This is a genomic window from Enterobacter sp. Acro-832 (assembly GCF_011752745.1).
Taxonomy (GTDB): Bacteria; Pseudomonadota; Gammaproteobacteria; order Enterobacterales; family Enterobacteriaceae; genus Enterobacter; species Enterobacter quasiroggenkampii.
Genome location: NZ_VWWX01000002.1, coordinates 629,768 through 741,520, shown reverse-complemented (window position 1 = coordinate 741,520; position 111,753 = coordinate 629,768). Strand labels below are relative to the sequence as shown.

Below are 111,753 nucleotides of genomic sequence, written 5' to 3'. Positions count from 1 at the left end.
CGATCCGGCGCTGATTAAACGTATCGAAGTGGTTCGCGGCCCGTCGGCCCTGCTGTACGGCAGCGGCGCGCTGGGCGGCGTGATTTCTTATGATACCGCCGATGCGAAAGATCTGCTGGAGCCGGGTAAAAACAGCGGCTACCGCGTGTTTGGGACGGGCGCGACGGGCGATCACAGTTTTGGCCTGGGGGCCAGCGCCTACGGCCGCACCGACATCCTGGACGGTCTGGTGGCCTGGTCCAGCCGGGATCGCGGTGATATTCGCCAGAGCGACGGAGCAACCGCCCCTAACGACGAATCCATCAATAACATGCTGGCGAAAGGCAGCTGGAAAATCGACCCGGCCCAAACCCTGAGCGGCTCCCTGCGCTACTACAATAACGACGCTCAGGAACCGAAAAACCCGCAAACCCCCGGGGCGGACAGCAGCAACCCGATGACCGATCGCTCCACCATTCAGCGTGACGCGCAGGTGGGCTATCACATCGCCCCGGAAGGTAACGACTGGCTGAACGCCGACGCGAAGGTCTACTGGTCCGAAGCGCGCATTAATGCCCAGAATATCGACAACAGCGGTGAGTTCCGCAAGCAGACCACCAAAGGCGGCAAGGTGGAAAACCGCACCCGCCTGTTCAGCGACACCTTAGCATCACACCTCCTGACCTACGGCGGGGAATATTATCGTCAGGAGCAACATCCGGGCGGGGCAACCACCGGCTTCCCGGAGGCGAAAATCGACTTCAGCTCCGGCTGGCTGCAGGACGAAATTACCCTGCGCGATCTGCCGGTCACCCTGCTGGGCGGCACGCGGTATGACAACTACCGCGGCAGCAGCAATGGCTACGACGATGTCGATGCCGACAAGTGGTCCTCCCGCGCCGGGTTGACCGTCAGCCCGACCGACTGGCTGATGCTGTTTGGCTCTTACGCACAGGCGTTCCGCGCGCCCACCATGGGTGAGATGTACAACGACGCCAAACACTTCTCTATTGGCCGCTTCTATACCAACTACTGGGTGCCGAACCCGAACCTGCGCCCGGAAACCAACGAAACTCAGGAGTTTGGTTTCGGTCTGCGCTTTGACGATCTGCTGCTTGCCAACGATGCGCTGGAGTTTAAAGCCAGCTATTTCGATACCAAAGCCAAAGACTACATCTCCACCACCGTCAATTTCGCGGCGGCAACCACCATGTCGTATAACGTTCCGAACGCCAAAATCTGGGGCTGGGACATGATGGCAAAATACTCTGCCGACCTCTTCAACCTCGACCTGGCCTACAACCGCACGCGCGGGAAAGATACCGATACGGGCGAGTACATCTCCAGCATCAACCCGGATACCGTCACCAGCAAGCTGGACATTCCGGTGGCGCAGAGCGGTTTTTCCGTCGGCTGGATTGGCACCTTTATCGATCGCTCAACGCATATCAGCAGCAGCTACAGCGAGCAGCCGGGCTATGCGGTCAATGACTTCTATGTCAGCTATAAGGGCCAGGAGCGGCTCAAAGGCGTGACCACGACGCTGGTACTTGGCAACGCCTTCGACAAAGCGTACTGGTCACCTCAGGGCATTCCGCAGGACGGCCGTAACGGGAAGATTTTCGTCAGTTATCAATGGTAATCCCTTCGCCCCGGCTGACCGGGGCACTGCTTTGAAAGGAAGAGACAATGAATCACTACACACGCTGGCTTGAGCTAAAAGAAGAAAATCCGGGTAAGTACGCGCGCGACCTTGCAGGGCTAATGAACATCAGCGAAGCGGAGCTGACCTTTGCCCGCGTGGGCCACGACGCCTGGCGACTGCACGGTGAAATGCGCGAGATCCTGGGCGCGCTGGAGGCGGTGGGCGAAACCAAATGTATCTGCCGCAACGACTACGCCGTTCACGAGCAGGTCGGGAACTTCACCAACCAGCACCTGAACGGCCATGCCGGGCTGGTGCTGAACCCGCGTGCGCTGGATCTGCGCCTGTTCCTCAACCAGTGGGCAAGCGCGTTTCACATCAGTGAAGCCACCGCCCGCGGCGAGCGGCAAAGCATTCAGTTCTTCGACCATCAGGGCGATGCCCTGCTGAAGGTCTACGCCACGGACAACACCGACCGTTCCGCCTGGGGCGACGTGCTGACCCGTTTTATCTTTGCCGATAATCCACCGCTGGCGTTAAAGGCGCCCGACGCGCCTGCTCACGCGGAAAGTCCGCAAGCCGCCCTCGTGGACAAAGAGTGGCGCGCCATGACCGACGTGCACCAGTTCTTCAGCCTGCTGAAACGTCATAACCTCAGCCGCCAGCAGGCGTTTCGCCTGGTGGGGGACGATCTGGCCTGTCGGGTAGAGAACAGCGCGCTGGCGCAGCTGCTGGAGACGGCGCGTCGGGACGGCAATGAAATCATGGTCTTCGTCGGCAACCGCGGCTGCGTGCAGATTTTCACCGGCGTGGTGGAAAAGCTGGCGCCGATGAAAGGCTGGCTGAACATCTTCAACCCAACCTTTACCCTGCACCTGCTTGAAGACGCGATTGCCGAGACGTGGGTCACGCGCAAACCGACCGCGGACGGGCATGTCACCAGCCTGGAGCTGTTTGCCGCCGATGGGACGCAAATCGCCCAACTGTACGGCCAGCGCACCGAAGGGGAGCCGGAGCAGAGCCAGTGGCGCAGCCAGATTGACGCCTTAACAGCGAAAGGGCTGGCCGCATGAAACGGTGGCTTGCCCTGTTCAGCGCCCTGCCCCTGCTGGCGTTTGCTGCGCCGCAGGAGAAAATCATCACGCTCGGCGGCGACGTCACCGAGATTGTCTACGCCCTCGGCGCGGCCTCTTCCCTGGTGGCCCGCGACAGCACCAGCCAGTGGCCGCAGGCGGCAACCGCGCTGCCGGACGTGGGCTATCTGCGCCAGCTCAACGCGGAAGGGATCTTATCCATGCGCCCTACGCTGGTGCTTGCCAGCGCCCAGGCGCAGCCGTCTCTGGCGCTCAAGCAGGTTGAGCAAAGCCACGTCAGGGTCATCGCAATTCCTGCCGGTAACGATCTGAGCGTCATTGACGAAAAGGTACGGATCGTCGCTGAAGCGACGCACCGCGAGGCCGAGGGGGAAGCCTTGCGCAACACGCTGCGTCAGGCGCTGTCGGCACTTCCCGCGTCACCGCTCAATAAGCGGGTGTTGTTTATTCTCAACCACGGCGGGATGACCGCTATGGCTGCCGGACAACAGACCGGCGCGGACGCGGCCATTCGTGCGGCGGGGCTGCAGAACGCGATGCAGGGGTTCACCCGCTATCAGCCGCTGTCTCAGGAAGGCACGATTGCCAGCCGACCCGATCTGGTGGTGATTTCGCAGGACGGCATCAACGCCCTGGGTGGGGAAGCGAATCTGTGGACGCTGCCCGGCCTGGCGCAAACCCCGGCAGGACGGAACAGGCAGGTGCTGGCGATTGATGACATGGCGCTGCTGGGCTTCAGCGTGCGAACGCCGGAAGCCATCCGGGAGCTGCGTGCCAAAGCGGAGCAACTGCCCTGATGTCCCGGCGAGCCGCCCTGTCATTATGGATGCTGGCCGCGCTGCTGGTCGTCACGACGCTGACGGCCAGCGGAATTGGCGCGCTGCGCCTGCCGGTCAGCCTGCTGTGGAACGGCACCGACGAGGCCCTGCGTCAAATCTGGCTGACGATCCGCTTGCCTCGCGTGCTGCTGGCGCTGGCGATCGGCGGTTCGCTGGCACTGGCGGGCTGCGTGATGCAGGGGCTGTTTCGCAACCCGCTGGCGGATCCGGGGCTACTCGGCATCAGCAGCGGCGCGGCGCTTGCCGTCGCCCTGTGGGTGGTGCTTCCGCTCTCGCTGCCAGCGCTGGTGATGCTGTATGCCCCGATGCTGGCGGCGTTTCTCGGCGCGCTGGCCGCCACCGTCGTGATTTTCCTGCTCAGCCGACAGCGTGACGCTTCCCTGTCGCGCCTGCTGCTGGTAGGGATTGCCATCAACGCCCTGTGCGGTGCCGCCGTCGGCGTGCTGTCATGGCTCAGCAATGATGCCCAGCTTCGCCAGCTTTCCCTCTGGGGAATGGGCAGCCTCGGCCAGGCGCAGTGGTCGACGCTGCTGGCCGTCGCGTCGCTGATGATCCCCACCCTGCTGGCGATCTGGCGTCTGGCAGGGCCCCTCAACCTGCTGCAGCTGGGCGATGAAGAGGCGCACTATCTCGGCGTGGAGGTTCCCGCCGTGCAGCGGATCCTGCTGTTGTGCAGTGCCCTGCTGGTGGCTGCCGCCGTTGCGGTCAGCGGCGTGATCGGTTTTGTCGGCCTGGTGGTGCCGCACCTGGTGCGCATGTGGCTGGGAGCCGACCACCGGGCCACGCTCCCCGGCTCGGTGCTGGCCGGTGCGCTTCTCCTGCTGGTGGCCGATACGCTGGCGCGTAGCCTGGTCGCCCCAGCGGAAATGCCGGTCGGCTTATTGACCAGCCTTCTCGGCGCGCCGTGGTTCCTGTGGCTTATCTTTCGTCGCGGAGGTGCGCATGGCTGAACGCTATTGTGCAGAAAACCTTGTTTTTCGCGCCGGGCAACGCACGCTGATTCACGACGTGTCGCTGACCTTATCTCAGGGCGAGCTGGTGGCGTTGATTGGCCCCAACGGTGCCGGGAAATCGACGCTGTTGCGGCTGCTTACCGGCTACCTTAAACCTGCGGGCGGACGGTGCAGCCTGGCGGGCACACCGCTTGCGGCCTGGTCGCCGGACAAGCTCTCCCGCTACCGGGCGGTGATGCGCCAGAGCACACAGATCGGATTTGACTGGCCGGTTGAGGCGGTCGTCGGTATGGGGCGTGCGCCCTGGACCCGCACGCCAGAAGCGACGGTGATCGAGGAGGTCATGGCCATCACCGGCTGTTTACCGCTGGCGGGCAGGCAGTTTGCCGCGCTCTCCGGCGGCGAGCAGCAGCGCGTTCAGCTCGCCCGCGCGCTGGCTCAGCTCTGGTGCGACGGTGCGCCGCGCGGCTGGCTGTTTCTTGATGAACCCACGTCTGCGCTCGATCTCTATCACCAGCAGCATCTCCTGCGCCTGCTGAAATCCCTGACCAGCCGGGGACATCTGCACGTTTGCGCGGTGCTGCATGACCTCAACCTGGCAGCGCTGTGGGCGGATCGCCTCCTGCTCCTGCACAGCGGCAGGATCGTGTCTCAGGGAGAGCCGGAAACCGTTTTGCAGGCCGATGCGCTGGCGCACTGGTACGGCGCACAGGTTCATGTCGGCAGGCACCCGGCTCACGCCGCGCCGCAGGTGTTTCTTGTCCCTTAATCGGGCTGATAAAAATCCTTCAGCGTTTCCAGCAGGGCATGCGCCGCTTTTGAAAGCTGCGTATGCCCTGGATGGATCACTCCGATACACTTTTCAATAGGCGGACTGTCCAGCGGAATACAGACCGCGCCCAGCGACGCCATCTGCGTCTTGCAGAGCGCCGGTACGGCGCTGCCGCCCAGCCCGCTTGCGACCATCCGCCCGACCGTCACCAGCTGATGACTTTCAAGCGCGACGTCCAGCTTTCTGCCGCTTCGCGCCAGCTCCTCTTCCATCATCAGACGCACCGCCGACGGGCGCTGCAGAGTGATGAAATCCAGCGTCAGCAGCGCTTCCCATGTCAGGCGTTTTTTGCCCGCCAGCGGGGAATCTTTCGGCACAATAGCAACAAAGCGGTCGAGACCCAGCGGGGTAAACAGCAGGTTGTGCGTGGGCGCGGGCTCAAAGGCGATGCCCATCTCGACCCGCCCTTCCCGCACCATCTCAATCACCTGCTCGTTAATCACGTCATGCACGGTGACGTTGATCCCGGCATGGCGATCGCGAAACGCTTTCAGCACCTCGGGCAGGACATTCGCGGCAAACGACGGCATCGCCGCGACCGAGATTTTACCGCGCTGCAGGGTAAAGCACTGGTGCATCGCCTCTTCGACATTATCCCAGTCGGCAAGCAGCTGCCGCGCCATCGGCAAAAACGTCTCGCCCTCCTGCGTCAGCGCGACCTTGCGCGTGCTCCGCTGCAGCAGCGGTCCGCCGAGCGCGTCCTCCAGGGCTTTAATCGTCAGGCTCAGAGCTGGCTGGGAGAGATTCAGCCGTTCGCTGGCGTGGGCGAAATTCAGAGTGTGAGCTACCGCTAAAAACGCGCGTAACTGTTTGACAGTCATTCTCATTTTTCATCCCGTTAACTAATTGAAAAAATTTAGTTAACAGGAAATTAATAAAAAAACCAAATGAGTGGGTCACAAATTCAAAATTAACAAATGAGTTGCCGCCCCTAATGATACCGCCACGGTTAAGAGGAGGAATGACGATGGCGGGACTGGATAAGCGCGTCGACAGCTATGCGCAGGCGCTGGATGGGCTGACGGACGGGATGACTTTGCTGGCGGGCGGCTTCGGCCTGTGCGGTATTCCGGAGAACCTGATTGCAGAGGTCAGACGCCGTCAGGTGAAAGATCTGACGGTGGTATCAAACAACTGCGGCGTGGACGGCTTCGGTCTCGGGCTCCTGCTTGAGACGCGGCAGGTTCGTAAGGTAGTGGCTTCTTACGTCGGCGAAAACGCGCTGTTCGAGCAGCAGGTACTGAGCGGTGAACTGGAGATTGAACTCACGCCTCAGGGCACGCTGGCGGAAAAGGTGCGCGCGGGCGGCGCGGGTATTCCGGCATTTTACACGGCCACCGGCTACGGCACGCCCGTGGCTGCGGGCAAAGACGTGCGCCAGTTTGCCGGTAAGCATTACATCCTCGAAGAGGCCATTACGGGGGATTTCGCGCTGATCAAGGGCTGGAAAGCGGACTGGTACGGCAACGTCGTCTACCGGCATACCGCGCAAAACTTTAATCCGCTGATGGCAACGGCAGGCCGGATAACGGTCGTCGAGGTGGAGGAGATTGTTGCGCCGGGTGAGCTTCCCCCGTCGGCCATTCATACCCCGGGAATTTACGTCGACAGGCTGATTGTTGGCCAGTTTGAAAAACGCATTGAACAGCGCACGCTGCGCGCGGAAGGAGTGTGACGATGTTAACCCGTGAACAGATGGCCATGCGCGTCGCCCGCGAGCTGCGCGACGGATATTACGTCAACCTGGGGATCGGCATTCCTACCCTGGTGGCGAACTACATTCCGGAAGGAATGGACGTGATGCTTCAGTCGGAAAACGGGCTGCTGGGGATGGGCGCGTTCCCTGACGAGCAGAGCCTCGACGCCGACATGATCAACGCCGGTAAACAGACCGTGACCGCACGGACGGGCGCGGCCATTTTCGACTCGGCCCAGTCGTTTGCCATGATCCGCGGCGGCCATGTTGACCTGACGGTGCTGGGCGCGTTTGAGGTGGACGTCGAAGGCAATATCGCCTCATGGATGATCCCCGGAAAGATGGTCAAGGGGATGGGCGGCGCGATGGATCTCGTCGCCGGGGCGCAGAACATTATCGTGGTGATGACCCACGCGTCAAAAAGCGGTGAGTCAAAGCTGCTGTCGCGCTGCACGCTGCCGCTCACGGGCGCGGGCTGCATCCGCCGGGTCTTAACCGACCTCGCGCTGCTCGAGATCGCGGACGGCGCGTTCATCCTGCGGGAATACGCCCCCGGCGTCAGTATCGACGAAATAGCGGCGAAAACGGCCGGAAAAATGATTGTGGCGGACGACGTTCGCGAGATGCGCTTTAGCTGAGGACTCAGGATGAAAGAGGTCATGATTGTCGGGGCAACGCGGACCCCCATTGGCAGTTTTCGCGGATCGCTCGCGCCCCTCTCTGCGGCTGAGCTGGGGGCCGTCGCGGTTCATCGTCTGCTTGAAAACAGCGGTCTTCCTGCTGAGACGATAGATGAGGTGATTTTCGGCCAGGTGCTGACGGCGGGATGCGGACAAAACCCTGCGCGTCAGACGGCCATCGCCGCCGGGTTACCCGTCAGCACGCCAGCGACAACGGTCAACCTGGTGTGCGGCGCGGGATTAAAAGCGGTGCAGCTCGCCGCGCAGGCGATCCGCTGCGGCGACGCTGGGGTAGTGATTGCCGGCGGACAAGAGAGCATGAGCAACGCCCCCTATCTGCTGGACGGCGCGCGTTCAGGGCTGCGTTTTGGCCATACGGGCCTGCAGGACAGCATGATCACGGACGGTCTGTGGGACGCGTTCAACGATTACCACATGGGGATCACCGCTGAAAACGTCGCCCGGCAGTACGGCATTTCCCGCGAGCAGCAGGACGCCTTCGCTGCCCGGTCGCAGCAAAAAGCGGCCTCCGCCGCCGAAGCGGGCCGGTTTGATGCCGAGATAGCCCCGGTGACGGTGAGGCAGGGTAAAAAGCCGCCACTTATTGTCAGCCGTGACGAGCAGCCCCGGCCAGGCACCACCGCCGAGCAGCTTGCGCAGCTGCGCCCCGCCTTTTTGCAGGAGGAAGGCACGGTCACGGCGGGAAATGCCTCCACGCTCAACGACGGCGCCGCGGCGGTGCTGCTGATGAGCGGCGAAAAGGCGCGGGAGAGCGGTTTGCCGATTCTGGGGCGCATCGTGAGCTATGCCGTGACGGGCGTTGACCCGTCTGTGATGGGCATCGGGCCGGTCAGTGCCTGTCAGACGGCGCTTGCGCGGGCGGGCTGGACGCTCGATGACGTGGACCTCATTGAAGCCAATGAAGCCTTTGCCGCCCAGGCGCTGGCTGTGGGCCAGCAGCTCGGCTGGGATGAACGCAGGGTGAACGTTAATGGCGGCGCGATCGCCCTCGGTCATCCGATTGGCGCTTCCGGCAGCCGCATCCTCGTGACGCTGCTGTACGAAATGCAGCGCCGTGACGTCAAAAAGGGGCTCGTCACCCTGTGCGTAGGCGGCGGGCAAGGCATTGCCCTCACCGTCGAGCGTTAAACATCTCGTTGGTACCCGAATAATAATGACAGTGAGGAGTCGTGATGAGTGTATTAATTGCCCTGGCGGCGCTGGCGCTGCTGATGCTGGCGGCCTATCGCGGATATAGCGTGATTTTGTTTGCGCCGATTGCGGCGCTCGGTGCCGTACTGCTGACCGATCCGGGCGCCGTTGGCCCGACGTTTACCGGTCTGTTCATGGAAAAAATGGTGGGCTTCGTCAAGCTCTACTTCCCGGTGTTCCTGCTGGGGGCGGTGTTTGGCAAACTGATTGAGCTTTCCGGCTTCTCGCGCTCCATCGTTGCCGCCGCGATTCAGATCCTCGGTCGTCGCCACGCCATCCCGGTGATTGTCCTGGTGTGTGCGCTGTTAACCTACGGCGGCGTGTCGCTGTTCGTGGTGGCGTTTGCGGTTTACCCGTTCGCCGCGGAACTGTTCCGCCAGAGCGGTATTCCTAAACGACTGATCCCGGCCACGGTGGCGCTGGGGGCATTCTCGTTTACCATGGATGCCCTGCCCGGCACACCGCAGATCCAGAACATCATTCCCACCAGCTTCTTTGGTACCAACGCCTGGGCCGCACCGTGGCTGGGGCTTATCGGCTCTCTGTTCATTATCGTCTTTGGCCTGCTCTGGCTGGAACGCCAGCGGCGTAAGGCGCTCAGCAACAACGAAGGTTACGGCACGGATCTGAAAAATGAACCGGAGACGTCGGACAACATTAACCTTCCGCATCCGCTGATTGCCATCGCCCCGCTGCTGATGGTGGGCATACTGAACCTGCTGTTTACCCGATGGATCCCCGGCTGGTACGGCACGAGCCACGAGCTGACCCTGCCCGGTCTGGCGAAACCGATCGTGACCGAGGTGAGCAAGATCACCGCCATCTGGGCCGTGGAGGCGGCGTTGATCGCCGGTATCGTGCTGGTGCTGATTTTTGGCTTCCGCAACATCCGGGGACGCCTGGCAGAAGGCAGCCGGACGGCGGTGAGCGGTGCCATTCTGGCGGCGATGAATACCGCCTCGGAGTACGGTTTCGGCGCGGTTATCGCCGCCCTGCCCGGTTTTCTGGTGTTATCCCACGCGCTGGCGGCCATTCCGAATCCGCTGCTGAATGAAGCCATCAGCGTGACCGTTCTCGCGGGGATCACCGGCTCGGCGTCCGGCGGGATGAGTATTGCGCTCGCCGCCATGTCCGACACGTTTGTCGCCGCCGCGCACGCCGCCAATATCCCGCTTGAGGTGCTGCACCGCGTGGCGTCAATGGCGAGCGGGGGAATGGATACCCTACCCCATAACGGGGCGGTGATTACCCTGCTGGCTATCACTGGCCTGAGCCATCGCCAGGCCTACGGCGGCATTTTTGCTATCACGATTATTAAAAGTCTGGCAGTGCTTTTTGTCATTGCCGTGTTCTATCTGACCGGCATTGTGTAAGGAGAGAAAGATGAATCTGAACGGTAAAACCGCCCTGGTCACCGGCTCGACCAGCGGCATTGGCCTGGGGATCGCCCGCGTGCTGGCGAAGGCCGGGGCGCAGCTGATCCTCAACGGTTTCGGCGACAGCGAATCAGCAATTGTTGAGATTGCGCAACTGGGCAAAAAGCCGGGCTATCACGATGCGGACCTGCGTGACGTGCTGCAAATTGAAGCCCTGATGCGCTACGCCGAATCGCAGTTTGGCGGCGTGGACATTCTCGTCAACAACGCTGGCATACAGCACGTGGCGGCGGTTGACGCGTTTCCGGTGGAGAAATGGAACGACATTATCGCCATTAACCTCTCGTCGGTGTTTCACACCAGCCGGCTGGCGCTCCCTGCCATGCGCGAGAAAAACTGGGGGCGCATCATTAATATCGCCTCCGTTCACGGGCTGGTCGCGTCAAAAGAGAAGTCGGCCTATGTGGCAGCCAAGCACGGCGTGGTGGGCTTTACGAAATCGCTAGCGCTGGAAACCGCGCGCACCGGCATTACCGCCAATACGATCTGTCCCGGCTGGGTGCTGACCCCGCTGGTGCAGCAGCAAATTGACAAACGTATCGCTGACGGCGTACCGCCGGAGCACGCTCGCGAACAGCTTCTGGCGGAAAAACAGCCTTCGGGCGAGTTTGTTACTCCGGAGCAGCTGGGCGAACTGGCGCTGTTTTTGTGCAGCGACAGCGCCGTTAACGTTCGCGGCGCCGCGTGGAATATGGACGGCGGCTGGGTCGCGCAGTGATGTTCAGGCCGGGTAAAGCGAATCCGCCCCCCGGCCAAAAGACTAGCTTGAGCAGCTGACCTCCAGCCGCTTGCCCCAGTCAGGCGGGCGGCTGACGTAATCATCATCCCGGTCGGCAAACGGCGTGCGCAACGCCACGTGCAGACGGTGTAACTCGTCGTACTCGCCCTGCTCTGCCTGCTCAATCGCCCGCTGCGCCAGCCAGTTGCGCAACACCATCGCCGGGTTCGTGGCGTTCATCTGCGTCTGGCGGGTCGCGTCATCCACCTGCTCCTGCTGCAGCCGCGCGCGGTAGGATGCAAACCAGTCGTCAAACGCCTGTCTGTCAATAAACTCATCGCGCAGCGGCGAGGCGGCGCTGTACTGCTCCGTCTGCCCCAGCATCCGGAAGGTGCGCGTGTAATCGCTGCCCTCGCGCGCCATCAGGGCAAACAGGCCATTGAGGATGTCGTTATCGCCCTTCTCCTGCGTCACCATCCCCAGCTTATTGCGCATCAGCGTGCCATATTCCCGCAGTAAGATCTCCTGATAGCTGTCGAGGGCATCATTCAGGGCATCAACGTCGATAAACGGCGACAGGGTTTGCGCAAGCCGCTGCAGGTTCCACAGACCCACCGCGGGCTGATTGTCAAAACTGTAGCGCCCCTGATAGTCGGAGTGGTTGCAGATATACCCTGGCTGATAATCATCCAGGAAACCAAACGGGCCGTAGTCAAAGGTCAACCCGAGAAGCGACATGTTGTCGGTATTCATGACGCCATGGGCAAAGCCTACCGTTTGCCAGCGGGCAATCAGGGTGGCGGTACGGGCCACCACGTCCCGGAACCAGAGAACGTATTTATCCGCCTCGTCCTGCCAGTGCGCCCAGTGGTGACGAATGGCAAAGTCTGCCAGCTGGCGCACCTTTTCCGGCTCGCGACGATAGTAAAAGTGCTCAAAATGGCCGAAGCGCAGATGGCTTTGCGCGATACGCATCAGCATGGCGCCCTTTTCCACGGTTTCGCGCACAACCGGCGTGTCGCTGGTCACGATCGACAGCGCTCGGGTGGTGGGGATACCCAGGGCATGCATCGCCTCGGATCCCAGGCACTCGCGAATCGTTGAACGCAGAACCGCACGCCCGTCCCCCATCCGCGAATATGGCGTCAGGCCCGCGCCTTTCAGGTGCCAGTCAACCGTCTCCCCGTTGGGAAGCTGTTGTTCACCGAGCAGGATCCCCCTGCCGTCGCCCAGCTGTCCTGCCCAGACGCCAAACTGATGTCCGCTATAGACCTGAGCCAGGGGTTGCATACCGGCGAGAAGCGTTTCGCCTCCCCAGACGCCAGCGATCTCCGAACGCTGAAACAGCTCAGGCGGAATGGCCAACTCTTCTGCCAGCCGATCGTTATGCCAGATAAGACGTGAATTTTGTAATGGTGTGGGTTTGAGTGCGGTATAAAATCCCGGCAACTCGTCATGCCAGCGAGCAGTAAAAGACAGGGTCATAAGTCCTCCTGCTTTTAGTGTAGAGGGTTTACCCGAACTTAAACACGGGCGAAAGCAAGGGTTATCGCTGCTGAACCAGCGTAGTGACGTGTTCCGCCGAGACGGCAGGCCAGAGTGTTCCCTGCATGGCGCCAAAATTAAAGGACAGCACGCGCTGCAAGAGGCCATGGTCATCAATGCCTGAGACAATCACAGACTGGCAGTGCGGCGTGATTTGCCAGAGGATGGCGCGCATAAAGGGCTCAAAAGAGAGTTCCGCCGCACGCTGCTGAATGAAGCCTTTATCGAGAATGACCCGTTTAAATAATCCATCGTAGACCGCCTTGAGCGATGCCGCGCCTGCGCCAAAGTTTGCCAGCACCAACGGAAAATGGATCGCCATTCTCGCCAGCTGAAGATCGTCCTTTCCGTTATTTAAACCTGGATAATTCTCATTAACAGTAAACTCAAGAAACGGATAACGCTCAAGAATTGAAACAGCGTTTCCATTACTTAATAAAAATTCAACTATTGCAGGTGTAATATTGATCCATGCAATTAACTGATGCTGAATAAAAAACAGTTTACAGGTATCAAGCAATTGCAATTTTTCGTTAAACAGCGTTAACTCTTCAGCCGCTGAAAGTCGTGGGATAACAAGCTCAGTGGGGATCCGCACATCGCTGCCGACGCCAGTAAAGTTAACCAGAATTTCTAAACCTTTAAGCTCCCCTGCGCTATTACGGGCAGGCAGAAGCAGCAGTTCAGACTGGTAAGCATTATCTAGCGTAATTATCATTGCACTCGCCCCGCATTAAAGATGAGAGAGGACATCCTGGAGCAATTGCCGACACAATTCCACTGTCTTGATTTTAATAAGATTAATTTCATTAGTTCCGTATTAATTTTCAGATTTATCCCTGAATCTAAAATAATCTTATCCTGGTTGCAGAATAATAGCCAGTTTTAGATAAAACAGACACATGCGGGATTCGCTAATTTTAGATAAATTTAACTTTAATCATCTTATTTGAGAAAAAACGGCATGTTTTATTCGTTTCCATGCCGTCATAAGAGAGGTATACGACGAAGACTATATACGTCGTGCCTGCCAGAAATTTTTACGCCAGTAGACATTATCCAGGGAAGAGCGCATCACGCCACGGCTGGTTGACGCGTGAATGAACTGGTTGTCAGTGTCATAAATGCCCACATGAAGACCGCTTTCCCCCGATCCGGTTTTGAAGAAAACCAGGTCCCCGGGCAGAAGATCGTCTTTATCAATTTCCGTGCCGATTTCTGCCTGTTTGCGCGTTTCGCGCGGCAGCTGTAAATCAAACTTGTCGCGGAAGGTCATCAGAACGAAGCCGGAGCAATCCACACCGCCACGGCTCATACCGCCGTAGCGATAAGGCGTGCCGCGCCAGTTGCTCAGCTGATCGTTGAGGCTGGCGATGACGGTGATCGAATCTGAAAGCCGTGGGTTAGGCGGCGGTGCACGATGGCTACTGCATCCCGCAAGAAAAAGTGCGGCCATCAGGAGAAACCAGAATCGCATTTTCAGACGAATCCTCTGCTTTTTTTGTTCTTTTCGTAATTTAGCGTGCAACTGTACTCACAGGCAAGAAACGCTTACTCCTGCCCGGTCGAAATCAGCATCTTATGGCCCTCGATATCCAGCCTGCGGAACGACATGTTGTACGCGCGGGCAAGATTGGGCGGCGTCAGAACCTGATCCCGCGTACCGCTGGCGATCATCTTCCCCTTCGCCAGCAGCCACACCCGGTGGGCATGTCGCAAGGTGTGGTTGAGGTCATGGCTGCTCATCACCACGGCGATGCCTTTTCGGCTCAGCGCGCTTAGCAGCGTATCCAGGGCCGCCTGCTGCGCCACATCCAGACCGCTCATCGGTTCATCGAGAAGCAGCATCCGACCATGCGGGTTACCGGCCGGGTGGATCTGGACGATGACAGCCGCCAGACGTACCCGCTGCCATTCGCCGCCGGATAGCTGGCTGACATGCCGGGAGAGTTTATCTTCCAGCCCCAGCGCCGCGGCCACGTCCGCCAGCAGCGCCGTACGGTGTTTGTCGTGCAAATGCAGCATCAGATACTGCCAGACCGGCATCGCAAAGGGCGGCACCTGCTGCTGCACGAGATAGCTGCGCCGATGCGCCAGTGAGACCGGCGACCAGTCGGCCAGCGTATGCTCGAGCAACGTTATCTGCCCTTCTCCGGCAGTCATACCCGCCATCCGTGCCAGCAGCGTGCTCTTTCCGGCGCCGTTTGGCCCGACAAGATGCAGGATTTCTCCCGCATTGACGGTGCCGGTTATCGCCTCCAGACGTCCCTTCTCGGCAACGTCCGTGAGCTGCATCAGCAGCGACATTATTTCGCCAGCGCCAGCTTGATAGATTCCATGACGATCGGATCTTCAGGGGTCATATCCGGTGAAAAACGCTGAACGACCTGGCCGTCGCGACCAATCAGGAATTTTTCGAAGTTCCAGAGTATATCGTCCGGGTAAAGCGGCGCGCGGCCTTTGCTGGCCATGCGTTCATAAAAACCGCTGCCTTCCGGCGCAACGGCTTTCGGTGCGGCAGCGATCAGCTTCGCATACAGCGGATGGCGGCCTTCCCCGTTGACATCGATTTTGCTGAACAGCGGGAACGTCACGCCGTAAGTGGTGCTGCAGAAGGTTTTAATCTCCTCTTCGCTGCCCGGCTCCTGGCCCAGGAACTGGTTGCAGGGGAAGCCCAGTACGGTGAAACCGTCTTTTTCCCAGGCCTTCTGAATGTTTTCCAGCTGCTCGTACTGCGGCGTCAGGCCGCATTTGGATGCCACGTTGACGATCAGCAACACGTTGCCTTTGTAGCCTTCCAGCGTGGTTTTATTGCCATCAATGGTGGTCACTTCAGTATTCAGGATATCTGACTGCATAGCATTTCCTCAGGTTGTCGATTTAACGTCCAGCTTTTAATAGTAGCCAGATAAAGACCGGCGCGCCCAGCGTGGCGGTCACCACGCCGATGGGCAACTCTGCAGCCGTCAGGGCAAGCCGGGCGATGATGTCAGCTACCAGCAGCGTGACGGCCCCGGCAACCGCCGAGGCCGGAAGCAAGGTTCGATGGTCCGTGAGGCCGCACAGACGAAGCATGTGCGGGATCACCAGGCCAATAAAGCCAATCGCGCCCGCCAGGGCCACGCTGACGCCGACCAGCCAGCCAATGGCGATCACCAGCACATTACGCCAGAACCCAATCGGCATGCCCAGCTGGCGGGCTGAGGTTTCACCCAGCGCGAGCATATTCAGCGGCTGCGCCTGCAGGGCAGCCCACACGATGACCGGCACCAGCAGCGCCATCAGCCAGCCCTGCTGCCAGTCGACGCCGCCAAAGCCGCCCATCATCCAGTACATGAGCTGCCGCAGGTCAAAGGAGGTCGAGAAGTAGACCGCCCAGGTCATCAGCGCGCTACAGATGATCCCCAGCGCCACGCCGGCAAGCAGCAGACGGCTGGTCGATAAATGCCGTCTGGCAAAACGAAGCAGGATGAGCGTTATCAGTAATGCACCGAGAATCGCGCTCAGGCTAATACGCCATCCTGAGAGTTCGCCTCCGCCCAGCATTACCGCCGCAATCAGCCCCACGCCCGCACCGTTGGACACGCCGAGCAGCCCGGGCTCCGCCAGGGGATTCTCAAACAATGCCTGCATTATGGTGCCGCACAGCGCCAGCGCGGCGCCCACCAGCATCACCGCGACGGTACGCGGCAGACGAATTTGCCAGACGAAGAGCTGTCCGTCAGGCCCCCACCAGCTTTCGGGCCCTATCCATCGGTCACCGGCGCAGAGGCTAACGCCTGCGGCAACAATGAGCAGCAGCGCCAGCAAAAGCAGGCGACGCCGATCGGAACGGTGCTGGTGATGGGCATAATCAAGCATGTGTACGGTTTTAGTAGCGTGAGATGTAATTGATTTTACGGCGGGTTTACCAAAGAGCGCAAAGAAAAAAGGCCGCGTGGGCGGCCTTTTTAGTTAGTTCATATTACTCTGCTTTGGGCGTTGCGTTTTCGACACGGCTTTTTAACTTCTGGCCGGGTCTGAAGGTCACCACGCGGCGGGCTGTAATGGGAATATCTTCCCCCGTCTTCGGGTTGCGGCCCGGACGTTGGTTTTTGTCGCGCAAATCAAAATTGCCAAAACCGGAGAGTTTTACCTGCTCACCATTTTCCAGAGCACGACGGATCTCTTCGAAAAACAGCTCTACCAGCTCTTTGGCATCCCGTTTGCTAAGCCCAAGCTTATCAAACAGATATTCTGACATTTCAGCTTTTGTAAGCGCCATAGGTTCAATCCCTCAATGATGCCTGGAATCGCTCTTTTAATGCCTCTACACATTTGGCGACGGTAGCGGCAATCTCCTCTTCTTCGAGTGTACGGCTGGTATCCTGAAGGATCAGGCTGATAGCCAGGCTCTTAAAGCCCTCTGCTACGCCCTTGCCGCGGTACACGTCAAATAAGTTTACGCCAACTACCTGATTTACGCCAACTTTCTTACATTCGGCCAAAATATCTGCTGCGGGCACATTTTCCGCGACCACAACCGCGATATCACGGCGGTTTGCCGGGAAGCGGGAGACGTCCTGAGCCTGAGGAATCACGCGGTCTGCCACCAGGTTCCATTCCAGCTCGAACACGATGGTACGGCCGTTCAGGTCCAGTTTACGCTCCAGCTCAGGGTGAACAACCCCAATAAAACCAATGCGTTTGCCGTCTAAATAGAGGGCAGCACTCTGGCCCGGATGCAGGGCCGGGATGGCTTCTGCGCGGAATTCAATTTCAGATAATTTACCGGTCAGATCCAGAATCGCTTCCAGATCGCCCTTCATATCGTAGAAATCAACCGTGCCTTTTGCCAGGTCCCAGTGTTCTTCATAGCGGTTACCGCTGATGGCGCCAGCCAGCATGAGATCCTGACGGATGCCTAAATTTGCCTGATTATCCGGTACAAAGCGCAAACCGCTTTCGAAAATTCGCACGCGGTTTTGCTGGCGATTCTGGTTATAAACGATAGTGCCCAGCAGGCCCGTCCACAGGGACAGACGCATCGCGGACATTTCGCTGGAGATTGGGCTTGGCAGGATCAGCGCTTCCTGACCCGGGTGGATCAGCTGCTGCAGTTTTGGATCAACAAAGCTGTAGGTGATCACTTCCTGGTAGCCTTTGTCGTTCAGCATGGTTTTCACACGCTTCAGGGACAGGTCGGCTTCACGGTGGGTGCCCATCACCAGACCGGCCTGTACAGGCTCGTCAGGGATGTTGTTGTAGCCATAAACACGGGCCACTTCTTCCACCAGATCTTCTTCAATTTCCATGTCGAAACGCCATGATGGCGCAACGGCTTTCCACTCGTCCTGGCCTTCGGTCACTTCACAGCCCAGACGCTTCAGGATATCGGTCACCTGCGCATCGGCAACATGGTGCCCAATGAGACGATCCAGCTTGCTGCGGCGCAGAGTGATGGTCGCACGCTTCGGCAGCGTGGCTTCGTTGGTGACGTCGATCACCGGGCCCGCTTCGCCCCCGCAGATGTCGATCAGCAGGCGGGTGGCACGCTCCATTGCTTTGTACTGCAGCGCCGGGTCAACGCCACGCTCGTAGCGATGAGACGCATCGGTGTGCAGACCATGACGGCGTGCGCGACCGGTGATAGAGAGCGGGCTGAAGAACGCGCACTCCAGCAGCACGTTTTGGGTTTCGTCGTTGACGCCCGAATGCTCGCCACCGAAGATACCGCCCATTGCCAGCGCTTTGCTGTGGTCAGCAATCACCAGGGTGTCGGCGTTCAGTTTCGCTTCGCTGCCGTCCAGCAGAACCAGGGTTTCACCCTCTTTCGCCATGCGCACCACAATACCGCCTTCGATACGATCTTTATCGAACGCGTGCATTGGCTGGCCCAGCTCCAGCAGAACGTAGTTGGTCACGTCGACCACGGCGTCGATAGAGCGGATACCGCAGCGGCGCAGCTTCTCTTTCATCCACAGCGGGGTTGGCGCCTTAACGTTGATGCCTTTCACCACGCGACCGAGGTAGCGCGGGCAAGCATCCGCAGCGTCAACCTGAATAGGCAGCACGTCACTGATGGTCGCTTCAACCGGCGCAATGTCCGGCGCGTTCAGTTCGGTCTGGTTCAGCACAGCAACGTCGCGCGCCACGCCGATGATCCCTAAGCAGTCGGCACGGTTTGGCGTGACGCTGATTTCGATGGTGTTGTCATCAAGCTTCAGGTACTCACGGATATCGGTGCCGATTGGCGCATCCAGCGGCAGCTCAATGATGCCGTTGTGATCGTCGGAAATACCCAGCTCGGAGAAGGAACACAGCATGCCTTCAGACGGCTCGCCGCGCAGCTTAGCCGCTTTGATTTTGAAATCGCCCGGCAGTACCGCACCGACGGTCGCCACGGCCACTTTCAGCCCCTGACGGCAGTTTGGCGCACCGCAGACGATATCCAGCAGACGGTCACCGCCTACGTTTACTTTTGTTACGCGCAGTTTGTCCGCGTTAGGATGCTGGCCGCACTCCACCACTTCGCCGACGACCACGCCGTTGAATGCGCCGGAAACCGGCTCAACGCCGTCCACTTCCAGACCTGCCATGGTGATCTGGTTAGAAAGCGCGTCGCTGTCAAGCGTGGTGTTCACCCACTCGCGTAACCACAGTTCACTGAATTTCATTGTTCTGTCCTGCCCTTATTTAAACTGTTTGAGGAAACGCAGATCGTTTTCGAAGAATGCACGTAAGTCGGTCACGCCGTAGCGCAGCATGGTCAGACGCTCCATGCCCATACCAAAGGCAAAGCCGGAGTAAACTTCCGGATCGATACCCACGTTGCGCAGTACGTTTGGATGCACCATGCCGCAGCCCAGCACTTCCAGCCATTTGCCGTTTTTGCCCATCACGTCAACTTCCGCAGACGGTTCGGTGAACGGGAAGTAGGACGGACGGAAACGAACCTGCAGATCTTCCTCAAAGAAGTTGTTCAGGAAATCGTGCAGCGTGCCCTTCAGGTTGGTGAAGCTGATGTTTTTATCAACAATCAGGCCTTCCATCTGGTGGAACATTGGGGTGTGGGTCTGATCGTAGTCGTTACGATAGACGCGGCCCGGCGCGATAATACGGATTGGCGGTGCCTGATCCTTCATGGTGCGGATCTGAACGCCGGAGGTCTGGGTACGCAGCAGACGCGTCGCGTCGAACCAGAAAGTGTCGTGGTCAGCGCGTGCCGGATGATGGCCAGGAATGTTCAGAGCATCGAAGTTGTGGTAATCATCTTCGATTTCCGGGCCAGTCGCCACGGTAAAGCCGAGCTCACCGAAGAAACTTTCAATGCGATCGATGGTACGGGTAACCGGGTGCAGACCGCCGTTCTCGATGCGGCGACCCGGCAGAGAGACGTCGATCGTCTCTGCGGCCAGACGCGCATTCAGCACCGCGCTTTCCAGCTCGGCTTTGCGTGCGTTCAGCGCCTGCTGTACCTGCTCTTTGGCTTCGTTAATCACCGCCCCCGCTGCCGGGCGTTCTTCTGGCGGCAGCTCACGCAGGGTTGTCATTTGAAGGGTCAAGTGCCCTTTCTTCCCAAGATATTCGACGCGGACATTGTCTAACGCGGCAACATCTGAGGCCTGATTAATGGCGGCTGTTGCACTGGCAACCAGCTCTGCGAGATGTGACATGATTTTCCTCATTATGTCGGTGCAGACACCGATTTGGTGGAGTTATTCTCTCAAATTCAGGCACAAAAAAAGCCTCCATCGGGAGGCTTATCTGGCGCTGTTTTTCGTTTCATCTTTCACGCGCTAGCCTCCTGAAGTCAGGTGCTAAAGTAAAAGAAGAAGCGGAAAATAGCAGCATTCATGCTTGCGTTACCTTGTTGGGTAAAAACCGTTGAGACCTTATTGAAAAGCCTGCACGGGTAAATGTCAATCTTCTTACAGGGTTATATGAAAAGAGGGAGCCAGGCCCCCTCTCTCAACTGGCTTATGCCAGTGCTGCTTTCGCTTTTTCGACCAGAGCGGTGAACGCTACTTTGTCGAATACTGCGATGTCAGCCAGGATCTTACGGTCGATTTCAACAGAGGCTTTTTTCAGGCCGTTGATGAATTTGCTGTAAGAAATACCGTTCTGACGTGCTGCTGCGTTGATACGCGCAATCCACAGTTGACGGAACTGACGCTTACGCTGACGACGGTCACGGTAAGCGTACTGACCAGCTTTGATAACAGCCTGGAAGGCAACGCGGTATACGCGTGAACGCGCACCGTAGTAGCCTTTAGCTTGTTTCAAAATTTTCTTGTGACGTGCACGTGCAATTACACCACGTTTTACGCGAGCCATGTGTGCTCTCCTGTATCTATTCTAAGTTAAAAAAGTTAAACGAAACGACTTATGCGTACGGCAGGCACGCGATGACCAGGCCCAGATCGCCTTTAGAAACCATGGCTTTTGGACGCAGGTGACGTTTACGCTTGGTAGCTTTCTTAGTCAGAATGTGACGCAGGTTAGCGTGCTTGTGCTTAAAACCACCTTTACCGGTTTTTTTGAAGCGCTTAGCAGCACCGCGTACGGTCTTAATTTTTGGCATTTTAATAACTTCCACTTCGCATTGTTAAATAAACGAAACATAGGCGAACAAAACCTATGAAACCCGAAGGCTCCACAGATTTTGCTGCTTGAAGGCCTTACTGTTTCTTCTTAGGAGCGAGCACCATGATCATCTGGCGGCCTTCGATCTTCGTAGGGAAGGATTCGACTACTGCCAGTTCACTCAGATCGTCACGGACGCGGTTAAGCACTTCCATACCGATCTGTTGGTGGGCCATCTCACGACCGCGGAAACGCAGTGTGATCTTGGCCTTATCGCCATCTTCCAGAAAGCGAATCAGGCTGCGGAGTTTTACCTGATAATCGCCATCGTCGGTACCAGGACGGAATTTGATTTCCTTAACCTGGATAACTTTTTGCTTCTTCTTCTGTTCCTTAGAAGACTTACTCTTTTCATAAAGGAACTTGCCGTAGTCCATGATACGACAAACTGGCGGTTCGGCGTTAGGGCTGATTTCAACTAAATCTACTCCAGCTTCTTCAGCCTTTTCGATTGCTTCTCTCAGACTCACAATCCCCAGCTGCTCGCCTTCCAGACCTGTTAAGCGAACTTCCTGGGCGCGAATCTCGCCATTGATACGATTCGGACGTGCCGTTTGAACTCGTTTTCCGCCTTTAATACCTTATTCCTCCAGTTGTTGAAGACTGCGGCTGCGAATCTCTTGTTGCAGCTTCTCAATCACTTCACTTACGTCCAGGCTGCCCAGGTCTTTACCACGGCGGGTGCGAACGGCAACTTTGCCTGCTTCCACCTCTTTATCACCACAGACCAACATATACGGGACACGACGTAAAGTGTGCTCGCGGATTTTAAAGCCAATCTTCTCATTTCTCAAGTCTGCTTTTACGCGAATGCCCGCATTTTGTAGTTTCTGCGTCAATTCTTTAACGTAATCTGCCTGAGAATCGGTAATGTTCATCACCACCACCTGCACCGGCGCAAGCCAGGTTGGGAAGAAGCCGGCGAACTCTTCGGTCAGGATGCCGATGAAGCGCTCCAGAGAACCGAGAATGGCACGGTGAATCATTACCGGCACCTGACGCTCGTTGTCTTCGCCTACATAAGAGGCGCTTAAACGCTGCGGCAGGGAGAAGTCCAGCTGTACAGTACCGCACTGCCATGCGCGATCGAGGCAGTCATACAGGGTAAATTCAATTTTCGGACCGTAGAATGCGCCCTCGCCCAGCTGGTATTCGAACGGAATGCCGTTCTCTTCCAGCGCCACGGCGAGATCCGCTTCTGCGCGATCCCAGGTCTCATCGCTACCGATACGTTTTTCCGGACGCGTTGAGAGTTTGACCACGATCTTCTCGAAGCCAAAGGTGCTGTACATATCGTAGACCATACGAATACAGGCGTTAACTTCGTCACGAACCTGATCTTCGGTACAGAAGATATGCGCATCATCCTGCGTAAAGCCACGCACACGCATCAGACCGTGCAGCGCACCTGATGGCTCGTTACGGTGGCAGCTACCGAACTCCGCCATACGCAGCGGCAGGTCGCGGTAGGATTTCAGACCCTGGTTGAAGATCTGAACGTGTCCCGGGCAGTTCATTGGCTTGATGCAGTATTCACGGTTCTCAGACGAGGTGGTGAACATCGCATCCTTGTAGTTGTCCCAGTGGCCGGTTTTTTCCCACAGCACACGGTCCATCATGAACGGGCCTTTCACTTCCTGATACTGGTACTCTTTCAGCTTGGAGCGTACGAAAGTTTCCAGTTCACGGAAGATGGTCCAGCCGTCGTTATGCCAGAACACCATACCCGGCGCTTCTTCCTGCATGTGGTACAGGTCAAGCTGCTTACCGATTTTACGGTGGTCACGCTTCGCCGCCTCTTCCAGGCGCAGCAGGTAGGCGTTCAGGGCTTTTTTATCGGCCCACGCGGTACCATAGATACGCTGCAACATCTTGTTGTTGCTGTCGCCACGCCAGTAGGCGCCAGCGATCTTCATCAGCTTAAAGTGATGACAGAAGCGCATGTTCGGCACGTGCGGTCCACGGCACATGTCGACGTATTCTTCGTGATGGTACAAGCCAGGCTTGTCATCATGCGAAATGTTTTCGTCAAGAATCGAGACCTTATAGCTCTCGCCACGCTTCACGAAGGTTTCACGCGCTTCGTGCCAGCTGACTTTCTTCTTGATGACGTCATAGTTTGTTTCGGCGAGCTCGTGCATACGTTTTTCGAGCGCGTCGATATCTTCCTGAGTCAGGGTGTGGTCAAGGTCAACGTCGTAGTAGAAACCATTATCGATAACCGGACCGATCGCCATTTTGGTATTTGGCCACAGCTGTTTGATGGCATGGCCTAACAGGTGCGCGCAGGAGTGACGAATGATCTCCAGACCTTCTTCATCTTTTGCGGTGATGATCGCAAGCGTCGCATCGTTTTCGATCAGATCGGAGGCATCTACCAGCTCACCGTTAACGCGGCCGGCGATAGTCGCTTTCGCGAGACCAGGACCGATGTCCAGGGCAACATCCATTGGGCTAACAGCACGGTCGAAATGGCGTTGGCTGCCATCAGGAAGAGTAATTACAGGCATTTTATATCCTTATTTGCAGTGATGCCCCACACATAAGAGCATATACAAAGAAAATAATCGTGATTTGACAATAGATTACGACACCATCTGACCAACAATCGTCAAATTGGTTCGTCATCATTCACCTGCCGGAAAATCAGACAACGCCGGATATACGGCAAGCCTTGCAATGTTAACACTAACAAAAGGGAGATTGCACCCTCTGCTGGCAGATTGATGTGCTGGCACTTTCGCATGAATTTGCAGGTCGCATAATCCCGGTGCTCGCATTTCAAAGATGCTGGGCTAATCTTGAACAGGTCTTTAAACCCAAAGGTGCATACTATGAACGTATCCAGTAGAACGGTTGTGATTTTAAACATCCTTTCCGCCACAGGTTTATTGTTGATTCTCGCCGAACGATTCCACTGGTTCTGAGCCGAACCCTGCGCTGGCATAACCCAATCGTTCCTGAGTAGGGGCATATTTCGGCCCTGTTTGGTAGACTGTGGGTATCAACGAACAAGGATTAGGTTATGCCAACAAAACGATTTGCCGTAAAACACTGGAAAATGGTGCTGGTGCTGATCGCCATCTGCGGCGCAATGCTGTTACTCCGTTGGGCGGCAATGATTTGGGGTTAGGGGCGAATACAGCTCATCAGAAGGGACATCACAAGACCAGACAGAATAAACGGGCCGACATGATCATCGGCCCGTCTTCATTACATTCTATAACCCAGTGAAACCGTGGTTCTGCGGTCGGTATGATCCGGTGCAGATTCGGGTGGTGAAGAGTTCCAGGTCACGTTGTAGGCGACTTTCAGACCAAAGTGTTCGTTAATGGCCACGTTCAGCGCCGTCTCAGAGTTCAGCGTCGTATCGTCGGCACCAAATACAGAAACACCCTGGGTAAATTTGGTGTTGTCAGTCATCTGCCAGGCATAGGTGCCGGAAGCGTAACCGAGCGGTTGGGTTTTGGTATCGCCATTGGTGTACTCGTCATAACGCACACCCGGACCGAATTCAAAACGGAGGCTGTGTACCGGACCGTTCAGGAACTGACGACCATAACCCGCGGTGAACACGTCACGCTGGCGATAACCATTGTAACGGTCGGTTAACCAGCTTGCCTGACCAAACAGGTAATCATAGTCGGTCATGTTGTAACGGCTACGTCCGCCAACCGCATATTTCTCGGAAGAACGTTCGTCATTAGCGGACGTATTGCTGGCATTACCCCACAGAGACCAGGCGGTGGTATTACCGTACCAGGTAAGCGTACTGTCCGCCGTCAGAGAAGAGCTTTTCGTGTTACCGGATTGTGCCAGGTACCCTGCGTTCAGGTTACCTTCAAACGGTTTTTTCGCGGTGGAGGGATCGTCCATGACAGTAAAAACGGAATCATCGGCGGTCGCGTTCATAGCCGCAAACACGCCACCCGCCAGCATCAGTGCAGCGGGAACTGTCTTTAAAAGCTTCATTTTATTAAGGAGTCCGTACAACAAAAAAAGAGACCACACGGTCCCGGAATCTTTCTTGAGGATCAATGACAAGGCGTCCAGAGAAAGGTAACAAATTATAAAAAGCCGCAAATAACATAGCAATGTTTTCTTATTTCATTTTTTGAATAAGAACGATCCCAAAAAGCGTTTTATTTTATATATCTCCGGTCTTACTTTTATTCAGTATTCATATTTAAAATCATACTGTTATTTACGTTGCCTTCCTGACAAATGGTGCCAGACTAAAAGGAACCCATGCTAAAAGGAGGTAATGATGGTTTCTATCTACACCCTGACGCTCTCCCCTTCCCTTGATTCCGCCACCCTGACGCCGCAGATTTACCCGGAAGGTAAATTGCGCTGTAGCGCCCCGGTCTTTGAGCCCGGCGGTGGCGGTATCAACGTGGCGCGCGCCATTACTCACCTCGGCGGTAAGGCCACGGCCATTTTTCCCGCAGGCGGTGCCACCGGCGAACACCTGGTCTCTCTGCTGGCAGATGAACAGGTTGCCGTAGAGACCGTCGAGGCGAAAGACTGGACGCGGCAAAACCTGCATGTCCACGTTGAATCCAGCGGCGAGCAGTACCGGTTTGTCATGCCGGGCGCGAAACTCACCGATGACGAGTTTCGTCAGCTTGAAGAGAAAGTACTGACCATTGAAAGCGGCGCGCTGCTGGTGGTAAGCGGCAGCCTGCCACCCGGCGTCAGCACGGAAAAATTAACCGCACTTATTCAGGCGGCGCAGCAACGCGGTATCCGCTGCATCGTTGACAGCAGCGGCGAGGCCCTGCAGGCGGCCTTAGTGCCGGGCAATCTTGAACTGGTCAAACCCAACCAGAAAGAGCTAAGTGCGCTGGTCAACCGCGACTTGACGCAGCCTGACGATGTGCGCACCGCCGCGCAGGAGTTGGTGCGCAGCGGCAAAGCGCGGCGCGTGGTGGTTTCCCTTGGTCCGCAGGGGGCACTGGCCGTCGATGAAACGTCGTCCGTTCAGGTTGTCCCACCGCCAATGAAGAGCCAGAGCACGGTTGGCGCGGGTGACAGCATGGTGGGCGCGATGACGCTTAAGCTGGCGCAGGGCGCGTCACTGCTGGAGATGACGCGCTACGGCGTGGCGGCGGGTAGCGCCGCTACCATCAACCAGGGCACGCGTCTCTGTTCGCTGGCCGATACGCAAAAAATCGTCGATTACCTGTCCCGAAATTAACCCCTGTTCCCCTTCATCCTTATGGAGGGGAATGTCATCACCGAGTCGCCAAACGCAAACTATCGACTATGCTAAGAAAACTTCCATGATAACAATGAGGTGAATTATGAGCAGTGGTGACATCACCCGCTACGTCGTAACCGTGAACCTTCATGAAGCATCGCTGACCGAGCTGAATGAGCTCAACAACGCCTTCACCCGGGCTAATTTTCTCCTCACGCTCACGGATGACGAGGGCAATATTCATGATTTAGGCACCCTGGCATTTGGTCTGATCGGTGCCCTGAATAAAGAAGAGGTTCATGCGCTGGCCGCCAGTCTGGTGGAAAGTGTGACCGACAAGCCAGCCGAAATTGACGTCGACACCTGGGAAAGCTGGCAGAAAAAAGAACAATAAGTGCCCTGTATGAAATTAAACCGCTCAGGTGTGCGTTAGTTCGTATTTTTTTACCGCAATAATGCGCTAACTTTATGATCTGGCAGACAACATGGGAGAGTCAACATGTGGCAGGCTATCAGTCATCTTTTAAGTGAGCAGCTGGGTGAAGGTGAAATTGAACTGCGTAACGAACTGCCAGGCGGAGAGATCCACGCCGCGTGGCATTTACGCTACGCAGGGCGCGATCTCTTCGTAAAATGCGATGAACGTGAACTGCTTCCGATATTTACCGCCGAAGCCGATCAGCTTGAACTGTTGTCGCGCAGTAAAACGGTGACGGTCCCGCAGGTGCTGGCCGTCGGTAGCGACCGCGATTACAGTTTTCTGGTCATGGAATATCTCCCCGCCCGTCCGCTGGATGCCCATAACGCTTTCATTCTTGGCCAGCAGCTAGCACGCCTCCATCAGTGGAGCGACCAGCCGCAGTTTGGTCTCGATTTTGACAATGACCTCTCCACCACGCCACAGCCCAATGCCTGGCAGCGCCGCTGGTCGACCTTTTTTGCCGAGCAGCGTATTGGCTGGCAGCTCGAGCTTGCCGCCGAGAAAGGGCTGGAATTTGGCAATATAGACGCCATCGTCGAGCACGTGCAGCAGCGTCTGGCCTCCCACCAGCCTCAGGCGTCTCTGCTCCACGGTGATTTGTGGTCCGATAACTGCGCGCTGGGGCCCAACGGCCCCTATATCTTCGACCCGGCCTGCTACTGGGGTGACCGAGAGTGCGACCTTGCCATGCTGCCGCTGCACCCTGAACAACCGCCGCAGATATACGACGGGTATCAGTCGGTTTCGCCCCTGCCGCCCGGCTTCCTCGACCGTCAACCGGTGTACCAGCTTTATACGCTGATGAACCGCGCCATACTTTTTGGTGGGGAACACCTGGTTAACGCACAGCGGGCGCTGGAGCGCATGCTTGCCGCCTGAGACGCGAACGGGTGGCCTTGCCGCCACCCGTATCGGTTACAGAAAACCGAGCAGTGAGAAGAAGAAGTATCCTGCCACAATGATAATTACGGGAAGGATATAGAGCGGGAAGATTTGCAGGAAAATAGTGTGGCGCGGCACAACAATGCGGGATTCAATCTGCTCCCGGCTCATGCCTTCCGGGCCTTTGGCCTGCTCCAGAATGAGCTGGTCCTCAACGCCCTCGCGTAAAAAGCGCGTCTGACGGCTCATTCGTGCGCCAGAGGCCTGCAGCGCCAGCGCAACAAAGATCAGGGCGTATATCACCCAAAAGCCGATATTCAGCTGATGCTGAAAATCCGGGGTCGGTGAGTTAAACCAGAAGACATTCAAGAATGGCGTATTAAAACGCATCATCTCAATCATCACATGCGCAAAATCAAGCATAACCGCATTGATACCCGGCTGTTTTTCGCTGTGATCGTACATAAATTTGAGTACAGAAATCAGCGTAGAAATGACGGCAGGAATAAAAATCACCCAGCCAGCAATACGTTTTAAGACCGCAATGCGTCCAGCTTGTTGATACGTCATCAGTTCCTCTTCATAAAGACGCGTTATTTGTGCCTAAGTCTACCTGCTGGTCATCAATTTCGCCCGCTCTTTAAAAGCAATATGCTAAATTGCAGAGTGTGCTTAGCACTTATCGTCTGTCGAACACCCTGGATAAGGAGACGTTGTGATGTCGACACCGCGCCAAATTCTTGCCGCAATTTTTGACATGGATGGATTACTGATCGATTCCGAACCGTTGTGGGATCGCGCTGAACTGGACGTCATGGCCAGCCTGGGCGTGGATATCAGCCGCCGTAATGAACTTCCCGATACGCTGGGCCTGCGCATCGATATGGTGGTTGACCTGTGGTATGCCCAACAGCCGTGGGCTGGACCAGGTCGTGATGAAGTGACCGCGCGCATTATCAGCCGCGCCATTTCGCTGGTAGAAGAGAGCAAGCCGCTGCTGCCCGGCGTACGTGAGGCGGTCGCGCTGTGTAAAGCCCAGGGACTGAAGGTCGGCCTGGCCTCGGCTTCACCGCTGCATATGCTGGAAAAAGTGCTCATCATGTTTGAACTGCGCGACAGTTTCGACGCGCTTGCCTCCGCTGAGAAATTGCCTTACAGCAAGCCGCACCCGCAGGTCTATCTGGACTGTGCCGCTAAGCTCGGTCTGGATCCCCTCAACTGCGTTGCGCTGGAAGATTCCGTTAACGGCATGGTGGCCTCTAAAGCCGCGCGGATGCGCTCCATTGTGGTGCCTGCGGAAGAAGGCCGACACGATCCCCGGTTCGCGCTTGCCGATGTGAAGCTACATTCACTGGCAGAACTGACGGCGCGCCATCTGCAGGGCGGTTAACGCCCTCCTCCGGTTTGTGACAAACAGTTACACCGTCACCTCTTCCGCCTACTGTATAAAAACCCTATACTGTATGAATTGACAGTTTTGTGGGTTTTATCATGACGGCGGAAGGCCACCTGCTTTTTTCTATCGCGTGCGCAGTATTTGCCAAAAACGCTGAACTCACCCCCGTGCTGGCACAGGGGGACTGGTGGCATATCGTCCCTTCCGCCGTATTGACCTGTCTGCTGCCCGACATCGACCACCCCAAGTCGTTCCTCGGACAGCGCCTGAAGTGGGTATCGAAACCCATCGCCCGCGCGTTCGGCCACCGGGGGTTTACGCACAGCCTGCTGGCCGTGTTTGGCCTGCTGACGCTTTTCTATTTAAAAGTGCCCGAAAGCTGGATCGTCCCCGGTGATGCCATTCAGGGGATGGTGCTGGGATATTTAAGCCATATTCTGGCCGATATGCTGACGCCCGCGGGCGTACCGCTGCTGTGGCCCTGCCGCTGGCGCTTCCGTTTTCCCATCCTCGCACCGCAGAAAGGGAACCAGCTGGAGCGCGTCTTGTGCATGGCGCTGTTTGCTTACGCCGTCTGGATGCCGCAAACGTTGCCCGAAAACAGTGCAGTCCGCTGGTCTTCCCAGATGATTAATTCGCTGCAATTTCAGTTCAATCGCTTTATTCATCACCAGATTGAACAGTAAACCAACAAAATTATCCCATTTGTCATAACCCATTCCATTTGGATATAAGCGCTACATCACACTTCTGCTAACCTTCCGCCAACAGGATCGGTAAAAACCGACCCGATAATAAATCAGGAGAACGGGGATGAATTTTCCACTCATCGCGAACGTCGTTGTGTTCGCTGTATTGCTATTGCTTCTCGCGCAGGCGCGCCACAAACAGTGGAGCCTGGCGAAAAAGGTGCTGGTTGGTCTGGCCATGGGTGTCGTATTTGGTCTGGCATTACAGGCAATTTATGGCTCCGATAATCCAGTTCTGAAAGATTCCATTCAGTGGTTCAACATTGTCGGTAACGGCTATGTCCAGCTGCTGCAGATGATCGTTATGCCACTGGTGTTCGCCTCTATTCTGAGCGCCGTTGCCCGCCTGCATAACGCGACCCAGTTGGGAAAAATCAGTTTCCTGACCATCGGCACGCTGCTGTTCACCACGCTGATTGCCGCGCTGGTGGGTGTGCTGGTCACTAACCTGTTTGGCCTGACTGCAGAAGGTCTGGTTCAGGGTACCGCTGAAACGGCGCGTCTGACCGCGATTCAGACCAACTACGTTGGGAAAGTGGCTGACCTGACCGTGCCGCAGATGGTGCTCTCCTTCATTCCGAAGAACCCGTTTGCTGACCTGACCGGTGCGAGCCCAACCTCGATCATCAGCGTGGTTATTTTCGCCGCGTTCCTGGGCGTAGCGGCGCTGAAGTTGCTGAAAGACGATGCGCCAAAAGGCGAACGCGTGCTGACCGCAATTGACACCCTGCAAAGCTGGGTGATGAAGCTGGTCCGTCTGGTCATGCAGCTCACCCCTTACGGCGTGCTGGCGCTGATGACCAAAGTGGTTGCCGGTTCTAACCTGCAGGACATCATTAAGCTGGGCAGCTTCGTTGTCGCCTCGTATCTCGGCCTGGGCATTATGTTCGTGGTGCACGGCATCCTGCTGGGCGTGAACGGCGTCAGCCCGCTGAAATACTTCCGTAAGGTCTGGCCGGTGCTGACCTTTGCCTTCACCAGCCGTTCCAGCGCCGCGTCTATCCCGCTGAACGTTGAAGCGCAAACCCGTCGTCTGGGCGTGCCTGAATCTATCGCCAGCTTCTCTGCCTCCTTTGGTGCCACCATCGGTCAGAACGGCTGTGCGGGTCTGTACCCGGCGATGCTGGCGGTAATGGTTGCTCCTACAGTCGGCATCAACCCGCTGGATCCGGTCTGGATCGCCACGCTGGTCGGGATTGTCACCGTAAGCTCCGCAGGCGTTGCGGGTGTTGGCGGCGGCGCAACCTTCGCCGCGCTGATTGTGCTGCCTGCGCTGGGTCTGCCCGTGACGCTGGTCGCCCTGCTGATCTCCGTTGAGCCGCTGATCGACATGGGTCGTACCGCGCTGAACGTGAGCGGCTCCATGACCGCCGGTACGCTGACCAGCCAGTGGCTGAAGCAGACCGACAAAGCGATTCTGGAAAGTGAAGACGACGCCGAGCTGGCGCACCGCTAAACACGTTAGAAATAAAAAAACCGCCTGATGGCGGTTTTTTTATGGCTGTTATTCTTCAACCTCTTCATCCTGGCGGATCTGCATCGCCCACCGCTGTGCGGACTCCGGCACCGTAAAGGTGGGAGAGCGACGGAAATGCTCGCCGACCAGCACAAAGGCCACGTATTTCCCCCGTAACTGCCACACATCGCGAAAGCCCTCCACTTTCAGGGCATGGTCTGGCGGCGCGGGCTCAACGCGGGGCACATAGCTAATAACCTGGCGGTTTTGTTGACGAAGAGGTTTCATAAGCAACGGATTCACTAAAGCAAATTCTTGAAGCAGGAAAATTCTATGATAGCCGATCCTGCTGCCTTCCGTCGCGCTCCGAGTGGGTGAGAAGGCTCCTTTCGCTAATCACGGCATATGAAAACTCTTAGTTCGCGAACCATGTCGCGACATTGTTCTATCCTTAATAGGGTTTTTAGCAATGGATAAAGGAGAAGCGTGCAATGTCGAACAAAGATAAAACACATCAATCACCCATTCATGGCACTGAAGAATCTCAACCGGGTATGGACTCTCTCGCCCCTGCTGACGGCTCTCACCGCCCCTCCCCTGGTCCCTCCGCACCGGGCGAACAGCCTACCGCACCGGGAAGCATGAAATCGCCGGACACGGGAAACGAGAAGCTGAAATCTCTTGAACCACACCGAAAAGGCGGTGAAGGTTTCGCGCTCACGACCAATCAGGGCGTACGCATTGCTGACGATCAAAACTCCCTTCGCGCAGGCGCGCGCGGGCCAACCCTGCTGGAAGACTTTATCCTGCGGGAAAAAATCACCCATTTTGACCACGAGCGGATACCAGAACGCATCGTCCACGCGCGCGGTTCCGCTGCGCACGGCTACTTTCAGCCCTACAAGAGCCTGAAAGCGATCACCAAAGCGGATTTCCTCTCCGACCCGGATAAAATCACCCCGGTCTTTGTGCGTTTCTCCACCGTGCAGGGCGGCGCGGGGTCGGCAGATACCGTCCGGGATATCCGCGGCTTTGCCACCAAGTTTTATACCGAAGAGGGTATTTTCGATCTGGTCGGCAATAACACGCCGGTGTTTTTCATTCAGGACGCGCATAAATTTCCTGACTTTGTCCATGCGGTAAAACCGGAGCCCCACTGGGCCATACCGCAGGGACAAAGTGCGCACGACACCTTCTGGGACTATGTTTCCCTGCAGCCTGAAACCTTACACAACGTGATGTGGGCGATGTCAGACCGCGGGATTCCGCGCAGCTACCGCACCATGGAAGGGTTTGGCATCCATACCTTCCGTTTGATCAATGCCGAGGGGAAAGCCACGTTTGTCCGCTTCCACTGGAAGCCTGTCGCGGGTAAAGCCTCGCTGGTGTGGGACGAGGCGCAGAAGCTGACCGGGCGCGATCCGGACTTCCATCGCCGCGAGCTGTGGGAATCCATTGAAGCGGGCGACTTCCCGGAATACGAGCTTGGCCTGCAGCTCATACCGGAAGAAGACGAATTTAAGTTCGATTTCGACCTTCTGGACCCGACGAAGCTGATTCCGGAAGAGCTGGTGCCGGTGCAGCTGGTGGGTAAAATGGTGCTTAACCGTAACCCGGATAACTTCTTTGCCGAAAACGAGCAGGCCGCGTTCCACCCGGGGCATATCGTGCCGGGGCTGGACTTCACCAACGATCCGCTCCTGCAGGGACGCCTGTTCTCCTATACCGATACGCAGATTAGCCGACTCGGCGGGCCGAACTTCCACGAAATTCCGATTAACCGCCCAACCTGCCCGTATCACAACTTCCAGCGCGACGGGATGCACCGTCAGGATATTGATACCAACCCGGCAAACTATGAGCCGAACTCCATCAACGATAACTGGCCGCGTGAAACACCTCCCGGACCGAAACGCGGTGGATTCGAATCGTATCAGGAGCGTATCGATGGCAATAAAATTCGCGAGCGCAGCCCCTCGTTCGGTGAGTATTACGCCCATCCTCGCCTGTTCTGGAACAGCCAGACGCCGATCGAGCAACAGCACATCATCGGCGGTTTCAGCTTCGAGCTGAGTAAAGTGGTGCGCACCTACATCCGCGAGCGCGTGGTCGATCATCTGGCGCATATTGATGTTCAGCTTGCCCAGAGTGTCGCGGACAACCTGGGCATTACGCTGACCGACGAGCAGCGTAACCTTGCTCCGCCGAAAGAGGTTAACGGCGTGAAGAAAGATCCGTCGCTGAGCCTGTATGCGGTGCCGGGCGGCTCGATTAAAGGCCGCGTGGTGGCCATTCTGCTGAACGACAAAACCCGCGCCAGCGACGTGCTGGGGATTATGCAGGCGCTGAAAACCCAGGGCGTACATGCCAAACTGCTCTATTCCCGCATGGGTGAAGTGACGGCCGACGATGGTTCTGTGCTGCCGGTCGCGGCGACCTTTGCCGGTGCGCCATCACTGACCGTCGATGCGGTGATCGTGCCGTGCGGGGATATTGCCAGCCTGCTGACCAACGGCGACGCCGTCTATTATCTGCTGGAAGCCTATAAGCACCTGAAGCCGATCGCGCTGTCCGGCGACGCGCGACAGTTCAAAGCGCAGCTGAAGGTGGCCGATCAGGGTGAGGACGGGATTGTCGAGGGAGATAACGTTGACGATGCCTTTATGACGAAGCTGTTTGATTTGCTCGCCGCGCACCGTGTCTGGTCGCGAAGCAGCAAGATCGATCAGATTCCGGCGTAAAAAAAGCCGGGTGGCGCTTGCGCTTACCCGGCTTACATTCGATTGGTTTTGTAGGCCCGGTAAGGCGAAGCCGCCACCGGGCTTTATCTCAAAGATCCCCAAACGTCCCCAACCGATACCCGCGCTCGGCAATCGCGTATTTCAGCGACGGCGACGTCAGCACATCCAGCTCCGCCAGACGCGGCCAGCAGTAGGCGCTTTTACGCACGGTGTTATCGACAAAGGCAGGATGTGCCATGACCTCCAGCGACCGTTCACCCCGCGCGGCGGAATCATCCAGCACCTTCAGGAACAGCGCGTCGTCAATCTCGTCGCCGTAAAACGCGCTGCTGAACCCCTCAGTGGATGTAACGGTGCAGTCCGGCAATCCGTGCACCTCGCGATCCACGCGCATCGCCACGCCTTTGCGCTGTGCAAACCCGGCGACAAGCGGGAAAATCGCCGGGATCATATGCACGTGGTGATGGCTGTCGATATGCGTCGGCGTCTGACCAAACACATCAACGAAGCGGTTGAACTGACACTCCAGCTCGCGGGCAATCTCTTCGAGCGGCAGAGCCCCCTGCTCCGCCAGTTCCCAAATCCATTTACCCAGCTGGCCATCGCGCGTCAGGCCCGGCATTGGCGAAAGCGGCATCCCGAGCGTCAGCACAAAATGCATGCCGACGCCCAGCTCCGGCACTTCGCGGCTCAGCTGCGCCGCGTGTTCAACCGCCTCACCATTGACCAGCGCCGTTGTAGAGGTCACAACCCCCCGGCGACAGGCTTCAATAATGCCGTAGTTCTGGCCTTTAGAGAGGCCAAAATCATCAGCATTAACGATCAGCAGGTTTTCCATTGTGCGTCCTCTTATTGCTGTTTGAACTTCAGCTTCTCGATCGTGGCGGCAAAGTTCGGCAACCATTTTTCATGCGCCAGGATCATCTCGCTGGCCAGCTGCTCCGCGTCGCGGTCAGAATGCACCAGCGGGCTGAGATTCAGGGCCAGCAGCACGTCATTGAGCTCACCGCTCAGCGCCGCGTTGCTTGCCGCCACTTCAAAGCCTTTGATGGTGTGGATCAGCCCCATGACCTTGTCATCGAAGTGGGTGATGCGTGGATGCGGTTTAGCCCCCTCGCGTCCCAGGATGCAGGTCATTTCGACGGCCCAGTCAGCTGGAATATTGTCGACATGGCCGTGGTGCGGCACGTTGACATAGTGCTCCGCCTGCTTGTCGTTGTAGATGGCGTTGATCACTTCACACGCCGCATCGGAGTAGTAGGCCCCGCCGCGCTGCTCCAGCTCTTTCGGTTTGACGTTCAGGTTCGGGTCTTTATACAAATCGAACAGCTGCTTCTCAACCTTCTGAACGATCTGCGCACGTGCGCCGCCCTTATAATACTCGCCCATTTCGATGGCCAGCATCTCTTTCTGCTTGAAGTAGTAAAGCAGGTACGAGCAAGGCAGCAGATTCAACGAGCGGATCAGCCCTTCGCTGAACGGCAGGTCAAAGATGTTTTTCACCGATGCCGCAGTCAGACGACCGGAGGCCACGCCGTCGAGGAGCTCGGCAAAGCGCGATTTTCCGTTCACGATGACATCTTTAATAAACACCATGTGGTTCAGGCCGAACAGATCGATGGAGAGATCGTCGCTGTCGGTCAGCGCCAGCACGTCGCGGATAAACATCTTCATGCCAATCGGAATGTTGCAGACGCCGATAAAACGTTTGAAGCCGGTATGACGATAGACCGCTTCAGTGACCATGCCGGCCGGGTTGGTGAAGTTAATGACCCACGCGTTCGGGCAGATCTCCTGTACGTCTTTGACGATGTCGAAAATGACCGGGATAGTACGCAGGCCTTTAAACAGGCCGCCCGCGCCGTTAGTCTCCTGCCCCAGATACCCGTGGCTCAGCGGAATACGCTCGTCCAGCTCACGCGCCTTCAGCTGGCCGACGCGCAGCTGGGTGGTGACGAAATCCGCATCTTTCAGCGCCAGACGACGATCGAGGGTTTTATGCACGGTCAGAGGCACGCCCGCTTTTTCCACCATGCGCTTGCACAGATCGAAAATAATATTCAGCTTCTCCTGACCTTCCTCAACGTCCACCAGCCATAATTCGCTGACCGGTAATTCATGATAACGTTTCAGGAAACCTTCAAGTAATTCCGGGGTATAGCTGCTGCCGCCACCAATGGTTACGACTTTTAATTTCTTCTGCATAATATCTCCCTTAGCGTATCAGGTTAATCGCCTGCAAGGTATAGCGTGCTCTTCCCGCTATTTGGGCAAGCCATTAAAGCAATATTCGTGGCGGGTAATCCGCCGAAAGTTAATTAATTACCGTCAAATTTTTCCGGTAACTGTTCGGTGTGAATGACGTCAATTTCTTAAAGGTTTTAATAAACAGGCTGGGACTGCTGTATCCTGACTCGTAAGCAATATCGGTGACAGAATAGTTGGTAATTTCCAGCTGTTTTTTAGCAAAATTAATGCGGATTTCATTAATAATTTGCACGGGCGTTTTACGATAATAACGCTGCGTCGCACGGGTCAGATATTCCTGGGATTTGCCCGACAGGGAGACCATATTTTCCAGCGCATTTTCGCTGAACTGGCCTTTGTCGTGCATCAGCTCAACGGTGCTGCGTAGCCATTGCGGAATATCATCCGTCACCTGCTGCTCTTCACGATGATGACGCAACCGGTTCATCACGTAGAAGGTCACCGTTTCAATAAACTCATCAAATTCATTGTCGCGGAAGTTAAGCGAGGCGATCACCGTTTCAATCCAGGTCATGAACTCGTTTTTGACCCGATAGACCTGAGAGGCCACAAAGCAGAACGGCACCAGCGGCAGATAGTGCTTCTCGAAGAAACGTCTGCTGACGCCCACATTCAGAATGCGGGTGGCACCAAATTCGTAAAAGCTCTGGTGATAAGACCCCATCGGCAGGAAGACGAAATCCCCTCGTTCAAGCAGGACGCGCTTACCGTTGATCTCCTGATAGTAGCGACCGGTCAGAACAATCGTGAACTCGTAGTAGTCATGCTGATGCAGACCACTGGCGCTCTCCGTCTTGTTGTAGATAACCACGTGAAAATTTTTGCCATTAAACAGCTGCTGTTCAAGTGCGGTTTTAATTTCCATCGTGCTGACCTCCTGCTACTCAGTCTGACTTACTGCATCTTCTCGTGAAGCTCAATGAGCTCCGCCACCAGCTCACGTGCCAGCATCGAGGTCATCAGGTGATCCTGCGCGTGAACCAGCACCAGGCTGACCTTCATCTTCCCTTCGCCCTGATCGCTTTCAATCAGCTTTGTCTGCACCAGGTGCGCTTCGTTCAGCGCCGTGCGGGACTGTTCCATCATGGTTTTCGCCGCGGCGAAATCCCCCTGCTTGGCCTGCTTCAGTGCGGCATAGGCCAGGCTGCGGGCCTGCCCGGAGTTGATGATAAGCCCCATCACCACTTCTTCCAGATCGTTCTCGGCGGCGTCGTCTGCGACAATACTATCCAAATCTAACATCTTTAAGCTCCTTGTGGCTGGCGCGGGTTTCCCCGCGCCGTCAATCTTAGAATTTCAGTGAGAGGGCAATATCCTCTTCGCTCTCATCTTCATCAATGATGGTGGCGGCTTTGTTCGCAATCGCCACGAATGGCATGTACAGCAGGGTGGCAATCCCGAGGTTGAATATCGCCAGCAGGAAGGCCGCGACGCTGCCGTTGGTGTTGAAGAAGGCACCCAGGCCCGCCGGCATGGTCCACGGTGCAATGTTGGTAACCGGTGGAATGATGCCCATGTAGTACGCCGTCAGGGTGATAGCGGCCAGCAGCGGCTGAATCAGGATGAACGGAATGAACATGACCGGGTTCATGATGATTGGCAGACCGAACAGGATCGGTTCGTTAATCTGGAAGATGCCTGATGGCAGCGCCAGCTTCGCGACCTGACGATAGTCAGCACGACGAGAGACAATAAAGACCGCGATGATCAGACCCAAGGTCGCCCCGGTACCGCCCAGGAAGATATAGGAGTCAAGCATCGGCTTCGCCCACACATGGAAGGTTTTACCCGCTGCCAGCGCCGCGTCAACGGAGCCGTACTGCTGATAAAGTGCAACGTTTTCCAGTGCCCATGGGGTCATAATTCCGCTGTCCAGCGCAGCCAGTGCCAGTGAACCATGCACGCCAAAGAACCACAGCAGAGAGGTGAAAATCACATACGCCCAACCGACCACGCCACCCATCGACGCCAGCGGCGTAGAGATAGAGTCCATGATGATCTGGTGGAAGTTTGTGCCCCAGTGAGAGAGCGCCCAGGCAATAATCCCCATGATAGAGAGAATAATGAAGCCTGGAATCAACGCGGAAAATGAACGGGATACAGAAGCCGGTACGCTATCCGGCAGGCGAATCACCCAGTTTCGACGGATGATAAAGGTGAACATCTCTGCCACCACCAGGCCGATAACAATACCGGAGATGATGTTAGCCCCACCCAGCCAGTTGGCGCCAACGGCATAGGCTTCACCCACGCTGTAAGGCGTGACGGTCATAAAGGCGGCGACGGATAATAACCCGGCGGCCAGCGGATCGACCTTACGCTCTTCTGCCAGCGCCATCCCAATAAAGAAAGGCGCCATCAGCGACATAATTCCCAACGTACCGTTATAGACGTTGCCGCCGATGGCTTTAAAACCATTAAGGGTTTCAATAGTGGAAGCGTCTAACCGAATTCCTAATGAATAAAAGAAGGAACCTTCACCAAAGCTCAGAAAAACGTTGTTAATTAAAACGAACATGGCCCCGGCCAACGTCAACGGCATTAATTTAATAAAGCCGTTTTTGATGGCATTAACGTGAGGCTGCTTTCCTATTTTAACAGCAAAAGGAAGGAGTACCTTTTCAAGTGAAGCGATGACTTTACTCATAGGAAAATACCCTTAAATGCCGTAACGCATGTTACGGCGTATTGTGTGTGAAATAACTCTTTGACGGGAAAAATAAAAATTAATTAGCAGCTTTTTTAATGGCTGCCACAGCAGCTTTAAGAACACCTAAACCATCAATCTTGCCGTACAGCCCCGAGTCGATCACTTCAACCGGTTTATTCGGTAACAGTCGTTGAATTTCGGGCAACATATAGGCAATTTGCGGTCCCAGTAAAACAACATCGGCTGTCTGACCTTTTTCGCCCGCCAGCGTCTCTGGGAACGCTTCGATCACCACAGGGACTTCATACTTTTCAGCCTGCGCACGCATCTTTGAGACCAGAAGCGAGGTTGACATGCCCGCTGAGCAGAACAGGTAGATATGTTTCTTTTCCATCGTGATTTCCCTCTTGTATGACTACCTGCCATCGCGCTATCACTCGACTCGCTGTCCCGGCAGACAGGTAGTTTGCGTACTGTTGTTTATCGTTGGAGTGAGTATACGCAATGGTACAGACAGGGGATAATTCTGAATAGACTAGAATTGTCTCTCATTGACCTGGCTTGTTGACTACCCTCACATTTCGGGCAAATAATTCGCGAAAAGAAATAAGATTTTCTGATGCATAAAAAAACCGGCCCCGGGGCCGGTTTGTTAACATCCTCAGGCAAGCAGGGTGACTACGCCTTAGGTGCCTGCGGATCGGTGTCGTATTCAGCACAGGTCTGATAGCCGGAGTTGATCACATGACCGGTATCATCCAGGGCGACAAAGTAGGTTTCTGCCTTACCATCACGTTGACCCAGGATATAGGTCTGGCAGGTCCCTTTCGCATGAATCATGGTGACTTCAGAAGAAGGTTTACCGGCAATCGCAGCCACCTGCGAACGGGTCATCCCCTTTTTAACGTCTTTTACTACGGGCTGCGTAAACTGATCCTTGGTGCGATCGTAAGCCGTACACCCTGCCAGCATAGTCAGTACCGCCGCTGCGCTAAGAATTCCTGCTACGTTCTTGTTCATATTCCGTCCTCTTGTTTATCAGCGTGTTATCTAAGCATGGGATAAAAAGTACTATTGTTCAACTTTGTGCGTTACGCCAGACGAATTTCGGAAAATTCTAATAAAACAACGATAAGCTGCTAAATCGGCGCAAATTAGCGCACTCGAAACTGTGATCCTTGTCGTTTCTCGCCCAAAGGGTTAGTTTTAACAGTTAACACATTCTGTTTATGGAGAGCGTGATGACTCTGCAACAAGAGATTATCCAGGCGCTGGGCGCGAAGCCTGCGGTAGATGCAAATGAAGAGATCCGCCGCAGCGTGGATTTTTTAAAAGCGTATTTAAAGAAGAACTCTTTCCTGAAATCTCTGGTGCTGGGCATCAGCGGCGGCCAGGATTCAACGCTGACCGGCAAGCTCTGCCAGATGGCCATTTCAGAGCTTCGCGAAGAGACGGGCGATGAGACGCTGCAGTTTATCGCTGTGCGCCTTCCTTACGGCGTACAGGCAGACGAGCAGGATTGCCAGGACGCCATTGCCTTCATTCAGCCTGACCGCGTGCTGACCGTGAATATTAAAGGCTCGGTGCTGGCAAGCGAGCAGGCGTTACGCGAAGCGGGCATTGAGTTAAGCGATTTCGTTCGCGGCAATGAAAAGGCACGTGAGCGCATGAAAGCGCAGTACAGCATCGCCGGGATGACCAAAGGCGTCGTGGTCGGCACCGACCATGCGGCCGAAGCGATCACCGGGTTCTTCACCAAATATGGCGACGGCGGCACCGACATTAACCCGATCTTCCGCCTGAACAAGCGTCAGGGCAAGCAGCTGCTTGCCGCGCTGGGCTGTCCTGAGCATCTGTATAAGAAAGCGCCGACAGCTGACCTTGAAGACGATCGCCCTTCCCTGCCGGATGAAGCGGCCCTTGGCGTCACCTACGACAACATTGATGATTATCTGGAAGGCAAAAAGCTGGATGAAGGCACTGCGAAGATCATCGAAGGCTGGTATCTGAAAACCGAGCACAAGCGTCGCCCACCGATTACGGTGTTTGACGACTTCTGGAAATAAACGCAAAACGGTAACCCCGTTTTGTAGGCCGGGTAAGGCGTCGCCGCCACCCGGCTCTTTTTTAACCACCACACTCCTGCTACACTGTATACCTGAACAGTATATGGAGCGGTATGTGAGCAGGCGTCAATCCGCCCCGCGTCTTGAGTTTGAAGCGGCGGCTATCTACGAATATCCCGAGCACCTTCGCCCCTGGCTTGAAGCATTGCCTAAACAGCCGGGCGTGTACATCTTTCACGGCGAAAGCGACACCCTGCCGCTCTACATCGGCAAGAGCGTTAACATTCGCAGTCGGGTATTATCCCATCTGCGTACGCCGGACGAGGCCGCCATGCTGCGCCAGTCGCGACGCATTACCTGGTTCCAGACGGCGGGAGAAATGGGCGCGCTGTTGCTGGAGGCGCGGTTGATAAAAGAACAACAGCCGCTGTTCAACAAGCGCCTGCGCCGCAACCGTCAGCTCTGCTCCCTGCAGATCAATGAAGGCAAGCCACAGGTCGTCTACGCGCGCGACGTCGATTTTTCTCATGCCCCGAATCTCTACGGACTGTTCGCCAATAAACGTGCCGCACTTCAGGCGCTGCAGACGCTGGCGGACGAGCTCCAGCTTTGCTACAGCCTTTTGGGCCTGGAGGCGACCACGCGCGGACGCGCCTGTTTTCGATCCGCGCTGAAGCGCTGTGCCGGTGCCTGCTGTGGCAAAGAGAGCGTTGAGGCGCACCACGCACGGCTCCTCTCTGGTCTGGGGGCCATCAGCGTGAAGTGCTGGCCCTGGGAAAGCGCCGTTGCGCTCAAAGAAGTGGGTGACGCGATGACCCAGTACCACATCGTCAATAACTGGCTCTGGCTGGGCGCTGTCGACGATATCAACGACGCGGCAACCCTGCTGCGCACGCCCGCCGGATTTGACCACGATGGCTACAAAATTCTCTGTAAACCTGTCCTGGCCGGTAAGTTTGAGATCATTGAACTCAATGGCCTGGCAGCCACGTGATTTCGCTGAACAATAAGGTACCCTGAGCCTCCAGCAGACGCAGCGTATGGGTACCCTCCTCCCAACTGGCGCCCTGATCGGCCGTCAGCAATTTATCACCCAGCTGCCACGCCCCGCTTAACACAAACACCACGCCCCCGCGTGTGCCAAAGGTGGTAAAGGTACGGTCAGCCACGCGCACCTTCGCCCGGCAGCAGTCGCGACGGGTCATGATGTTGAAGTCCATCGCCATCCGCCCATCGGACAGCAGCGCTTTCACCGGCAGGTCGCCGGCAAAGCTGTAGGGCTGATGGTGCTTCAGGGTATGGAAGAACGCCTGGCCGGCATCCAGCGTCACCTCCCCGCCTTCCAGCAAGGTAATCACCCGATCGACGCCGGGAAAAGAGGAGAATTCGCCGTTACTGGCGATAGTCGCGATACTGGCACGCCAGTGAAAATCACGCGTCGCGGGAGGGAAACAACAAATCTCACGCGTTTCACCAGCACCATTGCGCCACAGGCTGACCGGCATTTTACGGATATCAAAGAACTCCATCACCACTCCTGAATGGCACAACCCGTGCCAGGGCAAGGATATTGCTATCGTTGCTGTCTTGTTTGTTATCGTTAGGTATTCACAGACACAGTATCGGCAGCAGAGCGGGCAGGCCTTAGCGGAACGTTAATAAAAATGCTAACGCCATGACTCTACAAACATTCTCTGATGCGACTACAGGAGCATACCGCGCTGGCGGCGGCAGACAAGAGGGCAGGAAAGAAAAACCGCCGGTCCTGTCCACAGCGTTTTCGCTTTTGTGGACAGGATCCCGGCGGTCTTAAGAGAGTGAACCGATTATTCGGTTGGTGCTGGCATTTTACCTTCCATCGCCGGACGTTCTGTCAGACGCTTCTCAAAATTCGCATTAAATTGTTTTTTCTGTTCCGGGGTCAGAATGTTGTAGATCTTATTCTGGGTTTCCAGGTGAGCCAGCATGCGGGCTTTGTGCTGCTCGGCCATTTTGTCGATCTGCGCTTCGGCTTTTGCCTTGTCGAAGCTGTCGCTGGCGATGATGTCATGCATGGCACGACGCTCTTCCAGCGGCGGACGTTTCATCTGCTCGCGTTCGCTTTTCCGGATATCGCGGATCTGCTGTTTCTGCGCATCCGTCAGGTTGAGATCCTTAAACATCATCATCTCGTTGTGCATACCCGGGCCTTTATGATGCATCATCATTTTGCCTTCAGCAGGCGCGGCAGCGGTTGTGGTCGCAGTATCTGCGGCGAACGCCATGCTGGTAGCGCCCAGAGCCAGGGTAGAAGCAACAAACAGTGCAGTAAACTTACGCATAATTTATTTCCTTTCTTTCAGTTATTCTTCGGCGCTATGCCGTGTTGACGAGATTAACTTTACGGGGTTTATCGTCAATTAGTCAGAGCAACGGTAAAACAATGAAAGTGTAAAAAACAAATTTTCGCCAAATGTGGAGGAAATAAGGATAAAGCGTGGAGAGTTGCAACAAAAAATATTCAATGCAATGATTTTAAAGCGATTTAGCAAAAGTATAACGGAGTGAAGGTGAATAATAAAGCAATTCACCAGGAATATTCTGCAAAACACGTACAGGCGCTTTAATTGCTAAGAAAGGGTATTTTACTTCCCCTCCCGGATGAAGAGAGGGGAAAGGTTCAGGATATTTTTTCCAGCATCAGTCCGGCACGCAGGCCAAACGCCACGGTGGGATTAGGGAATAAAACATACTCGGTGGTTTTCTGCACCTCATAACGCTCCTCGCCATCCTCGGCCAGCAGCGCCCCTTTGCGGAACGGCGTGAAGTTCAGGGTATGCGCGGCCATATGGAGCAGGAAGGCATCGCTGCGGCGCGTGATCTGCTGTACGACCCGGTACCGCTCGACGGGCTGATGCGCAGGCTCGGGAGCCTTTCCTCCCAGCAGCGCCCGCAGGGCGAGATGCGTGGGCGCAAAGCGAGAGAGATCGTTTTGCCCAAACGGCAGCGCTTTCCCCAGCTCCAGCGTACAGGACAACGCACCAAAGTGTTCACAGGTGAAGTGCGTAAAGGTTCCGCCCGGCGACTGGTGAAACACCAGCGCCTCCAGCCCGGCGTCTCCCAGCCAGCTCAGAAAATCTTCCTCCCACGGCTGATTGCGCTGCGGCAACACGCCGAAGCGAACATGGTAGGATGCGCGGATGGCCGTATGCAGATCCAGATGCCAGCGCGCCGGTCCCGCAGCGGCAAAAAACGCGGTCACGACGTTCTCCAGCCACTCTGCCCGCGCCGTTTCGTCACTCTGCGGAAACTGCGACCAGCGCCCGCCGAACATGCGGTTAATGTCGCTCACCAGATACCGTTTGTTTTCCGCCAGCGCAGGCGGATTGCCGAGCACCACCAGCACGCGGCACGTCAGGGCAATCTCATTGCGATACAGCGCGCGCAGCAGCAGATCGACAATCTCAACCGGTGCCGTTTCATTCCCGTGAATGCCCGTTGAAAGCAGCAGCGACAGATCGCTTTTTGCTGTCGGCGTCAGCTCAAGCACCCCGCGCCCCAGCCACCGCCAGCGAAATGAGGGACCGTCCCCCTCTTTCTGTTCCGGCGTTTCATCGGCCAGGGTCAGCGCCAGTAAATTTTCCATATCCACTCCTTTAGCGCTGGAACGGATAAACCGATCCCAGTTGCAGGATTGTCGACAACGCGTCCAGCGCCTCGCGTCCTTCACGCAGAAGCTGCGGGTCAACCAGATCGGCCTGCGTTAGCCGGTCGCGATAGTAGCGATCGACCCAGTCATTCAGGCGCGTAAAGAGCGTATCGTTCATCATGACCGCCGGATTAACCGCCTGCATTTCGTCCTGAGTCAAGACCACGCGCAGACGTAAACAGGCTGGACCACCGCCGTTGGCCATGCTTTCGCGCAGGTCAAATACGCGCAGTTCGTCAATCGGGTTATCGGCCTTCACCAGTTCGGTCAGGTAGCGCCACACGCCCTGATGATCCCGGGACTCCTGCGGCAGAACCAGCATCATGCTGCCATCATCGCGGCTCAGCAGCTGGCTATTGAACAGATACGTTTCAACCGCGTCCTGCACGCTTACCGCCGCCGTTGGCACCTGAATGGGCGTAAAGCCGCGTACGCGCTCATGCAGCGTGGCGAGCAGCTTTTCCTGATGGGCGAACGCCTGCTCGTGACAGAACAGCACCTGGCGGTTGGAAACGGCAATCACGTCATTGTGGAACACGCCCTGGTCGATCACATGCGGGTTCTGCTGGGCGAAAATCACCTGGGAAGGATTGACCTGGTTCAGGCGGGCAACGGCCTGGCTCGCCGCCAGCGTCTGACGTGCAGGATAACGGGTTGGCGCGGCGTGGCCCCCCTCTTCGCGCCCGTAAATAAACAGCTGCAGACCCGGCTCGCCGTAATCGCCCCCCAGGCGGTTATGGTTGGCCGCGCCTTCGTCGCCAAACATCGCTACCTGCGGCAGGGCCTGATGCACCGCGAAATGGGCGTCCTGGTTGAAAATAGCGCGCAGCACGCGCTCGGTGGTTTCCGCTTCGGTGGCGCGGTGAAACTTGTTATTCAGGTTCGCCACCGTCAGATGGACTTTGCCATCCAGCGTATCGGCTGACGGCGCGACGGTTGCCGCGTTGGCGACCCACATCGAAGAGGCCGAGCTTGCCGCCGAGAGCAGATGCGGCGTCTGCGTACCCGCTTTTTCGACCACCTGCTCATCGGTGCCGCTAAAGCCGAGCTGACGCAGCACCGCCACGTTCGGACGCTCCTGCGGCGGGATCACCGCCTGCGGGAAACCGGCATCCGCCAGCGCTTTCATCTTCAGCAGCCCCTGCTTCGCCGCCAGCTTCGGGTTGGAGACCTGAAAACGGTGCTTCGTGGAGGCTTCATTACCAAAAGAGAGACCGGCATAGTGGTGGGTCAGCCCCACCAGCCCGTCAAAGTTGACTTCACGCGCTTTCATGACGATCCCCTCCGGTAAAGTCCAGCCCCGGATTAAGCGTCTCCGGCAGCGTCAGCGCCGGGGTTTCCAGGCTCGCCATCGGCCAGGCACAGTAATCGGCGGCATACCACGCGCTGGCGCGATGGTTGCCCGATGCGCCCACGCCGCCAAACGGCGCGGTGCTCGCGGCCCCGGTCAGCGGTTTATTCCAGTTCACAATCCCGGCGCGCGCTTCCAGCAGCAGCCGATCAAACTTCTCGCGATGCGGCGAAATCAGACCGCTCGACAGGCCATAGCGGGTGTTATTCGCCATCGCAATCGCCGCATCGAAATCGTCATAGCGCCAGACGCACAGCAGCGGGCCAAAGACCTCTTCATCCGGCACGTTGCTCGCGCCGCTCATCTCAACGATGCCCGGCGTCAGCAGCGAGGTACCCGGCTGAACCTGCTTCGGTTCGAGCAGGGTTTTCGCGCCGCGCGCAACGTGGTCCTGCCAGGCCTTCAGCACGTTCAGCGCGGCCTGTTCGGAAATCAGCCCGCCGATAAACGGCTGCGGATCGGCATCCCACGCGGCTGGCACCAGGCGCGCGCTCACCTCTACCAGACGCTTCAGGAAAGCATCACCCTGCGCGCCCCGTTTCACCAGCAGGCGGCGGGCGCAGGTGCAGCGCTGTCCAGCGGTAATAAAGGCGGACTGAATCGTCAGGTGCACCGCGGCGTCAATATCATCCAGGTCTTCCACAATCAGCGGGTTGTTGCCCCCCATCTCCAGCGCCAGAATTTTTTCCGGCTGCCCCGCCAGCTGGCGGTGCAGCTGATAGCCCGTCCCGGCGCTGCCGGTAAACAGCAGGCCGTCGATATCGCTCAGCGCGCTCAGCGCCTGGCCGGTTTCACGTCCGCCCTGCACCAGGTTCAGCACGCCCGGCGGCAGGCCAGCCTGTTCCCACAGCTTAACCACCGCCTCGCCGGTGAAGGGCGTGAGCTCGCTCGGTTTAAAGATCACGGTATTGCCCGCCAGCAGCGCGGGCACAATGTGGCCATTCGGCAGATGCCCCGGGAAGTTGTACGGACCAAACACCGCCAGCACGCCGTGCGGACGGTGGCGCAGCGTGGCCGCGCCGTCCGGCATCTCGGTGTGCTGTTCGCCAGTACGGGCGTGGTATGCCTTCACCGAAATGGCGATTTTGTTGATCATCGCCGTCACTTCGGTTGCCGCTTCCCAGCGCGGTTTACTGGTTTCTGACGCGATGATGCGCGTCAGCTCGGCCTTGTTTGCCTCCAGCAGCCCGGCAAACTTTTCAACAATTTCCTGGCGCACGGCGAAAGACTGTTTTGCCCACGCCGGAAACGCGCGGCGGGCGGCATGGCAGGCTTGTTCCACCTGCGCAGCGCTGGCGTCATTCCCCTTCCAGAGCGCCTCTTTTCCTACCGGATTGGTCTTTACGCGCTGTTCGCCTTCGCCCGTGACCCAGTCACCGTTAATCCATAATGTCATGCTGTTTTCTCCTCAGGGCAGAGACGCACCAGGCGAACCTTATCGCCGGCGTTACATTTCAGGGCATCCAGTTCTGCAGCCGTCAGCACCAGACGTTCACATTTCGGGTTGGTCCGCACCAGCATGGCGCGGAAGTTGGCATAATTTTCGTTCGCCACCAGGCACGCCGGCCAGTCGCCCGGCGCGGGCTGGCCTTCAGAGACCTCAACCAGCCGGCTCTTACGGATCGCGCGCACGCGGTCGATATCGCACTCAAGCGTAGGCCCACCGTCAAAGATGTCGACATAGTTGCGGTAGCGGAAGCCCTCTTTCTCCAGCACCGCGCGGGCGGGTGCGGTTTGCGGATGCACTTCGCCGATCACCGCCTGCGCTTCCGGGCTGAGGAAATGGGTATAGATAGGATGCTTCGGCATCAGTTCGGCAATAAAGGCCTTCTGACCGGTGCCGCAAAGATAGTCCGCCCGGCTGAACTCCATCGAGAAGAAGCGCTCGCCCAGGCTCTCCCAGAACGGTGAGTAGCCGGTGTCGTCGATCACGCCGCGCATCTCCGCGACCACTTTTTCGTTAAAGCGATCGCGGAAGGCGGCCATAAACATAAAGCGCGATTTGGAGAGCAGATAGCCGTTGCCCTCTTTGCGCCACGCCGGATCGAGGAACAGCGTGCAAAGCTCGCTGGCGCCCGTGTGGTCATTGCAGAGAAACAGCGTGGGCAGTGCGTTATAGACGTTCAGCTCTTTCGAGGCGTGAACCATGGTACCCACGCGGTAGTTGTACCACGGGTCGTTCAGCCCGACGGCGACTTCAATGGCGCAGATCCCGGCCACGGTTCCCGTATCGGTGTCTTCCAGCACGAACACATACCCCTGTTCGCTTTTTGGCAACGTCCCCTGCCAGGTTTGCAGGGCGCGCTCAATGCGCGCCGACAGCGTTTTTTCATCGGCAGGAAGCGAGGTCAGCCCGCCTCCCGTCTTACCGGCAAGCTGCATGAGCCCGGCGAGATCGCCGCGCTCAACGGGACGGATGACCATCATGATGACACCCCGGATTTCACTTTTTCACACGCCAGCGCAAAGCGGTCCAGACCGGTTTGCACCTCTTCCTCGCTGACAATCAGCGCAGGAGCAAAACGCACGACATTAGCACCGGCAATCAGCACCATCACGCCTACTTTTGCCGCTTCCTGTGAAATAAGTTTAGCTTTTCCGGCAAACTCAGCGGTGAGCTCGCAGCCGATTAACAGCCCCAGACCACGGATCTCTTTAAACAGGCCAACCTTGCTGTTGATGGCATTCAGGCGCTCAACAAACCAGTCGTGGCGCTGCTTAACGCCCTTCAGCACCTCAGGGGTGTTAATGATGTCGAGTACCTGTCCGGCGACGGCGGTGGCCAGCGGGTTGCCGCCGTAGGTGGTGCCGTGGGTGCCGACGGTCATCACGCTGGCGAATTTATCGGTGGTCAGCGTCGCGCCAATCGGGAAGCCGCCGCCCAGCGCTTTGGCGGTCGACAGCACGTCCGGCGTCACGCCGTAGTGCATATAGGCATACAGCTCGCCGGTACGGCCCACGCCGGTCTGCACTTCGTCGAAAATCAGCACCGCGTTGTGACGATCGCACAGCTCGCGCAGCCCCTGCAGGAACGCTTTTTGCGCCGGAAGCACGCCGCCCTCGCCCTGCATCGGCTCGACGATCACCGCGCAGGTGGTGTCGTTAATCAGCTCGCTGGCGGACTGCAGATCGTTATAAATACCGTGACGAATATCCGGCGGCAGCGGCGCGAAATCCTGCGAATAGGAAGGCTGCCCGCCTGCGCTGACGGTAAAGAGCGTGCGTCCGTGGAAGGCATTTTTAAACGCCACGATACCGCTCTTGTGGGTTCCAAATTTATCGTGCGCATATTTGCGCGCCAGCTTCAGCGCCGCCTCGTTGGCTTCCGCCCCCGAGTTACAGAAAAAGACCTTCTCCGCAAACGTCGCGTCGATCAGTTTTTTGGCCAGGCGCAGCGCGGGCTCGTTGGTAAAGCCGTTGCCGGTATGCCAGAACTTCGCCGCCTGATCGTTCAGCGCCTGACGCAGCGCCGGGTGCGCATGACCCAGCGCGTTCACCGCAATCCCACCTGCAAAGTCGATATACTCTTTACCCTGCTGATCCCACAGGCGCGAGCCTTCCCCACGAACCGGAATAAAAGCCGCCGGAGCGTAAACCGGCATCATCCATTCATCGAAATTTTCACGCGTAATTGACAGAGACATAGCGACCTCATCCGGTAAATAAAAGGTTATTTGAATGTTAAATAATTGAGTGTTTGCACTGTGAATGTAGATTGCAGCCTTCGTGCCAGCCAGCGATAAAAATGCATAAACGGGTTGAGGTAACAGAATATCAATGAGTTACAATATGGAGTTATTCACTGTTAGTGCATAAAAAGTGAATATTTTTACGACAAGCGGCGCTTTGCCGCATGAAAATCAGAAAGAGTATGCACAGGCCAAATATAATTCTGGAATTGTGATCGCTCGCGTAATTTATCGGCCATTTACGCCCTGTTTGGGGGCGAAGCGCGTCAGAATGGTGCAAATATTGCACCACCGGCATTATCTGTTGCAGTTATTGGTCGAAGCCGGTAACAGTTGACGCAAATTCTGCTACCATCCTTGCACTATTCACCTTGCACTGGCAGCGACTATGAAATTTGTCTCTTTTAATATCAACGGCCTGCGTGCCCGCCCTCATCAGCTTGAAGCTATCGTTGAGCAACATCAGCCAGATGTGATCGGCCTGCAGGAGACAAAGGTTCACGACGACATGTTCCCCCTCGAAGAGGTGGCGAAACTCGGCTACAACGTCTTTTATCACGGCCAGAAAGGTCACTATGGCGTCGCGCTGCTCACCAAAGCGCCGCCGGTTTCCGTGCGTCGCGGCTTCCCGGGCGACGGTGAAGAAGCGCAGCGCCGTATTATCATGGCGGAAGTCCCTTCTGCGATCGGGAATATCACGGTCATCAACGGCTATTTCCCGCAGGGTGAGAGCCGTGATCATGAAACCAAATTCCCGGCGAAAGCGAAGTTTTATCAGGATCTGCAGGACTACCTGACCACCGAACTCAAAAAAGAGAATCCGGTGCTGATCATGGGCGACATGAATATCAGCCCGACGGATCTCGATATCGGTATTGGCGAAGAGAACCGCAAACGCTGGCTGCGCACCGGCAAATGCTCCTTCCTGCCGGAAGAGCGTGAGTGGATGGAGCGCCTGCTGGGCTGGGGCCTGGTGGATACCTTCCGCAATGCCAATCCGGAAACGCAGGATCGCTTCTCCTGGTTTGACTATCGCTCTAAAGGCTTTGACGACAACCGCGGCCTGCGTATCGATCTTCTGCTCGCCAGTTCGCCGCTGGCCGAGCGCTGCATCGAAACCGGGATCGACTACGACATCCGCAGCATGGAAAAACCGTCTGACCACGCGCCAGTGTGGGCTAAATTCAAGCTGTAATGACGCGTGAACATTCCAAAAACACTCTTCCTGTGCGCCCTTCTGGGCGCATTTATGTTGACGTTTGTCATGCTTCCCCCGGGAACCCTCTCCCTGGAAGGGATTAAAACGCACCATCAGGCGTTACTCGCCTATGTCGACCACGCGCCGCTGCGCAGCGCGCTGATCTTTTTTGCGGTCTATGTGGCGGTCTCCGCCCTCTCGATACCCGGCGCGGCGGTCCTGACCCTGCTGGGCGGGGCATTGTTTAGCCTGTGGGAAGGCACCGTGCTGGTCTCCTTTGCCTCCACGCTCGGGGCCACGCTGGCGATGCTCGCCAGCCGCTATTTTTTGCGCGACTGGGTGCAACGGCGGTTTGCCCGGCAGATGAGTACGGTGAATACCGGCATGGCACGCGACGGCGCGAACTTTCTTTTTGCCCTGCGCCTGATGCCGCTGTTCCCGTTTTTTCTGGTGAATTTGCTGATGGGGCTGACCCGGATTGGGGTATTTCGCTACTGGTGGGTGAGCCAGCTCGCCATGCTGCCCGCCACGATTATCTTTCTGAACGCCGGGCGCGAGCTGGGAAAAGTGACCTCGCTGCGCGATATTTTGTCGCCGGGCATGGTATTCGCCTTTACACTACTGGGGTTATTACCGCTGATTACGCGTCGGCTATTCAAAATATATATAGACTGAAATAAATCAACATCAGCCATATTAAATACAGCATTTAACTCAGATAACAATCCAAATAAAAACCCATTATGTTAATTAAGAATATAATGGGTTCCTAAAATTAATCATCTCCGTTTGGAAGAAAACTTAATATCCACTTGTTTATAATCATCCAATTTTTCAGACTTGTAAGCTGAATTTAAATTGGTTGGTACTTTTGTTCTGGCTTTAAATTGATCATCACTTACACACAATGCTCCATCATAGCGTGTATTGAAGGATGAATCATTATTTATCTCACCAATTTTATCTATTAATAATTTCTGAATTGCTGTTTTATTTAAGCCACCAGACTTAGTATGTATCTCATGAAGCAATGAAATTATTTTTTCTTTTGGCGAAAGGCTCTGATAAGCTTTTTTAGATTCATCAATTTCATTTCTGAGGCCGTTGATAATCAAATCTTTTTCATCTGCTTTACATGAAACCCTGTACGAAGTATAAAGCCCACTGAAAAATGATGCAATTAAATAAGCTATTATTGCAATTTTATCACCGTATTGACGGTAAGCTTCAGGGTAATACTTCTGAATGCATAGCAAAAATATAAGCGGTAGTCCAACAGCTAGTGCCGTCGCTATCCATCCAATAATGAATAGTCCAGTATCACTTCTCTTCTCGGCCATTTTCAAATTCATCCATGCTTAAAGAAAAAATATCCAATGACTTATGAAGTAAAGAAATTGAAAACTTAATACGTTCATCAATTAAATCTTTGTTGAACCTATCTTTAATACGGACAACCTCTTCCCGTGAAAACATCACCTGTTTCTTTTCAAGATCAGCAATTACGCCTTTAACTCCAATTGCTTTTTTATTGAAGTCATTTGCTATTTCAAAATTAACTATTGCTTCTTCATCATCAATATAAGTTATTGGATTGGTTATGTTAATAAGCAAATATTCATCAAGGAAATGCTTGAGCATTCCAAAAAACTGGTCTCCCTCAAAGTCTAGCTGGAAAATTAAAGAGCCATCGCTCAACTCCTTATAAGAAGCACATTTGAAAGATGAGATTTTCTCTAGCGTGTTTTTAGCATCCAAAACAAATTCATTCATTGAAATCAATCCATAATACAAGTTAGTAACAACAAATCAAATCACTACCTCACTCAATTTTAACACATTGCTTTATACCTCGCCAATTTTTTATTTATACATCTTAATATTGCGCACTATAAATTATGAAGTTTATATATTCTTATGATAATTTCAACTAATGAAGTTTAGTAAAAAAACAGTATTGATTAGACGAAACACATCCAAAAGGAAATATACAAAGACAATCCTTTCCTTGTTCGCGTCATCCGTATGTAAGATTAAATATTAAAAACATAATTTAATATGATATATTTCAATTCAAGCATATTTAAGGAGGCATTATGCGCCGTGTGCGTTTTTGCACGTTTCTGACCGGTCTGCTGCTGGCAGCCCCCCTATTTGCCGCCGACGGCTGGCAGGCCATTCAGCAACAGGCTAAAGGCCAGACCGTCTGGTTTAACGCCTGGGGCGGCGATCCGGCGGTCAACCGCTATCTGGAGTGGGTCAGCGGTGAGATGCAAACGCACTATGCCATTACCCTTAAAATTGTCCCGCTGGCGGATGCTGCCGACGCGGTAAAACGCATTCAGACCGAAGCCGCCGCGGGGCGTAAGACCAACGGCTCCGTCGACCTGCTGTGGGTTAACGGCGAGAACTTCCGCACGCTGAAAGAGGCAAACCTGCTGCAGACCGGATGGGCGCAGACGTTGCCCAACTGGCGCTATGTCGATACCCGCAAACCGGTTACGGAGGATTTTGCGATTCCCACAGACGGCGCGGAATCGCCGTGGGGAGGCGCGCAGCTGACCTTTATCGCCCGCAAGGCCAGCATGCCGACGCCGCCTGTGGATCCTCAGGCGCTGCTGGCTTACGCGCAGCAGCACTCCGGCAAGATCAGCTATCCTCGCCCGCCCGATTTTACCGGCACGGCATTTCTTGAGCAGCTGCTGCTGACGCTGACCGCTCACCCGGACGCGCTGCAAAAGGCCCACGATAGCACCTTTGCCGAGGTGACGGCGCCGCTCTGGGATTATCTGGACAAACTCCACCCGCTGCTGTGGCGCGAAGGGAAAGATTTCCCCCCTTCTCCTGCACGGATGGATGCCCTGCTTGCCAGCGGCAGCCTGAACCTGTCCCTGACCTTTAACCCTGCACATGCGCAGCAAAAAGTGGCGAGCGGCGAACTTCCCGCCGACAGCTACAGCTTTGGTTTCCACGGTGGAACGATTGGCAACGTCCATTTTGTGGCGATTCCGGCCAATGCCAGCGCCAGCGCAGGGGCGAAAGTGGTCGCCAATTTCCTGCTTTCACCGCAGGCGCAGATCCGCAAAGCTGACCCGGCCATCTGGGGCGATCCGAGCGTGCTGGATGCCAAAACGCTGCCTGAAGATGAAGCCAGACAGCTGCTGGCCCACACGCCGCAGGGGCTGCCGAAGATGCTTGCAGAGCCCCAGTCCGCCTGGGTGAATGCGCTGGAGCAGGAATGGCTGCGTCGTTACGGCACCCGCTGAGCAGGCTTATCTGGCTGGCGATGGCGGTAATTTATCTGCCGCTCCTGCCCGCCAGCGCCATGCTGTTTGCCCCGGCGTTTTCGGTGACAAACTGGCAGCGGCTGCTGAACGATCCGCAGCTGCCTCAGGCAACCATTGCCACGCTGGTCTCAACGCTCATCGCCACGCTGGGGGCGTTGCTGATTGCCCTTCTCCTCGTCAGCCTTGTCTGGCCCGGGAAACGCTGGCGACGTCTCACAAGCCGCCTGCCGTGGCTGCTGGCGATCCCCCATGTGGCGTTCGCCACCGGCGCGCTACTGCTGTTTGCCGAGGGCGGTCTGTTTTATCAGGTCTGCACCGTCTGTTCCCCACCGTTTGACCGCTACGGCGCCGGGCTGGGGCTGACGCTCGCGGTCAAAGAGAGCGCCTTTGTCCTGTGGGCGATTTACGCCGTGCTGCCGGAAAAACGGCTCGCGCAGCAGAAGATCGTCCTGCAGACATTCGGCTATGGCCGTTTTCAGACGCTCAGCTGGCTCATCCTGCCGGCTATCGCGCCCGTTCTCGGCGCGGTGATGCTGGCGGTGCTGGCGTGGTCGCTGTCGGTCGTCGATGTGGCGATCGTTCTCGGGCCGGGCAACCCGCCTACCCTGGCCGTGCTGGCCTGGCAGTGGTTAAGCCAGGGCGACGCGCAGCAGCAGGCAAAAGGGACGCTGCTGTGCCTGCTTCTCCTTCTGCTGCTGGCCGCGCTTGCCGCCCTGGGATACGGCCTCTGGAAGGCATGGGTTCGCACGTTTGCGGATTTCACCGGAACGCGTCCCCGGTCTCAGCTCGCCCTGCCTGAGCGGGCACTGAGCGGGTTTCTGCCCGCGTGCGGCGTGCTGTGCGCCGCGGTGCTGCTGATGCTGGCGCAACGGGAAGACGTTGGCCCGGTGGGGACCAGCCTGTCCTTCGGTCTGCTTTCAGCCCTGATCGCCCTGGTCGTCGGCTTACTCTGGCTGGAATGGGGTCCGCAGCGCGGCGCGCTGTGGGTATGGTTACCGCTCGCCCTTCCGGCCCTCCCGCTCGTCACCGGCCAGTATGCGATTGCGTTGCACCTGGGCGTCGACGGGCACTACGCCGCCGTGCTCTGGAGCCACCTCCTGTGGGTATTGCCGTGGACGCTGCTGGTGCTGCAACCCGCCTGGCGCCGGATCGATCCTCGGCTGCTCCTCACCGCCAGAACCCTAGGCTGGCGACGGACCAAAGTCTTCTGCCTGGTGAAATGCCCCCTGCTGGTGCGCCCTGCGCTACTGGCCTTTGCCACCGGCTTTTCCGTCAGCATGGCGCAATACATGCCGACGCTGTGGCTGGGCGCGGGGCGTTTCGCCACACTGACCACCGAAACCGTCGCGCTGAGCAGCGGGGGCAGCATCCCGATTCTTGCTAACCGGGCGCTGGGATTACTGCTGGTCACGGGCTCGGTGTTTGGTCTTGCCGCCCTGCTATCCCGGCTCGTGGGCCGCTACCGACAAGGGTTACGTTAATGCTGAAGGTAAAAAATCTCACCATCGAACCGCTTTTCCGCGAGGTCAGTTTTTGCGTGCCCCGGGGGGAGATCGTCACCCTGATGGGGCCGTCCGGCAGCGGCAAATCGACCCTTTTTGCCTGGATGGTCGGCGCGCTGTCAGACGATTTCCAGGCGCGGGGTGAACTGTGGCTCGACGCGCGTCGCTGCGACGCTCTTCCCGTGGAGTCCCGCGGGCTGGGTATTCTCTTTCAGGACGCGCTGCTGTTCGACCAGTTCAGCGTCGGGCAAAATTTGCTGCTGGCGCTGCCTGAGCGGATCGCCGGCAGCGCGCGGCGGGAAGCGGTCGCGCAGGCGCTGGATTCCGCCGGGCTGAGCGACCATTACGCCAGCGACCCGGCCACCCTTTCCGGCGGGGAGCGCGCCCGGGTCAGCCTGCTGCGGGCCCTGCTCGCGGAGCCGCAGGCGCTGCTGCTGGATGAACCGTTCAGCCGCCTCGATAAAGCGTTGCGGGCCTCATTTCGGGCATGGGTGTTTGACGCCGTCCGCGCGCGCAATATTCCGGTGGTGCTGGTCACGCACGATGAGGACGATATTCCACCCGGCGGCGAGCTGATTGAGATTTCTCGCTGGCAATAATGTGCTAACGCAATGTTTTCCGATTCGGGAGAGACGACAATGCCCCCCTCTTTTACTGACGTCAGGTTATACGATGAAACGTGTTTCTCAACTGACCGCGCTGGCCCTGCTCTGCGGCCTCGCTTCTTTTTCCTCGCTGGCGGCTGATATGCCCAACGCCATCACGCTGTCTCAGCTTCAGGCACAGCACGGCACGCCTGTCGACACACGCGCCAGCGCCTTCTATAACGGCTGGCCGCAGACGCTCAGCGGCCCTTCCGGGCATGAACCCGCCGCACTCAACCTTGCTGCCGCCTGGCTTAGCGCCATGAGCGATGAGCAGATTGCGCTGTGGGCAAAACAGCATCAGCTTACCCCTGCGACGACCATCGCCCTCTATGGCGACGAAAACGATAACCAGGCGGTGAAAGCGCGGCTGGAGAAAGCCGGATACCGCCAAGTTTCGCTGCTCAGTGACGCACTGCAGACCCCAGACCGCCTTCAGCGTCTGCCCCACTTTGAACAGCTGGTTTACCCGCAGTGGATCCACCGGCTCCAGCAGGGTAAACCCGTGACTGCCGCACCGGCGGGCGACTGGAAAGTGATCGAAGCCGCCTGGGGCGCACCGAAGTTTTACCTGCTGAACCACATTCCCGGCGCGGGCTATATCGACACCAACGAGGTGGAAAGCGAACCGTTGTGGAATAAAGTCTCCGACGACAAGCTGAAAGCGATGCTGGCGAAGCACGGGATCCGTCACGACACCACCGTCATCTTGTATGGCCGCGACGTCTACGCCGCCGCGCGCGTGGCGCAGATTATGCTGTATGCGGGCGTGAAGGATGTGCGTATTCTCGACGGCGGCTGGAAGGCGTGGTCAGATGCAGGCCTGCCGGTTGAGCGCGGCACGCCCGGTAAAGTAATGCCAGCCCCCGATTTTGGCGCGCCGATCCCCGGTCAGCCGCAGCTGATGGTGGATATGGAACAGGCGCGCGGCATGCTGCACCGTCAGGATGCCTCCCTTGTCAGTATTCGCTCGTGGCCGGAGTTCATCGGCGAAACCAGCGGCTACAGCTACATCAAGCCAAAAGGTGAAATTGCCGGTGCCCGCTGGGGTCACGCGGGCAGCGATGCTACCCATATGGAGGATTTCCATAACCCGGATGGCACCATGCGCAGCGCTGACGACATCGCCGCCCAGTGGAAGCGCTGGAATATTCTGCCGGAACAGCACGTTGCGTTTTACTGCGGCACCGGCTGGCGGGCGTCTGAAACCTTTATGTACGCCCGGGCGATGGGCTGGAAGAATATCGCCGTCTATGACGGCGGCTGGTACGAATGGAGCAGTCACCCGCAAAACCCGGTGGCGACCGGTGAACGCGGGCCTGAAAGCGCGCTCTAAGGGTTAAGTGACTTCAGCGTCACGTAGCCGCTCCAGATGCGCGTTGTGGTGGTCAGCCAGCACAGCGCGCCAAATACCCACGCGAAGAGCGTAAAGTGCGCCGGAAAGAGGCAGCACAGCACAAACAGCGCGAGGGTCTCCGTCCCTTCCGTTAACCCGCCGATGTAATAAAACGACTTGTGCGCATAGCCGGGGTTGTCGATGTCGTGCTTCGCGGCCAACGCCGCAAACGCCAGAAAACTGCTGCCGGTCCCGATAAACGCAAACAGCAGCCAGGCCGCGGCCAGCGCATTCTCAACGGGTGCTGCCAGCGCAAAGCCAAACGGCACCAGGGCGTAGAACAGAAAATCGAGCGCAATATCGAGAAATCCCCCCGCATCGGTCAGCCCTCTGCGGCGCGCCAGCGCCCCATCCAGACCGTCCAGCAGGCGGTTCAGCACGATGACGACCAGCGCCGCCGGATACCAGCCAAGGGCCAGAAACGGCAGCGCCAGCACGCCGATGGCAAACCCGGTCAGGGTTAATCCGTCGGGCGTTATTCCCGGTCGGTCCAGCACGGAGACCAGACGATTCAGCGCCGGTTTTATCCGCGGATGAAGGTGGCGATCAAGCATGAGGCGTCTCGTTAAAGGTGGCGCACAGCCCCTGCGCCGGAATATCCAGCGCGGCGTTAAAGCGGGCAGAGAGATTCTGAAAGGCAATGAGCGCCGTCATCTCGGTGATGGCGTCATCCGTAAAGTGGCGCTTCAGCGCCGCTCTGATGGCCTCATCCGCCCGGGGCGGCGTGGCGGTCACCGCCTCGGCGTAGGCCAGCGCCGCGCGCTCCTGCTCCGTGAACAAGGCGGAACCCTGCCAGTCGCTCACGGCCTGCACCTTATCCAGCGCCCCGCAGCGCTCGGCCAGCCGCAGGCTGTTGGCATCAATACAGAAAGCGCAGTGGCAGAGCTGGGACACCCGCGTCATGAGCAGCGAACGAAGCACGGGCGTCAGGCGCGCGCGACGACGCTCCAGAAAACCGACGAACAGCGCCACCAGCCAGAACAGACGCGGCATGCGCCCCCACCAGCGCGTGGGATTCAGCACGGCGCCAAAATGCTTTTTCTGCATCACGGCAATGGGTTTAAGGCTGGCGGGAAGGGATTCGATAGGGGCAACCCAGGCGGTAGTCTCTTTCACCTGATTCTCCTGATAGCTGGACTCTGAGAAAGGGCACGATAATATGTCTTTTTTCGCTATCAATTATTGACGACCATGCTGAAAACACTCGATGTCGTTGCCGCCATCATCGAAAAAGACGACAAAATTTTACTGGCACAGCGCCCTGCCCACGCCGACCAGCCGGGCATGTGGGAATTTGCAGGCGGCAAAGTCGAGGCGGGTGAAACCCAGCCCGAGGCGCTTATCCGCGAGCTGCGTGAAGAGTTAGGTATTGAAGCACGCCCTGCGCAATACGTGGCCAGCCACCAGCGTGTAGTCTCGCAGCGCTTAATCAACCTGCACGCCTGGCACGTTCCTGCGTTTAGCGGCGAGCTCACGGCGCACTACCACAGCGCGCTGGCGTGGTGTACGCCGGAAGAGGCGTTTGGCTACGCCTTAGCCCCCGCGGATATTCCCCTTCTGGAAGCGTTTATTGTTTTACGCGACGCCAGACCAGCGGGTTCGTGCCAATAACGCGCTCGTCACGCTGGCACTGCAACAGCACGCCCTCCGCTTTCACCACGGCCCCTTCCGAGTAGTTCTGATTCTGATAGATGCAGCACTGATTACAGGGCTGCGCCGTTTGATTCTGGCCGCTGGAGCTAAACACTTCCGGCGGCACATTCACTTCCACGTCCGGGCGAATGCGGTCAGCCTGCGCACCTGCGGTAAAGATCACACATAATGCGGTCAGTAGATAACGGTTCATAGACACATCTTCCTGTTGTTCCCTTGATAATGACTATAACGGTAAACCAGCGCGGAACCTTTAATATATCTCGTCATCGCTTTTGGTTATGACGCAGCGCATTTCATTAATTTCCCTTTCGCCCTGAATTTCTGCTTGCCAGACAAAGCAGTACGGGTGGTATAGTCAAAAAAACAACACAAAACGCATAAGTCATATACAAACATTATTATAAGAGGCTCTTATATCTATGGATCAGACACGCTCTCTGGAAAGTTTCCTTGCCCATGTTCAGCAGCGCGACCCGCACCAAAGCGAGTTCGCCCAGGCCGTGCGTGAAGTGATGACCACCCTGTGGCCCTTCCTTGAACAAAACCCGCGCTATCGCCAGATGTCTTTGCTTGAACGCCTTGTCGAGCCAGAGCGCGTGATCCAGTTCCGCGTGACGTGGGTGGACGATCGCAACCAGGTGCAGGTTAACCGCGCGTGGCGCGTACAGTTTAACTCGGCCATCGGTCCGTTTAAGGGCGGCATGCGTTTCCATCCGTCCGTGAACCTGTCGATTCTGAAATTCCTCGGCTTCGAGCAGACCTTTAAAAACGCGCTGACCACGCTGCCCATGGGCGGCGGGAAAGGCGGCAGCGATTTCGACCCGAAAGGCAAAAGCGAAGGAGAAGTGATGCGTTTCTGCCAGGCGCTGATGACCGAACTCTATCGCCATCTTGGTCCTGACACCGACGTGCCTGCCGGTGATATCGGCGTGGGCGGACGTGAAGTGGGCTTTATGGCCGGGATGATGAAAAAGCTCTCCAACAACAGCGCCTGCGTCTTTACCGGCAAAGGGCTGTCGTTTGGCGGGAGCCTGATCCGCCCGGAAGCGACCGGGTACGGTCTGGTTTACTTCACCGAAGCTATGCTCAAGCGTCACGGCTTAGGCTTCGAAGGTATGCGCGTCGCGGTGTCCGGCTCCGGTAACGTGGCGCAGTACGCAATTGAGAAAGCGATGCAGTTTGGCGCTCGCGTAGTGACCGCCTCTGATTCCAGCGGAACGGTGGTGGATGAAGCGGGCTTCACGGCAGAGAAGCTGGCGCGCCTGTGTGAAATCAAAGCCAGCCGCGATGGACGCGTGGCGGATTACGCCCGGGAGTTTGGCCTGACCTACCTCGAAGGTAAACAGCCGTGGGGCGTGCCGGTGGATATCGCCCTGCCGTGCGCCACGCAGAACGAGCTGGATGCTGAAGCCGCGCGCACGTTAATTAGCAATGGTGTAAAAGCGGTCGCCGAAGGGGCAAACATGCCGACCACGATCGACGCGACGGACCTGTTCCTGGAGGCAGGCGTGCTGTTTGCACCGGGCAAGGCCGCCAACGCGGGCGGCGTCGCAACCTCCGGCCTCGAGATGGCGCAAAACGCCGCGCGTCTCGGCTGGAAGGCGGAGAAAGTGGATGCGCGCCTGCACCATATCATGTTGGATATTCACCACGCCTGCGTGGAATATGGCGGTGAAGCATCGCAAACCAATTACGTGCGCGGGGCGAATATCGCCGGGTTCGTGAAGGTAGCGGATGCGATGATTGGGCAGGGTGTGATTTAAGTTTTCGCTGCGTTCTCAACGTGTAGGCCCGGTAAGCGTTAGCGCCACCGGGCTTTTTTCAGGACGCAGAGCTGCTTTTCGCCGGGTGGCGGCTTCGCCTTACCCGGCCTACGGGTTAAGAGGCGGCCGCGCTCTTTTTCTTTTTGAAAGGTTTCTTCGCGCCACCACCGGGTGCAACCATCCCTCTGAAGCGCTTCACCGGCGTGCTGCGCGCCTGATCGATCAGCTGGTAAAGCGTCCCCACCAGCGGCTGCATAAAGTCCTGATAGCGGCACTGCTTCTCGCTGATCTGCGTCAGCACCGACTCCCAGTGCGCGGTCATGTCCGGCCTGGCGGCCAGCTCAGGCAGGGAGTGAATCAGCGCGCGGCCCGGCTCGGTCGAATGGATATAGCGCCCCTTTTTCTCAAGAAAACCGCGCTTAAAGAGCAGCTCGATGATCCCCGCGCGGGTTGCCTCCGTACCCAGACCGTCGGTGGCGCGCAGGATCTTCTTCAGATCTTTATCCTGCACGAACCGGGCGATGCCGGTCATCGCGGACAGCAGCGTCGCATCGGTGAAATGGCGCGGCGGCTGGGTCTGACGTTCCACCACTTCCCCTTTTTCACACAGCAGCTCATCGTCTTTGGCAACGACGGGCAGCGGCGTGCCGTCGTTCTCCTCGTCACGCTCTTTATTCCCCAGCAGCGTGCGCCAGCCTGCTTCAGCAAGGAAACGGGCTTTCGCAATGAATTTCCCTTTCGCGATTTCCAGTTCGATCACGCATTTGCGGAACACCGCGTCCGGGCAGAATTGCATCAGGTACTGGCGGGCGATCAGGTTATAGACCTTTGCTTCGTTGTCGGTCAGATTGACGTTGCTGGCGCGCGCCGTCGGGATAATCGCGTGGTGGGCGTCCACCTTTTTGTCGTCCCAGCAGCGGTTATGGGTGTCAGGGTTCACCACCGGCTGCGGCAGCAGATCCGGCGCATGCACGCTAATGGCGTTCATCACCGAATGACGACCGGCAAAATGCTCTTCCGGCAGATAGCGGCTATCTGAACGCGGATAGGTGATCAGCTTATGGGTTTCATAGAGCTTCTGGCAGATGTCCAGAACGTTCTGCGCGCTGAGGCCAAAGCGCTTCGCGGCCTCAATCTGCAGGGCCGACAGCGAGAACGGCAGCGGCGCGGGTTCTGATTCCCGTTTATCGTTATAGCTGGTAACGATAGCCGGCTGTCCGGTAATGCGGTTAACCACATGATCCGCCAGCGGACGGTGCAGCAAACGCCCCTCTTCATCCTGATACGACTCGCAGGCATCGCTCGGCTGCCAGACGGCGGTAAAGCGCTCGTCTTTAGGCGTGACGATATGCGCTTTCACCTCAAAGAAATCTTTAGCGACGAAGTTCTCAATCTCTTCGTCACGACGCACGACCAGCCCCAGCACCGGCGTCTGCACGCGCCCCACGGAGAGCACGCCCTGATAGCCCGCGTTGCGCCCGAGGATGGTGTAGGCGCGGGTCATGTTGATACCGTACAGCCAGTCGGCGCGGGCACGCGCGAGCGCCGAGACGCACAGCGGAATAAACTCGCTGTTGGCGCGCAGGCGCGAAATGGCTCGCTCGACCGCCTGCGGGTTGAGGTCGTTGATCAGGCAGCGCTGCACCTGCTGGCGCTTTTCCGGCGCCAGCTCCAGATAGTCCAGCACCTCATCGACCAGCAGCTGTCCTTCCCTGTCCGGGTCACCCGCGTGCACGATTTCTTCGGCTTCATGCAGGAAGCGCTTGATCACGTTGAGCTGTTTGGTGACTGAAGGCCGGGGCTGCAGGCGCCATTTTTCCGGCACGATGGGCAGATCGTTCAAATTCCAGCGGGCGTAGCGGCTGTCATAGACATCCGGCTGCGCCTGCTCAAGCAGGTGACCGATACACCAGGTGACCACCTGCCCGTTACCGCATTCGATAAAGCCGTCGCCCTTGCGATGCGGCTTGGGCAGCACATCGGCAATGGCACGGGCCAGGCTCGGCTTTTCGGCAATAAACAACCGCATCGAATTAACGGATCTCAATCATCGGTCGGCCACCGCGCGCGGTTACCAGCTCGCCGATCGCCGTCAGGGTAATGCCGAACTCGGCGGCCGTGGCCTGGACCTCGGCTTCGGAGTCCGGCGTGACCGCCAGCAGCAGGCCGCCGGAGGTTTGCGGATCGCACAGCAGGTTGCGCCATTCTTCTGGCATTTCGCCCATCAGGTGACCGTAGCTGGCGAAGTTACGCTGGGTACCGCCAGGAACGGCACCCTGAGCAATGTACTCCTCCACGCCCGGCAGCTTCGGCACGTCCTGATACCAGACCTGCGCCTGCACGCCCGCGCCCTGACACACTTCGGAGAGATGCCCCAGCAGACCAAAACCGGTCACGTCGGTCATCGCCTTCACGCCGTCGATATTGGCGAACGCCGCACCGGCGAGGTTCATCTGGCACATGACGTCGGTTGCCAGCCCTTTGTGCTCCGGTTTCAGCAGGGACTTTTTCTCGGCGGTGGTCAGCACGCCAATGCCCAGCGGCTTGGTGAGGAACAGCTTGCAGCCCGCCTGTGCGGTGCTGTTGCGCTTCACGCGTTCGGTCGGCACCACGCCGGTGACGGCCAGGCCGAAGATAGGTTCCGGCGCATCGATAGAGTGACCACCGGCCAGCGCAATTCCTGCCTGCTGGCAGGCGAAACGGCCGCCATCAATCACTTCACGGGCCACTTCCGGCGGGATGGTGTTGATCGGCCAGCCCAGAATGGCGATCGCCATAATCGGCTTACCGCCCATGGCAAAGATATCGCTGATGGCGTTGGTGGCCGCAATGCGCCCGAAATCGAACGGATTGTCGACAATCGGCATAAAGAAGTCGGTGGTACTGATAATGCTGGTGCCGTTACCTAAGTCATAAACTGCAGCATCGTCGCGCGTTTCATTGCCGACAAGCAGGTTCGGGTCGACAAACTTCGCCTGTTCACTGTGAAGGATGGTCTCCAGCACTTTCGGGGAAATTTTACAACCGCAACCGGCTCCGTGGCTGTACTGCGTTAAACGAATGGTTTGCTCGCTCATGGACGTCTCCTGTCATCTCAATCGCGCTATGGTAGCGCTCATTCCATAAAGAGGTAAGTATGACTGTCTGAATTCTGCGGCAGATGCTCAGAATCCAGACAGTTTAGCGTGCGCTATCAGAAGCGGCTGACGAAAGGCGTGGTGTCCGGCACGCTGATGGTGCTGGAGGCTTTAAGCTGCGGGGTACCGAGGTAGAGGAAACCGACAATTTTGTCATGCTCACCGCAGCCAAAACCGTCACGGACCGCCGGGCTTTCGGTCAGCGCACCGGTACGCCAGATACCGTTGAAGCCTTGCGCGACGGCGGCCATTTGCATCGCCATCACCGCACAGCCCGCGGACATTTCCTGCTCCCAGACCGGCACCTTATGGCCCGCCTGACATTTTGCCACGACGGCGATGATCATCGGGGCGCGGAACGGGGCATTGCGCGCCTTGTCGATCCCCTTCTCATCCTGCCCTGCGGCCACCGCCCCCTGCTCCAGCAGTTGGCTGAAACGATCGCGTCCTTCGCCTTCAATTACAAAGAAGTGCCACGGCTGCAGTGTGCCATGATCGGGGGCACGCATGCCGGCACGCAGAATGTTCTCCAGCTGCTCGCCTGCCGGGGCAGGTTCGGCCAGACGGGAAGCGCTACGGCGGTTAACAAGCAGTTCGAGTGCGTCCATTGGTTAACTCCTTTCTTGAAATTTACTCACAAAATTAACACGACGGCAGATTTTGTTACAGCCTGGCAGGCGATTCCTGCTGACAAGTGGCGGTTGGGTCATTACGATAACCCAACATTACCGTCCAGTGGCGACGGAAACAGTCATTTTCTGGTTAGGGAGAATACATGCGAACCCTTTGGCGAATTATTGCCGGTTTCTTTAAATGGACGTGGCGACTGCTCAACTTCGTCCGCAACCTGGTGATGAACATCTTCTTCATCCTGCTGGTTCTGGTTTGCGCGGGTATCTGGATGCACATCAGCAACGCGAATCAGGCGCAGCATTCGACTCGCGGGGCCTTGTTACTTGATATCACCGGCGTAATCGTTGATAAACCGTCAGCCAGCAACCGTCTGGGCGTAATCAGCCGTCAGCTGTTTGGCGCCACGTCAGACCGTCTGCAGGAAAATTCCCTGTTCGATATCGTCGATGCCATCCGTCAGGCCAAAGATGACCGCAACATCACCGGCATCGTGCTGGATCTGAAAGATTTTGCCGGCGGCGATCAGCCGTCTATGCAGTACATCGGTAAAGCGCTGCGCGAATTCCGCGACAGCGGCAAGCCGGTCATTGCCGTGGGCGACAGCTACAGCCAGGGACAATATTATCTGGCGAGCTTCGCCAATAAGATCTGGCTCTCTCCACAGGGTACGGTCGATCTGCACGGCTTTGCCACCAACGGCCTGTACTACAAATCGCTGCTCGATAAGCTGAAGGTCACCACCCACGTCTTCCGCGTCGGTACGTACAAATCTGCCGTGGAGCCGTTTATCCGTGACGATATGTCCCCTGCCGCCCGCGAAGCGGACAGTCGCTGGATTGGTGAGCTGTGGCAGAACTATCTGGGCACCGTTGCCGCGAACCGTCAGATTACGCCTGAGCAGGTGTTCCCTGGCGCGCAGGGCGTTCTGGAAGGACTGCGTAAGGTTGACGGCGATACCGCGAAATATGCGCTCGATAACAAACTGGTTGATGCCCTGGGCACCAGCGCCGAGATTGAAAAATCCCTGAGCAAACAGTTTGGCTGGAGCAAAGAGGACAAAAATTACAGCGCCATCAGCATGTATGATTACTCGACGAAGAAACCGGATGAGAACGGTGACAGCGTCGCGGTGGTCTTTGCTAACGGTGCGATCATGGACGGTCAGGAGACCCCGGGGAACGTGGGCGGCGATACTACCGCGTCACAAATCCGCGATGCGCGCCTGGATCCGAAAGTGAAGGCGATTGTCCTGCGGGTCAACAGCCCTGGCGGTAGCGTCAGCGCCTCCGAGGTGATCCGCGCTGAACTGGCCGCGGCGCGCGCCGCCGGCAAGCCGGTCGTCGTCTCAATGGGCGGAATGGCCGCCTCCGGAGGTTACTGGATCTCCACGCCAGCCAACTACATCGTGGCTAACCCAAGCACGCTGACCGGCTCGATTGGTATCTTCGGGGTGATCAACACCGTAGAGAACAGCCTGGATTCTCTGGGCGTGCATACCGACGGCGTAGCGACTTCTCCGCTCGCGGATGTCTCGGTGACCAAATCCCTGCCGCCGGAAGTCTCTGAGATGATGCAGCTCAGCATTGAGAACGGCTATAAACGCTTTATCACCCTGGTCGCAGACTCGCGTAAAAAGACGCCTGAGCAGATCGACCAGATTGCACAGGGTCACGTCTGGACCGGTCAGGATGCAAAGAGCAACGGACTGGTGGACAGCCTGGGTGACTTCGATGACGCGGTGAAGAAAGCCGCCGAACTGGCGAAGCTGAAGCAGTGGCATATCGAGTATTACCAGGACGAACCGTCGTTCTTCGATATGGTCATGGACAGCATGTCCGGCTCGGTACGCGCCATGCTGCCGGAGGCGCTGCAGGCTTACCTGCCTGCGCCGGTCGCCACGGCGGCAAAAGCGATGAAGGCGGAAAGCGATAAGCTTGCGGCCTTTAACGATCCACAGAGTCGTTACGCGTTTTGCCTGACCTGCGCGAACGTCCGTTAAAAACCGTCCCCTCTTCCCGCGAAGAGGGGATTTTTTTCTTTTGAAGAACAAGAACTCACTACCATGCAGAAGAAATCGATTTATGTAGCCTACACTGGCGGTACCATCGGTATGCAGCGCTCCGAAAACGGCTATATCCCCGTCTCCGGCCACCTGCAGCGTCAGCTTGCGCTGATGCCCGAATTCCACCGTCCGGAAATGCCTGACTTTACTATCCACGAATACGAGCCGCTGATGGACTCCTCCGACATGACGCCGGAAGACTGGCAGCACATCGCGGATGACATTAAAGCCCATTACGACCAGTACGACGGCTTCGTGATCCTGCACGGTACCGACACTATGGCGTTTACCGCCTCGGCGCTCTCCTTCATGCTGGAGAACCTGAGCAAGCCGGTTATCGTCACCGGGTCGCAAATTCCGCTGGCGGAACTGCGCTCCGACGGGCAGATCAACCTGCTGAACTCCCTGTACGTGGCGGCGAATTACCCGATTAACGAAGTGTCGTTGTTCTTTAACAACCGTCTGTATCGCGGTAACCGCACCACCAAAGCCCACGCCGACGGCTTTGACGCCTTTGCCTCACCTAACCTGCAGCCGCTGCTGGAGGCCGGTATTCATATCCGTCGTCTGGGAACCCCTCCTGCGCCGAACACCGCGGGCGAGCTGATTGTGCATCCGATTACTCCGCAACCGATTGGCGTGGTCACCATCTATCCGGGTATCTCTGCGGACGTGGTGCGTAACTTCCTGCGCCAGCCGGTGAAGGCGCTGATCCTGCGCTCCTACGGCGTGGGCAATGCGCCGCAGAACGGTGAATTCCTGAAAGAGCTTCAGGAAGCCAGCGAGCGTGGAATTGTGGTGGTGAACCTGACCCAGTGTATGTCCGGTAAAGTGAATATGGGCGGCTATGCCACCGGCAACGCGCTGGCGCATGCGGGGGTGATCAGCGGTTTCGATATGACCGTTGAGGCAACGCTGACTAAACTTCACTATTTACTGAGTCAGGATCTGGACATTCAGTCCATTCGCAGCGCGATGATGCAAAACCTGCGCGGCGAACTGACGCCTGACGAATAAGGAGGTCTCATGAAGCAACGCGCCCTGCTCCTGGTCGATTTGCAAAATGATTTCTGCGCGGGCGGTGCACTGGCCGTCGCCGAAGGTGACAGTACCGTTGACGTGGCCAACACGCTGATTGACTGGTGCAAAGCCCGCGGTGAAGCGGTTGTCGCAAGCCAGGACTGGCACCCGGCAAATCACGGCAGCTTTGCCAGCCAGCACAATGTCGAGCCCTTCACCCAGGGTGAACTCGACGGGCTGGCGCAAACCTTCTGGCCGGATCACTGCATACAGCAGACGGAAGGCGCGGCGCTGCATCCGCTCCTGAATCAAAAGGCCATCGATGCGGTGTTCCACAAAGGCGAAAACCCGGCTATTGACAGCTATAGCGCGTTTTTTGATAACGGGCATCGTCAGAAAACCGCTCTCGATGCATGGTTACGTCACCACGAAATCACGGAGCTGATTGTGCTGGGGCTGGCAACGGACTACTGCGTGAAGTTCACCGTGCTGGACGCGCTTCAGTTAGGCTACACCGTCAGCGTCATCACCGACGGCTGCCGCGGGGTGAACATTCACCCGCAGGACAGCGCCCAGGCGTTTATGGATATGGCTGCGGAAGGCGCGACGCTGTATACGCTCGAAGACTGGCTGGAAACGCAGGCTTAGGCCTTTTAAGCCGGGTGGCGGCTGCGCCTTACCCGGCCTACTTCTTTGGTTTTGTAGGCCGGGTAAGCGTCAGCGCCACCCGGCAACCCCCCTCCGATCTCCCATAAAGTGAACTCCCTCGCAACCTCAGCGAAGCGGCAATGCTATTCTCTTCAGGCTGTTTTTTCGCCACGCCTTTTCCGTGGCGTGGTTAATTTTATTTAGTCAAAGAGGAACTTGTATGAAACGTTTGCCCTTGCTGGCAGCATTACCCTTGCTTTGCGCGTCAGTTGCCTCCGCCAGTTCCCTGATGTCCGTGGGCTACTTTAACGGGGGTGGCGATGTCACCGCCGGACCGGGTGGCGATATCAATAAACTGGACGTTCGCCAGATCACCCACCTGAACTACTCGTTTGGTCTGGTCTATAACGACGAAAAAGACGAAACCAACGCCGCGCTGAAAGATCCGGCGAAGCTGCATCAAATCTGGCTATCGCCAAAAGTGGCGTCCGATCTGGCCTTAATCCCCACTCTGCGTAAGCAAAACCCAAATCTTAAGGTCCTGCTCTCCGTCGGCGGCTGGGGCGCGCGTGGCTTCTCTGGCGCAGCGGCAACCCAAGAGAGCCGCGCGGTGTTCATCCGCTCCGCACAGGAGATTGTCGAAAAATATGGTCTGGACGGGATCGATCTCGACTGGGAGTATCCGGTTAACGGCGCCTGGGGGCTGGTGGCAAGCCAGCCCGCCGACAGGGATAACTTTACCGCCCTGCTGAAGGAGATGCGCGACGCGTTCGGGCATAAAAAGCTGGTGACCATTGCGGTAGGCGCGAATGCGGAAAGTCCGAAAAGCTGGGTGGATGTGAAAGCCATTGCGCCCCTGCTCGACTACATCAACCTGATGACCTACGACATGGCGTACGGTACGCAGTATTTTAACGCCAACCTGTATGACTCCAGCACCTGGCCGACGGTGGCCGCCGCGGACAAATACAGCGTCGATTTTGTGGTGAACAACTATCTGGCCGCCGGGCTGAAGCCGCAGCAGATGAATCTCGGGATTGGTTTCTATGGCCGCGTACCGAAACGCGCCGTGGAACCGGGCATTGACTGGACAAAACCCGATGCGCAAAAAAATCCGGCCACTCAGCCTTACTTCGGGCCGCAGGAGATTGGGTTATTCAAGTCACTCGGCTATGACCTGACCAAAGATACCTACGTGAAGTACAACGATATCGTCAAAAAGCTGCTGAACGATCCGCAGAAACGCTTTACTGAACACTGGGACGACCAGGCAAAGGTGCCGTGGCTCTCGGTGAAAGGTGCCGATGGCAGCGCGCTGTTTGCGATTTCGTATGAGAACCCGCGATCCGTGGCGATCAAAGCGGACTACATCAAAGAGAAAGGGCTCGCCGGAGCGATGTTCTGGGAGTATGGCGCGGATGACGAAAACCAGTTAGCGAAGCAGCTGGCGGCGTCGCTCGGGATCCCACACTAAGGTGTAGTGTGCCGGGTGGCGCTAGCGCTTACCCGGCCTACAGGGAGAGCCTTATTTGAAAGTCGCAATCGGCTTCGGCGTGATACCGAAGTCCTCTTTCAGCTCACGCTTGCTCTTCATCACCATCTGACCACGGGTGTCGATCGTCATGTGCTGCGCGTCAGTGTTGTTGCGCGCCTGCCACAGCATCACCAGCTGCAGGCTGTTCTCTTTCTGCTCCGGGGTCAGCGCGACGCCATCGGGCCATTTTCCCAGCTCTACGGCGGTGACCAGACGCTGATAAATTTCCGGCGTCATCCTGCTAATCATGTCTTCAATATTCACAATCCCGCCCTTTCGAAGGAATAATTTGCTGAATCGTTTTTTCAACCCTTGATCTGGTCGCCGTTTTCGTCGTCAGTGAAGCTCATTGAGGCTGAATTCACGCAGAAACGCTCGCCCGTTGGCTGAGGGCCATCCGGGAAGACGTGCCCAAGGTGCGCATCGCAGTTGCCACAGCGAATTTCGGTGCGCACCATGCCGTGCGACGAGTCGGTCAGATAGCGGATAGCCTCATCGCTCACCGGCTCGTAAAAGCTCGGCCAGCCGCAGCCCGAATCAAATTTCGTTTGTGAATTAAACAGCGGGGCATCACAGACCAGGCAGTGGTAGACACCGTCCCGCTTGTTGTGCAGTAAACGCCCGGTGAACGGGGGTTCCGTTCCGTGGTTCTGCGTCACGTAAAACTGCATTTCTGTGAGGTTTTTTTTCAAATCGTCAGGGTTACGTTGGTTCGACATATGCTTACATCTCGCTGTAGAAACAGACATCTTTTACCCCGCATTCTAACAAAACATTAACACCCTTGCGTGCACTTTTGATCTAAACTTATGTGTCGCGAAAAGGCGGTCAGGCAATTGTGATCACATTCACATTTTTATCCTGCGAGGACTTTAAAATTCCGGGCGCAGCCCCCATGTGGTTGCAAGCTCAAAGGGAAAGTGAGGCGAGTCAGTCGCACAAACGTTAGTCACAGGATTGATTTGTCGCAATGATTGACACGATTCCGCTTGACGCTGCGTAAGGTTTTTGTAATTTTACAGGCAACCTTTTATTCACTAACAAATAGCTGGTGGAATATATGACTATCAAAGTAGGTATCAACGGTTTTGGCCGTATCGGCCGTATTGTTTTCCGTGCTGCTCAGAAACGTTCTGACATCGAAATCGTTGGTATCAACGATCTCCTGGACGCTGAATACATGGCGTACATGCTGAAGTACGACTCAACTCACGGTCGTTTCGACGGCACCGTTGAAGTGAAAGACGGCCACCTGGTTGTAAATGGCAAAACCATCCGCGTTACTGCTGAGAAAGACCCAGCTAACCTGAAATGGAACGAAATTGGTGTTGACGTTGTTGCTGAAGCAACCGGTATCTTCCTGACCGACGAAACTGCACGTAAACACATCACTGCTGGTGCGAAGAAAGTTGTTCTGACTGGTCCTTCCAAAGACAACACCCCAATGTTCGTTCGTGGTGCAAACTTCGAAACTTACGCTGGCCAGGATATCGTATCTAACGCATCCTGCACCACCAACTGCCTGGCACCGCTGGCTAAAGTTATCAACGACAACTTCGGCATCATCGAAGGTCTGATGACTACCGTTCACGCAACCACCGCTACTCAGAAAACCGTTGATGGCCCGTCTCACAAAGACTGGCGCGGCGGCCGTGGCGCGGCTCAGAACATCATCCCATCCTCTACCGGTGCGGCTAAAGCTGTAGGTAAAGTACTGCCAGAACTGAATGGCAAACTGACTGGTATGGCGTTCCGCGTTCCAACTCCTAACGTATCCGTTGTTGACCTGACCGTTCGTCTGGAAAAAGCTGCTTCTTATGAAGAAATTAAGAAAGCAATCAAAGCTGCTTCCGAAGGCCCAATGAAAGGCGTTCTGGGTTACACCGAAGACGACGTTGTTTCTACCGATTTCAACGGCGAAGTGTGCACTTCCGTGTTCGATGCTAAAGCAGGTATCGCACTGAACGACAACTTCGTTAAACTGGTATCCTGGTACGACAACGAAACCGGCTACTCTAACAAAGTACTGGACCTGATCGCTCACATCTCCAAATAAGTTGAGATGAGTGTTTGATCCAAAAAGGCGACTTCGGTCGCCTTTTTTATTTATAAGACAGAGGATTGCTTAATGATTAATAAAATTTTTGCACTTCCGGTAGTCGAACAACTTACCCCTGTGCTCTCCCGCCGCCAGATTGACGGTGCTGACGTTATCGTCGTTGACCATCCACGCGTTAAGGCCTCCGTGGCGCTGAACGGCGCCCACCTGCTCTCCTGGAAACCCGAAGGTGAAGCAGAGGGATTGTGGCTGAGCGATGCGACCTCTTTCAAAAAAGGGGCGGCGATTCGCGGCGGCGTACCGATCTGCTGGCCGTGGTTCGGCCCGTCCGCACAGCCGGGTTTGCCTTCTCACGGTTTTGCCCGTAACCAGCAGTGGACCCTGAAAGCGCATAACGAAGACGACAACGGCGCCGTGCTGACCTTTGAGCTGCAGGCTAACGATGAAACTCGTGCCCTCTGGCCGCACGATTTCACCCTGTACGCCCGCTTTAAGCTGGGTAAAACCTGTGAAATCGAACTGGAAGCCCACGGCGAATTCGAAACCACCTCCGCCCTGCACACCTATTTCAACGTGGGTGACATCAGTGCAGTGAAGGTGAGCGGCCTTGGCGATACCTTTATCGACAAAGTCGATAACGCCAAAGAAGGGAAGCTGAGTGACGGCGTTCAGGCGTTTCCTGACCGTACCGACCGCGTCTATCTGCATCCGGAAGCATGCAGCATGATCCACGACGGTGCCCTGAACCGCGGCATCGAGGTGGTACATCACCATCATAGCAACGTGGTAGGCTGGAACCCGGGTCCGGCGCTGTCTGTCAGCATGGCCGACGTGCCTGACGACGGTTATAAAACGTTCGTCTGCGTGGAAACCGCCTGCGTGACCACCCCGCAGAAAGCGAGTGAAGAAAAGCCATCTCGTTTAGGGCAGACGATCCGCATTGTTAAGCGATAATCTCACTGCACCACACTAAAGCAAACGGGGCGCATGCGCCCCGTTTTAATGCATCAATTGCACACTAAGAGTGCACAATCAGAACTTGTAGGTCACACCGACAGAGAAGATGCCTGCCCAGGACTTGTCGACCATCGGGCTATCCTTCACTTCATCGCTCAGACGCTCATAACGGCCAGTACCGTACACGCTCCAGTCGCCGAGGAAGTTATAGCTCGCGGTCAGCTCCAGGTACGGATCCCAGCCGTCATCTGCGCTGTAACTCTTCAGACCGCTACGACGGGACTCGTTTTTAGAGACGCCATAATAGTAGTCGTTGTAGTTCTCGCTGTTGTACTGCACACCAATCCCCGGGGTCAGAGTCAAAGCACCGTTGGTATAGCGGTACAACCACGCCAGGTCCCAGATAAAACCGTTGCTGTTATCCAGCGTATCGCCTGCCAGGGCCGTACGCAGGAAGCCATACTGAGTGTTATGCACATAAGAGAGGCCGGCCATCATCGAGCTTTTACGCTTGTCGAGCTGGCGAAGCGCGTGGCTGTCGCTGTCACCCGGCTTGAAGTGCGTCGGATCGTAGTAGGCCATGATGGAGAGCTTATCGGCCGTATCGTTCCACAGATAGTAGCCGCCGCCGAGCCCACGGAACCAGACGTTATCCCCTTCATAGGTGATAACGGGAACAGGGTAAACATCACGGTCATACTGTTTGTACGGGCTGTTAATGACGCCAACACCCGCGCCAACCGTCCACTGACTTTCCGCCTGTGCGGTGCTTACTGCGGTCGCGGCAAGGATGCCTAATGCCAGAAGTTTGAGTTTGGTCACAATCCATTCTTTCCTGTAGTCAAATAATCAGCGGGTGAAGTGTAACCGCCATTCCCGTACATCCCAAAATTTTTTGCCTGCTAATCAGTCCGATTAACCCATTATTTTTAACTTATCAGATGACAACCTGCTTTCATTTACATGACCGCTGAATGAAAAACGTGCTTTTGCCTTATTACCAGAGTGGAAATTTTTGGATGAGTTATTGATATGTCATTGAAAGTAGATTTTATGGGCATGCAAGTTTTGCAAATGCCATCTACGCTTTAATTTAAGAAGAGTTTTCCTGAACACCTGCGGTTCTTAGCGTCTGACCTGGCACACAGGTTGCTGCTCTGGCAGTGAGGTGCGAGAGATTCTCTTCCGGGAGCCTCCACTACTCATACGAACGGCTCTTATCCTGTGCTAAAAAACGAAAGGACGGCATGCCATGAATATATTCGATCACTATCGCCAGCGCTATGAAGCTGCCAAGGACGAAGAGTTCACACTGCAGGAGTTTCTTACCATCTGTCGGCAAGATCGCAGTGCCTATGCCAATGCGGCAGAACGGCTGTTAATGGCTATTGGTGAGCCAAACATGGTTGACACTGCCCTGGAACCCCGGCTTTCCCGTCTCTTTTCGAATCGGGTGGTCGCCCGATACCCGGCGTTTGAAGAGTTCTATGGTATGGAAGATGCCATCGAACAGATTGTCTCCTACCTGAAGCATGCCGCTCAGGGTCTGGAAGAGAAGAAACAGATCCTCTATTTACTCGGCCCCGTGGGCGGCGGTAAATCCTCGCTGGCGGAACGCCTGAAGTCGCTGATGCAGCGCGTGCCTATCTATGTGCTGAGCGCCAACGGCGAGCGCAGCCCGGTGAATGACCATCCGCTGTGCTTGTTCAATCCGCAGGAAGATGCGCAGATTCTGGATAAAGAGTACGGCATCCCGCGTCGCTACCTCGGCACCATCATGTCGCCGTGGGCGGCCAAACGCCTGCACGAATTTGGTGGCGACATCACCAAATTCCGCGTGGTGAAAGTCTGGCCGTCGATCCTGGAACAGATCGCCATCGCCAAAACGGAACCCGGTGATGAGAACAACCAGGATATTTCGGCGCTGGTTGGTAAGGTCGACATCCGCAAGCTGGAAAACTTCGCGCAAAACGACCCGGATGCCTACGGCTACTCGGGCGCGCTGTGCCGGGCTAACCAGGGGATTATGGAATTTGTCGAGATGTTTAAAGCGCCCATCAAGGTGCTGCATCCACTGCTGACGGCGACTCAGGAAGGGAACTACAACGGGACGGAAGGTATCTCTGCCCTGCCGTTTAACGGGATCATTCTTGCCCACTCGAACGAATCTGAATGGGTGACCTTCCGTAATAACAAAAACAATGAGGCCTTCCTTGACCGCGTGTACATCGTCAAGGTGCCTTACTGCCTGCGGATCTCCGAAGAGATCAAAATTTACGAGAAACTGCTTAACCACAGTGAGCTGGTGCATGCGCCGTGCGCACCAGGCACCCTGGAAACGCTGTCACGCTTCTCCATCCTTTCGCGCCTGAAAGAGCCGGAAAACTCCAGCATCTACTCGAAAATGCGCGTGTATGACGGTGAGAGCCTGAAGGATACCGATCCGAAAGCGAAATCGTATCAGGAATACCGCGACTACGCCGGGGTTGATGAAGGGATGAACGGTCTGTCCACGCGCTTCGCGTTTAAGATCCTCTCCCGCGTCTTTAACTTCGACCATGCGGAAGTGGCGGCCAACCCGGTTCATCTGTTCTATGTGCTGGAGCAGCAAATTGAACGCGAACAGTTCCCGCAGGAGCAGGCTGAACGCTACCTTGAGTTCCTGAAAGGTTACCTGATCCCGAAATACGCCGAGTTCATTGGCAAAGAGATCCAGACGGCCTACCTGGAATCCTATTCAGAGTACGGGCAGAACATTTTCGACCGTTATGTCACCTACGCTGACTTCTGGATCCAGGATCAGGAGTACCGCGACCCGGATACCGGCCAGTTGTTTGACCGTGAATCCCTGAACGCGGAGCTGGAAAAAATCGAGAAGCCTGCCGGGATCAGTAACCCGAAAGACTTCCGTAATGAGATTGTGAACTTCGTCCTGCGCGCCAGAGCGCATAACAACGGGCGCAATCCGAACTGGACCAGCTACGAGAAACTGCGCACGGTCATTGAGAAGAAAATGTTCTCCAATACCGAAGAGCTGCTGCCGGTGATCTCGTTTAACGCCAAAACCTCAACCGATGAACAGAAAAAACACGACGATTTTGTCGACCGTATGATGGAAAAAGGCTACACCCGCAAACAGGTCCGCCTGCTCTGCGAATGGTACCTGCGCGTGCGTAAATCGTCTTAAAACAAGTGCCCGGCGGCGGTTAGCGCCTGCCGGGCCTACAAAATGCAAGTTGGCAAATGCAGTACGGGGGGTATATGACCTGGTTTATTGACCGGCGTCTTAACGGCAAAAACAAGAGCACGGTAAACCGCCAGCGCTTCTTGCGTCGTTATAAAGCGCAAATTAAACAGTCTATCTCCGAGGCCATCAACAAACGCTCGGTGACCGACGTCGACAGCGGCGAGTCTGTCTCCATCCCCACCGATGACATCAGCGAACCGATGTTTCATCAGGGGCGAGGCGGCCTGCGCCATCGCGTACACCCAGGTAATGACCACTTCGTTCAGAACGACAGAATTGAGCGCCCTCAGGGCGGCGGCGGTGGTTCAGGAAGCGGTCAGGGACAGGCCAGCCAGGACGGTGAAGGCCAGGACGAATTTGTCTTCCAGATTTCGAAAGATGAATATCTCGACCTGCTGTTCGAAGACCTGGCGCTGCCGAATCTGAAAAAGAATCAGCATCGTCAACTTAATGAATATAAAACCCACCGCGCGGGCTATACCGCCAACGGCGTGCCCGCCAACATCAGCGTCGTGCGTTCGTTGCAGAATTCGCTGGCGCGACGTACGGCCATGACGGCAGGCAAACGTCGCGAACTGCGCGAGCTGGAGAGTAGCCTGAAGGTGGTGGAAAACACGGAACCGGCGCAACTGCTGGAAGAGGAGCGCCTGCGTAAAGAGATTGCAGAGCTGAGGGCGAAGATCGAACGGGTACCGTTTATCGACACCTTCGACCTGCGCTACAAGAACTACGAAAAACGCCCTGAGCCCTCCAGCCAGGCGGTGATGTTCTGTCTCATGGACGTGTCCGGCTCGATGGATCAGGCCACCAAAGATATGGCGAAGCGTTTTTATATCCTGCTCTATTTGTTCCTGAGCAGAACCTATAAGAACGTGGAGGTGGTCTATATCCGCCACCACACCCAGGCAAAAGAGGTGGATGAACATGAGTTCTTCTACTCGCAGGAGACCGGGGGCACCATCGTCTCGAGCGCGCTGAAGCTGATGGATGAAGTGGTCAAAGAGCGCTACGACCCGGCGCAGTGGAATATTTATGCCGCGCAGGCGTCGGATGGCGATAACTGGGCCGACGACTCGCCGCTGTGTCACGAGATCCTGGCGAAGAAAATTCTGCCGGTCGTGCGTTACTACAGCTATATCGAAATCACCCGTCGCGCGCACCAGACCCTGTGGCGGGAGTATGAGCATCTGCAGGCGATGTTCGATAATTTCGCCATGCAGCATATCCGTGACCAGGATGACATTTATCCGGTGTTCAGGGAGCTGTTCCACAAGCAGTCTGCTACCAGCAACGCATAAACCAACAGCCAGCGAACCCGCTGGCTGTTTTCTTTCGACCCTGTTCATCCCGTGCTAATGTAGAAGGCTGCATACTGGATTATCACCGGGAAAATCGTTATGACTGACGACGTTATAGGAACAGGAACCCACCAGCAGCTCATTACCTTACTTACCGAGCAGGGCGCGCGTTTTCGCGTCATGGAGCACGAGGCGGTCGGGAAATGTGAAGCGGTAAGTGAAATTCGCGGAACCGATCTGCGGCAAGGCGCCAAGGCCCTGGTCTGCAAGGTGAAGGGAAACGGCGTAAAAAAACACGTTCTGGCGATTCTGGCCGCCGACCTGCAGGCTGACCTGAGCCAGCTTGCCAGCCATTTTGGCGGGCTAAAGGCCTCCCTCGCCAGCCCGGCCGAAGTCGATGCCCTGACCGCTTGCGTTTTCGGCGCTATCCCGCCCTTTAGCTTTCATCCTGACCTGGCACTGGTTGCCGACCCGCTGCTGTTCGAGCGCTTTGACGAAATCGCGTTTAACGCCGGCCTGCTGGAGAAATCCGTGATTATGGATACCCAGGATTATCTGCGCATCGCCCGTCCTGAGCTCGTCACCTTCCATAAAGCGTAACTGCGATGGCTGACGCCCTGTCAGCCTTTTCGTTCCAGAAACAGCACGGAGGCAACGAGAATAACGGCAATAGCGAAAAACGATGAGGAGATAATCAGCGTTTCCACAAACATGTGATCGTTCATGATGGCGACCCCTTTTGCGATATCTGCTTTCGTTTTAATCCGCGTAAATGACAAGGTTATGACAACGACAAAATCTTTTTAACACTGTTCTCTGCCGCGTTTGCGCGTACAGTAAACAGAACAATTTTTCTGGCAAGGATTCCCTATGTTTGACCCTACTCTGCTCATTCTTCTGGCACTCGCCGCGCTCGGCTTTATCAGCCATAACACTACCGTCGCCATCTCGATTCTGGTGCTGATCATTGTGCGCGTGACCCCGTTAAATACCTTTTTCCCGTGGATAGAAAAACAAGGCCTCACCATCGGGATTATCATCTTAACCATTGGGGTGATGGCGCCGATTGCCAGCGGTACCCTTCCCGCCTCAACGCTGCTGCACTCGTTTGTAAACTGGAAATCGCTGGTGGCGATCGCGGTGGGGATTTTTGTGTCGTGGCTGGGCGGTCGCGGCGTCACGCTGATGAGCAGCCAGCCCTCGCTGGTGGCGGGTCTGCTGGTGGGCACCGTGCTGGGCGTGGCGCTCTTTCGCGGCGTACCGGTCGGCCCGCTGATTGCGGCTGGCCTTGTCTCGCTGTTTATTGGGAAGTCGTAGTCAGGCTGGCCATATAACGCGCCGGCGTCTGGCCCAGTCCCTTCCTGAACATGGTGATAAACGCGGTGGTCGAGTCATAGCCCAGTGACTGGGCCACCTGCTGCACCGATTTCCCGCTTATTAAATGCTGTAACGCCACAATCAGCTGCAGCTGGTGGCGCCAGCGGCGAAAGCTTAAGCCGGTCTCTTTCACCACCAGCCGCGCCAGATTGCGCTCGCTCATGGCGAAGTGGCTCGCCCACTGCGTTAGCGTCTGCCAGGCGGCGGGCTCTTCCGCCATCTTCTCGCTCATCAGCCTGATTTTGGGATGAGGCGACACAGGCAGCTGCAGATGCTCCTGACGCTGGAGCGGTAGCTCGTCAAACAGCACGTCCACCAGGCGCGACGTGGTCGCAAAAGAGAGCTGCTCACGCGATTTTTCCGCCAGCGATAAAATCAGCTCCCGCACCAGAGGGGAGATTTTCAGGGTACAGCAGCGCTCGGGCAGGCTGACGGCCCCCGGCTCAATAAACAAAAAGCAGAGCTGCGCGCCCGGCGTGGCCCTGTTGCTGTGCGGCATCTGGCCGGGGATCCAGACGGCATACTGAGGCGGCACCATCAGCATCGCATTTTCCACTTCGCAGGTGATTGCGCCGCCGAGGGCCAGAATCAACTGCCCCTTACGGTGATGATGTCGGGGAATGTACTGTTCCTCCGCCACCACCTGAATGCGAAATGCGACGGCCGCATCGTGCTGGCTATCTGGATCGTAGCCTTCCAGTCCCAGACCAATCATCAGTTTGTCCGATATTAGCGATAAACTGTCATTTTAGCCTGATTTCAACCGCTGAGAAAATCAGTATTGTGTGCGCTCGCTTGAACGTATGAGAACATAATGACTACTGCTATTCGCACCTCAGGAAAACACGGCGCGCTGTTGATTGCAGGCATCCTGATGATTGCCACTACGCTTCGCGTCACCTTTACCGGCGCAGCGCCGCTGCTTGATACCATTCGTCTTGATTATGGCTTAAGCACGGCGCAAACCGGTCTGCTGACCACCCTGCCCCTGCTGGCTTTCGCCCTCGTCTCGCCGCTCGCCGCAGGCGTTGCCCGGCGTATCGGCATGGAGCGCAGCCTTTTTATCGCCCTGCTGCTGATTTGCGCCGGGATTGCCGTTCGCTCGCTACCCTTCGCAGCTTTGCTTTTCACCGGCACGGCGATCGTCGGGTGCGGTATTGCGCTCGGGAACGTGCTGTTACCCGGATTAATTAAGCGTGATTTTCCGGGCCAGGTGGCGAAGCTCACCGGCGCCTATTCCCTGACGATGGGCGTCTCGGCGGCGTTTGGCTCAGCGATGATCGTTCCCATGGCACAAGGGAGTGCAGGCTGGCATGGCGCGCTGCTGATGCTGATGGCGTTTCCGCTGGTCGCATTGCTGCTCTGGCTGCCGCAGTGGCGTCAGAAACACGTCGCAACGGTAACGGGCGCAGGCGCGCTGCATAACCGCGCGATCTGGCGCTCGGCCCTCGCCTGGCAGGTCACGCTCTTTTTGGGGATAAACTCGTTGATTTACTACGTCATCATCGGCTGGCTGCCGGCGATACTGCTGAGCCACGGCTACAGCGAAGCGCAGGCTGGCTCGGTGCACGGTCTGTTGCAACTGGCCACGGCCGTGCCGGGACTCGCCGTTCCGCTGATCCTCCACCGTCTGAAAGACCAGCGGGCGATCGCAGGCGCGGTGGCGCTGATGTGCGCGATAAGCGCGGCGGGATTATGGTTTATGCCGGGCATGGCGGTGATGTGGACGCTGGTGTTTGGCTTTGGCACAGGGGCAACGATGATCCTCGGCCTGACGTTTATCGGTCTGCGCGCCAGCACTGCACACCAGGCGGCGGCGTTGTCCGGCATGGCGCAGTCGATTGGCTATCTGCTCGCCGCCTGCGGCCCTCCGCTAATGGGGAAAATACACGATAGCGCGGGAGACTGGCGGATCCCGCTCTTGGGCTGCGCGCTGGCCGCCGTGATAATGGCCCTCTGCGGCATCTTAGCCGGGCGAGACCGGGAGATCGCGCCCCGTTAAACAGTGTGGCAGACCCTCGGGTCTGCCTTTTTTACCCGCGCGCCGCGCGCAGCATCGCCTGTACCAGCACGACCGGACGTCCTTCCAGCGCAGCACGCTCGTGCTGGAATAAGGTGATCACGAAGAACGGGTGCGTGACCAGTTCCGCGGCACGGATTTCACCCTGATCGTCCCAGCCCGTCACATGCATATCTCCGTTTTCCAGCGCCTGTGCAAACGCTGGAGACACGCCATAGTTACAGTGATACCCCTCTTCAATTTCCGGCTTGCCGTACGCTTTGGCGATCAGCGTATTCCTGCGCAGTTCAATCGCATCGGTTTTTTCCACCAGCGAGCAGGTCAGCGGCGCAATCACCATGGTGCCTTCGGTATCTGTCTCAGCGTGTGCCGCATCAGCCCAGCCCAGCACGTTTCGGGCATACTCAATCAGCGCATGCTGGAACCCGCCGCAGGTGCCCAGGAACGGGATGCTGTTTTCACGGGCGTAGCGCGCGGCAATAAAAGCGGCCTCGGTGTTTTTGTAGGGGCTGGCAGGAACCAGCCAGATGGCATCGTAGCCCACCAGATCTTCAGAGCTTGTCAGCTCCGTCGTGGCCAGCCAGTCGTAATCGGCGGTGAGGTCAAGCACTGCGGCGGCGTCGTCAATGGCCAGCGGGATCGCCTGATGCGCAATAACATTGGGATTGTAATCGCCAACCAGCGCAATGCGCAGCGTCGTTTTAACCGGGAGGTGTTCCATGAAAGGTTCCTTATGCCAGAGTATTATCAGATAACATAAGGAACCTCAGACTACCGATCTTTTGCAATTATCACAATACCTTAAATTGGGAGGGTGAAATCATGATCCAGTGCAAACGGGTCTACGAACAGGCAGGCTCTGATGACGGCTATCGGGTACTGGTGGACAGGCTGTGGCCGCGCGGCGTTAAGAAAACGGACCTCGTGTATGACGAATGGTGTAAAGCGCTCGCGCCTTCGACTGAACTACGCAAGGCCTTTCATAGCGAAACGATTGATTTCACCGCCTTCAGCCAGGCCTATCGGGAAGAGTTGGCGCAGCAGGCTGACGAGGGCGCGCGTCTGGCGACGCTGGCGCGCAGGCAGACCGTCACCCTGCTCTTTGCTGCCAAAAACACGGAGCAAAATCACGCCCTGGTCTTAGCCGACTGGCTGCGCCATCTGTGATCAGCCGATCGTCAGTTCATCCAGAATTTGCGGTGCATCATCCGGGGTGAGCGGCATCAGATGTTCGGCGCGGACAAACGCAAAGCCGTGCTGGTTATCGAAGGCGTAGACATCACCCGTCACCAGCCAAAGCGCGCGATCTGCGGTGGCCGGTAATTGCGTCATCACGCCGTTGACCGGGTTAACGAAACGCAGGCCAGGCTGGCAAAGGCCAAACAGCTCAACAGATTTACCAATATTGCGACGGCCTGACGCCGTGCGGGCACCCACGATCATCGCCATGCTGCCCGGTTTTAGCTGAAACATACTTCTCTCGCGGAAACGAACGCCAGAAACTGGCTAAGATTAATCCTAAAGAGAAGTGTATCGCAGGCGGTATCCGTCTGTCACCTGGTGGGTTGCGGATGATCGCGACGATAGAGCGTCCATTCATCGATCACTTCCCCGCCCGGTAATTTGCACTCGGTGCGAACGCCCTGCGGGCTTTGAACCGGGATCTGTTCCCCGCCTTTCTCCAGGCAGTAGACGGAGGCCGGGTTCGCCATACCGATAACGTGCGGCGGTTTCGGCGCATCGGGTGGCGTGGTTTTTGCGGTGCAGGCGGCCAGGGGAAGCGCCAGCGTCAGAAGCAGAAATCTCATCTCATTGATCCTTTTGACATCATTACACCCTAAGGGTAACGGGTCATCGCCGCGTTCTCCATGATTTCTCCATTTTAACTGCACTTTTCAGCATTATAGTGTGGCATGTTCTCGATATGACCAGAGAACATCATTCCGTAATCAAGATGTCTTTGCCCCGGTCTCAACAACGGGGCTTTTTTTCTCGCCTGCTCCCCGCTTCCTGCATATATTAAATTTTCTGTATTCATGTTTTACTATGCCTGAAGCCTAAAAACTCAGCATAACATGCAGATGCAGACGTCTTCTGCCTGGGAGTCATTCTACGTCATGTCGGACCTTATCCTCGCTCGCGTTTCAGAAACCCTTGCCACCGAGCAATCCCTTGAAAGCCTTGTTCGCCAGCTGCTGGAGATGCTGGAAATTGTCACCGACATGGAGTCGACCTACCTGACGAAGGTGGATATCGAGGCGCGGCTGCAGCACATCCTCTACGCCCGCAACAGCAAACAGATGACGATCCCGGAGGGGCTGAGCGTCCCATGGGATGAGACGCTGTGCAAACGCGCGCTGGATAGTGACACGATGTTCAGCAATGATGTGCCTGAACGTTGGCCCGAGTGTGAAGCCGCAAAAGCACTTGGCATTACCACCTACATGAGTATTCCTGTCCATCTTGCCGATGGTTCACTTTACGGAACGCTCTGCGCCACCAGTACGGCCAGAAAGCCGCTGAGCGAGCGCGCTGAACAGGTTCTGAAGCTCTTCGCCGGGCTGATTGCCCAGTCCATTCAGAAAGAGTCGCTGGTGACCCAGCTTCGCGAAGCCAATGCGGCCCTCATCGCGCACTCCTATACGGATGCCCTTACCGGTTTACCTAACCGTCGCGCCATTTTTGAAGATCTGACCACCCTCTTTTCTCTGGCCCGGCACCTGAAGCGTAACGCCATCATCGCGTTTATCGATCTGGATGATTTCAAGCTGATTAACGATCGTTACGGCCACGAGGCTGGCGACCAGTTCCTGATAGAAGTGGGCAAGCGTTTGACCGAAGAGAAACAGCAGGACGATATTATCGGTCGTCTGGGCGGGGATGAATTTCTGGTCGCGTCGCTGAGCCAGCCCCACCAGGACGGGGATAACGCGCAGCTTACGCTGCTCAAAACGCGCCTCAGCGCCTGCATCGCCGGTGAATACTGGCTCGGCAGCGTTCATATTATTTATCCGGGCGCCAGCTTCGGCGTGATCGAAGTGGACCCTGCCGCAACCGATCCTGACAGCGCGTTACGCGCTGCGGATGTGGCGATGTATCAGGATAAGAAAGGAAAAAGCAAAACACGCTTTCTCACTATGGATTAACCCCGTACACTCTACGGCGTTACAGAAACCGAAACAGGTGATGGTATGAGAATAGGGATCCTCTTCCCGGTCGTTATTTTTATAACGGCAGTGGTTTTTTTAGCGTGGTTTTTTGTTGGCGGCTACGCGGCGCCGGGGGCATAAATGCGTAAGACAACCGTCATTATGCTGATCGTTGCCATTGCAGCGTTTGCCGGCACGCAGCTTGGCTGGTGGTAAATCCAATACGTAAAAAGGCCGCCATCCGGCAGCCTTTTTCAACGCTTTCAGAACTTAGCTTTTGATCTTTCTGTAGATAAACAGAACAACCAGCGCACCGATCACCGCGACGGCGAAACTGCCGAAGTTAAAGCCATCGACCTTGCCAAAACCGAACAGCGTACTGATCCAGCCGCCGACTACCGCGCCGACAATACCCAGTATTACGGTGACGATAAACCCACCGCCATCTTTGCCCGGCATGATCCACTTCGCCAGAATACCCGCAATAAGCCCAAAGATAATCCAGGATAAAATTCCCATAACTTTCCTCTCTGTATGGTTTTTGTCATTAAATCAACGACACAAAAAAGAATAGCACAGGATTCCAGAAAGGAAATTTGTGATAAGCATCACAGTGAGAGAGTGCGTCATTTTTCATCAACAAAAAGAACGGGCCACATAAACTGTGGGGTTGCATCTTTTATTGAGAAAGATTATCTTTCTCAACACTGAATAGTTGAGAGAAACACTCAGGTATTCAGTACGACATTGCTCACATTGCTTCCAGTATTTTTTGCCCACTCCTGAGTGGGCTTTTTTTTAGCTCATACCCCAACAAACGCGTACCGGTTACGTCCCGCGCGTTTCGCCTGATAGAGGGCCTGGTCTGCGGCAATAATGATATTTTGCTGGCTGCCCGCGATGTCGACGGCACGGGCGGTTGAAATCCCGACGCTTACCGTCACCCGGCCGAAGGGGCTAAAGGCATGGGCGATTTGCAGCGAGAACACATTGCGAATAATCGTCTGGGCCAGACGAAGCGCCTCCTGAATATCCGTATCCGGCAATATCAGCGCAAACTCCTCTCCGCCGTATCGCGCCACAAGCTGATTATCACGGGTAAGGCTCTCTCTGAGGCTGTTTCCAAGCATAGCCAGACACCGATCCCCTTCCGGATGGCCGTAGTTATCGTTGTATTTTTTGAAGTAGTCCACGTCCACGATCAGTATCGAAATCGGTGCGTCATGCGCGGCACACAGAGCGATGTCCGAGAGGATTTTTTCATCAAAGACGCGGCGATTGTACAGCCCGGTCAACGCATCTTCTGAGGCAATAATCTTCAGCGCTTTGTTATCCCGTGTTTTACGGGACAGGTCGGAATAGAGGAAGTATGACGCGACGATGAGTATCGCCGTGAACACGAAAATGAGTACCGCCAGCTGAATCGCCTGTTTGCGCCAGGGGGCAAGAGCTTCATCAATACTGACCGCCACGGTGGTGACCAGTCCGTAGCGTCTGTTTTTCTCATAGGCATAAATGCGCTCGATTTTATCAAACCGTGAGGTGGAGCTGGCTATCCCTGTATTTTGTACCTTGAGATATTTCCTGAAGAGCGGTGAATCAGAAACAATCGTGCCGATATAGGTATTTTTAAAGGGATACCGGACCAGCAGCACGCCTGATTGTGTCGTTAAGCCGATGACACCCGAGTGACCGATATTAATCTGCCCGTAGAGCGCCAGAAAATTTTCGATACCCAGCGTCACCACCACCACACCGTTAAATGCCCCGGTCTGGGTTTCAAGGCGCCGGCTGATGGTGATAACCCATTTGCCATTGGTTCTGCTTACCACCGGTTCCCCAATAAAAATCGCCTGATTTTTATTTTCTTTGTGATAGATAAAAAACTCTCTGTCCGAGCCTTTGCGTGGCCCCGTAAAACTTTCATGCAGCGCGGTAAAGATATCGCCCTGAGCATTGTAAACAACCACATTATTAATCTGGGTAAGAAGGTTATCCTGATTATTGATCATGTGCTGAATATTGGTCGCCTGCTGCGGGGTCATGCCATAAATTTCGATTATGTCGGAAACGGTAGTAATTAACATTTCACTCTGGCGCATGATCCCTTCAGTATAGACATCAAGGGTATGGCTCAGGTTAGCGACGCTGGTATTAATTTGCTGGATTGACTGCTGTCTGGACGTGGCAATTTGGACAGCAAGCGCCAGCGAGATGATCAATGAGACAATGATGACGGTAATGGTTGTTGTGTAAAAAATATTTTTCACATGCACGAGCTTTTCCACCTTATCACGCCTGATATCCCTGGCTGACAACTCTGTCACTGTAACAAAGCTCAGGATAAGAGGAAAATGAATTGCACTTAAGCATACAACAGAAGCTCGTCTTTATTTTGTTTTTCACCGCCTGGTAACCAGCGCTATTCCTGACGCTCATCAACGCCCGCGTTTTACACCATCACGGTCTCCCTGGGCTTAGATAAAATGACTTTAATAAAATCGATATAGGATACGGGTTTACCAAAATAATAACCCTGCAGCAGGGTAATCTCATTACGGTTGAGATACTCCAGCTGCTCTTTCGTTTCTACGCCTTCGGCCACGATCCGCAATGATAGTTTTTTCGCCAGGTCAATAACGCAGTCCAGCAGGATCGTTGAGTCCTTCTCCTCTGATACCCGGTTAACAAAGCTTTTATCAATTTTAATATAATCTATGGCAAGCGCATTGAGACATGACAGCCCGGAATACCCGGTACCAAAATCATCCAGTGCTATGACAAAACCGGCGTTATGCAGCGCGTTGAGGTTTTCCACCAGATGAGGATTATCGATCAACGGTTCACGTTCGGTCACCTCAAGCACCAGCTTCACCGCTTTACCCTGAAACCCCTTGCCGAAGATTCGGCAGTCACCGATGAAAGAAGGGGCATTGATGTGTCTGGCGCTGATGTTCACCCCGATATGGAACCCGTCCGGCAGCTTAGGCAGGAGCGGCTTAAGCTGTGTGACCACTTTCGCCATCAAGCCTTTGGTCAGCGGAATAATCAACCCGCTACGTTCAGCTATCGGGATAAAAACGTCCGGCGGGATAAAGCCTGACTTAGGATGCTTCCATCTTGCCAGGACTTCAACACCGTATAACCCGCCGGTATCGCCGTTCACGATCGGCTGGTAATAAGGCACGATCTCTCCCTGCAAAATGGCCTTACGCAAATCGTCTTCAAAGGTGGTACTTTTCCCCTTGTAGCGGCGGATCAAAATGCCCACCGCCACGGATAGCGCGAGAATCAGCAGAATCAGGCTCCATCCCTGTTGCAGTAGCCGCGTCAGGCTAAAAAAGGCGGGCGGTTGCCAGGCCAGACTGAAGGGGAAGTGCGAAGAGGTCGTCAGTGACCCCGCCCACGAGGCCGCTTTCCAGCCGGTCACCTCACCGTTGCGCGTAAACATCCTGTCGCCGACAACCAACCCCAGGTTAACGCTGTTTGATGCGTTCGCGATGACGTCCTGCAAATGCGCATCACTGACGCTGACGATGACGCGCCCTCCCGCGATGGGCATCTGGAAGACAAGCACCGGGATACCGTTCACCAGTCGATTACCGGGGAGCAGCATTAATTTTTGTTCAGGTAACGTCTCCGGATGCACAATCAAAACGCCATTCCCGGGAAGGGATGTACAGATGATTTGCCCCTGCTGCTGGATCATGATGGCGCGCAGATGCGGTTTTAACGCGGCTTCTGTCCCCAGCGCCAACTGCCCGCTGCTGCTACAGCCCTGCTCCGCAACGCGCTTCGCCGTGCTGGCCGCACTGACGGCTTCCGCCAGAATGTTTTCTATTTTCTGGGTGCTTACCGTGGCGGTATGAACGTTATTCATTTTCGCCATCTGCCATAACTGCCAGTTAATAATCAGTATGCCGATCAGAAAAAGAAACAAGGCACTGAGAACAGGGATCATCACGTTACGCACGATGTTTTCCTTAATAGAATAAACAAGCATGGAGGATCGGAAAGAAGAACCCGTGGTTTAACCGGCGTTGCTTATCACAATGAAAATAGCTTAGCTGAGAATTGTCTTAAAAAACTGATGCTTTCGTATGAGTTCACCCGCTCAAATTTGCTCACCCGACGTGACTATCAGGCTTGTGCCTTGCCCTGGCTGTGTTAAGCTTTGTGAAATCAGGGAGCGGACAGGATAACTGGAAAATGAAAAAGCGCATTGCCGTTGCGATCGTTTCAACGCTTCTGGTCATCCTGTCTCTTTATGCGGTCAACGTGGTTATCATCGGTCAGCAAAAAACCAAACAGCTTGAAATATCCCAAACCCTTTTACATTATTCAGAAGATCTGTCCCAAAGCGTGGCGCTGGGCCTCAAAAGCATAACGACGCAGGGATGTGATAAAGCCAGCCTTGATAGCTACAGGCAAATAAAGCTTAATAACCTCTATTTCAGCGATATCGGTTTTATCGAAAAGGGAAAAATTGTCTGTACCGCTTTTTGGGGTAAACTCGCGACGCCCGTTCCACTTCCTGCGGAACTGCATAAAACGCCGAGAGGTTTTCTGCTGGCGCAGTTTTCCAGAAAAGACTTTTTCACCGGCAATGCGGCTATTTATAATAATATTATTATCTTCACCTCCCGCTATGCTTACGATAAATTTACCCCGGTAACCGCAAGCTATTCTCTGAGCGCCACCACGAAGGACTTTGGCCGGATCTTTTTTTCAGCCGCCCCTGAGCTGAAGCCGCGGAGCTGGCTGCATGCGACATTGTTCACCCTGACCATTACACAGTGCAGCGCCTCGTGGGATTTATGCGTGATTGTAAAACACCACGATGCGGGACTGGCCTCGCTCCCCCCGTTTATCTTTACGTTTCTCGCGGTCATACTCTTTTTTATCTGGGTCGCGATAACGTTATTTATCTTCCGTCTCTATGAAGACCGTTTTTCGCTGGAACGCACGCTGATCAAAGCCGTGATAACGAATACCTTCAGCGTTAATTATCAGCCCATTATTCGTATTCGCGATCAAAAAATCGTGGGCGTCGAAGTTCTGTCGCGATGGCGCGATCAAAAGCACGGAGACGTCTCGCCGGAGCTGTTCATCCCATTAATTAAGAAAATCGGTCTGTATAAAAAATATTACAGCAATATTATCGCGAAGTCCCTTTCAGAAATTGCCCCGTTGGCGATTAAGCATCAGCTGATCGTTTCAATCAACGTTGGGCGAAAGGAAATTGAAGACGGACAGTTTATTAACATTTTGCGTCGCGAGTGCTTAGCCAATCGCCTCCCCCTTTCCCTGATGAAGGTCGAGCTTTCTGAGAAAGCCGTTTCCGCGGCGGGTATCCTCGAGGAGTTCTGTCAGGAACTGAAGTCGCTTGGCGTTAAAATTTCAATCGATGATTTTGGCGTGCAAAATTCAAATCTGGCCCGGCTGTCGCAGCTTGAATATGATGAAATTAAAATTGATAAGTCGCTGGTGGATGGCGTCAGCGAGCATTATAAGCAAAACATCTTTGTTATCTTCAGCGATGCCCTTGCGAAGTTAAATAAAACCCTTGTTTTCGAGGGCGTGGAAAATGAAATTCAGTATCGCTTCATTGCGGACAGATATCCCGATGCCTTGATCCAGGGATGGTATTTTTCAAAAGCACTCACCCGGAGCGAACTGGCGAAGCGACTCACCGGCGTCGCCCCGTAATCAGAAGCCTGCCATGCACGTTTTTTTACACGCAGGCGTTTCCATTTTTTCCGCCAAAACATATAGTCGTCATATTCAGACGGTAGATTACCCTGAAGCACACTCTTATTTTGGTTAAAAACGTGAAATTATCCTTACTTTTTCCAGTGGTACTGTTCTTTCTGATCGTTATTTTCGCGCTGTTTATTGATAAACCCGCTTCGCCTATTCTGCGGAAAAAATGCATGTGGTCCGATAGCGTGATGCTGAGCTGTATCGCAAAGCATCAGCATAACGGTTTCTAAGGCAGGCTATTCATTTCCCCACTGATTGAGGAAGTTCGCAACATCATCAATGCGACCCGCACGGATCCCGGCTTCAGTGGCCATCTCCTGCTGGGCTTCCTCGCTGATCTCCTCATTATTCGCTAAGCGGGTGAGCAGCAGCTGGAAATAGTGTGCCAGCGCGTCGCGCTCTGACTCCGCGACTTGCTCTGCGGCTTCCGTCGCGTACTCGTCGGCAATGTCATAATATTTCAGTGGGATGTCGTTGTGCATAACAGTCTCGTCTCAGGTCAATAAAGGTAACGTCACGAGTATATCGGAGGCGTTATCTCAACCAAAGCATTGCTTCAGAGGAGTAACGCAAGCAGCGCTGCAAGCGCGGGCATGGCCTGCACATACAAAATTTTACGGCTGGCGGTGGCTGCGCCAAAAAGTCCGGCGATCAGTACACAGGTCAGGAAGAAGATGGCTACCTGAATCCCCTTTTCGCCGAGCCAGAGGCTCCAGAGCAGACCGGCTGCCAGAAAACCGTTATACAGCCCCTGATTCGCGGCCAGCACGCGGGTGTCGCGCGCAAAATCAGGACGCAGATTAAAAGCCTTGTGCCCTGTTTTGGTATTCCACAGGAACATTTCCAGCACAAGAATGTAGAGATGGATGAGTGCAACGACAGCGATAAGGACAGTGGCTAACATCGAGTTGTCTCCCGCAGGCAGAGGCAAAAAAAACGGGAACCCTCAGGCCCCCGCTCTTGTTTAACCCAGAATCTGGATTACATGTTCGCGATAATCGCGTCGCCAAACTCTGAACATTTCAGCAGCTTAGCGCCTTCCATCAGACGTTCGAAATCGTAAGTTACGGTTTTCGCGTTGATCGCGCCTTCCATACCTTTAACGATCAGGTCTGCGGCTTCGAACCATTCCATATGACGCAGCATCATCTCTGCGGACAGGATGATAGAGCCTGGGTTCACTTTGTCCTGACCTGCGTATTTTGGTGCAGTACCGTGGGTCGCTTCGAACAGGGCGCACTCGTCACCGATGTTCGCGCCAGGGGCGATACCGATACCACCAACCTGAGCTGCCAGGGCGTCAGAGATGTAGTCACCGTTCAGGTTCATACAGGCAATCACGTCGTATTCTGCAGGACGCAGCAGGATCTGCTGCAGGAACGCATCGGCGATCACATCTTTAATGATGATCTCTTTGCCGGTGTTCGGGTTCTTGATCTTCTGCCATGGGCCGCCGTCGATCAGCTCACCGCCGAACTCTTCTTTCGCCAACTGGTAGCCCCAGTCTTTGAACGCGCCTTCGGTGAACTTCATGATGTTGCCTTTGTGAACCAGGGTCACAGAGTCGCGGTCGTTGGTGATCGCATATTCGATGGCCGCGCGCACCAGACGCTTGGTCCCTTCTTCGGAGCACGGCTTAATGCCGATACCGCAATGCTCAGGGAAGCGAATTTTCTTCACGCCCATCTCTTCGCGCAGGAATTTAATCACTTTTTCTGCGTCAGCAGAGTCCGCTTTCCATTCGATACCCGCGTAGATGTCTTCTGAGTTTTCGCGGAAGATAACCATGTCGGTCAGTTCCGGGTGCTTCACCGGGCTTGGGGTGCCCTGATAGTAACGAACCGGACGCAGACACACGTACAGGTCCAGCTCCTGACGCAGAGCCACGTTCAGAGAACGGATACCGCCGCCGACTGGGGTGGTCAGGGGGCCTTTAATAGCAACGCGGTAGTCGCGGATCAGGTCCAGCGTTTCTGCTGGCAGCCAGACGTCCTGGCCATAAACTTGCGTCGATTTCTCACCGGTGTAAATTTCCATCCAGGAAATTTTACGCTCGCCTTTGTAGGCTTTCTCAACAGCGGCATCAACCACTTTCAGCATTGCCGGGGTAACGTCTACACCGATACCGTCGCCTTCGATGAACGGAATAATCGGATTGTGAGGAACGTTAATCTTGCCGTTTTGCAGGGTGATCTTTTTACCTTCCGCCGGAACAACTACTTTGCTTTCCATTAACCTCTCCTTCGAGCGCTTCTGGTTGTTACTGATCTTATGTTAATAAATTGTAATGAGCCCTTCGATAGTACCTGATTGTCCGACGCCATGAAAGGTCTTCGTTATTAGGCTATAATGCGGCAATTGATAACGCCTGAAAATACCATGAAGAAAACTTCTTTTACAAAACACCGGGTTGAGCGATTCAGCTCCCGACAAGCCGCCAGACGACCGCAAGAAACCCAGCCAAAGCGGGTGATTCTGTTCAATAAACCCTACGATGTTTTGCCGCAGTTCACCGACGAAGCCGGACGCAGCACGCTAAAGGACTACATCCCTGTTCAGGGGGTCTACGCGGCCGGGCGTCTGGACCGGGACAGCGAAGGCCTGCTGGTCTTGACCAACGACGGCGCGCTGCAGGCGAAGCTCACGCAGCCGGGAAAACGCACCGGCAAAATTTACTTCGTCCAGGTCGAAGGCGAGCCGGACGAAGAAACGCTGGATAAATTGCGCAAAGGCGTCACGCTGAACGACGGTCCCACCCTGCCGGCAGGTATTGAACGCGTGAATGAACCGGAGTGGCTGTGGCCGCGCAATCCGCCGATCCGCGAACGCAAATCCATTCCGACCAGCTGGCTCAAAATCACCCTTTATGAAGGCCGCAACCGTCAGGTTCGACGGATGACCGCGCACGTCGGCTTCCCTACCCTGCGTCTGATTCGCTACGCTATGGGTAACTACACCCTGGAAACGCTGGCAAACGGTGAATGGCGAGACGTTACCTTTTAAGGAGTCACTATGTTTAAACCTCATGTCACGGTTGCCTGCGTGGTCCACGCCCAGGGTAAATTCCTGGTTGTCGAAGAGAGCATTAACGGCAAAGCGCTGTGGAACCAGCCAGCCGGACATCTTGAAGCCAATGAGACCCTGCTGCAGGCGGCGAAACGCGAGCTATGGGAAGAGACCGGCATTCACGCTGAACCCCAGCACTTTATCCGCATGCACCAGTGGATTGCACCCGATAGCACCCCTTTCCTGCGTTTTTTATTTGCCGTTGAGCTTAGCGAAACGTGCGCCACTGAGCCGCAGGATGACGATATCGACCGCTGTCTGTGGGTCACCGCCGACGAGATCCTGAACGCGCGAAACCTGCGCTCGCCGCTGGTTGCGGAAAGCATTCGCTGCTGGCAGTCTGCCGACCGCTTGCCGCTGGATGTCATCGGCGCATTTAACTGGCCGTTTACAGAGGGTGCCAATGGTGGGGGGGCGTGATAGAATACGCCGCCTTGAAGTTCAATGTCGTGAGTATTCCATGTCAGATAATAGCCAGAAAAAAGTGATCGTCGGCATGTCCGGCGGTGTCGATTCCTCCGTTTCCGCCTACCTGTTACAGCAACAGGGCTATAAGGTGGAGGGCCTGTTCATGAAGAACTGGGAGGAAGATGATGGCGAGGAATACTGCACTGCCGCTGCGGATCTCGCCGATGCGCAGGCCGTGTGCGATAAGCTCGGCATTGAACTGCACACCGTTAACTTTGCCGCAGAATACTGGGACAACGTGTTTGAACTGTTCCTCGAAGAGTACAAAGCGGGCCGCACGCCGAACCCGGATATTCTGTGCAATAAAGAGATCAAATTTAAAGCCTTCCTCGAATTCGCTGCGGAAGATCTGGGCGCAGACTACATCGCGACCGGTCACTACGTGCGTCGCGCAGACGTAAATGGCAAAAGCCAGCTGCTGCGCGGTCTGGACGGCAACAAAGATCAAAGCTACTTCCTCTATACGCTGAGCCACGAGCAAATCGCCCAGAGCCTGTTCCCCGTCGGCGAGCTGGAAAAGCCGCAGGTGCGTAAAATCGCCGAAGAGCTGGACCTGATCACCGCGAAGAAAAAAGACTCTACCGGTATCTGCTTCATCGGCGAGCGCAAATTCCGCGATTTTCTCGGACGTTACCTGCCCGCACAGCCGGGTAAAATTGTCACCGTCGACGGGGAAGAGATTGGCCAGCATCAGGGGCTGATGTACCACACCTTAGGCCAGCGTAAAGGCCTGGGTATCGGCGGGACGAAAGAAGGTAGCGAAGATCCGTGGTACGTGGTCGACAAAGATGTCGAAAACAATATTCTGGTTGTTGCTCAGGGTCACGACCATCCGCGTCTGATGTCCGTTGGCCTGATTGCGCAACAGCTTCACTGGGTCGATCGTGAGCCGCTGAAAGGCACGCTGCGCTGCACGGTGAAAACACGCTACCGTCAGACCGATATTCCTTGCACCGTTACCGCGCTCGATGACGATCGCATTGACGTGCGCTTCGACGAGCCGGTCGCCGCCGTCACCCCGGGCCAGTCTGCTGTCTTCTACAGCGGCGAAATCTGCCTGGGCGGCGGGATCATTGAACAGCGCCTGCCGCTGCCCGCTGTTTAACAGCGATTGCACACATAAAGGAGACCGTGTGGCGAAGAACTACTATGACATCACCCTGGCGCTGGCGGGAATTTGCCAGTCAGCCCGTCTGGTGCAACAGCTGGCGCATCAGGGTCATTGCGACGCTGACGCCCTGCACGTTTCACTCAACAGCGTTATCGACCTCAACCCCGGTTCAACCCTGGGCGTGTTCGGTGGCAGTGAAACCAATCTTCGTCTCGGTCTTGAAACCCTGCTTGGCGTGCTCAACGCCAGCAGCCGTCAGGGGTTAAACGCAGAGCTGACCCGCTACACGTTGAGCCTGATGGTGCTGGAGCGTAAGCTGAGCGCAGCAAAAGGCGCGCTTAATACCCTGGGCGATCGCATTGCCGGGCTACAGCGTCAGCTCGATCATTTTGACCTGCAGTCCGACACGCTGCTGAGCGCCATGGCCGGCATTTATGTTGACGTCATCAGCCCGCTGGGACCGCGTATACAGGTCACCGGCTCCCCTGCCGTGCTGCAAAGTCCGCAGGTACAGGCAAAAGTGCGCGCGTCCCTGCTGGCTGGGATCCGCGCTGCCGTACTGTGGCACCAGGTTGGCGGTGGCCGCCTGCAGCTAATGTTTTCTCGTAATCGCCTGACCACTCAGGCAAAACAAATTCTTGCTCATTGTTAACCTCCCGGAGTTGCGAATTATGGAATTATCCTCACTGACCGCCGTATCCCCTGTCGATGGACGCTACGGCGATAAAGTCAGCGCGCTGCGCGGGATCTTCAGCGAATATGGTTTGCTGAAGTTCCGTGTTCAGGTTGAAGTACGCTGGCTGCAAAAGCTGGCCGCCCAGGCAGCAATCAAGGAAGTTCCTGCTTTTGATGAAAAGGCAAACGATTACCTTGATAAAATCGTTGCCGACTTCAATGAAGAAGATGCCGCGCGCATTAAAACCATTGAGCGCACCACCAACCACGACGTGAAGGCGGTCGAGTACTTCCTGAAGGAGAAAGTGGAAAGCGTTCCTGCGCTGCACGCCGTGTCTGAGTTCATCCACTTCGCCTGTACGTCTGAAGACATCAACAACCTGTCGCACGCCCTGATGCTCTCCACCGCGCGCAAAGAGGTGGTGCTGCCTTACTGGCGTAAAATCATCGACGCGGTGAAAGCGCTGTCCGTGGAATACCGCGACATTCCGCTGCTCTCCCGTACCCACGGCCAGCCAGCCACCCCATCCACGATGGGTAAAGAGATGGCGAACGTCGCGTACCGTATGGAGCGCCAGTATCGTCAGCTGGAACAGGTTGAAATTCTGGGCAAAATCAACGGCGCGGTCGGTAACTATAACGCCCACATCGCCGCGTATCCGGAAGTGGACTGGCACCAGTTCAGCGAAGAGTTCGTGACCTCTCTGGGCATTCAGTGGAACCCGTACACTACCCAGATTGAGCCGCACGACTATATCGCCGAACTGTTTGACTGCATCGCGCGCTTCAACACCATCCTGATCGACTTCGATCGTGACGTGTGGGGCTACATCGCCCTGAACCACTTCAAACAGAAAACCATCGCGGGTGAAATTGGCTCTTCCACCATGCCGCACAAAGTGAACCCGATCGACTTCGAAAACTCCGAAGGCAACCTGGGTCTGGCGAATGCCGTGCTGCAGCATATGGCAAGCAAACTGCCGGTATCCCGCTGGCAGCGCGACCTGACCGACTCCACCGTGCTGCGTAACCTGGGCGTGGGCATCGGCTACGCGCTGATTGCGTACCAGTCCACACTGAAAGGCGTGAGCAAGCTGGAAGTGAACCGCGATCGTCTGCTGGACGAACTGGATCACAACTGGGAAGTGCTGGCGGAGCCAATTCAGACCGTGATGCGTCGTTATGGCATCGAAAAACCGTACGAAAAACTGAAAGAGCTGACTCGCGGCAAACGCGTTGATGCCGAGGGTATGAAGCAGTTTATCGACGGCCTGGCGCTGCCGGAAGAAGAGAAAACCCGCCTGAAGGCGATGACTCCGGCGAATTACATTGGCCGCGCCATCACCATGGTTGACGAGCTGAAGTAATCTCCTCTCCCCCTTTCCGCCCGGAAAGGGGGTTGCTTTTCCCCGGTTTACTCAATGTTTATCCCCACAGCAACATAATCAGCGTTAAACTATTCATACTATTTATTCTGGGAGAAAAGATGATGCGCGTACTGGTTGTTGAGGATAACGCATTGCTACGTCATCACCTGAAGGTTCAGCTTCAGGAGATGGGACATCAGGTGGACGATGCTGAAGATGCAAAAGAAGCCGATTATTATCTCAATGAACACCTGCCGGATATCGCCATTGTCGATTTAGGGTTGCCTGATGAAGACGGTCTGTCATTGATTCGCCGCTGGCGCAGCCACGATGTTTCTCTGCCGGTTCTGGTGCTGACCGCCCGTGAAGGCTGGCAGGATAAGGTCGAAGTGCTCAGCGCGGGTGCAGATGATTACGTCACCAAGCCATTCCATATTGAAGAGGTGGCGGCCCGCATGCAGGCGCTGCTTCGTCGCAACAGCGGGCTGGCGTCTCAGGTTATCTCCATCCCGCCTTTCCAGGTCGATCTCTCCCGCCGGGAATTATCCATCAATGATGAAGTGATCAAGCTCACCGCCTTCGAATACACCATCATGGAGACGCTGATCCGTAACAACGGCAAGGTCGTGAGCAAAGACTCCTTGATGCTCCAGCTCTATCCTGATGCTGAACTGCGTGAAAGCCATACCATTGACGTGCTGATGGGACGTTTACGTAAGAAAATTCAGGCGCAATATCCACAGGATGTGATTACCACCGTCCGTGGTCAGGGCTACCTGTTCGAATTACGCTAAATGAGACGGATCTTGCGCCATATTTTGCCCCTCTCGCTGCGGGTGCGCTTTTTACTGGCAACGGCAGCCGTCGTGCTGGTGCTGTCGCTCTCCTACGGCATGGTCGCCCTGGTGGGCTACAGCGTCAGCTTTGATAAAACCACCTTTCGCCTGCTGCGTGGCGAAAGCAATCTGTTTTATACCCTGGCGAAGTGGGAAGACAATAAAATCACCGTCGAAATGCCGGAAAACCTCAATCAGCAGAGCCCCACGCTGGCCCTGATTTATGACGAAAAGGGGAAGCTACTTTGGGCGCAGCGGGACATCCCGTGGCTGGTCAAAAGCATTCGTCCGGACTGGCTTAAAACCAACGGGTTTCACGAAATTGAAGCCGATCTCAACACCACCAGCTCGCTGATCCGTGAAGATCGCTCCCTGCAGCAAAAGCTGAACGAGATCCGCGCCGACGATGCCGAAACGGAGATGACGCACTCCGTCGCGATTAACCTCTATCCGGCGACGCTAAACATGCCGCAGTTGACCATCGTGGTGATCGACACCATTCCGGTCGAGCTAAAGCGTTCTTATATGGTCTGGAGCTGGTTCATCTACGTTCTGGCGGCAAATCTGCTGCTGGTAATCCCGCTGCTGTGGGTGGCGGCGTGGTGGAGCTTGCGCCCCATTGAATCACTGGCGAAAGAGGTTCGCGAGCTGGAAGAACATCATCGCGAAAAGCTTAATCCGGAAACCACCCGCGAGCTCACCAGCCTGGTGCGAAACCTCAACCGCCTGCTGAAAAGTGAACGCGAACGCTATGATAAATACCGTACGACGCTTACCGACCTGACCCACAGCCTGAAAACCCCGCTCGCGGTCATGCAAAGCACCCTGCGTTCCATGCGCAGCTCGAAGCTGAGCGTTGACGATGCCGAGCCGGTGATGCTGGAGCAGATCAGCCGTATTTCCCAGCAAATTGGCTATTACCTCCACCGCGCCAGCATGCGTTCCGGCAGCGCGCTGCTGAGCCGCGAGCTGCATCCGGTCGCCCCGCTTCTGGATAACCTCACGTCTGCCCTCAACAAGGTGTATCAGCGTAAAGGGGTGAACATCAGCCTCGATATCTCGCCAGAGATAAGCTTTGTGGGTGAAAAAAATGACTTCATGGAAGTGATGGGTAACCTGCTGGATAACGCCTGCAAATACTGTCTGGAGTTCGTGGAGGTGTCGGCGCGGCAGACGGATAACGAACTGCATATCATCGTTGAGGATGATGGCCCGGGGATCCCGCGCAATAAACGTGATGTGGTGTTCGATCGGGGTCAACGCGCCGATACGCTACGTCCTGGCCAGGGCGTTGGATTAGCCGTCGCGCGTGAGATTGTCGATCAGTACGACGGGAAAATCGAAACCAGTGAAAGTTTGCTGGGCGGCGCGCGAATGGAGGTCATTTTTGGTCGCCAGCAGCCCACATCGAACGATAGTTAACCCGTTATGTGAAAAATGCGAGGATCTCGCAGCCGGGGGGCTGAGCTTCCGTTATAATCCGAGTCAGTAAGAGCCTGCGGAATAAAAAAATATGGATTATCACTTAACGCTTAACTGGCCCGAGTTTATTGAACGTTACTGGCAAAAACGCCCGGTCGTTCTGAAGCGCGGGTTCAGCAATTTTGTCGACCCCATCTCGCCTGACGAGCTGGCCGGTCTGGCCATGGAAAACGAAGTCGACAGCCGTCTGGTCAGCCACCAGGACGGGAAATGGCAGGTTAGCCACGGTCCTTTCGAAAGCTACGATCACCTCGGTGAAAACAACTGGTCGCTGCTGGTGCAGGCGGTCAACCACTGGCACGAGCCAACGGCCGCCTTAATGCGCCCGTTCCGCGCCCTGCCCGACTGGCGCATGGACGATCTGATGATCTCCTTCTCCGTTCCTGGCGGTGGCGTCGGTCCGCATCTGGACCAGTACGACGTGTTTATTATTCAGGGTACGGGCCGCCGCCGCTGGCGCGTGGGCGAAAAAGTCCCCATGAAGCAGCACTGCCCGCATCCGGACCTGCTTCAGGTTGACCCGTTTGACGGGATTATCGACGAAGAGCTGGAGCCGGGTGACATTCTCTACATTCCACCGGGATTCCCTCACGAAGGTTACTCCCTGGAGAATTCCCTCAACTACTCCGTCGGGTTCCGCGCGCCAAGCGGCCGCGAGATGATCAGCGGATTTGCCGACTATGTTCTGCAGCGCGAGCTGGGCAGCTATCGTTACAGCGACCCTGATGTGCCTGCACGCGAGCATCCGGCCGATATCCTGCCCGCAGAACTGGATAAGCTGCGCGGCATGATGCTGGATCTGATTAACGAGCCGGAGCACTTCAAACAGTGGTTTGGCGAGTTTATCAGCCAGTCTCGTCATGAGTTGGACGTTGCACCACCGGAGCCGCCTTATCAGGCTGACGAGATTTATGATGCACTTCAGCAGGGCGACAAGCTGACACGCCTGGGCGGACTACGCGTGCTGCGTATTGGTGAGGACGTGTTCGTCAACGGCGAGAAGCTGGACTCTCCACACCGTCCGGCGCTGGAAGCGATTGCCAGCCATCTGGTGCTGACTGCCGATACCTTTGGCGATGCGCTGGAAGACCCGTCCTTCCTCGCGATGCTGGCCGCACTGGTCAACAGCGGGTACTGGTTCTTTGAGGACTGAGTCGTGATATTTGCCGGGTGGCGGCTTCGCCTTACCCGGCCTACATTCGGATCGTAGGCCCGGTAAGCGTAGCGCCACCGGGCGTTTTTATCGCCGCTCACCCGCCGCAAAATCCTCGATCTCGCCGGCCCAATCCACCGGATACAATCCCTCCTGCACGTCCCGATGAAACGTTGAAAACGGCCAGTCGCTGACTTTACCCACATAGCCGTGCTTCAGCGGATTGATGTAAATGTAATCCACATGCCGCCGGTAGTCCTCTTCGTTACGGATAGTGTGTTCCCAGAATCGTGGTTGCCAGATATGGCGCATGTCGATATTGCGGCTGAACGTCTTTTTGATATCCCGCCAGCGAGCAGAAAAATCACTGTCTCCTTCCGGTAGGGTCCAGATACAGTGCATGTGTTCAGGCAGAATAACCCACGCGTTGATGGTGAAGGGCTTCGCACGTTTAACCGTTGAGGTGGCGGAACGCAGGCTATCGATATGACGGGTAAGCAAATCGCTCTGACGATTTTGCAGGTTGACGGTGAAGAACCAGGTTCCACCGGGGACGTAATGGCGACGGTAGTTTGACATGGGCACTCCTTGCCTCAATGCCGGGTGGCGGCTTCGCCTTACCCGGCCTACATTCGGATCGTAGGCCCGGTAAGCGAAGCGCCACCGGGCGTTTTTTTAGCGTTTAGCGGTCAACTCCGCGATCCGCACAATCACCTGCACCGCCTTTTCCATTCCTTCCAGCGTCACAAACTCATGTTTGCCATGGTAGTTATAGCCACCGGTAAACAGGTTCGGGCACGGTAGCCCCATGAATGACAGCTGAGAACCGTCGGTGCCGCCGCGAATCGGCTTCAGCTGCGGTTCAATATCGCAGTCGCGCATCGCCTGCTGGGCGATATCGAGAATATGCGGATGCGCCATCACCTTCTCGCGCATATTGTAATAGCTGTCTTCGATGATGAGCTCGATATAGCAGTCAGGATGCAGGCCCTTGCCCACCTTCTTGGCGATCTCCATCATCTTACGCTTGCGCGCCTCAAAGGCTTTACGGTCGAAATCGCGGATGATGTAGTGCATCTGCGCGCTGTCCACGGTGCCTTTGATGCTGGTCAGATGATAGAACCCTTCATACCCCTCGGTCTGTTCGGGGCTCTCTTCCGCCGGGACTTCCGCATGAATTCGCGATGCCAGCGACAGCGCGTTCACCATGACGCCTTTCGCCGAACCGGGGTGAACGTTGTTGCCGACAATTTTGATCGTCACTGAGGCAGCGTTGAAGTTTTCATACTCCAGCTCACCGACGCCACCACCGTCAACGGTATAGGCCCACTGCGCGTTAAAGGCGTCCACGTCGAAATGCTTCGCGCCCTTGCCGACCTCTTCATCCGGCGTAAAGGCCACGCGGATATCCCCGTGCGGAATGTTTTTGCCCTTCAGCACCGCCAGCGCCGTCATGATCTCCGCGATCCCCGCTTTATCATCCGCCCCCAAGAGCGTTTTTCCGTCGGTGGTGATCAGCGTCTGGCCCAGCAGTTGGTGCAGCACCGGGAACATGACGGGCGAGAGCACTTCGTCGCCTATGCCCAGCGCAATGTCGCCGCCGCGGTAGTTTTCAACAATCTGCGGGTTCACATGTTTACCGCTAAAATCCGGAGAGGTGTCGACATGGGAGATAAAGCCAATCGCCGGAATGTCACCCGGGACATTCGCCGGCAGCGTTCCCATCACAGTGCCTTTCTCGCTTAACGTGACGTTGACCAGCCCCATGGCGTCAAGCTGCTCTTTAAGCAGGTTTAATAACTTCCACTGGCCTTCGGTGCTCGGCACCTGGCGAACACCCGGTTTAGATTGGGTATCCAGCGAAACGTACTGTAAAAAACGCTCAAGTAATTTATCCATGCAGTCACCCTCACTTTTTGTGACAACATTATCAATAAGCATCAAAACGCAAATATTGCGTCAGGTCACTTTTATCCCGCAAACGAGAATATTTTCCGTTTATATCGTTATGCGTTAGTAAATGTAGCTTATGAATCAGTGACAAGGATTGGCGATTGCAGGGGATTGCCGTAGAATGTCCGCCCTCATTACGAGTCACCAAGGTGGTTACACACAAACCCCGCTTCAGTCTGCTGCCTGAGGCGTCTATATGGGACAGCGCAAAAATTGAATACACAAACCCGTTCACCGCTGGTGAAACTGGAACGAATTCGTAAAAGTTTTGATGGCAAGGACGTCATTTCCGACCTCACTCTCACCATCAATGACGGTGAGTTTCTGACGCTGCTTGGCCCCTCCGGCTGCGGCAAAACAACCGTACTGCGCCTTATCGCCGGGCTGGAAAGCGTCGATAACGGCCATATCCATCTTGAAAACCAGGACATCACCCAGGTTCCCGCCGAAGACCGCCACGTCAACACTGTCTTTCAGAGCTATGCCCTCTTCCCGCACATGACCGTGTTTGAAAATGTGGCGTTTGGCCTGCGGATGCAAAAAACCCCGGCGAATGAAATCGAACCGCGCGTCACCGAAGCCCTGCGCATGGTGCAGCTTGAGACGTTCGCCCAGCGAAAACCGCATCAGCTTTCCGGCGGCCAGCAGCAGCGCGTGGCCATCGCCCGCGCCGTGGTCAACAAGCCGCGTCTGCTCCTGCTGGATGAATCCCTCTCCGCGCTGGATTACAAGCTGCGCAAGCAGATGCAGAACGAACTCAAGGCTCTGCAGCGCAAGCTCGGCATTACCTTTGTCTTCGTCACCCACGACCAGGAAGAGGCCCTGACCATGTCCGACCGCATCGTGGTGATGCGTGACGGTAAAATCGAGCAGGACGGCACGCCGCGTGAAATCTACGAAGAGCCGAAGAACCTGTTTGTCGCCAGCTTCATTGGTGAAATCAATATCTTCGACGCCACGGTGATCGAACGTCTGGACGACCAGCGCGTCCGGGCCCGCGTCGAAGGACGGGAGTGCGCCATCACGGTGAATTTCCCCGTCGAAAAGGGACAAAAGCTCAACGTTCTGCTGCGACCGGAAGATCTGCGCGTCGATGAAATCCACGGCAATGCCGAGGCCGAAGGGTTAATCGGCTATATCCGCGAGCGCAACTACAAAGGGATGACGCTGGAGTCTGTCGTCGAGCTGGAGAACGGCAAAATGGTGATGGTCAGCGAGTTCTTTAACGAGGACGATCCTGACTTCGACCACTCTCTCGACCAGAAAATGGTTATCAACTGGGTAGAAAGCTGGGAGGTTGTACTGGCTGATGAAGAACACAAGTAAGTTCCAGAATGTGGTGATTGCCACGATCGTCGGTTGGCTTGTGTTGTTTGTCTTTCTACCCAACCTGATGATTATCGCCACCAGCTTCCTGACCCGCGACGATACCCATTTCGTTTCGCTTGTCTTTACGCTGGACAACTACACGCGCCTGCTCGATCCGCTCTATTTTGACGTGCTGCTGCACTCGCTGAATATGGCGCTGATTGCCACGATTGCCTGTCTGGTGCTGGGATATCCCTTCGCGTGGTTCCTCGCGGGCCTGCCGCAAAAGGTGCGGCCCCTGCTGCTATTTTTACTGATTGTGCCGTTCTGGACCAACTCGCTGATTCGCATCTACGGGCTGAAAATCTTCCTCAGCACCAAAGGCTACCTCAATGAATTTCTGCTGTGGCTGGGAGTGATTGATACGCCGATCCGCATCATGTTCACCCCGAGCGCGGTGATTGTCGGTCTGGTCTATATCCTGCTGCCGTTTATGGTGATGCCGCTCTACTCCAGCATTGAGAAGCTGGATAAACCGCTGCTGGAAGCGGCAAAAGATCTGGGTGCCAACAGGTTCCAGACCTTTATCCGCATTATCATCCCGCTGACCATGCCCGGCATTATCGCGGGCTGTCTGCTGGTGATGCTCCCGGCGATGGGCTTGTTCTACGTTTCTGACCTGATGGGCGGGGCGAAAAACCTGCTGATTGGGAATGTGATCAAGAGCCAGTTCCTCAACATCCGCGACTGGCCGTTCGGGTCCGCCACCAGCATTACGCTGACGGTGGTGATGGGTCTGATGCTGCTGGTCTACTGGCGCGCATCACGGCTGCTGAATAAGAAGGTGGAACTCGAATGATCGGTCGACTGCTTCGCGGCGGTTTTATGACCGCCATTTACGCTTACCTGTATATCCCGATCATTATTTTGATCGTGAACTCGTTTAACAGCTCCCGCTTTGGGATTAACTGGCAGGGCTTTACCACCGACTGGTACAGCCTGCTGATGAACAATGACAGCCTGCTGCAGGCCGCTCAGCACTCGCTGACGATGGCGATCTTCTCCGCCACCTTCGCCACGCTGATTGGCTCCCTGACCGCCGTGGCGCTCTACCGCTATCGCTTTCGCGGTAAACCGTTCGTCAGCGGCATGCTGTTTGTGGTGATGATGTCGCCGGACATCGTGATGGCGATTTCGCTGCTGGTGCTGTTTATGCTGCTGGGCGTTCAGCTTGGCTTCTGGTCGCTGCTGTTTTCCCATATCACCTTCTGCCTGCCGTTTGTGGTGGTGACCGTCTTTGCGCGCCTGAAAGGGTTCGACGTGCGCATGCTGGAGGCGGCGAAAGATCTGGGCGCCAGCGAGATGACCATCCTGCGCAAAATCATCCTGCCGCTGGCGATGCCCGCCGTGGCGGCCGGATGGCTGCTGAGCTTTACCCTGTCGATGGATGACGTGGTGGTCTCCTCCTTCGTGACCGGGCCGAGCTATGAAATTCTGCCGTTGAAAATCTATTCGATGGTGAAAGTCGGCGTTTCACCTGAGGTGAACGCGCTGGCGACCATTCTGCTGGTGTTTTCGCTGGTTCTGGTGATCGCCAGCCAGGTTATTGCTCGTGATAAAACAAAATCTCAGGGGACAATGAAATGAAAAAAATGCTCGCCGCTGCGGCGCTGGTGCTTGGCATGGGTGCCGCGCACGCTGATGACGGCAAAACGCTCTACTTCTACAACTGGACCGAGTATGTGCCGCCGGGACTGCTGGAACAGTTCACCAAAGAGACGGGCATCAAGGTGATCTACTCGACCTACGAGTCGAATGAAACCATGTATGCCAAGCTCAAAACCTACAAAGACGGCGCATACGATCTGGTGGTTCCTTCCACCTACTTTGTCGACAAAATGCGCAAAGAGGGCATGATCCAGAAGATCGATAAAACGAAGCTAACCCATTTTTCAAACCTCGATCCGGAGATGCTCAACAAGCCGTTTGACCCGAATAATGACTACTCCATTCCGTATATCTGGGGGGCAACCGCGATTGGCGTTAACAGCGAGGCCGTCGATCCGAAATCGGTGACAAGCTGGGCCGACCTGTGGAAACCGGAGTACAAAGGCAGCCTGTTGTTGACCGACGACGCTCGTGAAGTGTTCCAGGTCGCGCTGCGCAAGCTGGGCTACTCGGGCAATACGACGGATCCAAAAGAGATTGAAGCGGCGTATACCGAGTTGAAAAAGCTGATGCCTAACGTGGCGGCATTCAACTCCGATAACCCGGCAAACCCGTATATGGAAGGCGAAGTGAACCTGGGGATGGTGTGGAACGGCTCCGCGTATGTCGCCCGCCAGGCCGGTACGCCGCTTGAGGTTGTCTGGCCAAAAGAGGGTGGGATTTTCTGGATGGACAGTCTTTCAATCCCGGCCAACGCGAAAAACGTGGACGGGGCGCATAAGCTGATTGACTTCCTGCTGCGCCCTGACGTGGCGAAACAAGTTGCCGAGACGATTGGCTACCCGACGCCCAACCTGGCCGCACGCAAGCTGCTGAAGCCTGACGTCGCTAACGATAAGTCGCTCTACCCGGACGCCGAAACCATCAGCAAAGGTGAATGGCAGAACGATGTCGGCGACGCCAGCCGCCTCTACGAAGAGTATTACCAGAAGTTAAAAGCGGGCCGCTAACCGGTATCGCGTTCTTCCTCACGCCGCCTGCGCGGCGTGAGGGGGAATTAACTGACCGCATTCTCTCCTGCCCAGATCGTCGCCTTTCGCATCGCCTCCACCACCTCCTCATCAGACAGACCCAGCGCCTGACGAACCCGGGTTGCCTCGTCCCAGCGCTGCTGTTCATAATAACGACAGAGGTTGATCATATCGGCTAACTGCCCCTCCTGGTGGCACAGCGCGTTGCTCACGCTCTGCGGTACCGCAATTTGCTTCATCAACTCGGCCATCGGCAGCTCAAGAAGGGTATCGAGCAAAGAAAACAGGCCGCACATGAACGCATTTTCAGCCAGAATCGGGTCTTTCATCGTCTCTGCGATCAGTTCGCAGAATTTGCCACGCATCATGCTTAACGGGTAAAGCTCGCTGACGGTGTCATTACCCGCACTGGCGAGGACCACGACGGCAACAAACCGTCGGAGCTGATTTTCGCCGAGATACCTGAGCACCTCGCTCAGGGTTAACTTGCTGAAATTACAGGCGCCGACATGTTTAAACGCCGTATGCTTCATATAGCGCATGATTTTATAAGAGAGCGTCAGATCCGTTTTTATCAACGACTCGATGATTCGAAAATCAGGTTTATTGCGTCCGACCTCCATTTGCAGCCGGAAAATCGCCAGCTGATTTTGCGACAGCCGTTTATATTTAATGACCTCCGGACGGCAGAAAAAATAGCCCTGAAACAGCGAGAACCCCTCGTCCCTGTATTGGTTGAATTCCTCTTTAGTCTCAACTTTTTCAGCGAGATATTTAATATGACCGGTCAGATGTTGACGTGCTTTCAGATACGCTTTAATTTGCGCTAAAGTATAATTTCTGACGTCGAATTTCAGGATCGAAATATAGGGTAAAAAAGCATCCCATTCTGGCGCAAGGGTGAAATCATCAAGCGCAAACTGGTAGCCATGCGCATTCATCTCCCTGACAGCCTGCAGCAGTTCGGCCCCCGGCACAGCATCTTCAAGGATCTCAATTACCACGCTCTCTTTATCAAGCGCTTCGCCACTGCGGTCAATGACCATCCTTGAAGGGAAATTAATAAACGACGTATGTGCCCCGGCGATGCGCTGGGACGGCACACATAAAAACTGATCGGATATCATCCTGGACGTGGCATATTCCGCCGACACATCCGGAAAACGATTTGTCATCCCGTCTCTGAAAAGCAGCTCATAGGCCACGGTATTCATCTCTGGGTTAAAAATGGGTTGTCGCGCGATAAATCCGTACATATCCCATCCTCCTCTACCACTTAATATTTATTAGCATCCTCTTTCTACACGATGATAACGAGCATTATCGAGCGCTATTTTGATTGAATGCACAAAATAAAAGCATCCACACTAATTAACGGGATTTAATATTCTGGAATTTAAATTAAATATATCCGGCGCTCTACAGAAAGAGAACGAAATATCCGATAAGTACTGTGTGCCTGCCCGACATGCACGACATTACGGGAGATGAGAATGAAAGACGCCATGGTCCGAAAACAAAAAATAAGAGTCAAGACGTTGATGCTATTGTCCATTTTCCTCACCGTGACGGTGGGCTTTACGGCAACGATCGGGTTTATGATGTGGCAGTGGATGGCGCAGCAAGAGGTGCTGGCCAAAAAACATATCCGCCAGATAGCCGAGGTACAGGCTTTACAGGTCAGCAAACAGCTGGATTCCGCTCTGACTGCCGCCCGGGATATGGGCAACAGCGCCCTGGCGCTGCGTGAGGCGGGCGTATCCGATCGCCAGAGCCTGAACCAGCTGCTCATCCACTACCTCTCGGCTCACCCGTCGTTTCTCTCCATGTCGATGGCCTTTGAGCCCAACGCGTTTGACGATAAAGATGCCGCCTTTGCCGGTCAGAGCGGTGAAGATCCTGCCGGGCGCTACGCCCGCTACGTCGATCGCGATGCCACCGGCAAACCGGCGTTGCACCTGCTGACGGACATCGAAACGCCCGGCAGCGGTGATTATTATCTGCTGCCGAAACAGCGGCATAAAGATGTGATCATCGAACCCTATATTTACCCCTACAACGGCGTGGACGTGATGCTCACCTCAATTGCCGCCCCCATCATGCGTGACGGTCAGTTTCTGGGCTCGGTCACCTCTGACTTCTCGCTCGCCACGCTGCAGTCCACGATCGGCGCAATTAAACCGTGGAACGGCACAGGCTACGCCCTCCTCCTGTCTGCGGGCAATAACGTGGTGTCCAGCCCGGACAAACGGGCTGCAGGCAAGCCTTACGCGGGTCAGATTGCCGGTCATGACGTCACCCGGGTAAACGATCCGCTGCTGAAGGAAGAGGTGTTTATCACCTGGCAGGACATCGCCGTCGGCAACAGCCAGACGCCGTGGAAACTGGCTATTATCACCCCGGTCAGCGAAGTGATGGCCGAAGCGCGCGCATTTTTACTGAAAGCCATCGTCCTGATGGTGTTAAGCATCGTTGCGGTCAGCCTGGTGATGGCCCAGATCTTTACCCGCAAGGTTGACCGCCCGGTGGGGGGAGAACCTTCCGAGGCCGCCGGTATTGCCCTTGCCGTCGCCCGGGGAGATCTGAACAACACTATCCCGGTGCGTTCCGGGGATACCCACAGCATTTTTTATGCCCTGCACACCATGCAGACGCAGCTCAAGCGCATCGTCGGCAACATCAGCGAAGCCAGCCATTCGGTGCACGGCGGGACCAGCGAAATTTCGGCGGGCAACCTTGACCTCGCCTCGCGTACCGAAGAACAGGCGGCGGCGATAGTTGAAACAGCTGCCAGCATGGAAGAGATTTCGGTCACGGTGAAGAATAACGCCGACAACGCCCACAAAGCCACCACGCTGACCGATCGCGCCGCGAGCCTCGCCGGGCATGGCGAAACGCTGGTAAACGACGTGGTAATGGTGATCGGGGAGATTGACGAGAGCGCACGTAAGATCGGTGAGATTAACAGCATCGTCGACGGCATCGCCTTCCAGACCAATATTCTGGCGCTGAATGCGGCCGTTGAAGCGGCGCGCGCAGGCGAACAGGGACGCGGTTTCGCAGTTGTCGCAGGTGAAGTGCGCAATCTTGCCCAGCGAAGCGCTAACGCGGCCAAAGAAATCTCTCAACTGATTGCCGAGTCCTCAGGCCGCGTCAGCAAAGGCGTTGAGCTGGTCAATGAGACCGGCGTAATGATGAAACAGGTGATTGAGGCGGTGTCGCACGTTCATCTGGTCATCAACGACATTGTTCAGGCGCTGGACGAACAGAATCGGGGGATTAGCCAGGTCAGTACCGCCGTTAACCAGATGGACAGCACCACCCAGCAGAACGCTTCACTGGTTCAGCAGATCTCAGCGGCGGCGCTCTCACTGGACGAGCAGGCTAAATCGCTGGAGAAGACGCTGGCGTTCTTTCATTCTTAAATAAAAAAGCACCCGCCCGGCGGGTGCCTTTTCACGCGATTCGCGTTACAGCCCTTTCAGCAGCTTGTCGACAAATTCCGGAACAACCGTACTTGCCAGACCGTAGTGTTTCTCTTCAAATTCGCTACCCACCTGGCTTGGCTCAAGATTGAGTTCTACCGTATGCGCGCCGTGCAGTCGCGCTTCGTGGACAAACCCCGCCGCCGGATAAACATGACCGGATGTGCCGATGGCGATAAACACGTCGGCCATCGCCAGCGCGCTGTAGATCTCATCCATTCCCAGCGGCATTTCGCCGAACCAGACCACGTGCGGACGCAGGCGCGACGGGAACTGGCAGCAGTGGCACTTATCCTCCGGCAGCACGTCCTCTTTCCAGTCCAGCACCTGACCGCTCCAGGCGCAGCGAACCTTGAGCAGCTCGCCGTGCATATGGATGATGTTCTTGTTACCGGCCCGCTCGTGAAGGTTGTCGATATTCTGCGTTACCAGCAGAAAACGATCGCCCAGCGCCTCTTCCAGCTTCGCCAGCGCCAGATGAGCGGCATTCGGCGCGACGTCAGGCTGCTGAAGCTGACGACGGCGGGCGTTGTAAAACGCCTGCACGAGATCCGGGTCGCGGGCAAAGCCTTCCGGCGTGGCGACATCCTCCACGCGGTGCTCTTCCCACAACCCGTCCGCCGCGCGGAAGGTTCGAATTCCTGACTCGGCGGAGATCCCCGCCCCGGTCAGCACCACCACTCTGGGTTTATCCATCGCTTCTGGCATCATTCTGTCTCTGAAAAAGATCCGCTGGCGCAGACGCTCACGCAAGCGGCGTTTGTTTTTGCGAAAACGGCTGAGTCGACCCTGGCGACGCGACAGCATAGTAACCTCGTAAACTAATCGGTGAGATGAAGGAATGCGGCTCCGCGCATGCCTCCTGCGTCCCCGTGTCGCGCGCGTTCAATACGCGGCACGCGGGCAACCGGCAATAAGTGTCGGGGCAAACGCCCGGACAACCGTTCCGTAATCGCGGTAAAGTTTGAGAGCCCTCCCCCGATCACCAGCAGATCTGGGTCGACGATAGTGAGAATATTGCCCAGACATACCGCCAGCAGATCCAGATAGCGCTCGACGTGCTCACGCGCATGCGCATCCCCTTGCTCCCACAGGGTAATGATTTGAGGGGCCTCAAGTTTCTGATGATAGAAGTGTTCGTAAAGCCATGCAAACCCGCGGCCGGAAAGGTAGTTCTCAATACAGCCGTGCTGGCCACAGCCGCAGCGGGTTAGCGGAAAATCACGTCCCACCACCTCGAGGGCATCCACCGGCAGGCGAATATGACCAAACTCGCCGGTGATGTAGCTGCGCCCGGTGATGGGCTTACCGTTGATGACGATTCCGCCGCCGACGCCGGTACCGAGGATCAGCCCCATCACCAGCGGGTAGCGACGGAACTCATCATCCCAGGCTTCAGAGAGCGCGAAGCAGTTGGCATCGTTATCTAAACGCACGTCGCGTTCAAGGAGAGCAGAGAGATCGGCGCGCAGCGGTTTACCGCTGGCGGCAGGCACGTTGGCCGCGTAAAGCGTACCGTCGTCGGTTTCCGGCATGCCCGGAATACCAATGCCGACGCTGCCTTTCATGCCAAAGCGTTCATCGGCCTGCGCCACCAGCGCGGCAATGGCGGTTAAAAATTCGTCGTAGCTGTCGCGCGGCGTGGGAACGCGGGTTTCCCACTGCAGTTTGAGGTCTTTATCAAACACGCCGAGCGCAATCTTGGTGCCGCCAATATCAAATCCATAATACATAACGCATTCCTCTTTCGATCTGGCGACCCGGAAGCCGCTAGATCATGACGTAATTACTGGCCACTTAATACCCTCGCCGGATCAATTCGGCTTGCGCGACGCGCCGGATACCAGCTTGCCAGCAGACTCAGTAAAAGTGCTGTAAGCAGCACATAAAAAACATCCAGCCAGTGCAGTTCAGATGGCAGGAAGT

The 111,753-nt window shown here is 56.1% G+C and carries 117 protein-coding genes and 1 other annotated feature (2 of these 118 only partly in view); of the genes, 57 read left to right on the top strand and 60 right to left on the bottom strand.

The genetic code is table 11. From position 1 onward, the window contains the following. The 5 genes in view from F3J31_RS10035 to F3J31_RS10015 are tightly spaced (at most 47 nt apart) and all read left to right on the top strand, a layout consistent with a single transcriptional unit that may run on beyond the window. Positions 1-1,621: the 3' portion of a TonB-dependent hemoglobin/transferrin/lactoferrin family receptor gene (locus F3J31_RS10035; RefSeq protein ID WP_167212829.1), read on the top strand. Its footprint begins 362 nt before the window's first position; 1,621 of the gene's 1,983 nt are visible here — the last part of the coding sequence; its start codon lies off the left edge, out of view; its stop codon occupies positions 1,619-1,621. Positions 1,622-1,668: 47 nt separating this feature from the next. Then, the gene (gene chuS, locus F3J31_RS10030; RefSeq protein ID WP_111966861.1) at positions 1,669-2,697 is read left to right on the top strand and encodes a hematinate-forming heme oxygenase ChuS; all 1,029 of its coding nucleotides are present in this window, start codon (positions 1,669-1,671) and stop codon (positions 2,695-2,697) included. Next, entirely contained in the window at positions 2,694-3,515 is an 822-nt protein-coding gene (locus F3J31_RS10025; RefSeq protein WP_063621424.1) for a hemin ABC transporter substrate-binding protein, read from the top strand. Before chuS ends, F3J31_RS10025 begins: the two co-directional genes overlap by 4 nt. After that, on the top strand, positions 3,515-4,507 hold the full coding sequence (locus F3J31_RS10020; protein WP_048222666.1) for an iron ABC transporter permease: 993 nt from the start codon (positions 3,515-3,517) through the stop codon (positions 4,505-4,507). The genes F3J31_RS10025 and F3J31_RS10020 overlap by 1 nt, the downstream gene beginning before the upstream one ends. Next, the gene (locus tag F3J31_RS10015; RefSeq protein ID WP_167212826.1) at positions 4,500-5,279 is read left to right on the top strand and encodes a heme ABC transporter ATP-binding protein; all 780 of its coding nucleotides are present in this window, start codon (positions 4,500-4,502) and stop codon (positions 5,277-5,279) included. The genes F3J31_RS10020 and F3J31_RS10015 overlap by 8 nt, the downstream gene beginning before the upstream one ends. Here the strand turns inward: F3J31_RS10015 and F3J31_RS10010 are convergent. Further along, complete coding sequence (locus tag F3J31_RS10010; protein WP_167212823.1) at positions 5,276-6,169, bottom strand: LysR family transcriptional regulator; 894 nt, start codon at positions 6,167-6,169, stop codon at positions 5,276-5,278. The genes F3J31_RS10015 and F3J31_RS10010 overlap by 4 nt on opposite strands. 140 nt (positions 6,170-6,309) lie before the next feature. Between F3J31_RS10010 and F3J31_RS10005 the strand changes: the two genes are divergently transcribed. Genes F3J31_RS10005 through F3J31_RS09985 form a run of 5 tightly spaced genes read left to right on the top strand, consistent with a single transcriptional unit; the run spans position 6,310 to position 11,084 of the window. Continuing rightward, positions 6,310-7,017 carry a CoA transferase subunit A gene (locus tag F3J31_RS10005; protein ID WP_045910273.1) on the top strand — a complete coding sequence of 236 codons (708 nt, stop codon included), beginning with the start codon at positions 6,310-6,312 and terminating at the stop codon, positions 7,015-7,017. 2 nt (positions 7,018-7,019) lie between these two features. Next, the gene (locus F3J31_RS10000) at positions 7,020-7,676 is read left to right on the top strand and encodes a CoA transferase subunit B (protein WP_045910272.1); all 657 of its coding nucleotides are present in this window, start codon (positions 7,020-7,022) and stop codon (positions 7,674-7,676) included. A 9-nt stretch (positions 7,677-7,685) separates the two neighbouring features. Beyond that, positions 7,686-8,867 carry an acetyl-CoA C-acetyltransferase gene (locus F3J31_RS09995; protein ID WP_167212820.1) on the top strand — a complete coding sequence of 394 codons (1,182 nt, stop codon included), beginning with the start codon at positions 7,686-7,688 and terminating at the stop codon, positions 8,865-8,867. Positions 8,868-8,908: 41 nt separating this feature from the next. After that, a complete protein-coding gene (locus F3J31_RS09990) occupies positions 8,909-10,303 on the top strand; it encodes a GntP family permease (protein WP_345790454.1) in 1,395 nt (464 codons plus the stop codon). 10 nt (positions 10,304-10,313) lie between these two features. Next, positions 10,314-11,084: a 3-hydroxybutyrate dehydrogenase gene (locus tag F3J31_RS09985; protein WP_167212814.1), complete on the top strand. Its 771-nt coding sequence runs from the start codon at positions 10,314-10,316 to the stop codon at positions 11,082-11,084. A gap of 42 nt (positions 11,085-11,126) precedes the next feature. Here F3J31_RS09985 and selO read toward each other — a convergent pair whose 3' ends face one another. The 14 genes from selO to thrS all read right to left on the bottom strand — a co-directional run bounded on the left by selO (position 11,127) and on the right by thrS (position 23,764). Further along, positions 11,127-12,569, bottom strand: coding sequence for a protein adenylyltransferase SelO (selO, locus tag F3J31_RS09980; RefSeq protein WP_167212812.1), 1,443 nt, complete (start codon positions 12,567-12,569; stop codon positions 11,127-11,129). A gap of 61 nt (positions 12,570-12,630) precedes the next feature. Continuing rightward, positions 12,631-13,347, bottom strand: a complete 717-nt coding sequence (locus F3J31_RS09975) for an EAL domain-containing protein (RefSeq protein ID WP_048027544.1) — start codon at positions 13,345-13,347, stop codon at positions 12,631-12,633. 294 nt (positions 13,348-13,641) lie between these two features. Beyond that, positions 13,642-14,106, bottom strand: a complete 465-nt coding sequence (locus F3J31_RS09970; RefSeq protein WP_008500650.1) for an NlpC/P60 family protein — start codon at positions 14,104-14,106, stop codon at positions 13,642-13,644. A gap of 74 nt (positions 14,107-14,180) precedes the next feature. After that, positions 14,181-14,936 carry a vitamin B12 ABC transporter ATP-binding protein BtuD gene (gene btuD / locus F3J31_RS09965; protein ID WP_167212809.1) on the bottom strand — a complete coding sequence of 252 codons (756 nt, stop codon included), beginning with the start codon at positions 14,934-14,936 and terminating at the stop codon, positions 14,181-14,183. Then, positions 14,936-15,487, bottom strand: coding sequence for a glutathione peroxidase (locus tag F3J31_RS09960; RefSeq protein WP_167212807.1), 552 nt, complete (start codon positions 15,485-15,487; stop codon positions 14,936-14,938). The genes btuD and F3J31_RS09960 overlap by 1 nt, the downstream gene beginning before the upstream one ends. A gap of 22 nt (positions 15,488-15,509) precedes the next feature. Then, the gene (gene btuC, locus F3J31_RS09955; RefSeq protein WP_167212804.1) at positions 15,510-16,490 is read right to left on the bottom strand and encodes a vitamin B12 ABC transporter permease BtuC; all 981 of its coding nucleotides are present in this window, start codon (positions 16,488-16,490) and stop codon (positions 15,510-15,512) included. A 103-nt stretch (positions 16,491-16,593) separates the two neighbouring features. Then, positions 16,594-16,893, bottom strand: a complete 300-nt coding sequence (gene ihfA / locus F3J31_RS09950; protein WP_003857805.1) for an integration host factor subunit alpha — start codon at positions 16,891-16,893, stop codon at positions 16,594-16,596. Positions 16,894-16,897: 4 nt separating this feature from the next. After that, positions 16,898-19,285 (bottom strand): phenylalanine--tRNA ligase subunit beta, encoded by a 2,388-nt coding sequence (gene pheT / locus F3J31_RS09945; RefSeq protein WP_045910263.1) that lies wholly within the window; start codon positions 19,283-19,285, stop codon positions 16,898-16,900. Positions 19,286-19,300: 15 nt separating this feature from the next. Next, complete coding sequence (gene pheS / locus F3J31_RS09940; protein WP_021241084.1) at positions 19,301-20,284, bottom strand: phenylalanine--tRNA ligase subunit alpha; 984 nt, start codon at positions 20,282-20,284, stop codon at positions 19,301-19,303. A 62-nt stretch (positions 20,285-20,346) separates the two neighbouring features. Further along, positions 20,347-20,471: a sequence feature (Phe leader region), on the bottom strand. Beyond that, positions 20,422-20,466 (bottom strand): pheST operon leader peptide PheM, encoded by a 45-nt coding sequence (gene pheM / locus F3J31_RS09935; RefSeq protein WP_001386830.1) that lies wholly within the window; start codon positions 20,464-20,466, stop codon positions 20,422-20,424. (Overlaps the previous feature by 45 nt.) 117 nt (positions 20,472-20,588) lie before the next feature. After that, positions 20,589-20,945, bottom strand: a complete 357-nt coding sequence (gene rplT / locus F3J31_RS09930) for a 50S ribosomal protein L20 (protein WP_000124850.1) — start codon at positions 20,943-20,945, stop codon at positions 20,589-20,591. 49 nt (positions 20,946-20,994) lie between these two features. Further along, positions 20,995-21,192 carry a 50S ribosomal protein L35 gene (gene rpmI / locus F3J31_RS09925; RefSeq protein ID WP_001124225.1) on the bottom strand — a complete coding sequence of 66 codons (198 nt, stop codon included), beginning with the start codon at positions 21,190-21,192 and terminating at the stop codon, positions 20,995-20,997. 97 nt (positions 21,193-21,289) lie between these two features. Continuing rightward, positions 21,290-21,832 (bottom strand): translation initiation factor IF-3, encoded by a 543-nt coding sequence (gene infC / locus F3J31_RS09920; protein ID WP_023616141.1) that lies wholly within the window; start codon positions 21,830-21,832, stop codon positions 21,290-21,292. A 3-nt stretch (positions 21,833-21,835) separates the two neighbouring features. After that, complete coding sequence (thrS, locus tag F3J31_RS09915) at positions 21,836-23,764, bottom strand: threonine--tRNA ligase (protein ID WP_008500657.1); 1,929 nt, start codon at positions 23,762-23,764, stop codon at positions 21,836-21,838. A 324-nt stretch (positions 23,765-24,088) separates the two neighbouring features. Here thrS and yncL point away from each other — a divergent pair, with 324 nt between their 5' ends. Next, positions 24,089-24,181 (top strand): stress response membrane protein YncL, encoded by a 93-nt coding sequence (gene yncL / locus F3J31_RS09910; protein ID WP_021241082.1) that lies wholly within the window; start codon positions 24,089-24,091, stop codon positions 24,179-24,181. 98 nt (positions 24,182-24,279) lie between these two features. Beyond that, complete coding sequence (gene yniD / locus F3J31_RS09905; protein ID WP_008500658.1) at positions 24,280-24,387, top strand: small membrane protein YniD; 108 nt, start codon at positions 24,280-24,282, stop codon at positions 24,385-24,387. An 80-nt stretch (positions 24,388-24,467) separates the two neighbouring features. Here the strand turns inward: yniD and F3J31_RS09900 are convergent, their stop codons facing one another. Beyond that, positions 24,468-25,226 (bottom strand): YdiY family protein, encoded by a 759-nt coding sequence (locus tag F3J31_RS09900; protein WP_021241081.1) that lies wholly within the window; start codon positions 25,224-25,226, stop codon positions 24,468-24,470. Positions 25,227-25,521: 295 nt separating this feature from the next. Here F3J31_RS09900 and pfkB point away from each other — a divergent pair, with 295 nt between their 5' ends. From pfkB to F3J31_RS09885, 3 genes are all read left to right on the top strand, one after another. Then, positions 25,522-26,454 carry a 6-phosphofructokinase II gene (pfkB, locus tag F3J31_RS09895; RefSeq protein WP_045336121.1) on the top strand — a complete coding sequence of 311 codons (933 nt, stop codon included), beginning with the start codon at positions 25,522-25,524 and terminating at the stop codon, positions 26,452-26,454. 106 nt (positions 26,455-26,560) lie between these two features. Continuing rightward, entirely contained in the window at positions 26,561-26,851 is a 291-nt protein-coding gene (gene ghoS / locus F3J31_RS09890; protein ID WP_008500661.1) for a type V toxin-antitoxin system endoribonuclease antitoxin GhoS, read from the top strand. A 105-nt stretch (positions 26,852-26,956) separates the two neighbouring features. Beyond that, on the top strand, positions 26,957-27,817 hold the full coding sequence (locus F3J31_RS09885) for a fructosamine kinase family protein (protein ID WP_008500662.1): 861 nt from the start codon (positions 26,957-26,959) through the stop codon (positions 27,815-27,817). A gap of 36 nt (positions 27,818-27,853) precedes the next feature. Here the strand turns inward: F3J31_RS09885 and F3J31_RS09880 are convergent, their stop codons facing one another. Further along, a complete protein-coding gene (locus F3J31_RS09880; protein ID WP_008500663.1) occupies positions 27,854-28,390 on the bottom strand; it encodes a YniB family protein in 537 nt (178 codons plus the stop codon). A gap of 148 nt (positions 28,391-28,538) precedes the next feature. Between F3J31_RS09880 and hxpB the strand changes: the two genes are divergently transcribed. The 3 genes from hxpB to F3J31_RS09865 all read left to right on the top strand — a co-directional run bounded on the left by hxpB (position 28,539) and on the right by F3J31_RS09865 (position 31,421). Beyond that, the gene (gene hxpB / locus F3J31_RS09875) at positions 28,539-29,210 is read left to right on the top strand and encodes a hexitol phosphatase HxpB (protein WP_048027532.1); all 672 of its coding nucleotides are present in this window, start codon (positions 28,539-28,541) and stop codon (positions 29,208-29,210) included. A gap of 101 nt (positions 29,211-29,311) precedes the next feature. Continuing rightward, on the top strand, positions 29,312-29,902 hold the full coding sequence (locus F3J31_RS09870) for a metal-dependent hydrolase (RefSeq protein WP_032644865.1): 591 nt from the start codon (positions 29,312-29,314) through the stop codon (positions 29,900-29,902). Positions 29,903-30,029: 127 nt separating this feature from the next. Beyond that, positions 30,030-31,421 carry an L-cystine transporter gene (locus F3J31_RS09865; RefSeq protein ID WP_045336125.1) on the top strand — a complete coding sequence of 464 codons (1,392 nt, stop codon included), beginning with the start codon at positions 30,030-30,032 and terminating at the stop codon, positions 31,419-31,421. A 48-nt stretch (positions 31,422-31,469) separates the two neighbouring features. Here the strand turns inward: F3J31_RS09865 and cedA are convergent, their stop codons facing one another. Next, positions 31,470-31,745: a cell division activator CedA gene (cedA, locus tag F3J31_RS09860; protein WP_258526576.1), complete on the bottom strand. Its 276-nt coding sequence runs from the start codon at positions 31,743-31,745 to the stop codon at positions 31,470-31,472. Between the two features lie 167 nt (positions 31,746-31,912). Between cedA and katE the strand changes: the two genes are divergently transcribed. Continuing rightward, a complete protein-coding gene (katE, locus tag F3J31_RS09855; RefSeq protein WP_167212802.1) occupies positions 31,913-34,162 on the top strand; it encodes a catalase HPII in 2,250 nt (749 codons plus the stop codon). 88 nt (positions 34,163-34,250) lie between these two features. Here katE and chbG read toward each other — a convergent pair whose 3' ends face one another. From chbG to osmE, 7 genes are all read right to left on the bottom strand, one after another. Then, on the bottom strand, positions 34,251-35,000 hold the full coding sequence (gene chbG / locus F3J31_RS09850) for a chitin disaccharide deacetylase (RefSeq protein ID WP_167212800.1): 750 nt from the start codon (positions 34,998-35,000) through the stop codon (positions 34,251-34,253). A gap of 11 nt (positions 35,001-35,011) precedes the next feature. Beyond that, a complete protein-coding gene (locus F3J31_RS09845; RefSeq protein WP_045910256.1) occupies positions 35,012-36,367 on the bottom strand; it encodes a 6-phospho-beta-glucosidase in 1,356 nt (451 codons plus the stop codon). A 109-nt stretch (positions 36,368-36,476) separates the two neighbouring features. Continuing rightward, complete coding sequence (gene chbR, locus F3J31_RS09840) at positions 36,477-37,295, bottom strand: transcriptional regulator ChbR (RefSeq protein ID WP_029740446.1); 819 nt, start codon at positions 37,293-37,295, stop codon at positions 36,477-36,479. A gap of 29 nt (positions 37,296-37,324) precedes the next feature. Further along, positions 37,325-37,672, bottom strand: coding sequence for a PTS N,N'-diacetylchitobiose transporter subunit IIA (chbA, locus tag F3J31_RS09835; RefSeq protein WP_032639846.1), 348 nt, complete (start codon positions 37,670-37,672; stop codon positions 37,325-37,327). Between the two features lie 46 nt (positions 37,673-37,718). Beyond that, the gene (gene chbC / locus F3J31_RS09830; protein ID WP_167212798.1) at positions 37,719-39,077 is read right to left on the bottom strand and encodes a PTS N,N'-diacetylchitobiose transporter subunit IIC; all 1,359 of its coding nucleotides are present in this window, start codon (positions 39,075-39,077) and stop codon (positions 37,719-37,721) included. A gap of 79 nt (positions 39,078-39,156) precedes the next feature. Next, positions 39,157-39,474 carry a PTS N,N'-diacetylchitobiose transporter subunit IIB gene (chbB, locus tag F3J31_RS09825; protein WP_008500676.1) on the bottom strand — a complete coding sequence of 106 codons (318 nt, stop codon included), beginning with the start codon at positions 39,472-39,474 and terminating at the stop codon, positions 39,157-39,159. A gap of 284 nt (positions 39,475-39,758) precedes the next feature. Next, positions 39,759-40,100, bottom strand: coding sequence for an osmotically-inducible lipoprotein OsmE (osmE, locus tag F3J31_RS09820; protein ID WP_008500677.1), 342 nt, complete (start codon positions 40,098-40,100; stop codon positions 39,759-39,761). 221 nt (positions 40,101-40,321) lie between these two features. Between osmE and nadE the strand changes: the two genes are divergently transcribed. Together nadE and cho are read left to right on the top strand one after the other, a co-directional pair. After that, positions 40,322-41,146: an ammonia-dependent NAD(+) synthetase gene (nadE, locus tag F3J31_RS09815; RefSeq protein ID WP_023292679.1), complete on the top strand. Its 825-nt coding sequence runs from the start codon at positions 40,322-40,324 to the stop codon at positions 41,144-41,146. 115 nt (positions 41,147-41,261) lie between these two features. Beyond that, complete coding sequence (cho, locus tag F3J31_RS09810) at positions 41,262-42,140, top strand: excinuclease Cho (RefSeq protein WP_045910612.1); 879 nt, start codon at positions 41,262-41,264, stop codon at positions 42,138-42,140. Here cho and ves read toward each other — a convergent pair. The 7 genes from ves to F3J31_RS09775 all read right to left on the bottom strand — a co-directional run bounded on the left by ves (position 42,118) and on the right by F3J31_RS09775 (position 49,829). Further along, complete coding sequence (ves, locus tag F3J31_RS09805; RefSeq protein WP_021241069.1) at positions 42,118-42,675, bottom strand: environmental stress-induced protein Ves; 558 nt, start codon at positions 42,673-42,675, stop codon at positions 42,118-42,120. The two genes, cho and ves, sit on opposite strands and share 23 nt — an antisense overlap. A 297-nt stretch (positions 42,676-42,972) precedes the next feature. Further along, positions 42,973-43,467 carry an ATP-independent periplasmic protein-refolding chaperone Spy gene (spy, locus tag F3J31_RS09800; RefSeq protein WP_023292681.1) on the bottom strand — a complete coding sequence of 165 codons (495 nt, stop codon included), beginning with the start codon at positions 43,465-43,467 and terminating at the stop codon, positions 42,973-42,975. Positions 43,468-43,805: 338 nt separating this feature from the next. Then, a complete protein-coding gene (astE, locus tag F3J31_RS09795) occupies positions 43,806-44,771 on the bottom strand; it encodes a succinylglutamate desuccinylase (RefSeq protein WP_167212796.1) in 966 nt (321 codons plus the stop codon). Positions 44,772-44,781: 10 nt separating this feature from the next. Then, positions 44,782-46,107, bottom strand: a complete 1,326-nt coding sequence (gene astB, locus F3J31_RS09790; protein WP_111966877.1) for an N-succinylarginine dihydrolase — start codon at positions 46,105-46,107, stop codon at positions 44,782-44,784. After that, positions 46,094-47,581, bottom strand: coding sequence for a succinylglutamate-semialdehyde dehydrogenase (astD, locus tag F3J31_RS09785; protein WP_167212793.1), 1,488 nt, complete (start codon positions 47,579-47,581; stop codon positions 46,094-46,096). The genes astB and astD overlap by 14 nt, the downstream gene beginning before the upstream one ends. Then, on the bottom strand, positions 47,578-48,612 hold the full coding sequence (astA, locus tag F3J31_RS09780; RefSeq protein ID WP_008500686.1) for an arginine N-succinyltransferase: 1,035 nt from the start codon (positions 48,610-48,612) through the stop codon (positions 47,578-47,580). Before astA ends, astD begins: the two co-directional genes overlap by 4 nt. Further along, positions 48,609-49,829 carry an aspartate aminotransferase family protein gene (locus F3J31_RS09775; RefSeq protein WP_045910251.1) on the bottom strand — a complete coding sequence of 407 codons (1,221 nt, stop codon included), beginning with the start codon at positions 49,827-49,829 and terminating at the stop codon, positions 48,609-48,611. The genes astA and F3J31_RS09775 overlap by 4 nt, the downstream gene beginning before the upstream one ends. A 433-nt stretch (positions 49,830-50,262) precedes the next feature. On the opposite strand from F3J31_RS09775, the gene xthA reads away from it, so the two are divergent. Both xthA and F3J31_RS09765 read left to right on the top strand, forming a co-directional pair. Next, positions 50,263-51,069 (top strand): exodeoxyribonuclease III, encoded by an 807-nt coding sequence (xthA, locus tag F3J31_RS09770; protein ID WP_008500688.1) that lies wholly within the window; start codon positions 50,263-50,265, stop codon positions 51,067-51,069. A 6-nt stretch (positions 51,070-51,075) separates the two neighbouring features. Beyond that, a complete protein-coding gene (locus F3J31_RS09765; RefSeq protein WP_167212791.1) occupies positions 51,076-51,747 on the top strand; it encodes a TVP38/TMEM64 family protein in 672 nt (223 codons plus the stop codon). Between the two features lie 104 nt (positions 51,748-51,851). Here F3J31_RS09765 and F3J31_RS09760 read toward each other — a convergent pair whose 3' ends face one another. Beyond that, on the bottom strand, positions 51,852-52,412 hold the full coding sequence (locus F3J31_RS09760) for a hypothetical protein (RefSeq protein WP_167212789.1): 561 nt from the start codon (positions 52,410-52,412) through the stop codon (positions 51,852-51,854). Further along, positions 52,393-52,845 carry a hypothetical protein gene (locus F3J31_RS09755; protein WP_167212787.1) on the bottom strand — a complete coding sequence of 151 codons (453 nt, stop codon included), beginning with the start codon at positions 52,843-52,845 and terminating at the stop codon, positions 52,393-52,395. Before F3J31_RS09755 ends, F3J31_RS09760 begins: the two co-directional genes overlap by 20 nt. A gap of 323 nt (positions 52,846-53,168) precedes the next feature. On the opposite strand from F3J31_RS09755, the gene F3J31_RS09750 reads away from it, so the two are divergent. From F3J31_RS09750 to F3J31_RS09735, 4 genes are all read left to right on the top strand, one after another. Further along, the gene (locus F3J31_RS09750; protein ID WP_167212784.1) at positions 53,169-54,338 is read left to right on the top strand and encodes an ABC transporter substrate-binding protein; all 1,170 of its coding nucleotides are present in this window, start codon (positions 53,169-53,171) and stop codon (positions 54,336-54,338) included. Further along, the gene (locus F3J31_RS09745; protein WP_167212782.1) at positions 54,311-55,840 is read left to right on the top strand and encodes a thiamine ABC transporter permease; all 1,530 of its coding nucleotides are present in this window, start codon (positions 54,311-54,313) and stop codon (positions 55,838-55,840) included. Before F3J31_RS09750 ends, F3J31_RS09745 begins: the two co-directional genes overlap by 28 nt. After that, the gene (locus tag F3J31_RS09740; RefSeq protein WP_167212779.1) at positions 55,840-56,460 is read left to right on the top strand and encodes an ATP-binding cassette domain-containing protein; all 621 of its coding nucleotides are present in this window, start codon (positions 55,840-55,842) and stop codon (positions 56,458-56,460) included. Before F3J31_RS09745 ends, F3J31_RS09740 begins: the two co-directional genes overlap by 1 nt. A 73-nt stretch (positions 56,461-56,533) precedes the next feature. Then, complete coding sequence (locus F3J31_RS09735) at positions 56,534-57,841, top strand: sulfurtransferase (RefSeq protein ID WP_167212776.1); 1,308 nt, start codon at positions 56,534-56,536, stop codon at positions 57,839-57,841. Here the strand turns inward: F3J31_RS09735 and F3J31_RS09730 are convergent. Both F3J31_RS09730 and F3J31_RS09725 read right to left on the bottom strand, forming a co-directional pair. Further along, the gene (locus F3J31_RS09730) at positions 57,838-58,455 is read right to left on the bottom strand and encodes a CDP-alcohol phosphatidyltransferase family protein (protein ID WP_167212773.1); all 618 of its coding nucleotides are present in this window, start codon (positions 58,453-58,455) and stop codon (positions 57,838-57,840) included. The two genes, F3J31_RS09735 and F3J31_RS09730, sit on opposite strands and share 4 nt — an antisense overlap. Beyond that, a complete protein-coding gene (locus F3J31_RS09725) occupies positions 58,448-59,017 on the bottom strand; it encodes a carboxymuconolactone decarboxylase family protein (protein ID WP_024908562.1) in 570 nt (189 codons plus the stop codon). The genes F3J31_RS09730 and F3J31_RS09725 overlap by 8 nt, the downstream gene beginning before the upstream one ends. A gap of 75 nt (positions 59,018-59,092) precedes the next feature. Here F3J31_RS09725 and F3J31_RS09720 point away from each other — a divergent pair, with 75 nt between their 5' ends. Next, positions 59,093-59,512, top strand: a complete 420-nt coding sequence (locus F3J31_RS09720) for a pyrimidine (deoxy)nucleoside triphosphate diphosphatase (RefSeq protein ID WP_048027511.1) — start codon at positions 59,093-59,095, stop codon at positions 59,510-59,512. Here F3J31_RS09720 and F3J31_RS09715 read toward each other — a convergent pair. After that, on the bottom strand, positions 59,469-59,747 hold the full coding sequence (locus F3J31_RS09715; RefSeq protein WP_167212771.1) for a YnjH family protein: 279 nt from the start codon (positions 59,745-59,747) through the stop codon (positions 59,469-59,471). The genes F3J31_RS09720 and F3J31_RS09715 overlap by 44 nt on opposite strands. Before the next feature lie 229 nt (positions 59,748-59,976). Between F3J31_RS09715 and gdhA the strand changes: the two genes are divergently transcribed. After that, positions 59,977-61,320 (top strand): NADP-specific glutamate dehydrogenase, encoded by a 1,344-nt coding sequence (gene gdhA / locus F3J31_RS09710; protein ID WP_008500700.1) that lies wholly within the window; start codon positions 59,977-59,979, stop codon positions 61,318-61,320. Between the two features lie 115 nt (positions 61,321-61,435). On the opposite strand, the gene F3J31_RS09705 is transcribed toward gdhA, so the two are convergent. From F3J31_RS09705 to F3J31_RS09695, 3 genes are all read right to left on the bottom strand, one after another. Continuing rightward, positions 61,436-63,349 (bottom strand): DNA topoisomerase III, encoded by a 1,914-nt coding sequence (locus F3J31_RS09705; RefSeq protein ID WP_045910241.1) that lies wholly within the window; start codon positions 63,347-63,349, stop codon positions 61,436-61,438. Between the two features lie 4 nt (positions 63,350-63,353). Further along, positions 63,354-64,397, bottom strand: coding sequence for a selenide, water dikinase SelD (gene selD / locus F3J31_RS09700; RefSeq protein WP_063621402.1), 1,044 nt, complete (start codon positions 64,395-64,397; stop codon positions 63,354-63,356). 116 nt (positions 64,398-64,513) lie between these two features. Continuing rightward, on the bottom strand, positions 64,514-65,065 hold the full coding sequence (locus F3J31_RS09695; RefSeq protein WP_023327148.1) for an NAD(P)H nitroreductase: 552 nt from the start codon (positions 65,063-65,065) through the stop codon (positions 64,514-64,516). 167 nt (positions 65,066-65,232) lie between these two features. Between F3J31_RS09695 and sppA the strand changes: the two genes are divergently transcribed. The 4 genes from sppA to F3J31_RS09675 all read left to right on the top strand — a co-directional run bounded on the left by sppA (position 65,233) and on the right by F3J31_RS09675 (position 70,294). After that, positions 65,233-67,089, top strand: a complete 1,857-nt coding sequence (gene sppA, locus F3J31_RS09690) for a signal peptide peptidase SppA (protein WP_023327147.1) — start codon at positions 65,233-65,235, stop codon at positions 67,087-67,089. Positions 67,090-67,152: 63 nt separating this feature from the next. Next, positions 67,153-68,169: an asparaginase gene (ansA, locus tag F3J31_RS09685; RefSeq protein WP_008500705.1), complete on the top strand. Its 1,017-nt coding sequence runs from the start codon at positions 67,153-67,155 to the stop codon at positions 68,167-68,169. A gap of 9 nt (positions 68,170-68,178) precedes the next feature. Then, positions 68,179-68,820 (top strand): bifunctional nicotinamidase/pyrazinamidase, encoded by a 642-nt coding sequence (gene pncA / locus F3J31_RS09680; RefSeq protein ID WP_167212768.1) that lies wholly within the window; start codon positions 68,179-68,181, stop codon positions 68,818-68,820. A gap of 220 nt (positions 68,821-69,040) precedes the next feature. Then, positions 69,041-70,294, top strand: coding sequence for a glycoside hydrolase family 18 protein (locus tag F3J31_RS09675; RefSeq protein ID WP_048027506.1), 1,254 nt, complete (start codon positions 69,041-69,043; stop codon positions 70,292-70,294). A 51-nt stretch (positions 70,295-70,345) separates the two neighbouring features. Here F3J31_RS09675 and F3J31_RS09670 read toward each other — a convergent pair whose 3' ends face one another. Beyond that, on the bottom strand, positions 70,346-70,618 hold the full coding sequence (locus F3J31_RS09670) for a YeaC family protein (RefSeq protein WP_167212765.1): 273 nt from the start codon (positions 70,616-70,618) through the stop codon (positions 70,346-70,348). A gap of 41 nt (positions 70,619-70,659) precedes the next feature. Next, complete coding sequence (gene msrB, locus F3J31_RS09665) at positions 70,660-71,073, bottom strand: peptide-methionine (R)-S-oxide reductase MsrB (RefSeq protein ID WP_008500710.1); 414 nt, start codon at positions 71,071-71,073, stop codon at positions 70,660-70,662. 341 nt (positions 71,074-71,414) lie between these two features. Between msrB and gapA the strand changes: the two genes are divergently transcribed. Together gapA and F3J31_RS09655 are read left to right on the top strand one after the other, a co-directional pair. After that, the gene (gapA, locus tag F3J31_RS09660; protein ID WP_006809136.1) at positions 71,415-72,410 is read left to right on the top strand and encodes a glyceraldehyde-3-phosphate dehydrogenase; all 996 of its coding nucleotides are present in this window, start codon (positions 71,415-71,417) and stop codon (positions 72,408-72,410) included. Between the two features lie 72 nt (positions 72,411-72,482). Next, on the top strand, positions 72,483-73,367 hold the full coding sequence (locus F3J31_RS09655; RefSeq protein WP_048027505.1) for a D-hexose-6-phosphate mutarotase: 885 nt from the start codon (positions 72,483-72,485) through the stop codon (positions 73,365-73,367). A gap of 78 nt (positions 73,368-73,445) precedes the next feature. Here F3J31_RS09655 and F3J31_RS09650 read toward each other — a convergent pair whose 3' ends face one another. Further along, entirely contained in the window at positions 73,446-74,192 is a 747-nt protein-coding gene (locus F3J31_RS09650; RefSeq protein ID WP_045910236.1) for a MipA/OmpV family protein, read from the bottom strand. A gap of 430 nt (positions 74,193-74,622) precedes the next feature. Between F3J31_RS09650 and yeaG the strand changes: the two genes are divergently transcribed. The 3 genes from yeaG (at position 74,623) to F3J31_RS09635 (ending at position 78,515) form a co-directional block, all read left to right on the top strand. Next, positions 74,623-76,557: a protein kinase YeaG gene (gene yeaG, locus F3J31_RS09645; protein WP_008500713.1), complete on the top strand. Its 1,935-nt coding sequence runs from the start codon at positions 74,623-74,625 to the stop codon at positions 76,555-76,557. A 74-nt stretch (positions 76,558-76,631) separates the two neighbouring features. After that, positions 76,632-77,915 (top strand): YeaH/YhbH family protein, encoded by a 1,284-nt coding sequence (locus F3J31_RS09640; protein ID WP_032651499.1) that lies wholly within the window; start codon positions 76,632-76,634, stop codon positions 77,913-77,915. 99 nt (positions 77,916-78,014) lie between these two features. Then, entirely contained in the window at positions 78,015-78,515 is a 501-nt protein-coding gene (locus F3J31_RS09635) for a YbaK/prolyl-tRNA synthetase associated domain-containing protein (RefSeq protein WP_008500735.1), read from the top strand. Between the two features lie 20 nt (positions 78,516-78,535). On the opposite strand, the gene yoaI is transcribed toward F3J31_RS09635, so the two are convergent. After that, entirely contained in the window at positions 78,536-78,640 is a 105-nt protein-coding gene (gene yoaI / locus F3J31_RS09630; protein WP_010430055.1) for a small membrane protein YoaI, read from the bottom strand. A 145-nt stretch (positions 78,641-78,785) separates the two neighbouring features. Between yoaI and F3J31_RS09625 the strand changes: the two genes are divergently transcribed. Then, on the top strand, positions 78,786-79,232 hold the full coding sequence (locus tag F3J31_RS09625; RefSeq protein WP_008500737.1) for a DUF441 domain-containing protein: 447 nt from the start codon (positions 78,786-78,788) through the stop codon (positions 79,230-79,232). Here F3J31_RS09625 and F3J31_RS09620 read toward each other — a convergent pair. After that, positions 79,216-80,007 (bottom strand): helix-turn-helix transcriptional regulator, encoded by a 792-nt coding sequence (locus F3J31_RS09620; protein WP_167212763.1) that lies wholly within the window; start codon positions 80,005-80,007, stop codon positions 79,216-79,218. The genes F3J31_RS09625 and F3J31_RS09620 overlap by 17 nt on opposite strands. Before the next feature lie 99 nt (positions 80,008-80,106). On the opposite strand from F3J31_RS09620, the gene F3J31_RS09615 reads away from it, so the two are divergent. Continuing rightward, positions 80,107-81,294: a CynX/NimT family MFS transporter gene (locus F3J31_RS09615; protein WP_167212761.1), complete on the top strand. Its 1,188-nt coding sequence runs from the start codon at positions 80,107-80,109 to the stop codon at positions 81,292-81,294. A gap of 31 nt (positions 81,295-81,325) precedes the next feature. Here the strand turns inward: F3J31_RS09615 and F3J31_RS09610 are convergent, their stop codons facing one another. Continuing rightward, a complete protein-coding gene (locus F3J31_RS09610) occupies positions 81,326-82,033 on the bottom strand; it encodes a CTP synthase (RefSeq protein WP_048222585.1) in 708 nt (235 codons plus the stop codon). Positions 82,034-82,134: 101 nt separating this feature from the next. Between F3J31_RS09610 and F3J31_RS09605 the strand changes: the two genes are divergently transcribed. Further along, positions 82,135-82,479 (top strand): DUF488 domain-containing protein, encoded by a 345-nt coding sequence (locus F3J31_RS09605; RefSeq protein WP_048027500.1) that lies wholly within the window; start codon positions 82,135-82,137, stop codon positions 82,477-82,479. On the opposite strand, the gene F3J31_RS09600 is transcribed toward F3J31_RS09605, so the two are convergent. After that, the gene (locus tag F3J31_RS09600) at positions 82,480-82,785 is read right to left on the bottom strand and encodes a periplasmic protein (protein WP_048027499.1); all 306 of its coding nucleotides are present in this window, start codon (positions 82,783-82,785) and stop codon (positions 82,480-82,482) included. An 80-nt stretch (positions 82,786-82,865) separates the two neighbouring features. After that, entirely contained in the window at positions 82,866-83,120 is a 255-nt protein-coding gene (locus F3J31_RS09595; RefSeq protein WP_045910230.1) for a DUF333 domain-containing protein, read from the bottom strand. Positions 83,121-83,429: 309 nt separating this feature from the next. Between F3J31_RS09595 and F3J31_RS09590 the strand changes: the two genes are divergently transcribed. Further along, complete coding sequence (locus tag F3J31_RS09590; protein WP_032664129.1) at positions 83,430-84,458, top strand: sensor domain-containing diguanylate cyclase; 1,029 nt, start codon at positions 83,430-83,432, stop codon at positions 84,456-84,458. A gap of 45 nt (positions 84,459-84,503) precedes the next feature. Further along, positions 84,504-84,602 (top strand): YoaK family small membrane protein, encoded by a 99-nt coding sequence (locus F3J31_RS09585; protein WP_014883431.1) that lies wholly within the window; start codon positions 84,504-84,506, stop codon positions 84,600-84,602. Between the two features lie 129 nt (positions 84,603-84,731). Here the strand turns inward: F3J31_RS09585 and F3J31_RS09580 are convergent, their stop codons facing one another. From F3J31_RS09580 to F3J31_RS09570, 3 genes are all read right to left on the bottom strand, one after another. Further along, entirely contained in the window at positions 84,732-84,980 is a 249-nt protein-coding gene (locus F3J31_RS09580; protein WP_008500746.1) for a GlsB/YeaQ/YmgE family stress response membrane protein, read from the bottom strand. Positions 84,981-85,264: 284 nt separating this feature from the next. Next, complete coding sequence (locus F3J31_RS09575) at positions 85,265-86,737, bottom strand: sensor domain-containing diguanylate cyclase (RefSeq protein WP_167213171.1); 1,473 nt, start codon at positions 86,735-86,737, stop codon at positions 85,265-85,267. 176 nt (positions 86,738-86,913) lie between these two features. Next, on the bottom strand, positions 86,914-88,434 hold the full coding sequence (locus tag F3J31_RS09570; RefSeq protein ID WP_167212758.1) for a cyclic diguanylate phosphodiesterase: 1,521 nt from the start codon (positions 88,432-88,434) through the stop codon (positions 86,914-86,916). Between the two features lie 236 nt (positions 88,435-88,670). Between F3J31_RS09570 and F3J31_RS09565 the strand changes: the two genes are divergently transcribed. Next, entirely contained in the window at positions 88,671-90,170 is a 1,500-nt protein-coding gene (locus F3J31_RS09565; RefSeq protein WP_167212755.1) for a cyclic diguanylate phosphodiesterase, read from the top strand. 290 nt (positions 90,171-90,460) lie between these two features. Here F3J31_RS09565 and F3J31_RS09560 read toward each other — a convergent pair whose 3' ends face one another. From F3J31_RS09560 to icd, 3 genes are all read right to left on the bottom strand, one after another. After that, the gene (locus F3J31_RS09560) at positions 90,461-90,706 is read right to left on the bottom strand and encodes a DUF2543 family protein (RefSeq protein ID WP_025911748.1); all 246 of its coding nucleotides are present in this window, start codon (positions 90,704-90,706) and stop codon (positions 90,461-90,463) included. A 74-nt stretch (positions 90,707-90,780) separates the two neighbouring features. After that, a complete protein-coding gene (locus tag F3J31_RS09555) occupies positions 90,781-91,128 on the bottom strand; it encodes a DUF1304 domain-containing protein (RefSeq protein WP_048222579.1) in 348 nt (115 codons plus the stop codon). A 77-nt stretch (positions 91,129-91,205) separates the two neighbouring features. Continuing rightward, positions 91,206-92,456, bottom strand: a complete 1,251-nt coding sequence (gene icd, locus F3J31_RS09550) for an NADP-dependent isocitrate dehydrogenase (protein ID WP_008500752.1) — start codon at positions 92,454-92,456, stop codon at positions 91,206-91,208. A 117-nt stretch (positions 92,457-92,573) separates the two neighbouring features. Here icd and rluE point away from each other — a divergent pair, with 117 nt between their 5' ends. The 8 genes from rluE (at position 92,574) to F3J31_RS09510 (ending at position 100,382) form a co-directional block, all read left to right on the top strand. Then, positions 92,574-93,227, top strand: coding sequence for a 23S rRNA pseudouridine(2457) synthase RluE (gene rluE, locus F3J31_RS09545; RefSeq protein ID WP_045910226.1), 654 nt, complete (start codon positions 92,574-92,576; stop codon positions 93,225-93,227). Between the two features lie 9 nt (positions 93,228-93,236). Beyond that, the gene (locus F3J31_RS09540) at positions 93,237-93,710 is read left to right on the top strand and encodes an NUDIX hydrolase (RefSeq protein WP_167212752.1); all 474 of its coding nucleotides are present in this window, start codon (positions 93,237-93,239) and stop codon (positions 93,708-93,710) included. Positions 93,711-93,750: 40 nt separating this feature from the next. After that, positions 93,751-94,863, top strand: coding sequence for a tRNA 2-thiouridine(34) synthase MnmA (gene mnmA / locus F3J31_RS09535; protein ID WP_021241033.1), 1,113 nt, complete (start codon positions 93,751-93,753; stop codon positions 94,861-94,863). 28 nt (positions 94,864-94,891) lie between these two features. Then, positions 94,892-95,521, top strand: coding sequence for a high frequency lysogenization protein HflD (hflD, locus tag F3J31_RS09530; protein WP_008500756.1), 630 nt, complete (start codon positions 94,892-94,894; stop codon positions 95,519-95,521). Positions 95,522-95,540: 19 nt separating this feature from the next. Then, on the top strand, positions 95,541-96,911 hold the full coding sequence (purB, locus tag F3J31_RS09525) for an adenylosuccinate lyase (RefSeq protein ID WP_045910223.1): 1,371 nt from the start codon (positions 95,541-95,543) through the stop codon (positions 96,909-96,911). A gap of 122 nt (positions 96,912-97,033) precedes the next feature. Beyond that, positions 97,034-97,705 carry a two-component system response regulator PhoP gene (gene phoP / locus F3J31_RS09520; protein WP_024908594.1) on the top strand — a complete coding sequence of 224 codons (672 nt, stop codon included), beginning with the start codon at positions 97,034-97,036 and terminating at the stop codon, positions 97,703-97,705. Continuing rightward, positions 97,706-99,169 (top strand): two-component system sensor histidine kinase PhoQ, encoded by a 1,464-nt coding sequence (phoQ, locus tag F3J31_RS09515; RefSeq protein WP_045417076.1) that lies wholly within the window; start codon positions 97,706-97,708, stop codon positions 99,167-99,169. It begins immediately after the preceding gene. Positions 99,170-99,260: 91 nt separating this feature from the next. Next, positions 99,261-100,382, top strand: coding sequence for a cupin domain-containing protein (locus F3J31_RS09510; RefSeq protein WP_021241031.1), 1,122 nt, complete (start codon positions 99,261-99,263; stop codon positions 100,380-100,382). Positions 100,383-100,469: 87 nt separating this feature from the next. Here F3J31_RS09510 and F3J31_RS09505 read toward each other — a convergent pair whose 3' ends face one another. Both F3J31_RS09505 and pepT read right to left on the bottom strand, forming a co-directional pair. Next, complete coding sequence (locus F3J31_RS09505; RefSeq protein WP_167212750.1) at positions 100,470-100,961, bottom strand: transposase; 492 nt, start codon at positions 100,959-100,961, stop codon at positions 100,470-100,472. Positions 100,962-101,057: 96 nt separating this feature from the next. After that, positions 101,058-102,281, bottom strand: a complete 1,224-nt coding sequence (gene pepT, locus F3J31_RS09500) for a peptidase T (protein ID WP_111966902.1) — start codon at positions 102,279-102,281, stop codon at positions 101,058-101,060. Between the two features lie 237 nt (positions 102,282-102,518). Here pepT and potA point away from each other — a divergent pair, with 237 nt between their 5' ends. Genes potA through potD form a run of 4 tightly spaced genes read left to right on the top strand, consistent with a single transcriptional unit; the run spans position 102,519 to position 106,321 of the window. Then, entirely contained in the window at positions 102,519-103,661 is a 1,143-nt protein-coding gene (gene potA / locus F3J31_RS09495) for a spermidine/putrescine ABC transporter ATP-binding protein PotA (protein ID WP_167213168.1), read from the top strand. Further along, positions 103,645-104,502: a spermidine/putrescine ABC transporter permease PotB gene (gene potB, locus F3J31_RS09490; protein ID WP_167212748.1), complete on the top strand. Its 858-nt coding sequence runs from the start codon at positions 103,645-103,647 to the stop codon at positions 104,500-104,502. The genes potA and potB overlap by 17 nt, the downstream gene beginning before the upstream one ends. After that, positions 104,499-105,290 carry a spermidine/putrescine ABC transporter permease PotC gene (gene potC / locus F3J31_RS09485; RefSeq protein WP_008500765.1) on the top strand — a complete coding sequence of 264 codons (792 nt, stop codon included), beginning with the start codon at positions 104,499-104,501 and terminating at the stop codon, positions 105,288-105,290. The genes potB and potC overlap by 4 nt, the downstream gene beginning before the upstream one ends. Beyond that, a complete protein-coding gene (gene potD / locus F3J31_RS09480) occupies positions 105,287-106,321 on the top strand; it encodes a spermidine/putrescine ABC transporter substrate-binding protein PotD (RefSeq protein WP_167212745.1) in 1,035 nt (344 codons plus the stop codon). Before potC ends, potD begins: the two co-directional genes overlap by 4 nt. A 47-nt stretch (positions 106,322-106,368) precedes the next feature. Here the strand turns inward: potD and F3J31_RS09475 are convergent, their stop codons facing one another. After that, positions 106,369-107,598: an HDOD domain-containing protein gene (locus F3J31_RS09475; RefSeq protein WP_167212743.1), complete on the bottom strand. Its 1,230-nt coding sequence runs from the start codon at positions 107,596-107,598 to the stop codon at positions 106,369-106,371. Positions 107,599-107,835: 237 nt separating this feature from the next. On the opposite strand from F3J31_RS09475, the gene F3J31_RS09470 reads away from it, so the two are divergent. Next, complete coding sequence (locus F3J31_RS09470; RefSeq protein ID WP_167212740.1) at positions 107,836-109,767, top strand: methyl-accepting chemotaxis protein; 1,932 nt, start codon at positions 107,836-107,838, stop codon at positions 109,765-109,767. 45 nt (positions 109,768-109,812) lie between these two features. Here F3J31_RS09470 and cobB read toward each other — a convergent pair whose 3' ends face one another. The 3 genes in view from cobB to lolE are tightly spaced (at most 53 nt apart) and all read right to left on the bottom strand, a layout consistent with a single transcriptional unit that may run on beyond the window. Further along, positions 109,813-110,634 carry a Sir2 family NAD+-dependent deacetylase gene (gene cobB / locus F3J31_RS09465; RefSeq protein WP_021240739.1) on the bottom strand — a complete coding sequence of 274 codons (822 nt, stop codon included), beginning with the start codon at positions 110,632-110,634 and terminating at the stop codon, positions 109,813-109,815. Positions 110,635-110,648: 14 nt separating this feature from the next. Next, complete coding sequence (gene nagK / locus F3J31_RS09460) at positions 110,649-111,560, bottom strand: N-acetylglucosamine kinase (RefSeq protein ID WP_167212737.1); 912 nt, start codon at positions 111,558-111,560, stop codon at positions 110,649-110,651. Positions 111,561-111,613: 53 nt separating this feature from the next. Beyond that, positions 111,614-111,753: the 3' portion of a lipoprotein-releasing ABC transporter permease subunit LolE gene (gene lolE, locus F3J31_RS09455; RefSeq protein WP_046091778.1), read on the bottom strand. Its footprint extends 1,105 nt past the window's final position; the window shows 140 of its 1,245 coding nt (coding positions 1,106-1,245); its start codon lies beyond the right edge, outside the window; the stop codon is at positions 111,614-111,616.

Coding starts and splice junctions, on each gene's coding strand:
- rluE (WP_045910226.1), top strand. CDS start 92,574: ATGCGGCAATTGATAACGCCTGAAAATACCATGAAGAAAACTTCTTTT.
- selD (WP_063621402.1), bottom strand. CDS start 64,397: ATGAGCGAGCAAACCATTCGTTTAACGCAGTACAGCCACGGAGCCGGT.
- nadE (WP_023292679.1), top strand. CDS start 40,322: ATGACTCTGCAACAAGAGATTATCCAGGCGCTGGGCGCGAAGCCTGCG.
- ves (WP_021241069.1), bottom strand. CDS start 42,675: ATGGAGTTCTTTGATATCCGTAAAATGCCGGTCAGCCTGTGGCGCAAT.
- F3J31_RS10000 (WP_045910272.1), top strand. CDS start 7,020: ATGTTAACCCGTGAACAGATGGCCATGCGCGTCGCCCGCGAGCTGCGC.
- selO (WP_167212812.1), bottom strand. CDS start 12,569: ATGACCCTGTCTTTTACTGCTCGCTGGCATGACGAGTTGCCGGGATTT.
- xthA (WP_008500688.1), top strand. CDS start 50,263: ATGAAATTTGTCTCTTTTAATATCAACGGCCTGCGTGCCCGCCCTCAT.
- gdhA (WP_008500700.1), top strand. CDS start 59,977: ATGGATCAGACACGCTCTCTGGAAAGTTTCCTTGCCCATGTTCAGCAG.
- F3J31_RS09885 (WP_008500662.1), top strand. CDS start 26,957: ATGTGGCAGGCTATCAGTCATCTTTTAAGTGAGCAGCTGGGTGAAGGT.
- F3J31_RS09625 (WP_008500737.1), top strand. CDS start 78,786: ATGTTTGACCCTACTCTGCTCATTCTTCTGGCACTCGCCGCGCTCGGC.
- F3J31_RS10005 (WP_045910273.1), top strand. CDS start 6,310: ATGGCGGGACTGGATAAGCGCGTCGACAGCTATGCGCAGGCGCTGGAT.
- F3J31_RS09995 (WP_167212820.1), top strand. CDS start 7,686: ATGAAAGAGGTCATGATTGTCGGGGCAACGCGGACCCCCATTGGCAGT.
- F3J31_RS09970 (WP_008500650.1), bottom strand. CDS start 14,106: ATGCGATTCTGGTTTCTCCTGATGGCCGCACTTTTTCTTGCGGGATGC.
- F3J31_RS09900 (WP_021241081.1), bottom strand. CDS start 25,226: ATGAAGCTTTTAAAGACAGTTCCCGCTGCACTGATGCTGGCGGGTGGC.
- chbR (WP_029740446.1), bottom strand. CDS start 37,295: ATGGAAATTAAAACCGCACTTGAACAGCAGCTGTTTAATGGCAAAAAT.
- chbB (WP_008500676.1), bottom strand. CDS start 39,474: ATGGAAAAGAAACATATCTACCTGTTCTGCTCAGCGGGCATGTCAACC.
- F3J31_RS10020 (WP_048222666.1), top strand. CDS start 3,515: ATGTCCCGGCGAGCCGCCCTGTCATTATGGATGCTGGCCGCGCTGCTG.
- ihfA (WP_003857805.1), bottom strand. CDS start 16,893: ATGGCGCTTACAAAAGCTGAAATGTCAGAATATCTGTTTGATAAGCTT.
- F3J31_RS09565 (WP_167212755.1), top strand. CDS start 88,671: ATGAAAAAGCGCATTGCCGTTGCGATCGTTTCAACGCTTCTGGTCATC.
- astA (WP_008500686.1), bottom strand. CDS start 48,612: ATGATGGTCATCCGTCCCGTTGAGCGCGGCGATCTCGCCGGGCTCATG.
- F3J31_RS09880 (WP_008500663.1), bottom strand. CDS start 28,390: ATGACGTATCAACAAGCTGGACGCATTGCGGTCTTAAAACGTATTGCT.
- pncA (WP_167212768.1), top strand. CDS start 68,179: ATGAAGCAACGCGCCCTGCTCCTGGTCGATTTGCAAAATGATTTCTGC.
- pheS (WP_021241084.1), bottom strand. CDS start 20,284: ATGTCACATCTCGCAGAGCTGGTTGCCAGTGCAACAGCCGCCATTAAT.
- F3J31_RS09475 (WP_167212743.1), bottom strand. CDS start 107,598: ATGTACGGATTTATCGCGCGACAACCCATTTTTAACCCAGAGATGAAT.
- rplT (WP_000124850.1), bottom strand. CDS start 20,945: ATGGCTCGCGTAAAACGTGGTGTAATTGCACGTGCACGTCACAAGAAA.
- F3J31_RS09755 (WP_167212787.1), bottom strand. CDS start 52,845: ATGAATGAATTTGTTTTGGATGCTAAAAACACGCTAGAGAAAATCTCA.
- yeaG (WP_008500713.1), top strand. CDS start 74,623: ATGAATATATTCGATCACTATCGCCAGCGCTATGAAGCTGCCAAGGAC.
- F3J31_RS09870 (WP_032644865.1), top strand. CDS start 29,312: ATGACGGCGGAAGGCCACCTGCTTTTTTCTATCGCGTGCGCAGTATTT.
- potD (WP_167212745.1), top strand. CDS start 105,287: ATGAAAAAAATGCTCGCCGCTGCGGCGCTGGTGCTTGGCATGGGTGCC.
- chuS (WP_111966861.1), top strand. CDS start 1,669: ATGAATCACTACACACGCTGGCTTGAGCTAAAAGAAGAAAATCCGGGT.
- F3J31_RS09655 (WP_048027505.1), top strand. CDS start 72,483: ATGATTAATAAAATTTTTGCACTTCCGGTAGTCGAACAACTTACCCCT.
- F3J31_RS09585 (WP_014883431.1), top strand. CDS start 84,504: ATGAGAATAGGGATCCTCTTCCCGGTCGTTATTTTTATAACGGCAGTG.
- sppA (WP_023327147.1), top strand. CDS start 65,233: ATGCGAACCCTTTGGCGAATTATTGCCGGTTTCTTTAAATGGACGTGG.
- pfkB (WP_045336121.1), top strand. CDS start 25,522: ATGGTTTCTATCTACACCCTGACGCTCTCCCCTTCCCTTGATTCCGCC.
- btuD (WP_167212809.1), bottom strand. CDS start 14,936: ATGTCGCTGCTGATGCAGCTCACGGACGTTGCCGAGAAGGGACGTCTG.
- cobB (WP_021240739.1), bottom strand. CDS start 110,634: ATGCTGTCGCGTCGCCAGGGTCGACTCAGCCGTTTTCGCAAAAACAAA.
- phoP (WP_024908594.1), top strand. CDS start 97,034: ATGCGCGTACTGGTTGTTGAGGATAACGCATTGCTACGTCATCACCTG.
- F3J31_RS09695 (WP_023327148.1), bottom strand. CDS start 65,065: ATGGACGCACTCGAACTGCTTGTTAACCGCCGTAGCGCTTCCCGTCTG.
- F3J31_RS09615 (WP_167212761.1), top strand. CDS start 80,107: ATGACTACTGCTATTCGCACCTCAGGAAAACACGGCGCGCTGTTGATT.
- F3J31_RS09740 (WP_167212779.1), top strand. CDS start 55,840: ATGCTGAAGGTAAAAAATCTCACCATCGAACCGCTTTTCCGCGAGGTC.
- F3J31_RS09505 (WP_167212750.1), bottom strand. CDS start 100,961: ATGTCAAACTACCGTCGCCATTACGTCCCCGGTGGAACCTGGTTCTTC.
- F3J31_RS09985 (WP_167212814.1), top strand. CDS start 10,314: ATGAATCTGAACGGTAAAACCGCCCTGGTCACCGGCTCGACCAGCGGC.
- osmE (WP_008500677.1), bottom strand. CDS start 40,100: ATGAACAAGAACGTAGCAGGAATTCTTAGCGCAGCGGCGGTACTGACT.
- F3J31_RS09600 (WP_048027499.1), bottom strand. CDS start 82,785: ATGTTTCAGCTAAAACCGGGCAGCATGGCGATGATCGTGGGTGCCCGC.
- F3J31_RS09510 (WP_021241031.1), top strand. CDS start 99,261: ATGGATTATCACTTAACGCTTAACTGGCCCGAGTTTATTGAACGTTAC.
- F3J31_RS09620 (WP_167212763.1), bottom strand. CDS start 80,007: ATGATTGGTCTGGGACTGGAAGGCTACGATCCAGATAGCCAGCACGAT.
- mnmA (WP_021241033.1), top strand. CDS start 93,751: ATGTCAGATAATAGCCAGAAAAAAGTGATCGTCGGCATGTCCGGCGGT.
- chbC (WP_167212798.1), bottom strand. CDS start 39,077: ATGAGTAAAGTCATCGCTTCACTTGAAAAGGTACTCCTTCCTTTTGCT.
- F3J31_RS09760 (WP_167212789.1), bottom strand. CDS start 52,412: ATGGCCGAGAAGAGAAGTGATACTGGACTATTCATTATTGGATGGATA.
- F3J31_RS09775 (WP_045910251.1), bottom strand. CDS start 49,829: ATGTCTCTGTCAATTACGCGTGAAAATTTCGATGAATGGATGATGCCG.
- msrB (WP_008500710.1), bottom strand. CDS start 71,073: ATGTCGAACCAACGTAACCCTGACGATTTGAAAAAAAACCTCACAGAA.
- potB (WP_167212748.1), top strand. CDS start 103,645: ATGAAGAACACAAGTAAGTTCCAGAATGTGGTGATTGCCACGATCGTC.
- phoQ (WP_045417076.1), top strand. CDS start 97,706: ATGAGACGGATCTTGCGCCATATTTTGCCCCTCTCGCTGCGGGTGCGC.
- F3J31_RS09705 (WP_045910241.1), bottom strand. CDS start 63,349: ATGCGGTTGTTTATTGCCGAAAAGCCGAGCCTGGCCCGTGCCATTGCC.
- F3J31_RS09750 (WP_167212784.1), top strand. CDS start 53,169: ATGCGCCGTGTGCGTTTTTGCACGTTTCTGACCGGTCTGCTGCTGGCA.
- F3J31_RS09540 (WP_167212752.1), top strand. CDS start 93,237: ATGTTTAAACCTCATGTCACGGTTGCCTGCGTGGTCCACGCCCAGGGT.
- astB (WP_111966877.1), bottom strand. CDS start 46,107: ATGAAAGCGCGTGAAGTCAACTTTGACGGGCTGGTGGGGCTGACCCAC.
- katE (WP_167212802.1), top strand. CDS start 31,913: ATGTCGAACAAAGATAAAACACATCAATCACCCATTCATGGCACTGAA.
- F3J31_RS09470 (WP_167212740.1), top strand. CDS start 107,836: ATGAAAGACGCCATGGTCCGAAAACAAAAAATAAGAGTCAAGACGTTG.
- btuC (WP_167212804.1), bottom strand. CDS start 16,490: ATGCTTGATTATGCCCATCACCAGCACCGTTCCGATCGGCGTCGCCTG.
- yncL (WP_021241082.1), top strand. CDS start 24,089: ATGAACGTATCCAGTAGAACGGTTGTGATTTTAAACATCCTTTCCGCC.
- thrS (WP_008500657.1), bottom strand. CDS start 23,764: ATGCCTGTAATTACTCTTCCTGATGGCAGCCAACGCCATTTCGACCGT.
- F3J31_RS09845 (WP_045910256.1), bottom strand. CDS start 36,367: ATGCAGAAGAAATTAAAAGTCGTAACCATTGGTGGCGGCAGCAGCTAT.
- pepT (WP_111966902.1), bottom strand. CDS start 102,281: ATGGATAAATTACTTGAGCGTTTTTTACAGTACGTTTCGCTGGATACC.
- chbG (WP_167212800.1), bottom strand. CDS start 35,000: ATGGAAAACCTGCTGATCGTTAATGCTGATGATTTTGGCCTCTCTAAA.
- astD (WP_167212793.1), bottom strand. CDS start 47,581: ATGACATTATGGATTAACGGTGACTGGGTCACGGGCGAAGGCGAACAG.
- F3J31_RS10015 (WP_167212826.1), top strand. CDS start 4,500: ATGGCTGAACGCTATTGTGCAGAAAACCTTGTTTTTCGCGCCGGGCAA.
- F3J31_RS09595 (WP_045910230.1), bottom strand. CDS start 83,120: ATGAGATTTCTGCTTCTGACGCTGGCGCTTCCCCTGGCCGCCTGCACC.
- F3J31_RS10010 (WP_167212823.1), bottom strand. CDS start 6,169: ATGAGAATGACTGTCAAACAGTTACGCGCGTTTTTAGCGGTAGCTCAC.
- F3J31_RS09555 (WP_048222579.1), bottom strand. CDS start 91,128: ATGTTAGCCACTGTCCTTATCGCTGTCGTTGCACTCATCCATCTCTAC.
- astE (WP_167212796.1), bottom strand. CDS start 44,771: ATGGAAAATTTACTGGCGCTGACCCTGGCCGATGAAACGCCGGAACAG.
- F3J31_RS09560 (WP_025911748.1), bottom strand. CDS start 90,706: ATGCACAACGACATCCCACTGAAATATTATGACATTGCCGACGAGTAC.
- F3J31_RS09590 (WP_032664129.1), top strand. CDS start 83,430: ATGTCGGACCTTATCCTCGCTCGCGTTTCAGAAACCCTTGCCACCGAG.
- gapA (WP_006809136.1), top strand. CDS start 71,415: ATGACTATCAAAGTAGGTATCAACGGTTTTGGCCGTATCGGCCGTATT.
- yniD (WP_008500658.1), top strand. CDS start 24,280: ATGCCAACAAAACGATTTGCCGTAAAACACTGGAAAATGGTGCTGGTG.
- F3J31_RS09635 (WP_008500735.1), top strand. CDS start 78,015: ATGACTGACGACGTTATAGGAACAGGAACCCACCAGCAGCTCATTACC.
- spy (WP_023292681.1), bottom strand. CDS start 43,467: ATGCGTAAGTTTACTGCACTGTTTGTTGCTTCTACCCTGGCTCTGGGC.
- F3J31_RS09735 (WP_167212776.1), top strand. CDS start 56,534: ATGAAACGTGTTTCTCAACTGACCGCGCTGGCCCTGCTCTGCGGCCTC.
- F3J31_RS09580 (WP_008500746.1), bottom strand. CDS start 84,980: ATGGGAATTTTATCCTGGATTATCTTTGGGCTTATTGCGGGTATTCTG.
- yoaI (WP_010430055.1), bottom strand. CDS start 78,640: ATGAACGATCACATGTTTGTGGAAACGCTGATTATCTCCTCATCGTTT.
- F3J31_RS09610 (WP_048222585.1), bottom strand. CDS start 82,033: ATGGAACACCTCCCGGTTAAAACGACGCTGCGCATTGCGCTGGTTGGC.
- ansA (WP_008500705.1), top strand. CDS start 67,153: ATGCAGAAGAAATCGATTTATGTAGCCTACACTGGCGGTACCATCGGT.
- rpmI (WP_001124225.1), bottom strand. CDS start 21,192: ATGCCAAAAATTAAGACCGTACGCGGTGCTGCTAAGCGCTTCAAAAAA.
- F3J31_RS09975 (WP_048027544.1), bottom strand. CDS start 13,347: ATGATAATTACGCTAGATAATGCTTACCAGTCTGAACTGCTGCTTCTG.
- icd (WP_008500752.1), bottom strand. CDS start 92,456: ATGGAAAGCAAAGTAGTTGTTCCGGCGGAAGGTAAAAAGATCACCCTG.
- F3J31_RS09745 (WP_167212782.1), top strand. CDS start 54,311: ATGGCTGCGTCGTTACGGCACCCGCTGAGCAGGCTTATCTGGCTGGCG.
- F3J31_RS09720 (WP_048027511.1), top strand. CDS start 59,093: ATGCTGAAAACACTCGATGTCGTTGCCGCCATCATCGAAAAAGACGAC.
- ghoS (WP_008500661.1), top strand. CDS start 26,561: ATGAGCAGTGGTGACATCACCCGCTACGTCGTAACCGTGAACCTTCAT.
- F3J31_RS09960 (WP_167212807.1), bottom strand. CDS start 15,487: ATGCAGTCAGATATCCTGAATACTGAAGTGACCACCATTGATGGCAAT.
- nagK (WP_167212737.1), bottom strand. CDS start 111,560: ATGTATTATGGATTTGATATTGGCGGCACCAAGATTGCGCTCGGCGTG.
- F3J31_RS09640 (WP_032651499.1), top strand. CDS start 76,632: ATGACCTGGTTTATTGACCGGCGTCTTAACGGCAAAAACAAGAGCACG.
- pheT (WP_045910263.1), bottom strand. CDS start 19,285: ATGAAATTCAGTGAACTGTGGTTACGCGAGTGGGTGAACACCACGCTT.
- hxpB (WP_048027532.1), top strand. CDS start 28,539: ATGTCGACACCGCGCCAAATTCTTGCCGCAATTTTTGACATGGATGGA.
- F3J31_RS09730 (WP_167212773.1), bottom strand. CDS start 58,455: ATGCTTGATCGCCACCTTCATCCGCGGATAAAACCGGCGCTGAATCGT.
- F3J31_RS10025 (WP_063621424.1), top strand. CDS start 2,694: ATGAAACGGTGGCTTGCCCTGTTCAGCGCCCTGCCCCTGCTGGCGTTT.
- F3J31_RS09865 (WP_045336125.1), top strand. CDS start 30,030: ATGAATTTTCCACTCATCGCGAACGTCGTTGTGTTCGCTGTATTGCTA.
- potC (WP_008500765.1), top strand. CDS start 104,499: ATGATCGGTCGACTGCTTCGCGGCGGTTTTATGACCGCCATTTACGCT.
- F3J31_RS09675 (WP_048027506.1), top strand. CDS start 69,041: ATGAAACGTTTGCCCTTGCTGGCAGCATTACCCTTGCTTTGCGCGTCA.
- purB (WP_045910223.1), top strand. CDS start 95,541: ATGGAATTATCCTCACTGACCGCCGTATCCCCTGTCGATGGACGCTAC.
- F3J31_RS09715 (WP_167212771.1), bottom strand. CDS start 59,747: ATGAACCGTTATCTACTGACCGCATTATGTGTGATCTTTACCGCAGGT.
- F3J31_RS09605 (WP_048027500.1), top strand. CDS start 82,135: ATGATCCAGTGCAAACGGGTCTACGAACAGGCAGGCTCTGATGACGGC.
- chbA (WP_032639846.1), bottom strand. CDS start 37,672: ATGTTAGATTTGGATAGTATTGTCGCAGACGACGCCGCCGAGAACGAT.